Below are 90,630 nucleotides of genomic sequence, written 5' to 3'. Positions count from 1 at the left end.
TAAATTTAGAAGAGCCCGTTTGCAAGAACGGGCTTTTTTAGTCCTACCGGGACATCTTGATGCTGATATAGCTCAGGTGGTAGAGCGCATCCTTGGTAAGGATGAGGTCCCCAGTTCGAGTCTGGGTATCAGCACCATTTACAGTTTGTTTTACGCTTTTACGAAGAGCCTAAAGCAAAACGTAAAGAATTTACTTGGCAACCATAGCGATTTGGACCCACCTGATTCCATGCCGAACTCAGAAGTGAAACGAATTAGCGCCGATGGTAGTGTGGGGTTTCCCCATGTGAGAGTAGGACATTGCCAGGTTCTTATTTAGACTCAAGAGTCTAACCAATGCGGAGCGGTAGTTCAGTTGGTTAGAATACCGGCCTGTCACGCCGGGGGTCGCGGGTTCGAGTCCCGTCCGCTCCGCCACTTATTCCAGACCTCAGTAGAAATGCTGAGGTCTTATTGTATGTGCGGTATTATTTTGGTCTTCGACCAACGAGTCCCGCTTGAGCGCAAGTCCGACCGCTCTGCCATTTATTCTAGACCTCAGCAGCAATGCTGGGGTCTTTTGGTATCTGCGGTATTATTTTGGTCTGTGACCAACGAGTCTCGGTTGCCTGCAACCCCAGCCGTCAGCCACTTATTCAGAAAGCTTGGTCTTATGACTAGGCTTTTTTCATTTTAAAGCAAGGATGTTTTCCCTTTTCAGGGAATGAGTCCCGGTTGTCCGCAACTCCGACCGTCCGCCACCTATTCCAGGCCTCAGCAGCAATGCTGGGGTCTTTTTGTATCTACGGGATGATTTTAGTCTAAGAACAATGAGCCCTGCTTGTGTGTAAACCCAGCCGCTTCGTCATTTGTTCTGATAAAGCCTTAACCGCAATGACAAAAAAGGCTGGTACTGAATACCAACCTTCTTAATGTTTTTTATATTGCTACTTTTTGTCGTTCAGGTTCCAGTCATACTCGTAGCTAAACTTTCCACTCAGCTTAATCAGTTCAGGGCGATATTTGGCCAAGTGTTGAATCAATTCTTGTTCGTTACCAAAATCATCAGCGAACCAATCATAAATAGATGAAAGCTGAACGCGACTACTCGTATACAAAACACCTTTATCGCTATTGATGAACTCCATTGCTGCTTTCTCTAGCAGCTGCTCCGTGTTACCTGCAGTAAACGCTTGGGGCTGTAAGTTTGGACAACCTAAGCTGGCACAGTTCACTGCATAGTGAGTGCGAGGATCATTCCATATTGGGCGAAGGATGCGGTGCTCAATATCGTTGAGAGTGAGGTTTTTACCAGCGACGGTAACCACTTCATCACCCCATGGGCCAAAGCTAAAAAGCCCCCCCAGTTTCGTTATCGATTTCACTGGGTAGTCATCAAGAATCAGTTCGACAGTAATCGCATTGTATAGATTAACCCAGTAGGCGTACTGCTCATTTAACGAATATTCTCTAGGATCAATAGCCGCAAGTGTCGTTATGTACTGATTCAATTTTTGCTTGTCTAGCGTAGAGACAGAGCCGTACTTAACTAAGGTGTACTGCCCCTCCTGTATTAAATACTTGTCTAAGAAAGTCTGCCATTTGGCGTGAGAGATAGTTGCAGGATTACTTTGATCTGATTGCTGCCAAAAAGGCCACAATTCGGATTTAGGGGCGGAAAACACATGGAATGAAACCAATGTAAGAAATAGTGTGACAATACGTACCATTAGATGCGATCTCTTTATCGATGAGCTTTAGTTACTAGACCTAGGTTAGGGAGAGTTTGTTTCGTAAAAAACAAAAAAGGTTAGCCGGAGCCAACCTTTTTGTATCTGTTTCCCAGTCTAGCTTATTTTAGGAAGCTCGGGATCTTTGCCTCAAACTCTGCGATCTTATCTTCGTGTTGCAGCGTGAGACCGATGTTATCTAAGCCGTTTAGTAGACAGTGGCGACGGAATTCATCAATTTCAAACGAGTACTCTTTGCCATTTGCTCGAACCACATTCGCTTCTAGATCAACTTCAACTTGTGCGCCTTCATTTGCTTCAACAAATTGGAAGATTTCATCGACTTCTTGCTCAGTCAGACGAACAGGAACCATCTGGTTGTTGATTGAGTTTCCGTAGAAGATATCCGCAAAGCTCGGTGCGATCATCGCTTTTATACCGTAATCTGCCAATGCCCAAGGCGCGTGTTCACGTGATGAACCACAGCCAAAGTTTTCGCGAGCCAGTAGAATTGAAGCGCCTTGGTAGCGAGGAGCATTCATTACAAAATCTGGGTTTGGTTGCTCACCAGCGTCATCTAGGAAACGCCAATCATGGAATAGGTGCTTACCAAAACCTAGACGAGATACCTTTTGTAGGAACTGCTTAGGAATAATTGCATCGGTGTCAACGTTCGCTGCATCTAGAGGAACAACCAAGCCTGTGTGTTGTTTAAAACCTGACATTTGTTTGCTCCTTAATCCAATTCACGAATATCAACAAAGTGACCAGCAATCGCTGCTGCGGCTGCCATAGCAGGGCTCACTAAGTGGGTACGACCGTCACGGCCTTGGCGACCTTCAAAGTTACGGTTTGAGGTAGACGCGCAACGCTCGTGTGGACCTAGGCGGTCATTGTTCATCGCTAGACACATAGAGCAACCTGGTAGGCGCCACTCAAAACCTGCATCTTTAAAGATCACATCTAAGCCTTCTGCTTCCGCTTGAGCCTTAACTTGCTCAGAGCCCGGAACGATAAGCGCTTGAACGTTATCAGCTACTTTACGACCTTTGGCTACTTCCGCTGCCGCACGCATATCTTCGATACGAGAGTTAGTACAAGAACCGACAAATACTTTGTCTACCTTGTAGTCTGATAGTGCTTTGCCTGCTTCTAGGCCCATGTAAGCCAATGCTTTTTCTGCTGATGCTTTTTCGACGGGATCTGTGAAGCTTTCCGGTGCAGGAATTGGCTCATCGACCGCGATGACCTGGCCTGGGTTAGTGCCCCATGTGACCTGAGGTTTGATATCCGCTGCGTTTAGCGTTACGACTGCATCAAACTCAGCGTCATCGTCAGTTTTTAGTGATGACCAGTATTCAATCGCGGCTTCTAGCTCTTTACCCCGAGGCGCGAACTTACGACCTTTGATGTATTCGAATGTCGTTTCGTCTGGCGCGATAAGACCTGCTTTGGCACCTAACTCGATAGCCATGTTACATACTGTCATACGACCTTCCATCGTAAGATCAGTAATCGCTTCACCACAGAACTCAACGACGTAGCCAGTTCCGCCCGCAGCGGTTGTTTCACCGATGATGGCAAGTACGATATCTTTTGCTGTGATGCCGGGAGCTACCTTGCCTTTTACTTCAATCTTCATCGTTTTAGCACGTGCTTGCTTTAGCGTTTGGGTCGCTAGAACGTGCTCAACTTCTGAAGTACCGATACCAAATGCTAGCGAGCCGAATGCGCCGTGCGTTGCCGTGTGAGAGTCACCACAAACGATGGTCATGCCTGGTAGAGTGATACCAAGTTCTGGACCCATTACGTGCACAATACCTTGGTATTTGTGGTTAATATCGTAAAGCGTCACACCAAACTCTTCACAGTTCTTTGATAGCGTTTCCATTTGGATGCGAGCCATTTCGCCTGAAGCGTTGATGTCTTTGGTTTGCGTCGAAACGTTGTGGTCCATGGTTGCAAATGTTTTACTTACCTGACGAACCTTACGGCCTTTTTCACGCAGACCGTCAAATGCCTGAGGTGACGTTACTTCGTGTACTAAGTGGCGGTCAATGTAAAGAATTGGGTTCTCACCCTCAGCGGCTACGGCGACGTGTGCGTCGTAGACTTTTTCGTATAATGTTTTACCCATTATCACAATCCTGTGTATGGCTCCTGACAACGGCATATCAGGAGCGAATAATTATTATCTGTCTGCGTAAATTAAGAGTTCAAGATGTACTCAGCGATCTTATCGCCCATCTCAGAAGTCGATAGCGCTGGCTTATCGCCCGATAGGTCACCCGTCAGTTCACCTGCTGATAGCGCTTTCGATACCGCAGTTTCAATATCTTGCGCTGCTGCTTCTTCACCTAGGCTGTAACGTAGCATGAGTGCAGCTGATAGAATTTGTGCCACAGGATTGGCAATGTTTTTACCAGCGATATCTGGCGCACTGCCACCAGCTGGCTCGTAAAGACCGAACTTACTCTCGTTCAGTGATGCCGAAGGAAGCATGCCCATTGAGCCTGTGATCATGGCACACTCATCAGAGATGATGTCGCCGAAAATGTTTGAACAAAGCATCACATCGAACTGTGCAGGATCTTTGATTAGCTGCATTGTCGCGTTATCGATGTACATGTGTGATAGCTCAACTTCTGGGTAGTCTTTCGCGATCTCTTCGACCACTTCACGCCATAGAATAGAGCTTTGCAGTACATTGGCTTTATCTATTGAGCATACTTTTTTGCGACGTAGACGAGCAGACTCAAAGGCAATCTTAGCGATACGTTCAATCTCGAAACGATGGTAAACCTCAGTGTCGAATGCTTTCTCGTTTGGACCTTCGCCTTCACGGCCTTTTGGTTGACCGAAATAGATACCACCAGTGAGTTCACGCACAACCACGATATCGAAGCCGTTGCCTGAAATGTCTGCACGAAGCGGTGAGAATGCTTCTAGACCTTTATGGATTTGCGCTGGGCGAAGGTTACAGAAAAGTTGGAAGTGCTTGCGAAGAGGCAATAGGGCACCACGCTCTGGTTGGTCGTTTGGCGGAAGATGTTCCCATTTAGGGCCGCCAACCGATCCAAATAGCACTGCATCTGACTCTTCACACGCTTTTACTGTGCTGTCTGGAAGTGGGCAACCGTGGTTGTCGATAGCAATACCACCTACGTCGTGCTCTTCGCGAGAAAATTGGATGCTGTGTTTTTTCTCAATCGCATCTAACACTTTATGCGCTTGAGCCATTACTTCTGGGCCAATACCATCGCCAGGTAAAACGGCGATTTTGTATGATTTGTCTGTCATGTTATTCCTTTAATTTTTGTTTCCCCCTAGGGACGACTCTCGTCCCTAGAGTCTCTTTTATACTGTTGCTATTTTGCTTTGTTTGATTTCTGCGATTTTGTCGGCGCGGTGAATGCTGTTAATAACATGCAGCAATGCTTGTCCAGAAGCTTCGACAATATCGGTAGATACGCCAGTGCCGTGGTATTTACGGCCTTTATAGTTAGCGATGATGTCTGCCTGACCTAGGCCATCTTCGCCTTCCCCTTTCGCTGTTAAATCAAACTTGTCTAAGACAATATCATAACCCGTTACTCGATAGATACACTGGTAAAGTGCATCTACCGGACCATTACCCACAGCGGCTTCGGATTGCTCTTCATCACCGCATTGCAGCTTGATACTGGTTGTTGCCATTACGCTGCCTGATTGAACGCTTAGGTAGTTCAACTTGTAGAAATCATCTTCTTCACGCAAGTTCGAGAAGTGCATTAGCGCTTCTAAGTCGTAGTCAAACACCTGGCCTTTGCGATCAGCTAGCTTTAAGAAGTCAGCGTACAATGCGTCTAGGTTGTACTCGTCTTCTTTGTAGCCCATGGCATCCATATGACTTTTAACCGCGGCACGACCGCTTCGACTGGTTAGGTTTAGGGCTTGATTCTTAAGACCTATCGACTCTGGCGTCATGATCTCGTAGGTATTCTTGTTCTTAAGCATGCCATCTTGGTGAATGCCGGAAGAGTGGCTAAATGCGTTTGCGCCGACAATCGCTTTGTTGCTTTGAATCGGCATATTACAAAGCTGGCTCACTAACTTACTGGTGCGGTGAATTTCGTCATGTTTTAGACCGGTATGAACACCTAGCAGCTCTTGACGAGTTTTGATGATCATTGCTATTTCTTCTAGTGAACAGTTACCCGCACGTTCACCGATACCATTGATGGTTCCTTCAATTTGACGAGCGCCTGCCTGTACTGCGGCAATAGAGTTGGCTACCGACATGCCTAGATCGTCGTGACAGTGAACAGAGATGATCGCCTTATCGATGTTTGGTACACGGTTGAATAAGGTTTGGATAATACCGCCAAACTCGTTGGGAACTGTGTAGCCCACGGTATCAGGGATGTTGATGGTGCGAGCGCCAGCATCGATGGCAGCTTCAACCATTCGACATAGGTTATCGATCGGTGTGCGGCCTGCATCTTCACACGAGAACTCAACGTCATCTGTGTATTGGCGAGCATGCTTGACGGCTTTTACGCCCATTTCAACGACATCATCGTAGCTGCGACGTAACTTGTCTTGAACGTGGACTGTTGATGTGGAAATAAAAGTGTGGATGCGGAATTGGTCGGCGACTTTTAGCGCTTCTGCGGCTGCATCAATGTCTTTCGCAACGGCACGCGAAAGAGCACAAATACGGCTGTTTTTGACATTGCGAGCAATGGTTTGTACCGATTCGAAATCACCAGGTGAAGAGACAGGAAAACCCGCTTCAATAACATCAACGCCGAGCCTTTCTAGCGCATAGGCAATTTGCAGTTTTTCTTTAACCGTCAAGCTTGCTGACAACGCTTGTTCGCCATCACGTAATGTGGTGTCGAAAATAATGACTTGATCGTTCATGTTTGCTTCCTTAGTGATTCGGTGTGCATTGCACCAGTTAATCGTTTACTTCCGTTACTTAGCTGCAAAAGCTAGGTATAAAAAAACCCGCATTTGAATGCGGGTTTTGTGTAATTCTGTGTGGTTGTTTTTCTTCCACAGCCTACCCGCGCGATTATGTCACGATAAGGAGGAGGCTCAGCAGGATAGAAAAACGGTTCATCATTGTTAACGATTCCTTTAAACGGGCGTTAAATAATCCACAAATTTAAGTTAACAAATTAGTACCGCACTCAAACCGTAACGTCAACCGTTAAAAGTGAAAATGGTCAATTTTTTTCCAAGCATAGAATTTGCCCATTGTTTTGTCAGAACCAATAACACCTTTAAATAGGTAGCGAACTGTCATCGTATTTCCGCGAAAGCTTCACGCATTTGTCACTGTGGCTCCGTACTGTGAGAGCAGTGATAAGAGAGGAGCTAGGTTATGCGTTCTATTGAGCCCATTGCCAAATTGGATTTGGCATTTTCACTTTTCTGCTTGCAACATCGATTTCGCCTACCACTTTCTCGCCTAAGCAAAGCGGTTTCGCACACTGGCGATGGACATCTTTATGTTGTACTTGGTCTGCTCGCATGGTGGTTAGGAGGTGAGCAAGGGCAGCTGTTTTTACTCGCGGGTCTATTGGCGTTTGCCATGGAGCTGCCGATTTATTGGTTGGCCAAGAATCTATTTAAACGTCGCAGACCGCAGGAGTTATCGGAGCTTGTGACCTCATTTATTACCCCTTCTGATCGTTACAGTTTGCCCTCTGGTCATACAGCTGCCGCGTTTCTTATGGCCAGTTTAATTAGTTACTGTTTCCCGCCGCTGGGGCTGTTTGCGCTCGTTTGGGCAGGCTGTATTGGCGCGTCAAGAATCTTATTGGGCGTTCATTTTCTGACTGATGTAGTCTTGGGTTCGATACTCGGGCTTGCCTGCGCGCAGTTCGCGATTGCTTTGTTGGTGTAGGTGAATAATGAAGATACTTTATGGTGTACAAGGAACGGGAAACGGGCATATCGCGCGGGCAAGAGCCATGTGTCACGCACTCAAGCAACGTGGCATCGATGTCGACTTCCTATTCTCCGGGCGTAAAAAAGATAAGTTTTTTTCGATGGAGGAGTTCGGCGATTATCGAGTTGCACGCGGGCTAACCTTTGTGACTCACAACGGTAAGGTGAGTTATGTTAGAACGACACTAAAGAACAGTGCGTTGGCTTTTTGCCGAGAAGTCGAACAGCTTGATCTGTCTAACTACGATTTAGTTTTGAATGACTTCGAACCCGTGTCGGCTTGGGCTGCCAAAAGACAAAATAAAACAGTGATTAGCATCAGTCACCAGAATGCGTTTCGTCACTCCGTACCATTAAAGGGAGCCAGTTGGCTCGATAAAACGATCATTGAACACTTTGCCCCAGCCACCCATCACATCGGGTTGCATTGGTATCATTTTGAACAACCCATTCTACCCCCCATTGTTCATACTCAATCGGTGCCTGTTAGCTGCGAGGAGTATGTCCTCGTATACCTGCCTTTTGAGAGTTTGAGTGATATCTCTGATCTACTGCTGCGCTTTTCTAGCCAGACCTTCATTTGTTATCACCCAGAAGTACTCGAGGCAGCGCAGCTGGAGAACATCCAACTGTTGCCCCTTAGCTTAACTGGGTTCCAGCACCACTTGCATCGCTGCTCTGGTGTTATGGCGAATGGCGGTTTTGAGTTGCCTTCAGAGGCGCTTACCTTAGGTAAGAAACTGTTGTTGAAGCCGTTGATTGGCCAGTTTGAGCAGCTAAGCAATGTGGCGACACTGGAAGATTTAGGCATGGCGACCTGCATGGAAAATCTCGATGCTTCAACGGTTCGCCAGTGGTTGGATGAAGATCCGGCAGAGAGTGTTAACTACCCTGATGTAGCGGCGGCGATTGTCGACTGGCTATTAAAGGGAGAGTGGGACAACCAGACGGAGTTGACGTCAAATCTATGGGACCAAGTTGATTTTCCCAGTTATGTCACCAATGTGTAACTCTCGTCAAAATTGGCAAAAACAGCATCTATCTATTGATGCTGTTTTTGTATTTAACCCTCAAACTATTACCGCTGTTTATAGGAGCTTTTCCTTGTTTAGCATGTCGTGAAAAAACATTAACGGAAGATAAAACACTCTAAACGCGGCTTGATTTTTTTTTATTCTTTTCTCAAGTTGTTGTTTTGTATTGATAATATTAAAGCGTAAGTAAAAAATACTGATTAATTATCAATCTTGTTGCTAGTCCTTAATTGATTCGTTGATAGTAGTAATTCGTTAGAACTCATCTAACAAGTAAATATAACAAAGTGCAGGTTATCTATTCCTAACTGCTACTGACTTCTAGAACCATTTACACTGACGAATTTAAGAGGCTTGACCCATGTTTGATAAAAAAGAGTCTATGAGTGCTATTGCTAGCTACCGCATGGAAAGTACGCTGCGTGGAGTAGATTTAAACCTTCTCACTGTTTTTGACGCGGTAATGCAAGAGCAAAACATTACTCGCGCTGCCCACAATCTTGGCATGTCCCAACCGGCTGTAAGTAATGCCGTTGCGAGATTGAAAGTGATGTTCAATGACGAGCTGTTTATGCGCCAAGGTCGTGGTATTCAACCAACGCAACGCGCTCGCCAATTGTTTGGTCCAGTGCGTCAAGCATTACAGTTGATTCGTAACGAACTGCCAAGCTCAATTTTTTCACCAGAAACTTCAACTCGTCTATTTAAGCTGGCGATTTGCAGCCCTTGTGACATGCGTTTTGCACCGAAGATTATGTCGACGATTCACGATCAAGCGCCAAACGTACAGCTTCATCTTGATGCTGAGTTTGACCGTCACCTCGCTGAGCGCATGCGCTACCAAGAAATAGACTTCGTGATCGATTATGCACGTTTTGATGATCAAGGTTTCTCTAGCACTGAGATTTTCCAAGATGAACTAGTGGTTGTTGCTGCTAAATCTCACCCACGTATTCAAGCTGAGATAACGGCTGAGGAGTTGCGTGCCGAGCGTCATGCCAAACTGTCTCGTGTTCACGGTCAACGCAGCTTCTCTGAGCAAGCTTACCGCGAAATGGACGTGCAAGCGTATTACGAGGGCACCAGCTTGAGCAATGTGTTGTATGTGGTTGGTCAATCTGAGCTAGTGACTATCGCACCACGTTGGATGGTAGAAAACGCGGCAAACAAAGAGCAGCTGCAAATCCTCGATTTCCCATTTGAAAATGCGAAGATCAGTGGTTTCTTGAGTTGGCATGAGTCTAGCGAAAAAGACAAAGGTCATATCTGGTTACGTGACCAGTTGATGATGATTTGTGGTGAAGTTGTCGCACTCGACTAGTAAATCGCCACAACGCCTTATAAAACCTTGGATGACCGAAAGTCATTCAAGGTTTTTTACTATTTAATTGATAACTTTGATACGTGTCAGTTGCCTTTTATAACGCGAAATGTACACTTGTGCGCTCAAAAAGCTTACAGGTGTAAGCTAAAGGTAAGAAAGATGGCCAACTTAGATTTTCATATCGTAAAACGAATTCGTGAACAGATTGCCAAAGGCGGTGATCGTATTGCTCTTAAACATAAAGTGGGCAATATGTGGAACGGCATCAGCTGGAAGCAGTTTGGTCAGCAAGTGGATGAACTTTCACTGGCATTATTGGCTCAAGGCTTTCAAGTCCAGGATAAGATAGGGATCTTCTCTAACAATATGCCTCAATGGACGATTGCTGACTTTGCTGCGTTGCAACTGCGCGGAGTTACGGTGCCAATCTACCCCACCAACACAGCTGCGCAGTCCGCTTATATTCTACAAAATGCCGATGTGAAAGTACTGTTTGTCGGTGAGCAGCCACAATTTGATGCCGCGGTCTCTATATTCGAAGAGTGCGAACAGCTAGAACTGATCGTTGCAATGTCAGAAAGCATCGATATCGGCGAGAATGAGTTTGCTTTGCATTGGAAACAGTTCGTTGCCAAAGGCGATAAACAAGAGAGTCATGAACTCGAGCAACGTTTGTCCGATGCTAACTTTGATGATCTTCTGACTCTTATCTACACTTCTGGCACCACGGGGCTGCCGAAAGGGGTGATGTTAGATTACGCGAATATTGGTGCTCAGTTGGAAGGCCATGATCAACGCTTGAGTCTAACTGAAGACGATGTGTCACTCTGTTTCTTGCCGCTTTCTCATGTATTTGAGCGTGCTTGGACCTTCTACGTACTTTATAAAGGCGCGACCAACTGCTACCTGCAGGACACGATGCAAGTGCGTGATGCGCTGAGTGAAGTGCGTCCTACTGTAATGAGTGCGGTACCACGTTTCTACGAGAAAATCTTCTCTGCTATCCATGAAAAAGTGGCCAAAGCGCCGTTCATCCGTAAAGTGATGTTTACCTGGGCTGTGAACATGGGCGCGAAGATGGCTGTTTGTCACCAAGAAGGACGCAAACCGTCACTCGTACTTAAAAAAGCCTATAAGCTTGCCGACAAGTTGGTGTTGTCTAAGCTGCGAGCTCTGCTTGGTGGTCGTATCAACTTTATGCCATGTGGTGGCGCAAAACTGGATGAGACCATTGGTCGCTTCTTCCATGCGATCGGGATTAACGTCAAGCTCGGCTACGGCATGACGGAAACTACAGCCACAATTTCTTGCTGGGATGATCAGTGTTTTAACCCTGACTCGATTGGTATGGCGATGCCAGGTGCGCAAGTTAAGATCGGAGAGAACAACGAAATCTTAGTTCGTGGTCCGATGGTGATGCGCGGATACTATAAAATGCCAGAAGAGACCGCGAAAACGTTCGATGAGCATGGTTTCCTCAAAACCGGCGATGCGGGGCATATCGATGTGAATGGCAACTTGTTTATTACCGATCGCATCAAAGAGCTGATGAAAACCTCGAACGGCAAATACATTGCACCGCAAATGGTTGAAGGAACGATTGGTAAGGACCACTTTATCGAGCAAATTGCCGTTATTGCGGATACGCGCAAATTTGTGTCGGCTCTGATCGTGCCATGTTTTGATTCTTTGGAAGAGTACGCGAAAGAGCTCAACATTAAGTACCATGATCGTGTTGAGTTGATTAAGCATCACCAAATCGTTGAAATGTTAGAGCAGCGCGTTAACGACTTACAGAAAGAGTTAGCTAAGTTTGAGCAGGTGAAAAAGTTTAAACTGCTGCCTAAAGCGTTCTCGATGGATGACGGTGAACTGACTCCGACCCAAAAACTGCGTCGTAAAGTGATTAACGACAAGTATCAAGACGAAATCGAAGAAATGTACACCGATAAAACGGATAACAAGTAAATTTCTAAAAGTTAATTTTTTGATTGTTTAAAAATCCCCCAAAAGCATTAGACCGCTTTTGGGGGATTTTTGTTTGTGTTGACCCCAACAACAAATCGTTATTCATGAACTGGAAGTTTGGTTGTCTTGTAATATTTTACTCTGAAATTTTGTGGTAATTATTTATTTAGCGCCAGTAAGTGAGCTGTATGTGGCGTTAGTGCCTTATCAATCTCCAAAAAATAGCATCTTGTTTAAATTGAGAGCAATATCGCATTAGACCCGTTGCTAATAAAACGTTACATTTGTTGCGTTACCTTGTTCATTGTTATTGATGAGCAGGACATAGCCGAAAAAGTGGAAGTATTTCGAATTAGGCTACGAATAAGCCCTAGACTATGTAAAACCAGACCAATCCGTTGACCTTATTGATTGGAAAACTGGTTAAGGAGAAAAATATGGCAGCAATGTTGTCCGGTGCAGAGATGGTAGTGCAATCTCTGATCGAAGAAGGTGTAGAGCAAATCTTCGGTTACCCTGGCGGTTCCGTTCTTGATATCTACGATGCGCTTCATGCGAAAGACGACCAAATCAAACATGTTCTGGTTCGTCATGAACAAGCCGCTACGCACATGGCCGATGGTTATGCGCGCGCAACAGGCAATCCGGGTGTTGTCCTTGTTTGTTCCGGTCCTGGTGCTACCAATACCATTACAGGTATTGCGACAGCGTATATGGACTCCATCCCAATGATCGTTATTTCAGGTAACGTACCAAATAATCTTATCGGTAACGATGCGTTTCAAGAGTGCGACATCGTCGGTGTTTCTCGTCCAGTCGTTAAGCACAGCTTTTTAGTCAAAAAAGCAGAAGACATCCCTGAAACAGTTAAAAAAGCCTTCTACATTGCAACAACGGGTCGCCCTGGCCCTGTGGTCATTGATTTGCCGAAAGACGTCATGAATCCACAAATCAAGTTGCCATACGAGTACCCAGAAAGCATCTCTATGCGTTCTTACAAGCCAACGACCACCGGTCACAAAGGCCAAATCAAGAAAGGTTTAAAAGCGCTACTCGAAGCGAAAAAACCGGTACTTTATGTCGGTGGTGGTGCGGTGATCTCAGAAGCAGATGCCCACTTACTGAAGTTAGCCGAAGCACTCAACTTACCTGTCGTGAGCACCTTGATGGGATTAGGGGCGTTTCCGGGGACGCACAAGAACTCGTTAGGAATGCTGGGTATGCATGGTGCCTATGAGGCAAACATGGCGATGCATAACGCCGATCTTATTTTTGGTGTTGGAGTACGTTTTGATGATCGTACGACCAACAACTTAGAAAAATACTGCCCGAACGCAAAGGTTATGCATATTGATATCGATCCTTCCTCGATCTCAAAGAACGTTAAAGCGGATCTCCCTATTGTTGGTTCAGCAGAAAAAGTACTTGAGAGCATGGTCAAGCTGATGGAAGAGCAAGGCGCGGTCAATGACGGAGATGCGCTGCAAAGCTGGTGGAGTGATATCGAACTCTGGCGAGAGCGTAAGAGTTTGGCGTATGAAACATCACCAGAGCGCATCAAACCACAACAGGTGATTGAGACGCTACACAAACTGACCAATGGTGACGCGTATGTTGCTTCGGATGTTGGTCAGCACCAAATGTTCGCAGCCCTTTACTACCCGTTTAACAAACCACGCCGTTGGATCAACTCTGGCGGCTTAGGCACGATGGGCTTTGGTCTTCCTGCTGGCATGGGCGTGAAGTTTGCCAAGCCAGATGAAGAAGTGGTGGTTGTTACCGGCGATGGCAGTATTCAAATGAACATTCAGGAACTATCGACCGCAATGCAGTACGATATTCCAGTTAAAATCATCAACTTGAACAACCGTTTCCTTGGTATGGTGAAACAATGGCAAGATATTATCTACCAAGGTCGTCACTCTAACTCTTACATGAGTTCAGTTCCGGATTTCGCCGCGATCGCAGAAGCGTACGGTCACGTGGGTATTCGCATTGAAACCCCTGATCAGCTTGAAGAAGGCTTGCAGAAAGCGCTCGATATGAAAGATCGTTTGGTGTTTGTTGATATTAACGTCGATGAAACGGAACATGTATACCCGATGCAAATTAAAGGTGAGGGTATGGATAAGATGTGGCTAAGCAAAACGGAGAGAACATAATATGAGACACATTATTTCGCTTTTAATGGAAAACCAACCTGGTGCATTGTCTCGCGTTGTTGGCTTGTTCTCTCAACGTGGATACAACATCGAATCTCTGACCGTATCGCCAACAGATGATGAAACACTGTCGCGCTTAAACATCACGACCATTTCTGATGAAATGAAGCTTGAGCAGATTCAAAAACAGCTAAACAAGCTGATCGATGTACTTAAAGTTCAAGAAGTGTCTGAGTTAGAGCACATTGAGCGCGAACTGATGATGGTGAAGGTGAAAGCGAGTGGTTTTGCCCGTGCTGAAGTAAAACGTACTGCTGATATCTTTCGTGGCCAGATCGTTGATGTGACTTCATCTCAGTATACGGTTCAGCTTGCCGGAACGAGTGAAAAGCTTGATGCGTTTATCCAAGCGATTTCTGAAGTGACAGAAGTCATCGAAGTGGCACGAAGTGGTGTGGTTGGGATTGCTCGCGGTGAACGAGCTTTGAAAGCCTAACGTTTTGAATAAAATAAAAAAACCACCGATATCCGGTGGTTTTTTTGTCTATACGCTGAGTTATTAGTGAAGGATTCGAGCGCGAATCGTCCCTTCGATGTTTTTCAGTTTCGCCAGCGCTTCTTCTGAACGACCTGCCTCTACATCGATCACAACGTAACCAATATCCGCTGCGGTTTGTAGATACTGACCTGCAATGTTAATCCCTTCTTCCGCAAAGATGGTGTTAATTTGAGTCAAGATACCTGGACGGTTCTTGTGAATGTGCAATAGGCGAGAACAATCACGGTGTTCAGGCAGTGATACTTCAGGGAAGTTAACGCTAGATAGCGTAGAGCCATTATCTGAGTACTTCGCTAGCTTGCCAGCAACTTCAACACCGATATTCTCTTGAGCTTCTTGCGTTGAACCACCAACGTGAGGCGTTAGGATGACGTTGTCAAACTTCTGCAGTGGCGATTCAAATGGGTCTGCGTTGGTTTTAGGTTCTACAGGGAATACATCGATAGCCGCGCCTGATAGATGACCCGCTTCCAATGAATGACACAGAGCTTCGATATCTACCACAGTGCCGCGCGCCGCATTGATGAAGATAGAACCAGGCTTCATGCGTGCGAACTCTTCCGCACCCATCATATTTTTCGTTTCAGGCGTTTCTGGAACATGCAGTGAGATAACATCACACTTATTTAGTAGTTCACTCATTGTATGGACTTGCGTAGCATTACCTAGCGAGAGCTTGTTCTCGATGTCGTAGAAATAAACGCGCATGCCCAGGTTTTCAGCAATAATACCGAGCTGAGTACCGATATGGCCGTAGCCAATAATACCTAAGCGTTTACCACGCGCCTCGTTCGAGTTGTCTGCACTTTTCTTCCAAATGCCGCGGTGGGCAAGAGCGTTTTTCTCGGGGATACCGCGCAGTAGTAACAGAATTTGGCCAAGTACGAGCTCAGCAACACTACGAGTATTAGAAAATGGTGCGTTGAAAACTGGAATACCGCGCTCTGCTGCCGCCGCCAAATCTACTTGGTTGGTACCGATACAGAAACAGCCAATCGCGACCAGTTTTTCCGCCGCATTGATCACTTCTTGAGAAAGATTTGTACGGGAGCGAATACCAATGAAATGCGCGTCTTTAACCGCTTCAAGCAGTTCTTCTTCTGGAAGTGAACCTTTGTGATATTCAATGTTTGAGTATCCCGCAGCTTGCAAAACTTCTACCGAAGATGGGTGTAGACCTTCTAGAAGTAGGATCTTTATTTTTTCTTTTTCCAGTGAAACTTTGGCCATTATCTTCATCCTTAAAATGGGAAATCGGGGCTTAACTGGCGCACATTGTCATTGATAACGTTTTCTAGACACTTTAATGTGACGCAAACGTTTTCCTTGTGCGTCTTCTGCTCATTAAGTTAACAAAAAAAATACAGCTTGGGTAAGAAAATTACGGAATAAGGCATAATTTTTATAGAGAGAAATGAAAAAACGGCACCGAATGGTACCGTTTGTAAGGAAATAACGAACAGGAAGAGAGTTACTCTTCGATTTTTGCACCTTGTTGGGTGCCTGTAATGACAACATCAGCACCACGGTGAGCAAAAAGACCAACCGTTACCACACCTGGAAGTGCATTGATCTTGTCTTCAAGTTCTTTAGGGTTAGTGATTTGCATACCGTACACATCCAAAATTACATTGCCGTTGTCAGTGATACAGCCTTCACGATAAGCAGGGTCGCCACCCAATTTTACGAGTTCACGAGCAACGTACGAGCGAGCCATCGGGATGACTTCAACTGGCAGTGGAAATTCACCTAGTACATCCACGGCTTTAGTGTCATCAACAATACAGATGAACTTGTCTGAGATTGCCGCCACGATTTTTTCGCGTGTTAGAGCTGCACCGCCGCCTTTAATCATTTCGCGGTTTGCGTTGATTTCGTCAGCACCGTCTACGTAAATATCCAGACCTGCGACTTCGTTACAATCGAAGACTTCGATTTCCAGCTCTTTAAGACGCTGGGTAGAGGCTTCTGAGCTAGACACTGCACCTTTGATCTCTTCTTTGATCGTACCTAGAGCGTCGATGAAGTGATTGACCGTTGAGCCAGTACCCACACCTACAATGCTGCCTTTTTCGACATATTTTAGTGCGGCCCAACCTGCTTCTTTTTTCATTTCATCTTGAGTCATGCTCATCTCCTAAGTGAGGTTTATTAACGGTGAATTGCGGCGCGATTATATCTTCAATTGCGCGTCATTCCCAATCCCAGATCTGGCTTGGTGTCACTATTTTGGGTAGAGGCACATCCCAACTTTCAACGGGTAGCTGTTCCACTTGTTGACAATCGTGAGCAAGGCCGATTGGCTTGGGGCCTGTTTTTGACTTAAACCAAGGCTCCAAAGTGCGATCGTAGTAACCGCCGCCCATGCCTAATCGGTGACCGGTATTGTCGAACGCCACCAAGGGGGTACAGATAAGATCCAATTGAGCGGCGGGAAGAATGCGCGTTTGATCGAGTTTGGGCTCGGCGATGGCGTAGCGGTTCAACACCATGGGGGTCGAGGCATCATAATGAAGAAACAGCAGGTGGCCTTTCGAAAACGGATGAATAACCGGCAAATAGGTTCTCTTGCCTTGGCTCCATAGCCACTCAATTAATGGCGAGGTCTCGATTTCTCCGTCTGCACTGAGATACAGAGCAATATGTTGAGCGCGTTTTACTTCTGGGATTGTTGAGAACTGGGTGACGAGGTCAAGCCCGGCGATATGTTGAACGTCGCTGCTCAGTTGGTTACGTTTGGTGCGAATGTGTTGGCGAAAATCTTGGCGAGAAAGTGTCATCAAATATACCCCTATTTGAGGTATCGAGGAGGATACCCCAGAGTGCCGTTGGAGATGTTTGACCCATGAACCAGCTGGTTCAGGGCGGATCAGCAATGGCTACCGTAGGCTTCTCGGTACATGCCGAGCTTGCTCAATAGCAACCAAGTACTAACCCTTTGGCATTGCTTATCGGCTCAGGGACGTAATCCCCTAACGCACACTCCAGGGTAAATTCTTATTTTGGCGGTAAAGGCTATTGCTGTCCTGGCTTTACTTTACTTAATGCATCACCGAGTGATGCGCTGAGCAGTTCCATACGCTCAGTGAGAGCATTTTGTTGCTCTGCTTTAACACTATCACGGCTTTCCAGTTCATGACAGATGTTCAACGCGACAAAGGTCAGCAATTGCACTTCATTAGTAATTTTAGTCTTTGCCGCCATATCTTTCAGGTTTTCATCAAGACGTTTCGCCGCTTTAATTAACGACTCTTCTTGACCTGAAGGACAATTTACACGGGTTAATCGACCTAAAATTTCTACTTCAACTGCTTGATTACTCATATCAACTCTGCACGCTACTTGGGGTGACTCTGCAGTTTGTCACCGAGGGGGAAACTATAGGAAAAGCCTTGTTAAGATTCAAGCTTTTCGCAAGCAACTCGAAGTAATAACACAGTAATTGGACAAATTGTGTAAAAGCTATCCACAATTGCAGAATCGTTCGTTTTCGCTCGCATTGGTAAGTGGTACGATTACGCTTATTTGCAAATATTTTAGGTCTCTTCATGAGTGATAGCAATCTTCCAGATTATTTGACATTGGCTAGTGAGCTGCAATCTTCAGGTATCGCGGTCAATCCTGCCGAACTGCATGGTTTATTAACCGGAATGCTAAGTGGCGGTTTGAGCTTGACCGATAAAAGTTGGCAACCGCTTGTATTCGATTACACCAATGATGGTATGGGGTGGCCAATGCACGTGCTGAAATTGGCTGAATCCACTTTAGATGCGACGACTCAAGATTTGACGGGCTCAGGCATGGATTTAGACCTATTGCTACCAGACGAGGAAGCGAGTGCCAGCTTGTTTGATATCGCTGATGGCCTTGCTGAATGGGTGAACCATTTTATCTCGGGGCTAGGTCTTGTCGGGGCTGAGATAAAAAAAGCGCCCGCGGACATTAAAGAAGCATTAGCCGATCTCGAAGAAATTTCGAAACTAGGTATCGATGAAGATGATGACATGGAAGAGCAAGCTCAATTGCTTGAACAAGTTATCGAGCATGTCAAAGCGTGTGTGCTTACCATTCATGCAGAGTTTGGCCAAAAGCCAAGTGAGAACAAGGCACCAACGATTCACTAAGTAGGTATGGGCATGAAGCAGTTTGATGTAGTCATTGCTGGTGGGGCGATGGCGGGTATGACGCTCGCTCTTGCAATGAATAAGCTATCTCCACAGCCACTCTCTATTGCCGTTGTCGAGCCATTTCAAGTTGATCATTCATCGCACCCAGGGTTTGACTCACGCTCGATTGCTTTGTCGCGCGGAACGGTTAGCATCCTCCAGCAACTTGGCTTGTGGGATGACATTAAACCCGTCGCAACGGCGATCGAACATATCCATGTCTCTGACCGCACGCATGCAGGCATGACTGAGATTGACGCGCGAGATTACGGCATCGAGAGCCTTGGCTATGTAGTAGAGCTCGCCGATGTTGGGCGACTCTATCACCAGCAAGCCCTGCAAAATGATCATATTGAACTGTTTTGTCCCGCGGCAGTGGCGAGTGTACACAGAGAAATTGACAGTGTTCATCTCTCTCTTGATAGCGGAGAGCAGCTCAGCGCCAAACTATTGGTCGCGGCAGATGGTGCTTTGTCGACATGCTGCGAACAGATTGGCTTGGCATTGACGGAGCATGATTTCGAACAAGTTGCCGTTATTGCTAATGTGTCGACGGAGCAAGCTCACCAAGGTCGAGCATATGAGCGATTCGCAGAAAGTGGCCCCGTAGCGTTGTTGCCAATGAGCGAAGGGCGAATGTCTTTGGTTTGGTGCCTACGTCCAGATAGCGCAGAGCGTGTAATGACGTTAGACGATTCCGCTTTCTTGGACGAGCTGCAAAGTGCGTTCGGTTGGCGTTTAGGTCGATTGGAACGGGTGGGGCAGCGAGCGAGTTATCCATTGTTGCTGCGATATCGCCAGCAGAACGTCTCTCATCGGTTTGCGGTCGTCGGCAACGCGGCTCAAACTCTTCACCCTATTGCTGGTCAAGGGTTTAACTTAGGTATTCGCGATGTTGCCAGTTTGGCAGAAGAGATTGCCAACGCTTATCAAGACCCGGGTTGCTACCAAGTGCTCAGTCGTTTCAAACAGCGTCGGGCTGATGATAGAGAGGCGACCATCTCTCTTACCTCATCGCTTGTACACCTGTTCTCCAATGATTATTTGACGTTGCGTATAGGCCGTAACTTAGGCTTGGCTGCTATGGACAACTTACCTCCGTTGAAAGCCCCGCTGTTGTCGAGAACATTAGGTTTAGTCGCGAGATAACTATTTCGTATAAGGATTTGAAGTACATGATGCAGAGTGTAGATATTGCCATCGTTGGTGGTGGCATGGTTGGGCTTGCACTGGCCGCCGCATTTAAAGAGACCGAGTTGCGCATCGCGGTTATCGAAAGTCGTGAGCCTGATGAGCTGCTCGCAGACTTGCCGGATGTGAGAGTCTCCGCGCTAAGCCGCTCTAGTGAGAACATATTGCGTAATCTTGGTGCTTGGCCTGGTATTCTTTCGCGTCGTTACTCGCCCTACTCGGCAATGGAAGTCTGGGAACAAGACAGTTTTGCTCGTATCGAGTTTGATGCGCAAAAACTTGCTCAACCAGACCTTGGCCACATTGTGGAGAACCGCGTTATTCAGTTAGCGTTACTTGAACAGGTTAAGCAGTTGCCTAACGTGAGCCTATTTATGCCTAGCAAATGCACCACCATGGCAATTGGAGAAAGTGAAGCTTGGCTTACCCTTGATAATGGTCAAGCACTAACCGCGAAGCTGGTTGTCGGAGCGGATGGGGCGAACTCGTGGGTGCGCAAGCAACAAGATATTCCCCTAACTCACTGGGATTACGGGCACAGTGCGATTGTGGCAAATGTCTGGACCGCAGAGGCGCACGAGCGAGTTGCTCGTCAAACATTCACACCACAAGGTCCACTGGCTTTCTTACCGATGGGTGAAAGCAACATGAGCTCCATTGTGTGGTCGACGGAACCAAATCGCGCGGAAAAACTGATTGCACTTTCTGATTCAGAATTTAATAAAGCACTGACGGCCGAGTTTGATGCTCGCTTAGGGGTTTGTGAAGTGGTCGGTGAGCGTTTTGCCTTCCCTCTCAAGATGCGTTATGCGCGGGATTTTGTGGTAGAACGAGTGGCGCTTGTTGGTGATGCTGCACATACGATTCACCCTTTAGCTGGACAGGGTGTAAACCTTGGAATGCTTGATGCGGCTAGCCTTGCTCAAGAAGTGATTTCATTGTGGCAAAAGGGTGAAGATATAGGTTCAAAGCGCAATTTGCGAGGGTACGAGCGCTGGAGAAAGGCTGAAGCGGCGAAAATGATCGCTGCGATGCAAGGTTTTAAAGACCTGTTTTCTGGAGGCAATCCGGCGAAAAAACTGGTGCGCGGCATCGGTATGACATTGGTGAGCCAGTTACCGGGAGCAAAAGACGAAATCATGAAACGAGCACTGGGTCTTAAAGGAGAGTTACCGATACTTGCAAGGCGAAGCACAAGTTCAGTGAGCTAAAACAGCAAAGGGTTGGCAATCGCCAACCTTCTTAATTCTATCGTGTGAAATTTTAAGCGTAGGCACAGCGAAGCTTCATGATCTCTTCGTTCACTTCTTTAACCGCTTTAAAGTGCCTTTTTTCGGCCTTTTCTGGAGGTAAGAGTTTGCCGTTATCAAACTCAAATTTTCCTACGCCGTATATGTAAATTCTTCCCTTAAACAGCCGACTTACATGTTTAGCAATCATACCTGGTGTATAGCGCTTAAACAGTCTCATAAATAAATCCTTATGTTTAGCAAGCACTGCAAATTATACGAATTTCCCCCTTATAAATATGTGATAGTGGTGGAGGAATATGCAGTATTAATGGGTAAATTGGATATTTGTGCTGGTGTAAGCAAAAATTCGGATAGATATCCAATTTAGTGTGATTGTTACCTCAATTATCTTCTGTTATCTGAACTCTTATCTGACTTCAGTTAGCGCACATTAAGCCAGATCAATATGACAGAAATAAGAATAGTTGAAGTTTTTAAGGATGTGCTAATTTATTGTAAGAATTTTATAAAAAAAAGCCCGCTCATTGCGGGCGAATAGTCACAGATGCATTACACAAAAAGTGGATGTCCTGAAACAATCAGTGGATTCACTTTTTTCGTTGGTGAAGGATGACGAAAAAGGTTGATAGGACCTCTACGCCTTATCGTCTCTAGGTTAGATGACATACTTACCTAAACTTTAACCAACAGGATAAGCATAATCTAAAATACACTCTGTGACTATATATGCTCATTAAATGAATAATAATTTAACTATCACGGTCATTTAATTGCGAATTGAGTCACTTTTTTATTGCAATTCGATGTATAGGATGGGGGGGAGTTGCAATCTTTATCGACAAATGTCAGCGAAAATCGGCTGGCATAAGCGTATGAGATCGTCACGCTTTAGAGCAATACCCGCCATATTTGAACCGCTACTGATCGTTACTTCATCTTCAAGGCTTATTCGATGATCAAAAATGATCGACATGGGTGTTGTTAGAAGAAGCGGGGTGACAGTGCCGATTTCATAGCCGGTCAGTTCAGGGACGCTTTTCAGATCGACACATGTCATCCTGCGACAGTTTAAGATCGCGCGTACTTTTTTGGGATCTACGGATTGATCTCCAGGGGCGCAAGCGAGTGCGTAGAGATCGCCCATATCCCGCAGTACGATCGACTTAACCATCTGACTCGGGCGCACACCGCGTTGCCGCGCTGCATCTTCGATAGTGGTCGCTGGAGTCCGGTGAGGCAGCAAGCGAAAAGGCACTTGCTGCTCAGTTAAATAGCGTGTGACCTTGGTATCGAGATAATTATTCATCATCTAGCGAGTAAGGTAACGGGGCCATGGTCCAAATCTGATCCGGTTGGGATTTCAGACGTAATTTGGTATCGGCTTCTAGGTTGTTTGGTAACACAATCAATCCTGACGCTTTGCCATCATTGAACTGATAAGTTGTCATGAGGGTGCCTGCACTGCGCCAGTTCTCTCCAACAGCTCGTTCGAGTTCTGCACCTTTTTCAATTATGGATGCCGTTGTCCCTTTGACGATGAACATAGCGCGTTTATTCATACCGCGGTATTTCGCACGAGCAACCGTCTCTTGACCGGTATAACAGCCTTTGGTGAAGCTGATTCCGCCAATAGCTTGTAGGTTAAGTGCTTGAGGAATATGTTCATTTTGCTGCTCACTTGATACGAAAGGCAAAGCGGCTTCAATTTCATAATAGGTCCACAGTGACTCTTCAACACGTTGAGCAGAGCAGTTAGCGAGCAGTGACTCCACGCTTGCGTCGCTAATGATAAGCAACCAACGCTGCGGCCCTACTTTAACTGCGGTTCCGCCATCAATAGGACGCACATCGCCTGTCTCATTTGAAAGCGAATCTACCCAAGATGTGGCCTGTTCTCCCATCACGCCAAAGAGAACATCATCGCTTTGTGCGATATCAACTTTGGAAAAAATGGCGTATTTTTTCAGTTCAGTCAGTTCGACATCGATGGCGGACTTTGGCTGAACCATCGCATAGCCGCCATTGTGGTGAAACAGTCGGAATACGCTCCACACTTTACCTTTTGCGTCGCAGTGTGCGCCAAAGGTTGATTGAGTTTGTTCGAGAGTAACCACATCACAGGTGACTTGCCCTTGAAGGTAGGACTTTTTGTCATCGCCGATCATGCTGATCGCTCCCCATGAGGTTAAGTGGGTAAGAGCAAATTCTGGCAATTCATCCGTAGAGGATAGTGATAAAGGTGCAAACGTATTTTGCCAATCCATGTTAGTTACCTGCTGTAAATTCAGTGCCACTATGTTAAAGCCTAATGCCCTGATGAAACAACCTTTACCCGAGTGTGCCCATTTCGTTTCGGATTCATTTTAGAGCAGAGAAAGACAGCTTTAGGTAGGATATTTCACTGGCGTATTCGGGAGTGTGACTGAGTTGGTAGTTGTCTATGGGTTTGCTTGATAAACTCGGGCTACAACAACCGAAAAGGTGAGGAAATAGAATGTACACCGCGGAAGAAAAAGCGCGCATTAAGTGGGGCTGTCGTCGAGGTATGCTAGAGCTCGATGTGGTAATTATGCCTTTTTTTGAAGAATGTTTTGAGTCGTTGAGTGAAAATGAGCAGCGTGACTTTGTTTCTCTGCTAGAGTGCGATGACCCGGATTTATTTACTTGGATTATGGGGCACGGGCGCAGCGAGAATTTAGGTCATGCTTCGATGGTAGATAAGATTGTCGCGCATAACCTCAGCAAAGTCCGCTAGAGTTTATATAGCAGAATCCCAGCGTTCATCTCAGGCCAATATTGCTCTTGCGGTATTGGCCTCTCTCATTGTTATCCTCTCCGAAATACCTCTTTTTCTTGCAGCAATCTTCATTGTTTTATTGATAAGTATTTGCCGAAAGCGCACCTTGCTGATTCCCCCGATGAAAGGAGAGCTGTACGTAGACTCTTCAGGTCATATTCAATATCAGGGCGAATCAGTGACGATTCGTAAAGTCATTTTCACCCTAGACGAGTGGTGCGTTTGGTTTTGGTTTCAGGATGGGCGGCGTGTGCTGTTGTGGCGAGATAGCTTGGATGAGGGGGCGTATCGACACTTGCTGGTGGTATTAAAAAAGGAGCACTAAGCTCCTTTTTCGTTGGCGTTTATTGAAGTTTTTCAGGCACTAAAATAGTAGGTCCACTGTTTTCTGCTTGTTCTGGATAATCCAGCGTGTAGTGGAGCCCGCGACTCTCTTTTCTTTCCATCGCACAACGCACCATAAGCTCAGCAACTTGCAGTAAGTTCCTCAGTTCTAATAGGTTATTCGACACTTTAAAGTTGCTGTAATATTCGTGAGTCTCTTGCTGAAGCAATTGAATACGACGCAGTGCTCGTTCTAAGCGTTTGTCCGTTCGTACTATTCCCATGTAGTCCCACATAAATAGGCGCAGCTCATGCCAGTTGTGTTGGATAACAACTTCTTCATCGGAGCAGCTCACTTGGCTTTCATCCCACGCAGGTAGGCTTGGCGGTAAATCGGCTTGGTCTAACTTCTTGAGGATATCTTTGGCAGCAGACCAGGCGTAGACCACACACTCAAGCAGAGAGTTTGAGGCCATGCGGTTCGCACCATGCAAGCCGGTGTAGCTTACCTCGCCAATCGCATAGAGTTGCGCCAAATCGGTCTCGCCTTGGAAGTTCACCATGACACCACCACAGGTATAGTGCGCAGCAGGAACCACGGGAATTGGTTCTTTTGTCATATCGATGCCCAAATCCAACAATCTCATATTGATGGTTGGGAAGTGTTTCTCGATAAACTCCGCCGGCTTGTGACTGATATCTAAGTACATACAGTCCGCGCCCAGTCGTTTCATTTCGAAGTCGATAGCACGTGCGACGACATCACGAGGGGCCAGCTCTTCGCGTTCATCGAAGTCGGGCATAAAGCGAGAACCGTCTGGCCTCCGAAGGTATGCGCCCTCACCACGTAAGGCTTCTGTTAGTAAGAAATTGCGCGCCTCTGGATGGTACAGACAGGTGGGATGGAATTGGTTGAACTCCAAGTTTGCGACGCGGCATCCTGCTCGCCAGGCCATCGCAATACCGTCTCCTGAAGAGACATCTGGGTTTGATGTGTATTGATACACTTTGGATGCACCACCTGTTGCAAGCACAACAAATTTCGCGCGAACAGTTTCAACTTGCTCTTGGTTTCGGTTCCAAATGTAGGCGCCAACCACTTTCTTGTCATCGCCACCAATTTTGTCTTCGGTGATTAAGTCCAAGGCATTGTGGCGTTCGAGCACCGTGATATTCGGGTGATTATGGACGTTGTCTTGCAGTGACGTTTGCATTGCCATGCCAGTCGCATCTGCGGCATGAAGGATACGACGATGGCTGTGTCCCCCTTCGCGGGTTAGGTGATAACGGGGTTCTTCATCACTGTCATCATCTTCACGATCGAAAGGTACACCACCATCAATGAGCCACTGGACACATTTCTTTGCGTTTTTAGCAATGAACTCTACGGATTCTTGCTCGCAGATACCTCCACCCGCGATGAGTGTGTCTTGCACATGTGACTCGATACTGTCGGATTCATCAAAGACTGCGGCAATCCCCCCTTGCGCATAGTAGGTTGCCCCTTCACTGCGTGGCCCCTTGCTTAGCACGATGACTTTGCCATGTTTTGCTACACGTAACGCCAACGATAGACCGGCTGCGCCACTACCCACCACTAACACATCACATTGATGTTCACGGTTTGCGTTCATAAAACTTTTATTTTCCCGAGTTAAATTTTACCACTGCCAACTCTGTTAAACGGCGTAACAGGACAGAAGCGAAAGAGCGATCCCGCTCTTAAATTAGTCATTGAATTGCCAATGCGGCCCCCAAGTCGAGGGAGCCAATCCGTTATAGTACCACCGTGCGGATGGCTTTGCATAAAGGCAATTGTTGTTAAAGGGCATTGCTTTTCTTCACTCTCATCCTCACAATCCACTCATGAGGATTATTGATACGCCATTGTGTAAAAATAGTTTGAAGATTAATTGAACTTATATTTATTCGCTAGGTCACAATAGTGCTCAAGTAAGCAGTGGTGTCAATACTACATTTTGCATAATTAATGCTCATATCTAAAAAGGTGGGAGCTAAGAACAATAGGAGTACCCGCTCGAATGAACGAGCAGCTGACCGATCAAGTGTTAATTGAGCGAGTTCAGAATGGGGATAAGCAAGCATTTAACTTGTTGGTGACTAAGTACCAAAACAAGGTTTGTAACCTTATTTCTCGTTACGTCAATAATCCTGGTGATGTACCAGACGTAGCGCAAGAAGCATTCATTAAGGCGTACCGAGCAATCCCTAGTTTTCGAGGTGAGAGTGCCTTTTACACCTGGTTGTATCGAATCGCGGTTAATACTGCTAAAAACTACATCGTGGCTCAGGGGCGTAGACCACCTGCTCAAGATGTAGATACTGAAGAAGCTGAATATTACGAAACTGGAAGTGCTTTAAAAGAAATTTCGAACCCTGAGAACTTAACGTTGTCCAAAGAATTGAAACGAGTGGTTTTCAGTGCAATCGAAGCACTTCCTGATGATTTAAAAACTGCAATGACACTTCGCGAGCTTGATGGCTTGAGTTATGAAGAAATTGCAGCGGTGATGGATTGCCCTGTCGGAACGGTGCGCTCGCGCATCTTCCGTGCTCGTGAAGCGGTTGAAAAGAAAATTCAGCCTCTTCTGCAACGCTAATACCAGTAATAGTAATGGTGAAAATAATGGCTGACAAAGAGAAGCTTTCAGCACTCATGGATGGAGAGTTGGTCGATAAGGCTCTGATTACCGATCTAGAGCATGACCAAGATTGCCTGCAGACCTGGAAAAATTATCATCTCATCGGAGATGTAATGCGTGGTGATGCACCGGAAAAGCCGGAGTGGAATATCGCTGAAAGTGTCGCTTTAGCGCTAGAAAACGAACCTGCTCATACGTTATTCTCTACGTCCGATTCGGTCGTGGATCTTGACGAGCATCGAGTGGAAGAATCGCAACCAACGCCTCAACAAGCGAGACGCCAGTTGCCAGCATGGCTAAACCAGTTTGGTCAAGTCGCTATGGCTGCATGTGTATCATTGGCTGTAATTTTAGGCGTCCAGCAATACGGTGGGGGAGATGCCTCAACACCAGAGGCGGATCAACTGCCAGTGTTGCAGACTATCCCATTTGCTGGAAGTGCTGAGCCTGTGAGTTTGACCCGTGAATCGGTGGCGCATTCTAACCAAAGTAGCCAGGCGACAGTTCAGGAGCAACGGCGTCGAATTAATGCGATGTTACAAGATTACGAACTACAATTGCGTTTAAACAGCGAGAGTGAATCGGTAGATAGTAATCACCCAGAAACGGTAGTTGAATGAGAAAATTTCTGTTCAGTGTGCTGACACTGTTCAGTTTGAATACAACCCCAGCCTTTGCAGAGCAAACGCCTGCAGGGGCTTTGTTGCATCAAATGAACGAAGCAAGTCAGCATCTCAATTACGAGCTGTCCTATATTCTAATCAAGAAAAACAGCATCGAACCTTTGCTTTATCGTCATGCGCGTCTAGACGATGAACAGCTTGCACACCTTGTTTATCTCAGTGGTCCTGTTCGAGAAGTGATTCGTCGTGGTGGCGAAGTCAGCTATATCGAACCAGGCGTTGAGCCTTTTACCATTGACTCTTCCAGCATGGTCGCACCGACCATACCTTTGTTAAATGCAAATATTAAAGAGTTGAGTGAGTTTTACGACTTTATTCAGGTTGGAAGAGCTCGTGAAGCGGGCACTGCATGTCAGGTGTTACGAGTGGTGCCTAAAGATGGTCTTCGTTACTCCTATGTCTTGTGGGTGGATGAAAAAAGCAAGCTACCGTTGCGAGCCGATCTTTTAGATCGTGACGGGGAAGTATTGGAACAGTACCGGACCATTGCCTATAGCGTAAACGATCAGGTGCGTACGATTCTAAGTGGTTTGAATGACGTTAAGTTGCCGGAAGTGCTTTCATTGCCAAAAGGACAGCTAGAAGAGTCGTTTTGGCGTGTTAACTGGATTCCAAGTGGTTTTGAGCCTAGAGAACTCAATCGTTATCGCATGGTGAACACTGAGCGTATGGTTGAAAGCCAGATGTACAGTGATGGGCTATTTAACTTCTCGGTTTACATTGCTGACAGTGACAACTTGTCTCTTAAAGGGCAGCTTGTTCGCCAAGGCCGAAGAACCTTACACAGCTTTGTGAATGGTAACCTTGAAATTTCTGTGGTGGGGGATATTCCTCCTGCAACCGCGAAGCGCATTGCACAATCTGTGGTTGTTTCAGCTCCGGAAGGTAAGCCCCAATGATGACCGCATTAGCAACAGTTTCCCATGTTACGCCTTCAGCAAAAGGGTTTGAAGTTGAGCTTGCATGTGAGCAGCAAACTAGCTGCAGCAGTTGTTCATCACAAAAAAGTTGCGGCACCGGCATTGTTTCCAAAGCGGTCGGCAGCAAATCTTTATCGTGGCATATGCTGACTGACAAGCCCGTCAAAGAAGGGCAGGTTGTCGAGATCGGTCTGCCGGAAAAGCAGTTATTGCAATCGGCTGCTGTTGTTTACCTAGTGCCACTGTTCGCCCTCATTTTAGGTGCTTTTCTCGCAAACGGGTGGTTAGCGCCGATGCTAGGGGCGGGAGAAGGTCTCGTCATCTTGAGTGCTGCTATATTTACAGGTGTTGGTATTTACCTTGCTAAGCTCTGTACTCGGAAATTGGAGTCCCAGTCTTCGCAGAGAGTGACTTTGCTTAGAATACTTGGTGAGCCAATTAGCTAGTGCGAAGCGCCCAGAAATTGGGTAGAATCTGCCAACTTGATCGAAATGCCGTCAAATGACGGCATTTCTGTACCCCTCGCGTGAACTGCGGTTGGGTATCTATTGTCCCTAATTTTTAAGAGTTTAGTCACCCCAAATCATGAAGCACATTCGTAACTTTTCGATTATCGCCCACATCGACCATGGTAAGTCGACCCTATCTGACCGTTTAATCCAAGTTTGTGGTGGCCTTAGCGACCGCGAAATGGCGGCTCAGGTTCTCGATTCTATGGATCTAGAGCGTGAACGTGGTATCACCATCAAGTCGCAAAGTGTGACGCTTAACTACACTGCCAAAGATGGCGAAACGTATCAGTTGAACTTCATCGATACCCCAGGACACGTTGACTTCGCATACGAAGTGTCTCGCTCTCTAGCGGCATGTGAAGGTGCATTATTGGTTGTCGATGCTGGTCAGGGTGTTGAGGCTCAAACTCTTGCTAACTGTTACACCGCGATCGAAATGGATCTAGAGGTGGTGCCAATCCTAAACAAGATTGACCTACCAGCGGCTGACCCTGAGCGCGTAGCAGAAGAGATCGAAGAAATCGTTGGTATTGATGCGATGGAAGCGACGCGTTGTTCAGCTAAGACGGGTATTGGTGTTGAAGATGTACTAGAAAACATCGTTTCGGCTATCCCTGCTCCAGAAGGTGATCCAGAAGCGCCGCTACAAGCGTTGATCATTGACTCTTGGTTTGATAACTACTTAGGTGTTGTTTCCTTAGTTCGTATTAAAAACGGCGAGCTCAAGAAAAACGACAAAATTAAAGTGATGAGCACTGGTCAAGTTTGGGGCGTTGACCGTTTGGGTATCTTCACTCCGAAACAAGTTGATACTGACATCTTGCGCACTGGCGAAGTAGGCTGGGTGGTTTGTGGTATCAAAGACATCTTGGGCGCGCCTGTGGGCGATACGTTGACAATGGCTAAGAATGGCAGTGAAACACCACTACCAGGCTTTAAGAAAGTGAAGCCTCAGGTATACGCAGGCTTGTTCCCAGTATCATCTGATGACTACGAAAACTTCCGTGATGCGCTAGGCAAACTAAGCCTAAATGATGCGTCACTGTTCTACGAGCCAGAAAACTCAGCGGCATTGGGCTTTGGTTTCCGTTGTGGTTTCCTTGGCATGCTGCACATGGAGATCATTCAAGAGCGTCTTGAGCGTGAGTACGACTTAGACCTGATCACCACTGCGCCAACGGTTGTGTACGAAGTGGAAGAGACTAACGGCAACATTCTGTATGTCGATAGCCCAGCTAAGCTTCCTGCTGTGAACGATATTGAAGAAATCCGTGAGCCAATCGCTCGCTGTAACATTCTTGTACCATCTGAGTACTTGGGCAATGTTATTACTCTTTGTGTCGAGAAGCGTGGCGTTCAGGTTGATATGGTTTACCACGGTAACCAAGTTGCTGTGACGTACGACATCCCAATGGCAGAAGTGGTACTGGACTTCTTCGACCGCTTGAAGTCGACGTCTCGCGGTTACGCCTCACTGGATTACAACTTCCAACGTTTTGAAGCGTCTAACATGGTTCGTGTTGATGTCTTGCTTAACGGCGATACGGTTGACGCACTCGCGATGATCACACACAAAGATCAGTCGCAGACTCGTGGCCGTCAGCTTGTTGAGAAAATGAAAGAGTTCATTCCTCGTCAGATGTTCGACATTGCCATTCAGGCCGCCATCGGCAACCACATCATCGCTCGTTCGACAGTGAAACAGCTGCGCAAGAACGTAATCGCCAAGTGTTACGGTGGTGACGTGAGCCGTAAGAAGAAACTTCTGAAGAAGCAGAAAGAAGGTAAGAAGCGTATGAAGCAGATCGGTAACGTCGAACTGCCTCAAGAAGCCTTCCTTGCGATCCTGCATGTGGGCAAGGACTAGAGTTGAACTACTCTCGTTCCGGTCTGTCATAACAGGTTATGACAATAAAATAAGTGAAAGGGTCTCGGCTCTTTCACTTTCGTATTTTTGAGATAAGGGAAGTCAATGGCGAATACATTTTCACTCATTCTTGTAATTGTGACTTTGGTTACGGGCATTGTTTGGGTGTTAGAGAAGCTGGTTTTTGCAAAGAAACGCCAAGAGAAAGTGGCGGAAATCGAGGCTCAAACCAACGGTTTAGATGCTGCTGTTGTTGAAAAAGTAAAAACTCAACCGTGGTGGATTGAAAATAGCGTCTCGATTTTTCCGGTGATCGCAGCCGTTCTTGTTCTGCGCTCATTCATCTATGAACCGTTTCAGATTCCATCTGGCTCAATGATGCCAACTCTACTCGTCGGCGATTTCATCTTAGTCGAAAAATACGCGTATGGTCTGAAAGACCCTGTATGGCGTACTCAACTTGTCGAGACGGGTAAGCCTGAACGTGGTGATACCGTTGTATTCAAATACCCACCGCAACCAAGTATCGACTATATCAAACGTGTCGTTGGTCTGCCGGGCGATACAGTTCGCTACAACAGCAAGAAAGAAATCTGTATTCAGTCGCCAGGTGAGTCGAGCTGTAAACCTGTCAAACTTTCCAATGTCGAAGAGAGCCAATTTATCCAAAATGGCATCCCTTTGATTCAACTTGATGAAAAGCTAGGGGAAGTCGGGCATCAAATATTGGTCAATCCGCTGCGCCGCGATCGTGTTGAAGCTTATCAACCACGCAATGGCGTCAATGAGTGGGTTGTTCCTGAAGGTCAGTATTTTGTTATGGGCGACAACCGTGACAACAGTGCTGACAGTCGCTACTGGGGCTTTGTTCCAGAAGCAAACCTAGTCGGTAAAGCTGTCGCCATCTGGATCAGCTTCGAGTTTGAGCGTGGCGAAGACAGCATTTTACCTTCTTGGATTCCAACCGGTGTTAGGTTTAATCGCATCGGTGGTATTAACTAATTTCTTATGAGCGCGGGAGTGTGTGATTCACACTCCCACACTTTGAGAATGCAACACAAATTAATGAGAGAGCATGAATTCTCCTATTGCAAAACTAGAGAAAAAGGTTGGTTATCAGTTCAATGATGCTGAGCTAATCAACTTGGCGCTAACACATCGAAGCGCCAACGGAAAACACAACGAGCGTCTTGAGTTTCTGGGCGATTCAATTTTAAGTTTTGTCATTGCTGATGATCTTTATCACCGTTTCCCGAAAGTGAATGAAGGGGATATGAGCCGTATGCGTGCGACACTGGTTCGTGGCAATACGTTGGCTGAACTAGGTCGTGAATTCGAACTAGGAGATCACTTAAAATTAGGTCCAGGTGAGCTAAAAAGTGGCGGTTTCCGTCGTGATTCAATTCTTGCGGATGCCGTAGAAGCGATCATTGGTGCCATCTATTTGGACAGTGATATTGAGGTAGTGCGTGGCATTATCTTGAGCTGGTATCAGTCGCGTCTTGATGCGATAAAGCCTGGTGTTTCGCAAAAAGATCCGAAGACTCGTCTTCAAGAGTTCCTTCAAGGTCGAAGAAAACCACTGCCAGCGTATACAGTGACTAATATTAAAGGTGAAGCACATAACCAAGAGTTTACGGTTTCGTGTGAAGTAGCAGGTATTGGACAGCCTGTAATTGGTAAAGGCACCAGCCGCCGCAAGGCAGAACAAGCGGCTGCTGAATTGGCACTAGAGCAATTGACCAATGACTGATTCAACAGATAACAACGAATTTGATATCGATGCATTTTTCTCTTCAGGTGGCGAGCAAGCTACCTCACCAGAAAATCAGCATTGTGGTTTCGTGGCGATTGTAGGTCGCCCAAACGTAGGTAAATCGACGCTTCTTAACCGTATCTTAGGTCAGAAGATTTCGATCACATCACGTAAGCCTCAAACGACTCGTCACCGTATCATGGGTGTTGACACGGAAGGGGATTACCAAGCCATTTTCGTTGATACTCCTGGTCTTCACATTGAAGAGAAACGAGCGATCAACCGCTTGATGAACCGTGCGGCAAACTCATCTCTGAGTGATGTGAACCTTGTGTTCTTCCTTGTGGATGGTACGCATTGGACTGCTGATGATGAAATGGTTCTGACTAAGCTGCAGAAATCGAACTTCCCAGTCGTATTGTGTGTCAACAAAGTTGATAACGTACAAGATCGCAATGACGTCATGTTGCACATGATGGAAATGTCGAAGAAGATGGAATTTGTCGATGTGGTGCCGATCTCGGCAAAACATGGCAAAAACATTGATGTATTGCGTAAGCATGTACGCGAGCATCTGCCAAAAGCGACTCACCACTTCCCTGAAGAGTATGTAACAGACCGTTCTCAGCGTTTCATGGCTTCTGAAATTGTTCGTGAAAAACTGATGCGTTTCACGGGTGAGGAACTGCCTTACTCAGTGACCGTTGAAATCGAACGCTTTGATTACAACCCAGAAACGGATGGTTTCCACATCAATGCTCTTATTTTGGTTGAGCGTAGCGGCCAGAAAAAGATGGTGATTGGTAAAGGCGGTGAGAAGATCAAAACGATTGGTCGTGAAGCTCGCCTAGATATGGAAGAGCTGTTTGGTCGTAAGGTTTACCTTGAGACTTGGGTTAAAGTGAAGTCTGGCTGGGCGGATGACGAACGAGCGCTTCGTTCTCTTGGCTACATTGACGATTTATAACGAGTAAGAGGCTTTGCGCTTCGCTCCGCGAAAATAGAGTAAAAGGGGCCATTGGGCTCCTTTTTTGTATTTAGAAGGTGATATGTCTGCAGAAGGCTTACAGCGTTGCTTTGTATTACATCGACGACCATACAGTGAATCGAGCCTCATTTTGGATGTGTTCAGCGAAGAGTATGGCCGCGTCACCCTGATGTCCAAGGGGGCAAGGAGTAAGCGTTCCAATTTAAAAGGCGCGCTGCAGCCTTTTACGCCCTTGTTGTTGAAATGGTCGGGAAATGGCTCCATGAAAACATTGCGTCAAGCCGAGCCAATTAGCCTAGGCCTCCCGCTCACAGGTATTAATCTCTATTCAGGCATGTACGTCAATGAACTGATTGGTCGAGTGCTTATGGCTGAAGTGCCGATGCCTGCACTGTTTCACGACTATCTGCATGTTTTAACCGAGCTTGCGCAATGTGATAACCCTGAACCTGCATTGCGCCGATTTGAACTGGCGCTGTTATCTGCAATGGGGTATGGAGTTGATTTCCTTCATTGTGCGGGGAGTGGGGAGCCGATTGAACCCACAATGACTTACCGATACCGAGAGCAGAAAGGTTTTATTGCTTCCGTTCGGTATGACAATTTAACGTTTAAAGGCGATGAACTGATCGCGATCAGCGAACGTAGATTTACCACAAAAGAACAACTTAAAGCGGCAAAACGCTTTACACGTATAGCCTTAAAGCCGTATCTTGGCGGCAAACCTTTAAAAAGCAGGGAGTTGTTTGTAGCAATGATTCCCCGAGCACGGAGTATTGGAAAATGAGCTCAATCTACCTAGGTGTTAACATCGACCATATCGCGACATTACGTAATGCACGTGGGACGAAATACCCAGATCCAGTGCATGCCGCTGAAGTTGCGGAGCGCGCTGGTGCAGACGGTATCACCATCCACCTACGTGAAGACCGTCGTCATATTAATGATAGAGATGTGCGCATTTTACGTGAAACAATTCAGACGCGTATGAATTTGGAGATGGCGGTCACGGATGAAATGGTTGAGATTGCGCTGAACACACAACCAGAATACGTATGCTTAGTACCGGAAAAGCGTGAAGAGTTAACGACGGAAGGTGGCCTAGATGTCGTTGGTCAGCTAGAAAAAGTCAAAGCAGCAACCCAAAAGCTATCTGAAGCAGGTATTAAGGTGTCGTTGTTCATTGATGCAGACCGTGAACAGATTGATGCGGCGAAAGCATGTGGCGCTCCATTTATTGAGTTGCATACTGGTCACTACGCAGACGCGGAAACGGAAGAAGATCAGCAAGACGAATTGAAGAAGATTGCAGCGGGTGCTAGCTATGCCGCAGATCTTGGCATCACGGTAAATGCTGGCCACGGTTTGACTTACCATAATGTTGCAGCCATTGCGGCAATCCCTGAAATCTATGAACTTAACATCGGTCACTCAATTATTGGGCGTGCGGCGTTTGATGGTTTGCACAAAGCGGTCGCTGACATGAAAGCGCAAATGGTTTTAGCCCGTAAATAAGCCATGGCCATTGTAGGTTTAGGGACTGATATTGCTGAGATCGAGCGAGTTGAGAAAGCACTCGCTCGTTCAGGTGAGCCATTTGCCAGACGGATCTTGACCGACACTGAGTTTGAGCGATTCAAAAGTCTCAAACAGCAAGGTCGTTTTTTGGCTAAGCGCTTTGCAGCCAAAGAGGCGGCGTCAAAAGCCTTGGGTACGGGTATTGCCATGGGAGTGACGTTTCATGACTTTTCTGTCACCAATGACCAGCATGGTGCTCCTATTCTCACCTTGAGTGATAAAGCTGCGGAACTGGCGAAGACAAAAGGCGTGCGGCACATTCATTTATCGATATCGGATGAGCGACATTACGCAGTCGCCACCGTAATTTTTGAGCAATAAGCGACCTTAGGTCGCTTTTTTTATCGGTGATGTTTTATTTTAGTAATTGCTTTATCACACTTTCGTTGGTTATTGTTATACTTTTCAGCATAAATATAAACTATAAATTGTAGCCTAGCGTCTAGACACAAGGACAGCAGTCTATGCCTAATAAGTTTTACAAGTTTGCAGCTCATGGTTCTTTAGTATTAAGCTTTTTGAGTTTGCCATCATTAGCACATGCAGTGGATTTGTCTTTTTCAGGCTTTGGTACTTTAGGCTATGCCTATGAAAACCAAGATGAATTGGCGTTTCGCCGCGATATAACACGTACTACTGATATCGATACTGACGGTTCATTCCGAGTCGATTCCAACATTGGAATGCAATTTGACGCGGCGTTTAACCGAGACTGGTCATTCACGACTCAGCTCCTCTTTGATCAAGGTGTCACCTATGACCTTGATGAGCTAACAGAGCTCGCTTTCATTCGTTACTCGCCTAATGCTAGTTGGGATTTTCGTGCGGGTCGGATTGGTGTCAGCGCCTACGCGGCGGCAGATAGTCGTCATATCGACTATGCGCATTTATGGGTTCGTCCTCCCCAAGAGCTATATGGCGGTATTGTTTTTAACTCACTTGATGGGATCGGCGCCACGTACTACTCCAACAACGCCTACTTCAATTGGAAAGCATCGCTAGAGTATGGTCGAAACCAAGAAGTTGGTGAGGTGCCTTTGTCCAACGAAGAGTATTCGACTGACTTAGACAATGTCGTAAGTCTCTCTTTTGAAGTGGATAAAGATGAATGGAAGTGGCAGCTCTCTTATGCTCGTGTGGGGTCTTTGACTGTCAACCAAACGGGTCAAACCGAATTACTACAAAATAGTGTCGACCAATTTGCCAACAACCCAGGCGTTGCCGCGTTTTTTCCAGCAATCAGTGCGGAAGCACTACGCACCCGTGATGCTTTGGTTGTTGAAAATGAGCAGATTCACTACTTTCAAGCCGCTGCCCTTTACTTTGACGGGTTGTGGACCTTTCAAACCGAGCTTTTTAATATCGACGCTCAACAAGGCTCTATTCCGCAAGGTTATGGAGGCTACGCGTTAGTCGGGCGAACATTTGACTCTTTAACGCCTTACGCCATTTTCGGTCGCTTTAAACCAAGTTCATCACCATTTCAGCAAGATGAAGATTGGAGCCAAGCTGGAGCGCAAGCAGCACAATTACAGGGAGCGACGGAAGCCGCCATCAACTCGGTTCGTATCGATCAAGAATCTTACTCAGTCGGATTACGTTGGGATGTTTCTCCTTATATTGCGCTCAAAGCACAGTATGACCACGTTAAGATCAACCCCTATGGGTATGGGCTGTGGGCTTCGACGCTGGAGACCATGGGCAGTTCGAGTCGGGTCCATTTGTTCAGCCTCAATATGAACTTTATCTTTTAGGGAGGCTGAGATGAAATATTTAAGCTTCCTCCTTCTGTTCCTATCCTCTCACACTTTCGCCGGCTTTTATGTGGTGGTGAGCGAAGAGAGTAGCATCGCCGCGTTTGATGTTGATGATATTGCTGATGTCTATCTGGGCAGAAAAAAAGTATTGGGGTCGTCATATGTTGACCAAGTACTTGACCGAACTGGTGAAGAGCGGAGACGTTTTTTTGCCACCGTGGCGAACATGCGTGAGAGTCAGGTGAATGCTTACTGGGCAAAACTAAAATTTTCAGGAAGCATGAGGGCGCCTGAAGAAGTCGATTCAACTCAAGCCTTGCTCGAAAAAGTAATAGAGAATCCACAAGCCATTGGCTACATGACAGAGAAACCGCCTGAAAACTCAGGGGTTAAGGTGGCACTTTTCATCGATGAATAAACCTAAGCTCAACTCTCTTTCCAATAAACTGCTGAAAATCATTTCGATATTGGCACTTTCTTACTTGGTCGTTATTCTGTTGATAATGATTCCAGTAGGTTTTGCGCAAGCAGATAAGGAACATAAAGAGTTAGAGCAGAAGTTGGTGTTGTCATTGTCCGGCTCTGCGGCGATTGCATTGTATGTGAACAACGCCGAAATTGCCGATGAAGTGATTTCTGCATTATTGCTGCATGAAGAAATCGATGCGGTTCGTCTAGAGAGTGACGATGGTGTTTCATTTGCGTCCAACCACCTTACTATTGATAAGAAAGATCTGTGGGCACATGCGAATACTTACCGTCTTTACTCGCCAACAGACGGTGAGCCGTTGGGTACGCTGTATGTTCACAACAACCATTCCGCATTGCAAAAAACGACGTTATCTCAAGTGTTTAATCAGGTGATGTTCGTCTTTGTTCAGTTTTTGGTCACCGTTATTGCTCTGGTGCTGGTTTTTAAAAAGATTGTCGGTAAACCCCTTGCTGAGCTCTCGGAGGCAATGTACACCGCAACACCAGAGAACCCGAAGAAGATTCCCATCGATGTTGAAAACCAGAACAACGAGCTCGGCGTGGTGATTCATAGTGTGAACACTTTTATTGAGAACTCGCGCCAAGCGATTGAACGAGAACGAGAGTTACGTTCTCAAATTGAACACTGGGAGCATTACTATCGCAACATGGCGGAGCAAGATATTCTTACAGGATTGAAGAACCGCTTGGGATGCGAAAAGTATGTAGAGCAAGCGTCTCGCACCAGCCAATACATCGCGCTGCTGTTGATCGATTTGGATGGCTTTAAAGCGGTCAATGACACTCATGGCCACGCCGCTGGAGACCTAATATTGACTGAAATTGCCGGTCGATTCTCTGACCTACAGGCCAAGAGTAATGTACCGGGCATCGTGGGGCGTATCGGTGGTGATGAGTTTGTTATGTATCTAGTGCTCCAAAACAATGATCACAACCTACTCGCGACAGTTGCTCAGCAGGCTATTGATCTCGCCAATTTGCCTTCGGTCTATACTGGCAGTTCGATTAATGTTGGCTGTAGTGTTGGGATTGCGGTACAAGCAAGTAAAGGCATCGTGATCGAGAAACTGCTGCACCGAGCAGACCAAGCGATGTATCAGGTGAAGCAAGAGGGTAAGAACAGTTATCACTTCTACCGCGGAGAGCAAACTGCGCACTGAGGCATGGATAGATGCCATGCCTCAGGTTTAGGCTACGTTAGCTTTTCTTCAAATAGGGCTGCGCACTGGCGACCACTTTTTCCATTTCATCTTGTAGTTCAAGCAACTCCGGCTCAAGGTCTTCGATTAGAGTCCCTGAACGTAATGCTTTTTCAATGGTTGCACAGACTGTTTTCAGTCTTGGTACACCGCAATAAGAGCTACTTCCATGCAGTTTGTGCACATAATGAATCAACAGTTCAGTGTCGATGGATTCCTCTTCAAGCGCGTTGTCGACGACATCGACAACCTCTGGAATAGAGTCCACGAGCATCTGCAACATATCCTTGGCAAGATCTTCTTTGTTGGCGGATTGTTTCAATGCTGCCTGCCAATCAATGATCATATTCGAGTGCGTCGCGGTTGTTGACGCGGCTGGCTCAAACGGGTCGGGTTGAGCGGATAGATCCAACTTTTCAATTTGTGCATCCGTCGTTTGCGGGCTCCAATGCATCAACACTTGTTGTAATACGTGTTCTTCAATTGGCTTGGTTAAATAGTCATCCATGCCGGCTTTGAGTAAACGATCTCGCTCTCCACTCATTGCATGGGCGGTTACCGCAATCACAGGCGTATTAGCGTTGAGTTGGGTCTTCTTGATCTCTTCGCAAGCGGTGACTCCGTCCATATGTGGCATCTGAATATCCATCAGAATAATATCAAAGTGACGTTCCTGAGCTTGCTTCACAGCATCAAGACCGTTGGTGCAGGTAATCACACGTTCAACGCGTTCTTGGAGCAAGGCGCTAATGAGTTTCAAGTTAGCAGGGTTGTCATCGACAGCCATCACCGTCAGTGGCAAGGTCTCGTCTTGAACAACGACTGCGGGCTCGATGACTGGCAAATTATCTTGATTCGCCGAGAGTGTTTGCAGTAAACGCTTACGAGACAGAGGCTTAGTAATGCAGTGAATTGGGTAAGACTGAATCAAGTCATCGGAGAGAGCCAGTGCAGTACTCGGTACGCCGACAACGACATGCGGTGCACAACGCAGAGCATGCTCAACTTGCTGCTCGACTGCGGAGGTTTCGTGTTCACGGTTAGGTGCTAAGTTGAGAAGAACATAGTCGAATTGCTCAGCATCTTCCGGTAGTGCAGAGCGATAGGTCACAACCAAACCTGCTTGTACTAACTGTTGCTGCGTAACAGACGCCGCCTGCATATTTGGTTCGACCAAGAGAAGTGAGCGCTGCTTCAAGCTGTCTGTATCGACCATCTCGGTAACGGGCATATCTGTCGAGTGCAAACGCAAGGTAAACCAGAATGTAGAGCCTTGGTGAAGGCGACTGGTTAAGCTGATTTCCCCGCCCATCTGGCTGACCAGTTTTTGTGTGATGACCAAACCTAATCCTGTACCGCCATAGCGACGAGAGATACTCGCATCAGCTTGACTAAAGGCTTGGAAAAGTTGTGCTTGCTGTCGCTCAGAGATACCGATACCAGTGTCTCGAACCATAAACTGCAGCTCAACCACATCTTCTTTTTGAGAGCGCATTTCAACGCTAATGTCGATATTTCCGTGCTCGGTGAATTTGATGGAGTTGCCAACCAAGTTAGTCAGTACTTGTTGAATACGTAAGGAATCTCCGACTAGACCCGCTGGAATCTTCGGATCGATCTTCAATGTGAGTTCTAGCCCTTTTTCATGGGCGCTGGTGGCTTGCAAGCTGACCACTTCTTCAAGCGATTCTTGGAAATCAAACGGGATGCTTTCTAGCGCGAGCTTGCCAGCTTCTAGCTTAGAGAAATCCAAAATGTCGTTGATGATGTTGAGTAGATTGGTCGCTGATTTTTCAATGGTATTCAAATAATCGGTTTGGCTATTGGTCAGCTTGGTTTTTAGCATCTGACGCGTAAAGCCAATGACGCCATTTAACGGCGTGCGCAGCTCATGAGACATATTGGCTAAGAATTCAGACTTTACTCGAGCCGCTTCTTGAGCACGTTTTTTGGCTATGTCCAACTCTACGTTCTGAATCTCAAGCTGCTCTAAAGTTTCGCGTAAATCGGAAGTCGCTTGATCGATACTGTGCTGCATCTCGACGTGATATTCCGACAGGGATACCGCCATGGCGTTGATACCGTTTTTTAACGAGTCGAGCTCACCGTGCATTTTGCCTTCAATTCGCACATCAAGATGGCCGCGGCGAATTCGGTCGACCATATTTTTCATATGAGAAATCGGGCGCGTTACGTCATACATGAGTCGATAGGCAAAGACCGCAGAAAGTCCAAGACCAATCAGAAGAACAAGAACCGCCGAAAAAACCTCTTGGTACTGCTGAAGGCGAAGCGATGATAAGTCCAATTCGACGGCGACATAGCCAAGTGCTGGCGTATTTTCTTTGCCGCGATTTGTGGCAATTAGCCCGGACTCAGCAATGACGGGGGCGCGCATAATTAAGGTATTGTCACTGAGAGTAGAATTGCCCAGAAGAGGGATGGCTTCTTGTTTCGGATAAGTCAAAGACTCAAAATTCGGGTGAAAGTTAGAGGTGACAAACAACTCGTGGTTGTAGTCGAAAACCGCGATGCTACGAACAAATTTAGAGTTCTTCCTGTGTGCGTAACTGATGATGCGTCTGACAGACTCTCGACTATTATTTTTAAGACCTTCTTCGCTGGCAATCGCGAGTGGTTCAATAATATTTAAGCCCGAGTTGTACACCTGAAGTTCAAGGTCGTGGTATCGGTTGAATGAGAAAAACGCACTGAGGAGCAATCCGATGATCAGCGTTGGCGCTAAAGTTAAGGTAATAACGCGGGCGCGTAAGCCATATCTTGTCATTATTGTCTAAACATCGTGGTGTGGATATGGGAAAATAGTCGCAATATAAAGATGAGACTGCCGAGTCCTTAAGCATAATCAACTCGGTCAGCTCACACAATGATTCAGGCACAAAAGGTGGAACCTGAACAGCAATTCGAGCAATTAAGGCACAGAGCATGGCGCGTTTTTTCCAACCAAAGAAGAAAACTCAAGTAAACACGAAGCACCAATCCGTTTTGGTCGAAAAACTCGATCACCATGGCGCTGGTATCGCCTATCAAAATAAAAAGCCCGTCTTTATTGAGGGGGCGTTACCGCAAGAACAAGTTTTGGTGCAAATTACCGAAAGTAAGAGCAAATTTGCCCGCGCGAACTTGATTAAGATTCAGACCGAAAGTGCAGAGCGCATTGCGCCTTTTTGCCCCCATTACCAAGTGTGCGGCGGCTGTAATATGCAGCACCTTGGCTTAGAGAAACAACAGCAACACAAGCAGCAAACCTTGTCCCAGTTGATGCAAAAATTTTCTGGCCAAACGACCGCTCTGGAAGCGCCTTTGGTCGGTGAATCACTTGGTTATCGCCGACGTGCGCGCGTGAGCTTGAAGGTGGATAAAAAATCGCGTCAGTTGCAGTTCGGTTTTCGTAAGAAGCAAAGCAAAGAGATCGTCAATGTGGTGGATTGTCCCGTGCTTGATGCTGGCTTAAATGCGCTAATGTCGCCTTTGTTCGAGCTGCTAAAAACATTCCGTCATCAAGAAAACTTGGGGCATATCGAGTTGGTAAAAGGGGACAACACTCGGGTCGTTGTACTGCGCCATATGAAGGCGCTGGATGAGCAAGACCAAGCAGCACTTGAGGCGTTTGCAAAAGAGCAGCAAGTCAGTTTGTATTTGATGCCGCAAAGTGATGTCTTGAATCGTGTTGTGGGTGACCAAGCACACTATTTGGAAACGGGTGTCACCATTCCATTTGAGCCAAATAACTTTATTCAAGTTAACCAAGATGTGAACCAAAAGATGGTCGAACAGGCGTTGAACTGGCTTGACTTAACGGCAGAAGATAGAGTGTTGGATCTGTTTTGCGGGCTAGGAAACTTCAGTTTACCAATGGCGAAAAAAGTGCGCTCTGTGATTGGTGTTGAAGGGGTTGATGCGATGGTGGAAAAAGCGACCCATAATGCGGAAATTAACCAGTTAGAGAATGCTCGTTTCTTTCAAGCCAATTTGGAACAAGATATGTCTGGTCAGCCCTGGGCGACGGAAAAATTTGATAAAATACTGCTCGACCCAGCAAGAGCAGGGGCGAGCGGTATCGTAGATCAACTTTCTGACCTTGGAGCATCAAGAGTCGTTTATGTTTCCTGTAATCCTGCTACCCTTGCCAGAGACTCACAAAGCTTACTTAACCAAGGCTTCCAATTGAGAAAGTTAGGTATGCTGGATATGTTTCCTCACACTAGCCATCTAGAATCGATGGCGCTCTTTGTTAAAGACTGAACAAAGCCGTCGGTCGTGAGTCTGACATTGGGATAAGTCGAAGAAAAACGAAAAACTAGGACGAAAGAGATGGTTGCGGTAAGAAGCGCACATTTGAACCAAGACGAACAGTTTGAGCTAGATAAATGGATCGCGAGCCTGAATCAGGACGCCAACATCGCAAAGCGCCTGAAAGAGGTGTACCGCCAATGCGAAACCATTTTACAAGATCATGAGCAAGGTCCGCTGCTGTTATGGCGTGGCCGTGAAATGATCGAAATTTTAATTACCCTTTCTATGGATAAGGCAACCCTCGTGGCTGCCTTGTTATTCCCGCTTGTATCCAGTGGTGCCTATGACCGTGAAAAGCTGGAAGAAGATTTTGGTAAAGAAACCATCAAATTAATTGATGGGGTTGAAGAAATGGCGGCGTTGGGGCAGCTCAATGTCACGATGGAAGGCAGCGCGGCTTCGACTCAGGTAGATAATGTTCGCCGCATGCTACTTGCGATGGTTGATGACTTCCGTTGTGTGATCATCAAACTCGCAGAACGTATCGCCAACCTTGTCGAAGTAAAAAAAGCGCCAGAAGAAGTGCGCCAAGCTGCCGCAAAAGAGTGTGCCAATATTTATGCGCCACTAGCTAACCGCTTAGGTATCGGTCAGTTAAAGTGGGAAATGGAAGATTATGCTTTCCGTTACCAACACCCTGAAACCTACAAGCAAATAGCGAAACAACTCTCAGAGCGACGAATTGTCCGCGAACAGTACATCCAAGACTTTGTCGATGATCTGACCGCAGAAATGAAGGCATCATCGATCAATGCAGAGGTCAGTGGTCGACCGAAACACATCTACAGCATTTGGCGTAAAATGCAGAAAAAAGGGCTCGCTTTTGATGAGCTATTTGATGTCCGAGCAGTACGTATTATTGCTGACAAACTGCAAGATTGTTACGCCGCATTAGGGGCTGTACACACCAAATACAAGCACCTTCCGAGTGAGTTTGATGACTATGTCGCAAACCCAAAACCAAATGGCTACCAGTCGATTCACACGGTTATTCTCGGACCTGAAGGGAAAACCATCGAGATCCAGATTCGTACCAAAGAGATGCACGAAGATTCAGAACTCGGCGTGGCAGCACACTGGAAGTACAAAGAAGGGGGCGGTGGTCGCAGTGGTTACGATGAGAAGATCACATGGCTGCGTAAACTACTCGATTGGCAGGAAGAGATGTCAGACTCTGGTGAAATGTTGGACGAAGTGCGGAGCCAAGTCTTCGACGACCGAGTATATGCCTTTACGCCACGCGGTGATGTTGTTGACCTGCCAATGGGCGCAACGCCGCTTGATTTTGCTTACCATATTCATTCTATGGTTGGTCACCGTTGTATTGGTGCCAAGGTGGCAGGACGCATTGTTCCGTTTACTCATAAACTGCAAATGGGCGATCAAGTTGAAATCATTACGTCTAAAGAGCCAAACCCATCGCGCGATTGGTTAAACCCATCGACTGGCTTTGTTACCTCAGGGCGGGCACGTGCCAAGATCAACGCTTGGTTCCGTAAACAGAGCCGTGAGAAAAACCTTGAGGCAGGTCGTGAGATCTTAGAACAAGAGCTGACCAAGATTGGCGCAACACTCAAAGATGCTGAACAATATGGTCTCAAGCGTTTCAACATGAATACGCCTGATGAGCTCTATGTCGGTGTCGGTAGCGGTGATCTGCGTATCAACCAGATCATTAACCACATCAATGCTCTAGTGAACAAGCCAACCGCCGAAGAGGAAGATCAGCAAGCGCTAGAGAAACTGCAAGAAGCAGAGAACAAAGCGCCTGTTCAAAGCCGTCCTAAGAAAGACGCGGTAGTGGTTGAAGGTGTCGATAATCTTATGACCCATCTCGCGCGTTGTTGTCAGCCGATTCCCGGTGATGAGATCGCGGGTTACATCACGCAAGGTCGCGGCATTTCAGTTCACCGCGCGGATTGTGAACAACTGGAAGAGCTGCGTCATCACGCACCAGAGCGGATTATTGATACGGTTTGGGGCAGCGGTTTTGTTGGTTCATACATCCTCACCGTTCGTGTGGAAGCAATGGAGCGCGGCGGTTTACTCAAAGACATCACCACACTGTTTGCCAACGAAAAGATCAAAGTCACCAGTATGAAGAGCCGCGTCGATTATCGTAAACAGCTCTCCATCATGGACTTCGATTTGGAAGTCACCAACATTGAGATTCTCCAGCGCGTATCGAAGCGTGTTGAACAGATTAAAGATGTCATGTCGGTCAAGAGGTTGGGATAGTTTCCAACTCAGGTAATAGATAGATAACCTAAAGGTGAGTGGTTTTGGCTGCTCACCTTTTTATTTGATGACAGTTCTTAGATAGAAGGTTTAAAGGAAGAAGAAATATGAGCCATCCAATTGAGCAGTTAGAGCAAATCATGGCGCAGCTTCGTGACCCAGAAAGTGGTTGTCCATGGGATTTAAAGCAGAGTTTTGACACCATTGTCCCGCACACCATTGAAGAGACCTATGAAGTGGTCGATGCGATTCACAATCGTGATTGGCCAAATCTCAAAGAAGAGCTTGGCGATTTGCTGTTTCAGGTGATTTTTTATAGCCAGCTAGCCAAAGAGCAGGGGTTGTTTGATTTTTCAGAAGTCGTTGAGGCTGTAAATGAGAAACTGACACGTCGTCATCCGCATGTATTTTCCGATGTGGAGTTTGCGTCAGATGAAGAAATTAATGCCAACTGGGAAGCCGAAAAAGCAAAAGAAAAAGTAGAAGTAGGCAAAACAGAGCAAAGTATCCTAGACTCAATACCAAATTCTCTACCGGCTCTTTCTCGTGCTACAAAGATCCAGAAAAAATGCGCGAAATTCGGCTTTGATTGGGATTCGTTAGGACCTGTTGCAGAGAAAGTTCACGAAGAGATAGATGAAGTCATGGACGAAGCGCTTCAAGTCGATGTAAATCAAGACAACCTAGAGCTAGAAATCGGTGATTTACTCTTTGCAACGGTGAATTTAGCTCGTCATGTACAGGTTAATCCAGAAGCCGCTTTGAGCAAAGCCAACTTAAAATTTGTGCGCCGCTTTAAAGCCGTTGAGGGAAAGGTCGCGGAGCAAAATAAAGCATTACAAGACTGTTCGTTGCAAGAGTTGGATGAGCATTGGAACCAGGTAAAGCGAGAAGAGAAAAGGTCTGGGCAGTAGATTCAGCCGAAATGGGACAAGATTGACTCAACTATGTTTTCTGTGAGTTTGTTCTGTTCATGCAGTTTGATTTGAAGCAAAAAATAAAAAATTGCAGTGTGATAGATTTCACGTTGTGGCGGTTAAGGGCTTCTGGTATATTTATATCCCGTCCAGAAGAAATCCATTTTCCCTCATTCAACCAATTTCAGGTTAAACATGACGACAAATTACATTTTTGTTACTGGCGGGGTTGTATCCTCTCTAGGTAAAGGTATTGCAGCAGCATCTCTTGCGGCTATTCTAGAAGCTCGTGGTCTTAAAGTGACTATGATGAAGCTTGACCCTTACATTAACGTTGACCCAGGCACTATGAGCCCAACTCAACACGGTGAGGTGTTCGTCACGGAAGATGGCGCTGAAACTGACCTTGACCTTGGTCACTACGAGCGATTCATTCGCACCAAGATGACTAAGCGCAACAACTTCACTGCAGGTCGTGTTTACGCTGACGTTCTACGTAAAGAGCGTCGTGGTGATTACCTAGGTGCAACCATTCAGGTTATCCCACACATCACTAACGCTATCAAAGATCGCGTGATCGCTGGCTCTGAAGGCCACGACGTAGCTATCGTTGAAGTTGGTGGTACGGTTGGTGATATCGAATCTCTACCATTTATGGAAGCTATCCGTCAGCTAGCTGTAGAACTTGGCCGTGAGCGCGCTATGTTCATGCACCTGACTCTAGTTCCTTACCTAGCAGCAGCGGGCGAAGTAAAAACTAAGCCAACGCAACACTCTGTAAAAGAGCTGCTTTCTATCGGTATCCAGCCTGACATTCTTGTTTGTCGCTCAGATCGCATGATCCCTGCGAACGAACGTAAGAAGATCGCGCTTTTCTGTAACGTACAAGAAAAAGCGGTTATCTCGATGAAGGACGTAGATTCAATCTACAAGATCCCTCAACTCATCAAATCTCAAGGTTTAGACGATCTAGTATGTTCTCGCTTTGGCATTACTGCTCCTGAAGCAGATCTGTCAGAATGGGAACAGGTTATCTACGAAGAAGCGAACCCAACCGCTGAAGTGACTATCGGTATGGTTGGTAAGTACATCGAACTTCCAGATGCTTACAAATCAGTAAACGAAGCGCTTAAGCACGCAGGTCTTAAGAACCGTCTAAGCGTTAAGATTAAGTACGTTGATTCTCAAGATGTAGAGAGCAAAGGCGACGAAGCACTTGCAGGTCTTGACGCAATCCTAGTTCCAGGTGGCTTCGGCGATCGTGGTGTGGAAGGCAAGATCATGGCGGCGAAATACGCTCGTGAGAACAAAGTACCTTACCTTGGCATCTGTCTAGGTATGCAAGTAGCACTGATTGAATACGCGCGTAACGTTGCGGGTATGGAAGGTGCTCACTCTACAGAATTTAATAAAGATACTAAGTACCCAGTGGTTGGTCTAATCACGGAGTGGGTTGATGGCGAAGGTAAAGTTGAAGAACGTACCGAGAAGTCAGATCTTGGTGGTACTATGCGTCTTGGTTCACAGCTATGTCACCTAGAGAAAGGAACGAAAGCTCGTGAACTATACGGTAACGCGACAATTCATGAGCGTCACCGCCACCGTTACGAAGTGAACAACAACCTTCGTCCGCAGATTGAAAAAGCAGGCCTGAAAGTATCGGGTCTATCTGCAGACAAGAAACTGGTAGAAGTGATTGAGAACCCAGCTCACCCATGGTTTGTAGCGGCTCAGTTCCACCCAGAGTTCACTTCAACACCTCGCGATGGTCACCCACTGTTTGCAGGTTTCGTGAAAGCGGCTGGTGAATACCAACGCGGCGAATTAGAGAAGTAAAGGATACGGGCAGTAGCGTTAGTTGTGCTGCTGCCCTTAATTTTGACATTATATATTCAACGAGAAGGAAACATTCAATGTCTAAGATCGTTAAAGTTCTAGGTCGTGAAATCATCGATTCACGTGGTAACCCAACTGTAGAAGCTGAAGTACACCTAGAAGGCGGTTTCGTAGGTATGGCTGCTGCTCCATCTGGCGCATCAACTGGTTCACGTGAAGCTCTTGAGCTACGTGACGGCGACAAAGCTCGTTTCCTAGGTAAAGGTGTTCTTAAAGCTGTTGAAGCTGTAAACGGTGAAATCGCTGAAGCTCTAGTTGGTAAAGACGCTAAAGACCAAGCTGCAATCGACGCAGTAATGATCGAGCTAGACGGTACTGAAAACAAATCTAAGTTCGGTGCTAACGCAATCCTAGCTGTATCTCTAGCGAACGCTAAAGCTGCTGCAGCAGCTAAAGGCATGCCTCTATACGAGCACATCGCTGAACTAAACGGTACTGCTGGTCAGTTCTCTATGCCTCTACCAATGATGAACATCATCAACGGTGGTGAGCACGCAGATAACAACGTTGATATCCAAGAGTTCATGATCCAACCAGTTGGTGCTAAGACTCTTAAAGAAGGTCTACGTATCGGTGCTGAAGTATTCCACAACCTAGCTAAAGTTCTTAAGTCTAAAGGCTACAGCACTGCAGTTGGTGACGAAGGTGGTTTCGCTCCTAACCTTAAGTCTAACGCTGAAGCTCTAGAAGTTATCGCAGAAGCTGTTGCTGCTGCTGGTTACGAACTAGGTAAAGACGTTACTCTAGCTATGGACTGTGCTGCATCTGAGTTCTTCGACAAAGAAGCTGGCATCTACAACATGAAGGGCGAAGGTAAAACTTTCACTTCTGAAGAGTTCAACCACTACCTAGCTGAGCTAGCTAACCAATTCCCAATCGTTTCTATCGAAGATGGTCTAGACGAGTCTGATTGGGCTGGCTTCAAGCACCAAACTGAACTACTAGGTGACAAGCTTCAACTAGTAGGTGACGACCTATTCGTTACTAACACTAAGATCCTTGCTGAAGGTATCGAGAAAGGCGTAGCTAACTCTATCCTTATCAAGTTCAACCAAATCGGTTCTCTAACTGAGACTCTAGCTGCAATCAAGATGGCTAAAGATGCAGGTTACACAGCAGTAATCTCTCACCGCAGCGGCGAAACTGAAGATGCAACTATCGCTGACCTAGCGGTAGGTACAGCTGCAGGTCAAATCAAGACTGGTTCTATGAGCCGTTCTGACCGTGTTGCTAAGTACAACCAACTTATCCGTATCGAAGAAGCTCTAGGTGCTAAAGCTCCTTTCAACGGTCTTAAAGAAGTTAAAGGTCAATAATTCCTAGTGAATTATTAGCTTAAAGCTTTAAAAAACGCCTCCGATTTCGGAGGCGTTTTTGTTTGTGTCATTTCTTAGAGCGACGCTGGGGAGGGTAGGGAATCTCCTTAAGTAATAGCCTCAACTCTACGCTTTTCCATCTCAATGCGGATATCCGCGCCTTTAAAGCCATCTTTGATAATGTCTTGCACATTCACAGTCAAAGCCGCTTTGTAAGCTTGCTCAAAAATCGCCTTCTGAGGATAGTCGATGCTTCCGAAGCCAGTTCGACCGCGGCTGTCTGCCATACAGCAAATTAGGATGTCTTGTAAGCGATCCGGTTTACGCCACACATCGAACTTATTGAGCACCTTGAGCTTAGTCTCAGGGCGAAGCTCGGCTGCGCGATGAATATTGGAGTGTTGCTCACAGACCATCAATGCTAAATCACGATACTCATTGGGTACACGTACACGGTCACAGAGTTTCTTGATTAGCTTTAGACCAGTGTGGCAGTGCATTTTATGGCTTGGCCATTCGGATTCTGGTGTGACTCCTTTTCCTAAGTCATGGACTTGAGCTGCAAAACGCACTGGTAGGGAATCACTCAAAAAGGCTGCTTGCTCGGCAACCATCAAAGTATGAATACCTGTGTCGATCTCAGGGTGCCATTTCTCAGGCTGAGGGACACCGAATAGGGCGTCTATTTCAGGAAGCACAACTTTTAAGGCGTCACAGGTTTTGAGTACTTGAAGGAAAATATGGGGACTTTGGGTTGAAAGGGATTTATGCCATTCCTGCCAAACACGCTCCGGAGTGAGGTGTTCAAGCTCGCCTGATTGGGCAATCTTTCTCATTAATTCAATCGTTTCGTCGGCGACAGTAAAGCCTAAATGCGCCAACTTTGCAGCAAAGCGAGCAACACGGAGGACGCGTAAAGGATCTTCGGTAAAGGCCTCTGAAACGTGGCGTAAAAGGCGATCTTGGAGATCTTGTTGGCCATTGTAAGGATCAATGATCTTACCGCTTGGATCTTGTGCCATCGCGTTAATCGTTAGGTCTCGGCGAAGCAAATCTTCCTCGAGAGTGACATCCTGTGCAAAGTAGCATTCAAATCCCGTATAACCAGCCCCTATTTTTCGCTCAGTACGTGCTAGCGCGTGTTCTTCTTTGGTTTTTGGGTGAAGAAATACGGGGAACTCTTTCCCAACCGCAGTAAAGCCTTGTTCGAGCATCTGTTCTGGTGTCGAGCCGACGACGACCCAATCTCTATCATAAACGTCGATATTCAGCAGTTGATCGCGAACTGCCCCACCTACAAGGTATCTTTGCACTAAAGCCTCTCTCATTTCTTAACATTGCCATTGGCTATTGTTGCCTGCAATGGTACTTTTCTTATCACTAAATTCCCAGAGACGAGAAGCATGTATAAGCAACATTTTGGATTTACGGAACTGCCTTTTTCAATCGTTCCGAATTCTCGTTTTCTTTTCCAAAGCCAACGGCATAAAGAAGCGATCACTCGCTTGAATGCAGGGCTAGGAGAGGGCGGAGGTTTTGCCATGCTGACTGGTGAGGTCGGTACGGGTAAAACGACCGTCGCAAGAGCGATGCTTCGTGCACTAGACGACAATATTCAAGCGGGGTTAATCCTTAACCCGACGTTTTCGAACAGTGAGCTACTTGAAGCGATTTGTGATGAATTTGCTCTGGATTACCCTCAAGACGCCTCCCTAAAACAGCTTAGCCAAACGATTCATCAATTCCTACTTGGTAGTTACGCAAATGGAATACAAACGCTACTGGTGATTGACGAAGCCCAGCATTTATCGGCGGAAGTGCTCGAGCAACTTAGGCTGCTCACTAACCTAGAGACAGAAAGTCAAAAACTGCTTAAGGTGTTATTGATTGGTCAGCCTGAACTGCAACAGAAGCTGCAAATGCCCCAGCTTAGGCAGTTAGCACAACGAATCACTGGTCGCTACCACTTGCTGCCATTGAATGAAAAGGAAACGGCTGAGTATATACGTTTTCGATTAGAGTTTGCTGGTGGTCAGCGTGAACTCTTCACCAGTAAATCGCTTAAGCTGATTGCGAATCAAACGCTTGGTATTCCTCGTTTGATTAACCTCGTTTGTGACTCGGCTTTAAAGCAAGCATACAGTGTCGGCGAATCTGCTCCCTCTTATTCGACGGTGCAGCTCGCGTGCCAAGAGGTGATGAGTTTTCAAACGTCGTTTCATCGCCCAGCGCAACAGGTTCAGAGTAAACCCCGCTACCTTCACTATGCTGCAGCAGCCAGCCTTGGGGTGCTGATAGCTGGTGTAAGTTACTTCTATGTCCCTAAGTTAGCTGACGATGTGATTGCTCAACAGGTTGAACTGCGCTACCCCGCTGTTGAGCCGACAATCGTCTCAAAAACGGTATTTCCTACTGAGCTGGTATCGCAGTTGTTTGGGTCAGATAGCATAGAGCAAGGGATGGCGACGCTGTATCAGGTTTGGGGATACCAAGCGTCGATGTTGGATAAGCTGTGCTTAGCGGACAGTGAAAATGCGTTTCAGTGTCTTAGGTTGAACGGAGATGTGCTGGCTCTGCGTCGCCACAATGCTCCTGTATTGCTCACTCTTAATAAAGATGGGCGCCAGAGTTACGCTGTGCTTCACTCCCTTGATCAAGCGAATGCTCGTTTGTTAGTGGGGGAGCGCAACATCGAGTTACCGCTCACTCAGCTTAAGGCAATCTGGTCGGGAGAGTATCGACAAATCTGGCGTAAGTATTGGGGGGGATCCTTGAAGCCTGGTATGCAAGGAGAGCCTGTGGCGCTGTTAGATCGCCATTTGTCGATGTTGCTTGGAAAACCACGTACAGGAAGTGACCGCTACGACTCTGCCTTGCAAGAAAAAGTGAAGTTGTTTCAACGTTGGCAGGGGTTATCCGTTGATGGTATTGCAGGGAAAAACACCCTGCAGCGTCTAGAAGAAATGGTACGGGAAGGCGTCCCCTCTCTGACCGATAATGAGGAGTCGGCATAATGTCTAACGTACTTAAAGCGCTCGACTTATCGGAGCAAAGTCATCAAGCGACGCAGCAGGGAGGCGTCTATCCAAACTCTTTGAATCTCCCCCAAGAGGTTAAAACTAGCAAATCGGCCATCGTGGCGTTGGTGTGTTTGCCTGCTCTATTGACGGCTGCTTACGGCATTTATGAAAGCTATCAAGACAAAGTTTCGTCAAGGGGCAACGACAACCAACCTCAGGTAATTCAAGTCGATACGCCTTTTGAATATGCTGAGTTGCCCTACCCAGAGTTTACCAACCTTACCCCAACGTATGATGTTCAGGTTGCAGAAGTGATCAACGTCCCCGAGCCAGTACGTGAGATGTCTTCTCCGAGCTTTGATAAGACAGAAGTTACGCCGGGCATCTCTGAGACACTTAAACAAGAAGAATCTTTATTGGGGAATCTCGATTTATCTGAATTATCCCCAGAGCTAGCAATGCGAATTGAAAACGCATTGGGAGACGAGACTGATTTAGAAGCGCCGTCGTCTAGCCAAGTTTCAAATTTGGCGCAACAAGGGGGTAAGTGGCAAGGTCGTTTACCTGCTCTGAATTTCCAAACGCACGTTTATTCAAGTAATAAAACCAAGCGCTGGGTCAAAGTGAATGGAACCGAATATAACCAAGGGGATTGGATCACGGATCGGATTCAATTGGAGCGAATCGAACAGAATAGTTGTCTGATTCGATTTGATGGCGAAAGTATCGAAGTCCCCGCTCTTTACGATTGGCAAGGCTAGCAGAAGATAGAAACGAAAAAGGTCGCGTTAGCGACCTTTTCTTTTTGACTATGCCCAGCCGGATGGGGAGCGTTTTTTACGCGGGATAATATGAGGCAAGATTAAGCCAAACAATAAACCCAAACCAGCTACACCACCGCCATACATAAAGTACTTAAGTAATAAGTCATCTTTCTGAGTATCCAGTTTAGCGCGTAGGCTACGAACTTCTTCTTGTGCTGAAGAGAGTTGTTGGCTCATGTCGGTGTAGCTTTGTTCCAGCTCAGCAATACGACGATTACTGGTTTCTAAAGAATCAACAAGTCCTGCTTTTTCTTGATCAGACGTAGAGCGAGCATTCGCAAGTCTTTCTTTGGTTTCTGCTAGTTCTTTTTCAAGTTTAGGTAGACGCAGTGCCATGCTTTCTTGGCTAGTGACAAACTTGCTTTCAACCCAACCTTTTCTGCCTCGGTCATCTTGGATTTGGCTGTAGCCTGTTGCTCGGTCGGTAGACAAAAGTTTTACTTTATCACCGGCATCGATACTACCAATAATACGGTATTGGTTGCTTGGGCCAGAGTGCATGTAAGTAAAAAGCTTATCCGCAATGTATCGGTCTTGAGCGAGCGCTGCGGGCGCGGCGACGAGAGTGGCTAAAACTAACAGAACCAGTTTTTTCACGATAAATCCTTTAACAGTCTTATTGTCTATTTCTTGCTAACTCGAAATAGTAAGTAGTTTCTTTAGTGACTGCAACAAAGAAGGGAGGCTAAGCCTCCCTTTCTGTGTATTTGAGTCAATAATGACAGTGCGTTAACACATCATTGACGCGTTGGTTAAACGAACATCGCTTGGAGAGCGTAGAAGAACACAACCGCCAATAGTGCGCCAGCAGGTAGAGTCACGATCCAAGATGCAACGATGTTACGTACGACACCTAGGTTCAGTGCTGCAATACCGCGAGCAAAGCCAACACCTAGAACCGCGCCAACCAGAGTTTGAGTGGTTGAGATCGGTAGACCTGTACCTGACGCAAGAACAACAGTACATGCTGTTGCAAGCTGAGCGGCGAAACCGCGGCTTGGTGTCAATTCTGTAATGCCCGTACCAACGGTTGCCATCACTTTGTGGCCAAGCGTCGCAAGACCAACCACGATACCGAAACCGCCTAGAGGAAGAATCCACCATGCAATGGTGCTTTTACCTGTGATTTCACCCATGTGCTCTACCGTTGAAACAACAGCAGACAGTGGACCAATCGCATTAGCAACGTCGTTTGAACCGTGAGCAAATGCCATCGCACACGCGGTGATTACCATTAGAACACTGAAGATACCTTCAACACCGGCAAAACCGTGGTCATCTTCGCGACTTGCGAATTTCTTCTGAATGTAGAAGTAACCGCCAGCCATCACTAGTGCAGAAACGCCCGCAGCCCACATCCAAGCTTCACCGTTTGTTAAGTGAAGACCAACGTGCTTCAGACCTTTCTTAATTGTAACCAGTGCGATTACCATGGTCGTGATGAACATGTACACAGGGACAAAGCGCTTTGCGTTAAACAGTGGCTTTTCAGTATCAAAGATCAGGCGCTGTGCGCTGACGAAGATAACGTACGCGAAGAAGCCAGAGATAACTGGGGTAATGATCCAGCTACCAACAATGCCTTGAACTGAGCCCCAGTCAACGGCTTCCGTACCCACAGATACACACGCAAAACCGATGATTGCACCGATGATTGAGTGAGTGGTAGACACTGGCCAGCCCATGTATGACGCTAGCAATAGCCATGTACCTGCCGCTAGTAGCGCAGACATCATGCCGTAGACAAGAACATCTGGTTGAGATGCGAAGAGTGACGTTTCGATTACGCCTTTACGGATAGTGTCGGTTACTTCACCGCCTGCAAGGTATGCACCCGCAAATTCAAAGATCATTGCGATAATGATCGCTTGTTTCACGGTTAGCGCTTTTGAACCTACTGATGTACCCATCGCATTGGCAACATCGTTTGCGCCAATACCAATCGCCATCAGAAAACCGAAAGCTGCTGCAATAATAATCAGGACAGTGCCGTAGTTCGCAAGGATATCCATCGTAATACCTAGTTGTTGATAACAAGCGGAGCAAATTAGGCACGAAAAAGCCCCTTCGGCGCGTCAGTATTTATCGCCTAACTAAGGGGAGTGCTATTAAGATGCTCTTCGTTATTTAGTTAACGTATGATTTATGAGCGAGACAACATTAGCTCAAGACGCGCACCAACACGTTGCGCCTGATCAGCTATGCCACCTACCCATTCTAAAATTTTATAAAGGAACATCACATCGATAGGATTCATATCCTGCTCAATCTCCATCAATTGTTGACGAAGTTGGATCTGCATCGCATCGGTGTCATCTTCGATTACATCTAGTTGGTGGATCATTTCAGCCACAAGTGTTACTTCGCGACCTTTGAATCCAGTTTCTAATAACTCATCGAGCTCATTGATGACTTTTTGCGCTTGATTTGCTGCATCGAGACAACGTTTCACATACGCAAGGAAGTTTTCTTGAAGTGGCCCAGGAATAGTCAATTGACGACCGTAAACTCGGCCAGCAATGTCTTTCGCTAGGTTTGCCAGTTTGTCTTGCTGTGTAAGTAGCTCCAGCATATCGCTACGGTCAACAGGCATAAACAAACCGCGAGGAAGTTTAAGGCGAATTTCGCGCTTGAGCACGTCGGCTTCTTTCTCTAGATGAGAGATCTGAGCGCGAATTTCTGATGCTTTCTCCCAGTCACCCTTTGAACTTACTTCAAAGAAGTTAACTAGGTGAGAACAACATTCGTTCACACAGACGACGTGGCGTTGCAAAGGTTTAATCGGGGACTTTGCAAATAACCCCATAATTGTATTTACTGGCATGGTCATTCAACCTAATTAATATAACCTAAAAATAACATACACCCTTTACGGCGAAATGTTGAGCGATGGCTATAAAGGCGCGCATGGTAACGCATTAAATCACTCATTAAAACTGTTTTAGATCATCATTCCTGCGATATTTCTTTCTTGCCGAGTAAGAAAATTGGCAATATCCTGTCTCTATCTGCTTTGAAAGGTATAACTATGGAAACCGAGATAGAACTGAAGTTTTTTGTTTCTCCTGATTTTTCAGAGACTTTGCGTCAAAAAATATCTGAAACTAAAGTGCTTCAGCACAGCTGTCGAGAACTTGGCAATACTTACTTTGACACGCCGGATAACTGGTTACGTCGCCATGATATCGGTATGCGAATTCGTCGTTTTGATGATGTATTCGTGCAAACGGTCAAGACGGCAGGGAGAGTCGTCGCAGGTCTTCATCAAAGACCTGAATACAACGCTGAGCACACCAGTAACGAGCCCGATTTAACGTTACATCCTGACGACATCTGGCCTGCAGGCAAAGATGTCTCCGTACTTCAATCTGAATTGATGCCTCTTTTTTCTACTAACTTCACGCGTGAGCAGTGGCTGATTGGTATGTCTGATGGCAGCCAAGTGGAAGTTGCTTTTGACCAAGGAAAAGTAGAAGCCAATGGTGAAGAAGACCCAATTTGTGAAGTAGAGCTTGAGCTGAAATCGGGTCAAACCGATGCGCTGTTTACTCTGGCGCGCAACTTCTGCGAACACGGTGGTATGCGCTTAGGTAACTTAAGCAAAGCGGCCAAAGGCTATCGCCTTGCCACAGGCTATACCGGTGACGATGTTAAGCCGCTTACGCTAGTGCTCACCGACAAACGAGATAGTGTGGAAGCGTGCTTCATTAATTCGTTAGAACATGCGCTGTCCCATTGGCATTACCACGAGCAAATTTACTCAGAGCGTGAGTCCATAGAAGCGCTGCATGAGATAAAAAACGCCATCAGCTTTATTCGCCAAGTATTAACGGTTTACGGCGGTGTGGTTCCGCGCCGTGCCAGCGCAATATTAAGGCAAGAGCTGAAATGGTTAGAGCAGAGCCTAGAGTGGCTCAACGACTATGATTACCTAGACGATCTGCTCGACGACAAAGGCCATGCGCTGCGAAAACTTGATGCACGCAAGTTCCTTGTCGCGGAACTAAAGCTCATTCAAGAACAGTTACCAACCAGAGAAGAGCTACTGGAGTTACTCAACAGTGCCCGTTATACCGGTTTGCTGCTTGACTTGAGTCGTTGGATCTTAACGCGTGGTTGGCAACCCTTCTTGGATGATAAAGCACGCGACAAAATGGCGCGTAACATTGAGCACTTTTCCGTTCAGCAGTTGGATCGCACTTGGGCGGAGCTGATGGAAGCTTTTCCTCCCGAACGAAGCCTATCGAGTCAAGACTACATTGATCAGCAATACCGCTTAATGCGCAATTTGTATACAGGCGTGAGTTTTGCGAGCTTGTTTGATACCGAAGAGCGCAATAGCTTCCGTATGCCTTGGAGTGATTTGCTGCACGGCATCGACGATTTACTCAAGTTGCGTACATTGCAAAAGCTTGTTGAGTCTTTAGAGGGGGATGAGCAGGAGCAACTAGCGCGCTGGGTTGCCCGTCAAGAAAGTTCCATCTTGCATGCAATGGAGCAAACTCGAGTCATCTGTATAGAGACCGAGCCCTATTGGCAAGAGTAACTAGCAACATCAACGGGAGCATTACGGCTCCCGTTTGTTTTGCTGCTCAAGGTTGTCTAAGCGGCGAAGAATCTCATTTTGTTTTTCGACAAGCTCTATTAATAGCTTCTCTTTATTTTCTGAACGCGTGGTCTGAACCTTGGAAGGAGAGGTTATCATTGAGGTGACCAGTCCAGAAATCATACCAAATAAGCCTACGCCACAAATGATCAATCCCGCTGCAAGAATTCTTCCCCCATCCGTAACCGGGTAGTGATCACCGTAACCCACTGTGGAGATAGTAACGAGCGCCCACCACATGGCATCGCCACCATCTTTAATATTGGCGCTGGGCGAATGCCCCTCAATAAACAGCATCATGCTTGAGCCAGCGGTCAGCAAAATGACCATTAAGAGTAGAATCGAGGCTAAAGTCGTTTCATGTTTATTACGTAGTAGTTGGCGGATGACGTTTCGGCTTGAACGAATCACCAGGACGACACGCAAGATAGAAAACAACCTCGCGTAACGCAGTGGTTCAATCATCGGTAGGCTGGCTAGAAAATCGATCCAGTGACGTTTCATAAATTGCAGCTTATTTGTAGAGCGGATCAAATCTACACTCAATTGAAGCATAAAAATGCTACAGATAAGAAAGTCTAAGCCGATAAGAACTTGTCTAGTTTCTGGCCGCAAAGGAAAAAAGAGTAAGCCAGAGATCACAAATAGCGCCATAAATGACAAGATTAGTGACAGCAAGCTCATCGGTTTTGTATCACTTTTGATAATATCTTTATTCATACGAGGCTCGAAATAAATATTTTGGCGTAACCAGAGAAGAGGTGTTGCTCTGTAAGCCACTCTATTACAACGCGCTAAAAATACAAAATTTGACTTAATGGAGAAGCGACGATGACCAAAATGGCATTTAAACCATGGGAGCGGGTGATTACTGATGTCCGCCTAGTTCCTAAAATGGTCATGCTGATGGTGTTTAGTACCTTACTGATCATTGGTAAACAGCTGTGGGATGCAAGCACCTTTTACGATTCACTTCTTGCTGCAACTCAAAGCACAGCGATTGCCCAAGAGCATTATGACGCTTATCTCGTTCAGGTAGCGTGGCAAACCTGTTTACTCATTGTGGTCTTTGTCGCATTGCTGCTTTTTGCTGCGCGCGTGATGTTGCGTCAGACGCAGTACTTGAGTGACTCAATCAAAATCATGGCAAATAAAGACTTATCGGTTCCTATTGAAATGGAATGTAAAGATGAGTACGGCGATGTAGCGCGTGAGCTAGAAAAAACACGTCGTCAGCTGCAAGAGATGATTGCGCTGCAAGTGAGTGCTTCGCAAGAATTGTCTGGTTTGACGGAAGTGATGACCATCAGTATGTCTGAGACCAAAGAGTCGGCTCAAGAAGAGTTTAACGAAATTGATCAACTGGCAACGGCGATGAGTGAAATGACTTCGACGGTTCAAACTGTCGCGGGTCACGCGCAAAGTGCATCTTCTTTAACAGAAAACGCTTCGAGCCAAGCTGAAACGGGTCAACGATTTGTGCAAGATACCGTGCTTAAGATCAGTGAACTTTCAAAAGACATCTCTGCTTCGGCGCAAGCGGTGAATGATGTGGAAGACAGCGTAGGCTCAATTGGTAGTGTTGTTGGAACCATTCAAGGTATTTCTGAGCAGACGAACCTACTGGCACTGAACGCAGCGATTGAAGCGGCTCGTGCTGGTGAAGCAGGGCGCGGTTTTGCCGTGGTGGCAGATGAAGTTCGCAACCTTGCTCAACGCACTCAACAAGCAACCGTCGAGATTCAAGAGATGATCTCTCAACTTCAATCGAGCGCAAATTCCGCAGTAGAGCTGATGGAAAAGAGCGTCGTTGAAGCGGCTGAAGGGGTTGAGCTTGTTACCAACGCAGGAAGTGAATTGGATGGAATTGTTGGTCAGGTAAATCAAATCAACGATATGAACTTCCAGATTGCTACCGCTGCTGGTCAACAAAGCAGTGTTGCGGAAGAGATGAATCAGAACCTGACCAATGTTCGTGAGCTTGTTGAAGCCTCGGTTACCGTGGTTTCGGAGCTACTCGAAACCTCTGAGATAATGCAGCAAAATGCCGATGAGCTAGACAAGAAAATCACGTCATTTAAGGTTTAGCTTCTCAAGTTAAATGCAATAAACGCCCACTGGCTACTAGTGGGCGTTTTTTATTGGTATAAAGAGAGAGTTACCACACCCCACGGCTATTTCTAGACAAGGAAGAATCATGCAGCTGCCAGAAAGCCTCACTCAATTTTCCCAACCTGTTATCCAAGCAATGAACGAATCGCAAGCCTTGAACCATTGGTCAGAGTCACAGCTCTCTCAATTGCAATATGTGGCGGGTTTGAGTCAGTTTGTTGGCGAAGCGCTGTCAACGGATGAGCTACTGCAGCAGCAGTTGCCTGACATGTTAAGCCATGATTCGCGCCATGAGCAGTATCGAGAAAGGCTATCTGCTTTGCTGAGTGAGTGCCATGATGAGATGCAGGGGCATCGAGTGCTAAGGCAGTTTCGCAACCGTGAAATGGTCTACATTGCTTGGCGTGACTTTACGGCATCTTGGGCATTAGAAGAGAGCTTAGAGCACCTCTCCCAATTGGCTGAAGCGATGATTTTTGAAACCTACCAATGGCAGTATCAACAGTGTTGCGATCTGTGGGGGACGCCGACCAATGAACTCGGTGAAGCGCAGCCAATGTTGATCATTGGCATGGGCAAACTGGGTGGTGGGGAGCTGAACTTCTCGTCCGATATTGATTTGATTTTTACCTACCCTGAAAACGGCGAAACCCAAGGTGCTCGACGCAGTATTGCCAACGCACAGTTTTTTACTCGTCTCGGTCAACGCATTATCAAAGCCCTCGATCAGCAAACCTTTGATGGCTTCTGCTATCGCGTCGATATGCGTTTGCGCCCATTTGGAGACAGTGGACCGCTCGTGATGAGCTATGCGGCTCTTGAAGACTACTATCAAGAACAAGGTCGAGACTGGGAACGCTACGCGATGATCAAAGCGCGCGTCATGGGGCGTGAAATGTACCCAGAGTATCAAGAGCTCCGTCAGATGCTACGCCCGTTTGTCTTTCGTCGTTACATTGACTTCAGTGCGATTCAATCACTGCGTCGCATGAAATCGATGATCAGCAGCGAAGTGCGCCGTCGCGGGTTAAGCAACAACATAAAATTGGGCGCTGGTGGTATTCGTGAAATCGAATTTATAGCTCAAGTCTTTCAATTGATTCGCGGTGGCCGAGAGCCAAGTTTGCGTCAGCGAGGGCTACTCAATACCCTTGATGCAATAGAAGAGCTCGAACAGCTAACTGCAGCGGAAACTCAGCAACTGCGCAATGCCTATAAATTTTTGCGTCGCCTAGAGAACTTGCTACAAGCAATGGCCGACAAACAAACCCAAACCTTACCTGAAACCGATACAGAGCAACTGCAGTTAGCGATCGCGATGGGCTACAGCGATTGGCTAAGCCTTCGTCAAGATATCACTCAACACATGCAAAACGTGCACTCGGTCTTTGCAGATTTAATTGGGGATGATGAAGAAGAGCAACAAGACATCGCCAAACACTTTGTCGAGTTGTGGGACATGGCTGCGAAGAAAGATGTCATTGAGCATATTTTGGAACATGACATTCAAGCGCAAGAGCCTGCTCAAATGGCCACAACCATTATTCAGTTCAAGCAAGACTTGGCCAAGAAAACGTTGGGGCCACGCGGTCGAGAAGTGTTGAATCATCTGATGCCAAAAATCTTCTCAGCTATCTACTCGCACAAAGATGCTCAGTTTGGTTTGCCACGTGTTCTCCACCTTTTGCATCGCATTGTCACTCGCACAACGTATTTAGAACTACTTGATGAGCACAGCGCAGCGCTGACTCAGTTAGTGAGGCTGTGTACTGCAAGTCCTATGATTTCGGAGCAACTGGGGCGTTATCCGATCCTGCTTGATGAGCTGATCGACCCTCAGCAGTTATACAATCCGATTCCATTGGAGAGCTACAGAACTGAACTGCGGGATTTTTTAGCTCGCATCCCAGAAGACGATATGGAGCAGCAAATGGAAGCGCTCCGTCAATTTAAACAGATATGTATTTTGCGAATTGCGGCAGCGGATATCGCTGGTGTGCTTCCAGTCATGAAAGTGAGTGACCACTTAACTTATTTGGCAGAAGCGATTGTTGAGTCAGTGGTCGGGCAAGCTTGGCTGCAAATTGCAGAAAAGTATGGCGAGCCAACCCACTTAAAAGACCGAGATGGCAAAGGTTTTGCGGTGATTGGTTATGGCAAAGTCGGAGGCTGGGAGCTCGGTTATAACTCAGACCTTGATATCGTCTTTATGCATGATTGTCCGGTGCATGCGTATACCGACGGCAAGAAAGAAATCGACGGCCGTCAGTTCTACTTACGCTTGGCTCAACGCATCATTCACATATTCTCGACACGAACAGCGTCGGGCATCTTGTACGAAGTGGACACTCGCTTACGTCCTTCGGGAGCGTCGGGTTTGTTAGTAAGCCCTACAGAAGCATTCGATGAATATCAGCACAATGAGGCGTGGACATGGGAACATCAGGCTTTGGTTCGTGCTCGCATGATTTACGGCGATGAACCATTACAACAAGCCTTTGCCAAGACGCGCCACGCGGTGCTGACGTTGCCTCGTGAGGAAGCCAAACTCAAGCAAGAGGTGGCAGACATGCGAGTGAAAATGCGTGACCATTTAGGCGGTAAGAAAACAGGACGCTTTATGCTGAAGCAAGATCCTGGCGGTATTACCGATGTCGAGTTTCTCGCGCAATATTTGGTTTTGCGCTTTAGCCATGACAAACCCAAGTTAACGCGCTGGAGTGACAATGTGCGAATCTTCGAAACCATGATGTCGCAAGGCGTTCTAGAAGAAGAGCAGGCGATGGCACTCACTCACGCTTACACAACAATGAGAGACCAGATCCATCACAGAAATTTGCTCAATCTCGATGCGGATGTGGCAGAAGACAAACTCGTGCCTGAGCGAGAGTGCGTCCAAAAAATTTGGCACGCTTGGTTTGATACTAACGATTAAACCAAGCCTCCTCACTTTAGGTGCTTACTGCTGAGGGTTTAGGGCGTTCAACGGCTGTGCTAAACTCTCGCCAGAATTATATTTTGGAGATCGACGATGAAACCAATCCTACCTAACTACAAGGATGCGGGTGTCTTAATCATTGGTGATGTGATGTTGGATCGCTACTGGTACGGCCCAACTGGGCGCATTTCACCAGAAGCGCCAGTTCCGGTAGTAAAAGTAGAAAACAATGAAGAGCGTCCTGGTGGGGCGGCTAACGTTGCGATGAACATCGCTTCGCTGGGTGGACACGCTCATATTGTTGGTTTAACAGGGATTGATGAACCTGCGAAAGTGCTCAATGAGACCTTATCTGCACTTAATGTAACCTGTGACTTTGTTGGTCTACCCGATTACCCAACGATTACGAAACTGCGTGTGATGAGCCGCGGACAACAGTTGATTCGCTTAGACTTCGAAGACAAGTTTGAAAACGTCGATTCTGAGCTGATTCTAAGCCGCATGGAGCAGGCGTTACCTAAAGTGAAGTCGGTGGTGTTATCCGATTACGCTAAGGGCGCTTTAGAGCACGTTCAGAAATTTATTCAAAAAGCACGTGCAGCGAACGTCCCTGTTTTTATCGATCCGAAAGGGGCGGACTTTGAACGTTACCGTGGAGCTACGCTACTGACGCCAAATATGGCGGAGTTTGAGCTTGTGGTTGGTAAAGTAAAGTCTACCCAAGAGTTGGTTGAAAAAGGGCTTCAGCTGATTGAAGAGTTCGATTTTGATGCACTGCTTGTGACGCGAAGCGAACATGGTATGACGCTGCTTCGTCGTAGCCAAGAGCCATTCCATTTACCAACTCAAGCCAAAGAGGTATACGACGTAACGGGTGCCGGCGACACGGTTATTTCAGTGCTGGCTGCGTCAGTGGCATCTGGCAAACCTCTTGATGAAGCGTGTGCCTTAGCAAATGCAGCGGCCGGTGTTGTGGTTGGTAAACTGGGTACGTCAACAGTATCGACCATCGAGTTGGCGGAAGCGGTTCATGGTAGCCAAGACACCGACTATGGCGTGATTGGTGAGCAAGCGTTGATTGAAGCGGTGAAAAATGCCCAAACCAAAGGCGAAAAGGTAGTCATGACCAACGGCTGTTTCGATATCCTTCACGCTGGACACGTTTCGTATTTAAACCACGCCGCTGAACTGGGTGATCGCTTAATTGTGGCGGTTAACACCGATGAGTCAGTGAAGCGTTTAAAAGGCCCTGGTCGCCCTGTTAACCCTACCGATCGTCGAATGGCGGTTCTTGCTGGTTTGGGAGCGGTTGATTGGGTGGTTCCATTTGGTGAAGACACACCGCAGCGACTTATTTCTGAGGTTCTGCCTGATATGTTGGTAAAAGGTGGAGATTACAAGCCGGAAGAGATCGCGGGTGGCAAAGAAGTGATTGCTAACGGTGGAGAAGTCAAAGTGCTCAACTTTGAAGATGGCTGCTCGACCACGGAAATTATCGATGCCATCAAAGGCGGCCGAGGCTAATCGACAAAGCCATAAAAAAACGCTCACCTTGGTGAGCGTTTTTTGTTTTTGCTAAGAAAAATGGAGCCATGAGGCTCCATTTTGTATTTTCGAGAGTTGACTACTCTTCAAGATCACCACAGAAGCGGTAGCCTTCACCATGAATCGTAGCAATGATTTCTGGCGTACCAGAGACTGATTCAAAGTGTTTACGAATACGACGAATCGTTACGTCGACAGTACGATCATGTGGCTTAAGCTCGCGACCTGTCATTTTCTTCAGCAGGTCAGCACGTGTCTGAATCTTGCCTGGGTTTTCACAGAAGTGAAGTAGAGCTCGGAACTCAGAGCGAGGCAGCTTGTAGCCATCACCGCTTGGGCTAACCAAAGAGCGGCTGTTGATATCCAACACCCAACCGTTGAACACGTACTTCTCTACGCTGCGTTTTTCTTCCGTTACAGCGCTCGCGTTCATTGAGCGATTCAATAGGTTACGAGCACGAATAGTCAGCTCACGTGGGTTGAACGGCTTAGTGATGTAATCATCTGCACCGATCTCTAGACCAAGGATCTTGTCCACTTCATTGTCACGGCCAGTTAAGAACATTAGTGCTACATTGGCTTGCTCGCGCAACTCGCGTGCTAGCAGTAGACCGTTCTTACCTGGAAGGTTGATGTCCATAATAACTAGGTTAACTTGGTTATCAGACAGCACCTGGTGCATCTCTTCACCGTCACTGGCCTCAAAAACAGCGTATCCCTCTGCTTCAAAAATACTCTTAAGAGTGTTACGAGTTACTTGCTCATCTTCGACAATAAGAATGTGCGGGGTTTGCATTGGCGGTACCTAAACTTGTGAAAAAAATGTGCTAATGGAATAAATTTTAGGCAAAAACATAACATACAGGAAATGTGATGTTGATAATAAACCAAAGATTGTAAAAATACACTTTCTTTGATTGCCCGCCATCCTTGGGTTTCGCTCAATTACCTTGTGAGGCTCCAGTTCCTCACTGATTCCATTAGTCGTTGAGGCGGATTTTATAATGTTAACAGCATGCTAACAACGTAGAAGTGTTAATTCCAATCACTTTGTTGATTTATATCAAGAGTTAGAATGTAACAAATATTAATAGTATCAGGTAAATGTAAAACGGCTGATTATATGATGATAGATGCGCAACTTTGGGCGGCATATTGTGAGCCTTACTTTCAGTTCAGTGATGAAATGACGAGCGATTTTTTTGCTGTCATCACGGCATGGAACCCAGCTAGTCAGCGGGTGTCAAATGAGGAAAACCTAAGAAATAATCAACGGTTAGCTCTTGAAATAAGCCATACTAACTATGTTGACGTATTGGTTGGAGATGAAGCATTTACATGGAAAGAAGCCAGTTTTGCCGTTGCTATTGAGCGAGAGTTAGCAATCGAGTTAGGGCGCAAGTTTGGCCAAAATGCAATTTATTATGTTGAAAATAATCAACTTTATCTGCTCTCTTGTTTGCCTGATGAGACAAGTCTCAGAATCAAAGGGTGGCAGTCTCGCATAAGGTAAAAGGGCTTAAGAATAGGATTCACTCAGTCTGCTTTGACCGTTAGCACGGTTTGGTTTAAGAGCAGGCGGAAAAATCTCATGGAGGAAAAATGAAAGATATAACACCGGATATTTGTGATAAGCATGAAGACAAAGTCACGCTAGTGGAACTTCCATTGCACAACTTTGGCGCCAAAAGCGCTTTCTGGGGCGAGATAGTGACCGTTAGGTGCTATCACGACAACTCAATGGTGAGAGATACATTAAGCCAAGATGGCAGAGGCAAGGTTTTATTTGTTGATGGTCATGGCTCATGTCAAAAAGCGCTGCTGGGCGATCAGTTGGCGATTCTTGCTATTGATAATCATTGGGAAGGCGTGATTATTAACGGTGCCATTCGCGATGCGGGCGCAATTGCTGAAATGCAAATTGGTGTGAAAGCCCTAGGAACTTGTCCATTTAAGACGGAAAAGCGCGGAGTGGGTGATGTCAATGTCACGCTGACGATTCATAATCAGATGATCCAGCCTGGGGACTTCGTTTACGCGGATTGGAATGGAGTGTTGATGTCGAGTGAAAAGTTGGAATGGTAAACGCGAACGTTTAAAACCGAAATCCTAACCCGAATTCGACTTCTTGTTGCCACTCTTGATAGTCAAGGGTGGCGTGCAAGTCTAAATTCTCGGTGAGTCTTACTCGGCTCGATACCTCTGCAGAAATGGCAGATTCGCGCTTATCGTTACCGAGACTTTCATTTGTGTAAGAATGTAAGGTACTGGCTACCGATACACGAGGGGTCACCTGATAGCTGACTCCACTGAGAAAGCCCGTTTCGTTGATTCTGTCGCCATTGTTCAGGCGTGCACCCACATATAAGTCAATTTTGTCGAATACGTTATAGGAATAACCACCATCGACCTTCCATGTATCAAAGTCTTGCTGGTCGTTAACGCTGGAAATAAAAAGCTTATGAGGTGATGTGTTTTGTTGGGATGGTAGGGGAGGTAACTCTGCCGCACCAAGAGAACCAGCAATTAACATCGCTGCCAAGCATAGCGTTTTCATCATGCGCTGCCTCTCCTTGGTTACTTTCTCCACTGCAAACCTAATTAAAGCATAAAACTATTGGACTAGGTGCATTTTTTATATAGCCATTAGTTATTAGCTTATATGCCTGCGGTCTCATTAAAAGTGTCAATGAATGCCTGCGAGATGTTGCAAAATATTGTGTGAATTGCTTATTGAGAAAACAAAAAATAAAAACTTTTCGTTGACTCGTGTAGAGCAAATAGGTTAAACGTATGGGTAAGCAAACACATAAACGCAACAAAAATTAATTATGCAAAATCACAGCCTAGTAGTAATGACAACAACCATTATTATTACCGACATCACACATGTTGGGGCAGGCTGCTAAGCGAAAGAAATTCAAAAAAAGGCCTGTATCCAACAAGATACAGGCCTTTTTTTTATGCCAATTTGAAATCATTTGGAGGAAGGGATGCGAGTTTTAAAGTTTGGAGGTTCATCATTAGCTGATGCAGACCGCTTTTTAAGAGCGGCGGATATCATCGCTAATAATGCACAGCAAGAAGAAGTGGCCGTCGTACTATCAGCACCGGGTAAAACAACCAATAAGCTGGTGGCTGTGATCGAAGGCGCTTTGAAAAATGGTGAAGCGGAGCTGCAAATCGCAGAGTTGGAAGATTCGTTCCGAGACCTTTTTCAAGATATCAAACAGGTGCTACCAAACATTGATGGCAGTGGCTATGACAGCCAAGTAAAAACCTCATTAACTCAGCTACGTCAGTTTGTTCACGGCATCAACTTGTTAGGCATGTGTCCTGATAACGTCAATGCTCGCATTATCAGCAAAGGTGAGCGAGTTTCGATTCAATTAATGAAAGCGGTGCTGGAAGCAAAAGGACAACCTGCTAGCTTAATCGATCCGGTTGAGTATCTCTTTGCTAGAGGTGAGCATCTAGAAGCGATGGTTGATGTCGATATTTCAACGCAAAACTTCCGTCAGAAGCCACTACCTCAAGGTCATGTCAACATTATGCCTGGCTTCACCGCTGGAAATGAAAAAGGTGAGCTGGTGACACTAGGTCGCAATGGTTCCGACTACTCAGCAGCGGTGCTTGCCGCTTGTCTGCGCGCGGATTGTTGTGAAATCTGGACGGACGTGGATGGTGTCTACAACTGTGACCCGCGTTTGGTTGATGATGCTCGTCTACTCAAATCATTGAGCTACCAAGAAGCGATGGAGCTTTCTTACTTTGGCGCTTCAGTGCTTCATCCAAAAACCATTGCCCCTATTGCTCAATTCCATATTCCATGCCTGATCAAAAACAGCTTTAACCCACAAGGTGCAGGGACTTTAATCGGTCAAGATACTGGTGAAGACAACCTAGCGATCAAAGGGATCACTACACTTAGCGATCTAACCATGGTTAACGTATCGGGCCCTGGCATGAAGGGTATGGTAGGCATGGCAAGCCGCGTGTTTGGGGCGATGTCAGCTGCGGGTGCTTCGATTGTTTTGATTACTCAGTCTTCTTCAGAATACAGCATCAGCTTCTGTATTGAAGCGCAAGATAAAGCCCTTGCAGAGAAAGCATTGAGCGAGACGTTTGAGTTAGAGCTAAAAGATGGTCTGCTTGAGCCTGTTGAATTTATTGATGATGTGGCGATTGTGACACTGGTTGGCGATGGTATGCGTACTTCTCGCGGTGTTGCTTCTCAGTTCTTCTCATCTCTTGCAGAAGTGAACGTTAATATCGTAGCAATCGCGCAAGGCTCTTCTGAACGCGCCATTTCAGCCGTGATTCCAGAAGACAAGATCTCTGAAGCAATCAAAGCGTGTCACGAAAACCTGTTTAATTCGAAACACTTCTTGGATGTCTTCGTTGTCGGCGTCGGTGGCGTTGGTGGTGAACTGGTTGACCAAATTCAACGTCAACAAGCGAAACTGGCAGAAAAAGGCATTGTGCTACGCGTATGTGGTTTAGCAAACAGTAAAGGCTTACTGCTAGATAGTGAAGGCTTACCGTTGGATCACTGGCGTGATCGTATGAAGGATGCGTCGGAAGAATTTACTCTTGCGCGCTTGATCTCACTGGTTCAGCGTAACCATATCATTAACCCTGTTCTTGTTGACTGTACCTCGAGTGAAGCGATCGCAAATCAGTATGCTGACTTCTTAGCGGCAGGTTTCCACGTGGTTACACCAAACAAAAAAGCCAACACGTCAAGCATGGCTTACTACCACCAATTGCGTGATGTTGCGCGTAGCTCACGCCGTAAACTGATGTATGAAACAACGGTAGGTGCGGGTCTTCCGGTTATCGAAAACTTGCAAAACCTTATCTCTGCGGGTGATGAACTGGAGCGATTTACGGGGATTCTATCTGGTTCACTTTCCTACATCTTCGGTAAACTCGATGAGGGAATGACGCTCAGCCAAGCAACGAATATTGCCAAAGACAACGGCTTTACCGAGCCAGACCCTCGTGATGATCTTTCTGGTATGGATGTGGCTCGTAAGCTGCTGATCCTTGCTCGTGAAGCTGGTATGAACTTAGAGCTTGAAGACGTGATCGTTGACCAAGCTCTACCACCAGGTTTTGATGATTCGGGCAGTGTGGAAGAATTTATGGCTCGACTCCCTGAAGCGGATGCGTACTTCAAAGAGCAATCAGCGAAAGCGGCCGAAGAAGGCAAGGTGCTTCGCTATGTCGGTGAGATCGAAGAGGGCAAATGCCGCGTGAGCATTGCTGCGGTTGATGAAAACGACCCAATGTTCAAAATCAAAGATGGTGAAAACGCATTAGCCTTCTACAGCCGCTACTACCAACCAATTCCGCTAGTATTGCGTGGTTACGGTGCTGGTACAGAAGTTACCGCAGCAGGTGTCTTCTCAGATGTGATGCGTACGTTAGGATGGAAGCTAGGGGTTTAATCAATGAGTAGTGGTATGGATGTGGTGGTTTACGCACCAGCGTCAATAGGTAATGTAAGTGTTGGTTTTGACGTACTGGGGGCCGCTGTGTCTCCGGTGGACGGTACGCTACTTGGTGATCGAGTGTTGGTCAAATCAGGTGAGCAGCCTTTTAGTCTTAACACGGCGGGTAACTTTGTTTCTAAACTGCCTGAAAACCCGAAAGAGAACATCGTTTACGATTGTTGGACTGTGTTCGCTCGTGAGCTTGAGAAAAAAGGTGTCTCTTTACTCCCTCTTGAGATGACCCTAGAAAAGAACATGCCAATTGGTTCCGGTCTAGGCTCGAGCGCATGTTCGATTGTGGCTGCGCTAGATGCGTTAAACCGTTTTCATGGTCAACCTCTAGATGAGACGGAATTACTCGCTTTGATGGGGGAAATGGAAGGTAAGATTTCTGGCGGTATTCATTATGATAACGTGGCTCCCTGCTATCTAGGAGGCGTGCAGCTCATGCTTGAAGAGCTGGGCATCATTAGCCAAGAGGTTCCTTGTTTTGATGATTGGTATTGGGTGATGGCGTACCCAGGCATCAAAGTGTCCACCGCTGAAGCGCGTGAAATTTTGCCTTCGCAGTATCGTCGTCAAGATATCATCGCTCACGGCCGTCATTTAGCAGGCTTTATTCATGCGTGTCATTCTGGGCAACCAGAGCTTGCGGCAAAAATGATCAAAGACGTGATCGCAGAACCATATCGTGAGAAACTGCTACCGGGCTTTGCTGACGCTCGCAAATATGCAGCAACAGCAGGCGCTTTGGCGACGGGGATTTCAGGAAGTGGCCCGACGCTGTTTAGCATTTGTAAAGAGAAAGATGTCGCTGAGCGTGTTGCACGCTGGCTTGAACGAAATTACGTACAAAATAAAGAAGGATTCGTCCATGTTTGTCGTTTAGATAAGCAAGGTTCGATCGTTACAGGAAGTGAGCTATGAAGCTTTACAATATAAAAGAAAATGATGAACAAGTTTCCTTTGGCCAAGCCGTTCGCCAAGGGTTAGGTCGTAACCAAGGCCTTTTTTTCCCATCTGAACTGCCAACGTTTGATGATGTGGATGCACTTTTAGCTGAGGACTTTGTTTCTCGTAGCACCAAGATTTTGTCAGCATTGATTGGTGATGAGCTGGCGCAAGAGCAAGTTCACTCTATGGTTGATTCTGCTTTTCAGTTCCCGGCGCCAATCAATAAAGTCAAAGATGGCGTTTACGCACTTGAGCTTTTTCATGGCCCAACCTTAGCGTTTAAAGATTTTGGTGGTCGTTTTATGGCGCAATCTTTAGCTGCGGTTTCTGATGGCGGAAAAATCACTATTTTGACAGCAACGTCTGGCGATACAGGCGCAGCCGTCGCACATGCTTTCTATGGCATGGAAGATATCAACGTTGTGATTTTGTACCCGAAAGGCAAGATTAGCCCGCTACAAGAGAAGTTGTTCTGTACTCTGGGCAAGAACATTCACACTGTCGCGATTGATGGCGATTTTGATGCTTGTCAGGCTTTGGTTAAGCAAGCATTTGATGATGCCGCGCTACGTGAAGAAATCGGTCTGAATTCCGCAAACTCCATCAACATTTCACGCTTGATGGCACAGATCTGTTACTACTTTGAAGCTGCATCTCAGTTGACTAAAGAACAGCGTGAAAACCTTGTTGTGTCGGTACCTAGTGGCAACTTTGGTAACCTAACGGCGGGTCTATTGGCTAAAGCGCTTGGGCTGCCAATTAAGCGCTTTATTGCTGCGACCAACGAAAATGACACCGTTCCTCGCTACCTAGAAACAGGTAAGTGGGATCCTAAACCAACGGTTGCAACGACATCGAACGCAATGGATGTTAGCCAACCAAACAACTGGCCACGTATCGAAGAACTGTGCCAGATTAAAGGTTGGGGCTTAGATACGTTGGGCAAAGGTAAAGTGTCTGATGAGCAAAGTGCAGAATCTGTACGTGAGTTGAACGCACAAGGTTACCTATGTGAACCACATGGTGCGATTGCCTACCGTCTACTCGACGAACAATTACAAGAGGGTGAAACTGGCCTATTCCTATGTACAGCGCACCCAGCTAAGTTCAAGGAAGTGGTTGACGAGATTTTAGGCTCTGATATCGACCTGCCAGGACCGCTTGCTAAGCACGCGGCAATGGAGCTACTTTCTGAAGACTTAGCGAATGACTTTGATTTACTGAAAGATGTACTTCGCCGAGTGCAGAAGTAATTGATAAAGATAGAAAATTTAAAAAGGTCACCTCGGTGACCTTTTTTATTGCTTAACGATTTAGTGCGAAAGTTGGTAAAGATAAGTGCCATCGAATCGCGCCTAAACGGATAAGCAGCGTAGATAAGACACCCGCTAGGAATGCGGTATCGCTGTCTTGTCCCATGGCAAGTGCCGTCGTATGGAAGACGCCACCGATAATACAGGCGGTCGCATAAACTTCGCTTCGCAGTACCATTGGCACTTCACGCGCGAGCACGTCACGAATAATGCCGCCGCCACAACCAGTGATGACTCCCATAATGACAGCGACTAAAGCTGAGTCTTGGTAGGCCATGGTTTTCTCGACACCAATCCCGACAAACACCGCTAAGCCAATGGCGTCACAGACAGGAAGAATCCACCAAGCGAGTCGCTTGGGTCGTCTAACCACAATCATGGTGATAAGACAGGTAATTAAAATGGTCCAAAGGTAGTTGGTATCGGTTATCCAAAACACAGGTGTCGCACCCAACGCCATATCGCGAATTGTGCCACCACCAATCGCCGTAACACTACCTAATACAGCAACGCCGAATGGGTCCATTTTTAATCGACCTGCGAGTAATACGCCTGATATAGCAAATATGGCAGTACCAAATAGGTCAATACTATAAAGCAGCATGGAATCCATGTTACTCACTTCTCTTACTTAAATAGGGAACAGAAAACGATGCTGAATTGTACGGGATCTCAAGAGGCAATCGTTAGCGTTTTTGCCGAACAGTCTCGAAATAGTCACAGACCTGCTCAATGGCGCGAAGCGTACGTGGCGTCGGTCGATTTAACCAATCAGACTCAAGGCTCCAGACGTGGTCATCTCTGACTGCGCTCAGCTCTTTTTCCCACTTAGCCCACATGTTGCCATTTTTAATTGCATGCTCTGACGTGAAAATAACATCGGGTTGCTGCACCAGTACTTGCTCGACGCCGACTTGAGGGTAGGGAGCAGCACTATGCTCAAAAATGTTTTCGCCGCCACAGAAGCTAAACACCTCACTAGGCCATTTGCCTTGTGCGACGGAGATGATCGGTTGCTCACTCAATTGATAGAAGTAGCGTATGGGTTGAGTGGTTTGATACTTGGCTTTGAAGTTGCTTAACTGCTGACGAAAATCTGCCGCCGCTTTCAGACCATCGCTAGGTGAGGCGCTGTATTGGCTAAGGCGCTCAATATTGTCTGCAATATCACTTAATGAGTGGGTTTGAGAGTAGTAGATGTTAAAGCCAAACTGCTTAAGTTTCTCTAACTCCTTTTGTGGGTTACCAGATGGCCAGGCAATAATTAAATCTGGCTGCAGGGCGATAATGCGCTCTATCTTGATGCCTTGGTAGTTGGCGACTTTCTCTAGCGTTAAGGCTTGCTCTGGGTAATTACTGTGATCACTTACCGCGATGAGTTTATCACCTAACCCTGCCGCGTATGCGAGCTCCGTTGCATGAGGAGCAAGACTGATCACTTTTTCTACTGGTGCGGCAAAAAGCGTTGGAGAGAGTAAACAAGTGGCAAATGCAATGAACTTACGCATCTATATCCCTTGATAAACGGCAGCCATCGCTGCACTTTGAATCAATACCCAAGCGAACATCCGCCATGCTAGCAGTTTTTGAACTTGAGCAATATGCAAGGCAGAAGGGGCAATTCGACCGCCGAGTTTTGCTCGCTCAGATTTTTTTCCGTCGTAAATCGCTGGCCCGCCAAGAGATAACTCAAGCTTTGCTCCGACAGCGACCACTAACCAAGCAGGGCCAGGGAGTGGCCACGACTTAGCTTGCTGCTTGATGAGCGTAAAAACTTGCTGAGTACGATTGCCAACAGCAATCATCAGTGCGAATAGCCTTAATGGCACAAAATCCATGATAGCAACGGCTCGAACTGCAGGGATTCCGAAGGGAGAGAACGCTTGACGAGATGGAGACCAAGCGCGTGCGAGCTCAACCATCATTCGGTAGATGAACGCGCCAATACCGCCTGCAATGGCGAACCAGAAAAGAACCCCCACCACATTGCGCCCGTACGACATAATCAAGGTTTCAGTGCCTGCTTTTCCTAGCCCAAGTAGTGAAAGTGGTTGGGTCGAACGATTGACGATGGGATTAAGCAGCATCTTTGCTTGCTCTTTGTCTTCTCTTGCTAACGCCGCGACAAATTGGGCGGTGAACTTATCGGTGTTGCGCCAATCAATCGCAAGAAGCAGGAAGGCAAGTTCGAACAGTTGGGGTTGCCAAACTAATGGCTTGAGAGCAACTAACACGGCCAGCATAGGAATAATCATGAGTAGCCAAGCGAGGCTGCCAGAAATGATGCTTTGTTGATAGTTGTTGTTGGTATTGACCTTATCGGCCAATTGCTCGGCGAATTTATGCCAAAGAATGGCAGGGTGCGCTTCTCGAGGAAAGGGAAGCACCAAGTGACAAAGTAGGGCGCCCCACAGAACAAGAAGCGCACCGTTGGAATAGAGTTGGTTAAACAAATCTTCCATGATGTTGGCGTCTTCCCTTCGGCTAAGTTATTTCAGCAGTTCAACCATTTTGAATACCATTTCCGACGAGCTCTTCGCTGCCAAAGGTAGGAACTCATCAAAGCTCATGCTTGCTTCTTTATCTGCAACATCAGAAATCGCACGGACAACAACAAATGGCACTTTGAACTGGTGACAAGTTTGCGCAATTGCAGAGGCTTCCATTTCTACAGCAATGACAGATGGGAAGTGTTGGCGGATAAATGCTTGACGTTCAGCTGTGCAAACAAACGCATCGCCCGTACAGATCAATCCACGTACCGCATGTTTGTCTTCCATTTGTGAGAGTGCTTTCTCAGCGACATCCATTAGCTTTTCGTCTGCAATGAACGCAGCAGGTTGCCCTGCCATTTGACCGATTTCATAACCAAACGCAGTCACATCAGCATCGTGATGGCGAACTTCGGTCGAAATCACCACATCACCTAGATTTAAGCTAGAGTCGAATCCACCCGCGGAGCCAGTATTGATCACAACATCGGGTTGGTACTCATCGAGCAGGATCGTTGTGCCGACTGCCGCTGCGACCTTACCAATACCTGATTGGAGCAACACTACATCGACACCGTTGATTTGCCCAGAGAAATAGGTACAGCCCGCTTTTGATACGGTTTCACAGTTTTCGATAGCGTCTTTGAGAATTGAAACTTCTTGTTCCATTGCACCGATGATGCCGATTTTCATAGGGAATCCTGTTAATTCAATTAGGTAGGTTTGTGCAGCTAAGTGTAACAGAAATGCTTTAGATGGGAATGCTGTACTTATAGGGTTGCTATCAAATAGCGGTTGCTTAACCTCTATACATCCCCTATAATTCGCGCTCCTCGTGTCGGCTGAATCAGAGATTGGCTGGCACAAATGTTAAACCTACTCTTATTAGGAGAGAATTATGTCTCTGAATGCAGAAACTAAAGCAGCAATCGTTGCAGAATACGCTCAAACTGAAGGCGATACTGGTTCACCAGAAGTTCAAGTAGCTCTACTTACAGCTTCTATCAACCACCTACAAGGTCACTTCAAAGCGCACAAAGGCGATCACCACAGCCGTCGTGGTCTTCTACGTATGGTTTCTCGCCGTCGTAAGCTTCTTGACTACTTGAAAGGCAAAAACCTTTCTCGTTACCAAGATCTAATCAAGCGTCTAGGCCTACGTCGCTAATCAGCGGCTGCATAGAACAGTTTGTCGAAAAAGGGGCTTTTAGCCCCTTTTTTGTTGTCCGTTACTTATTTTGTTTGGTATGGCTTAGCCAAACCGAATTAATCCCGCTATACTACGCCCGCACACTTTTGATGCCTCGTTGGGTATCAATGTTTGTTCACAAAGCTCATAGCATTACAGTCAACCACGTCGACCAAAAGGTCGCGACTATTCAAAATGAATTTAGCTGCAATGAGTCGCTACACAGTTCATTTTCACTAGTCGCGATTTGTAATGCCTTGAGTATCAATCAATACTCTCCGAGCAACTCTTTCGATGCGCTTGGAAACAAGGAATAACAATGTTCGAAAAACCAGTTGTTAAAACGTTCCAGTACGGTAACCACACAGTTACTCTAGAGACTGGCGTTATTGCACGTCAAGCTACTGCAGCAGTTATGGTTACTATGGACGATACATCAGTATTCGTATCTGTAGTTGGTAAAAAAGAAGCGGTAGAAGGTCAAGACTTCTTCCCTCTAACAGTGAACTACCAAGAGCGTACTTACGCTGCAGGTAAAATCCCAGGTGGCTTCTTTAAACGTGAAGGTCGTCCATCTGAAGGTGAAACACTGACTGCTCGTCTAATCGACCGTCCAATCCGTCCTCTATTCCCAGATGCATTCAAAAACGAAGTACAAGTTATCGCAACAGTAATGTCTGTTAACCCAGACGTACAACCTGATATGGTAACAATGATCGGTACGTCTGCGGCTCTTGCTATCTCTGGTATCCCGTTTAACGGTCCTATCGGTGCAGCACGTGTTGGTCACATCGACGGTCAACTAGTTCTGAACCCAAGCAACACTGAGCTAGAAACATCTAAGCTAGACCTAGTTGTTGCTGGTACTGAAGGCGCTGTTCTAATGGTTGAGTCAGAAGCTGACAACCTAACAGAAGAAGAGATGCTTTCTGCTGTTGTATTTGGTCACGACCAACAGCAAGTTGTTATCAAAGCGATCAACGAGTTCGCAGCTGAAGTAGCAACTCCAGCTTGGGATTGGGTTGCTCCAGAAGAGAACACAGCGCTTGTAAACAAGATTGCTGAACTTGCTGAAGCTAAGCTTGTTGAAGCTTACCAAATCACTGAGAAGATGGCTCGTTACGACCGCATCCACGCGATTGCTGCAGAAGTTAACGAAGTGCTACTTGCTGAAGATCCAGAAGCAAACACAAAAGAAATCCACACTATCTTCCACGATCTAGAGAAGACAGTTGTACGTCGCAGCATCATCGCGGGTAACCCACGTATTGATGGCCGTGAAAAAGACATGGTTCGTGCGCTTGACGTACGTACTGGCGTTCTTCCACGTACTCACGGTTCTTCACTATTCACTCGTGGTGAAACTCAGGCAATCGTAACTGCGACTCTAGGTACGCAGCGCGACGCTCAAATCATCGACGAGCTAACGGGTGAGCGTAAAGATCACTTCCTACTACACTACAACTTCCCTCCATACTGTGTAGGTGAGACTGGTTTTGTAGGTTCTCCTAAGCGTCGTGAAATCGGCCACGGTAAACTGGCTAAACGCGGTATCGCAGCAGTAATGCCTTCTGTTGATGAGTTCCCATACACAGTACGTGTAGTATCGGAAATCACAGAATCTAACGGTTCTTCTTCAATGGCTTCTGTATGTGGTACTTCTCTTGCTCTTATGGATGCAGGTGTGCCAATCAAATCTTCTGTTGCGGGTATCGCAATGGGTCTAGTTAAAGAAGGCGACGACTTCGTTGTTCTTTCTGACATCCTTGGTGACGAAGACCACCTAGGTGACATGGACTTTAAAGTAGCGGGTACTAACACTGGTATTACTGCACTTCAAATGGATATCAAGATCGAAGGTATCACTAAAGAGATCATGCAAATTGCGCTTAACCAAGCTCAAGGTGCACGTAAGCACATCCTATCTGTAATGGATGAAGCGATTTCTGGTGCTCGTGAAGATATCTCTGAGTTCGCTCCGCGCATTCACACAATGAAGATCAGCGCTGAGAAGATCAAAGATGTTATCGGTAAAGGTGGTGCAGTTATCCGTGCTCTAACTGAAGAGACAGGCACTACGATCGAAATCGAAGACGACGGTACAATCAAGATTGCTGCAACTGAAGGTACAGCTGCGAAAGAAGCAATCCGCCGTATCGAAGAGATCACTGCAGAAGTTGAAGTAGGCCGCATCTACACAGGTAAAGTTGCTCGTCTAGCTGACTTCGGTGCATTCGTGACAATCCTTCCAGGTAAAGATGGTCTAGTACACATCTCTCAAATCGCTGACAAGCGCGTAGAGAAAGTGTCTGACTACCTAGCTGAAGGTCAAGAAGTTCAAGTTAAAGTACTTGAGATTGACCGCCAAGGCCGCGTTCGTCTAAGCATGAAAGAAGCAGTAGAAAAGACTGAAGAAGCAGCTGAAGAAAAACCAGCAACTGACGCTTAATTTAGTCAACAATAGGCGTATTAGCCTATTGTGCTAAAAGCATGTTATAAAGGGAGCATTACGCTCCCTTTTTTATTGCGGACTAAACTAAGCGGATGCTTAGCGACAGGAGTACATATTTGTGAAATGGTTTCAAACCGCGGCATTGGGTCTAACATTATTGGTGACTGCTGGCTGTGCCTCTAAATCTAGTCAACAAGCCGAGTGGCTTTATCCCCCGATGGCAGTACCTTTGCAGGCCAGTGTGCAGCAAGAGGTTCAGATTGCGCGCTTAAGCCAGTTGCTTCAACGTCCAGACTTGACGAGTGAAGTTCGCGCTAAGATGTTCTTCGAGCGAGGCAATTATTACGATAGCGTTGGTTTAAGGGACTTAGCTCGCCTCGATTACAACCAATCTTTAGCACTAAACCCTGCACAGCCTGATTTATTCAACTTGCTCGGCGTCTATTTTACCCAAGCGGGGGAGTTTGACGCTGCGTATGATGCCTTTGACTCTACGTTGGAGCTTGACCCTGATAACTCTTACGCAGAGAGAAATCGAGCAATTGCCCTTTACTATGGCGATCGTATTGAGCTGGCATTAGAGGATATTGAGAAGCACTACAACCAAGACCCTAGTGATCCATTTCGAGCGCTTTGGTTATATCTGATTCAAGCAGAAGTCGATCCTGCGTTAGCTCGCCAAGATTTGGTTTTACGCTATCAACGTCGCGACGAACAATGGGGCTGGGTGCTGGTGGCGATAACACTTGGTGATGTCACTGAACAACAAGCCTTTAAAGCTATTTTGTCCGGAACCCGTGATAACACGCTACTTGCCCAGCGCTTGACGGAGGCCTATTTCTACTTAGGCAAGCGTTATCAAAGTGAAGGGGATTTCGCGAGTGCCATCTCACTGTATAAATTAGCCATCTCATTCAATGTGTATGAGTATGTCGAGCATCGTTATGCTTTCCTCGAATTGAGCCGCATTTACAACGAGGTAAAAGAGCAACAGTTGGCCAAAGCCAAACTGGAACAGCAAGCCTCCAATTAAACGAATTACGACCCGAAAGCCACTGTTGAACAGTGGCTTTTTTGTTGCGAGTAAATGAGTTTGCAACGGCTAATGAATTGGCTAAAATAGTTAGCCTTGCTAACTAAGTGCAATAACTATGAGCTTAGAAAAGAATTTAATGGAATTGGAGCGATACTGCTCCAAAGCGTGGCGAGTTCATGCCAAAGAGGATCTACTCTATGGGTTGAGCTTCAATGAATACGACTATTTAAGATCCATAGAAGAACATCAACAAGGCATTCGTATCACTGATCTCGCGGAAGAGATGAAAGTGACTAAACCTTCAGCCTCCAATATGGTCGCAAGGTTAGAAAGAAAAGGATTGGTTAAGCGTATTTCTTGTGCTGAGGATGGCCGAGCAAAGCGAGTTGTGTTGACAGAACAAGTGCTCGAGGATTTGTCCTATGAGCAAGTGGTCTACCAACGCATTGCAGAGCAAATGGGACGCAAACTAAGTGCTGATGAAGTGAATACGCTGATCAGCTTGCTAGAGAAATCATTGAGTTAAAAATTTATCTATTTAGTTAGCCTAGCTAACTTGTGGTGAAAGTATGCAAACATCCATCTATAAACAGTTTTGGCGCTATACGATTCCAACCGTAGCAGCTATGTTGGTCAATGGCCTCTATCAAGTGGTCGATGGTATTTTTATCGGTCGCTATGTTGGCGCTGATGGATTAGCGGGGATCAACGTTGCTTGGCCTGTCATCGGTTCCATTCTTGGTATTGGTATGCTTATTGGCGTCGGTACAGGTGCGCTGGTCTCGATTCGTCAAGGAGAGCAAGATACGCTAGGGGCGAAACAGATCTTAGCAACTGGGATTACCTTGTTGTTTGCGCTTGTACCGCTTGTGTCTGGTGTGCTGTTTTTCTTTGCTGAAGACTTTCTCCACTGGCAAGGGGCAGAAGGGCGTGTGTTCGAACTGGGCCTCCAGTATCTGCATATATTGATTGGTGCCTGCGCGTTTACCCTAGGCTCGATTGCTATGCCATTTTTGTTGCGCAATGACGATAGCCCTAATCTTGCGACGATACTGATGGTGGTAGGAGCCGTTATCAATATTGCGCTCGATTATCTGTTTATCGCTTGGCTTGACTGGGAGTTAACGGGAGCCGCGATAGCAACCGCAGTGGCACAGTTGGCTGTGACCGGGCTTGGCTTAGCGTATTTCTTCTCTTCGAAAGCCAATCTGCGTTTGCACTGGAGTGAATTGAGGCTCAAGCTTGACGTTATTCCTAAAATTTTTGCAATTGGAACGTCCAGTTTCTTTATGTACGCCTATGGGTCAATGATGGTGGCGTTACATAACGCGTTGTTTGCTCAATACGGCGATCAATTAATGATCGGTGCTTATGCCATCTTAGGCTACATCGTCACAGTGTACTATTTGACCGCAGAAGGGATCGCGAATGGTATGCAACCGCTTGTCAGCTATAACCACGGTGCACGCAATCAGGAGAACATTCGCAAGCTACTCAAAGTGGCGATGTCGAGTGCGGTATTGATTGGATTGGCTTTTGTTATTTTGCTTAATGTGTTTCCAACTCAGTTCGTTTCTGTGTTCAACGAAGAGAGCACACAATTGGTCGAGTACACGGTGCTGGGGATTCGTCTACATATGTTTGCTTTAGCATTGGATGGTTTCTTGGTAGTGGCAGGGGCTTACTATCAAGCCATCAATAAGGGAAGCAAAGCGATGTTTGTGATGGTGGGCAATATGCTGATTCAGCTTCCTTTTCTTTACCTCATGCCGAAATTGTTCGGTGTTCCAGGGATTTGGATTGCGTACCCGCTCTCTAACATTGCTTTAAGTGCGGTGGTTATCTTGTTGTTGGTCAAAGATGTGCGCCGTTATCAAAACCAACACTCTCAGGTTGCACATGCGTAAAAAAGGGCTCATTGAGCCCTTTTTCATATCTTGCCTTTAGGAGAAACGTCTTAGAGCGTTTTGACCTCTAATCCAGCAAGTTGGTGCCAATAACCATTGCATTGTCTGCTTTGAATCGGCATTGGGTTTTGCCCAGTTTCATTGGCTCGGAAATTATTCAGATCCGAGAAAGTACTCAGCCCGAGTGGGCTTAAGCGAACCACATCAACCAAACCTTTCATATTCGGCAGGTCGTTGATCAAGTTGTAGCAATAGCCTGATTGAGTTTGGATACCATTGAGATTAAACACCTCTTGGCCTTCTTGGCTACTGACCTGAATACCCGTTGGATATTTGATGCAGCACGTCTCGCAATCATCTTTAGCTTTGTTTTCTGCTCGAGCAGTGAAACAGCGGGCGGAATAAGCGAGTGGTAAGTAGCCATGGCTAAAGACTTCCACTTCAAATTGATTGCGAATACCAAGCTCATCACATTGAATCAACACATTGTTTAACCATTCACGTGATAACTCAACGGGCATACACCAACGCATCATACCTTGCTTGAGAAATAGATTGAGAGTGTGTGCGTTGTAAGTATTCACAGCAGGTCCAACTACAAAAGGGACTTTGCTCTGTGAGGCTAGTTGAATCGCGGAGACATCGTTAGCTTCGATAGCAAAATCACCATTGTCGATGTACTTTTTCATGATGTTGACTTCGCTAGGAGCTTCAAGCAATGCCATGGTTGAGAGAACCACTTGTTTACCCGCGGAACTTAGCTCTTTAGCGATATCAAACCAATGCGCAGGTTTCATTTCTCTGCGTTTCGAGCAGACGCTTTCGCCTAGATAGATAATATCAGCCGAGCTTGACGTTGCTTGTTGATAAAAATCTTCTACATCTTGTTTAGGCCAGAAATACAGCAATGGGCCTAGTGCATACTTCATATTGTTTTCCATGCTTACCTCTATTGCCATTTGCGATGATACGCACCCAAGGTGGTTTGGGTACCTTCGGATACGTTTGCCAATGTCGCATTCCAAGCGGCTTCAACTTGATAGCTTTCTGGGTTGGCTAGATAGCGATCAATGGCAGCACGCCAGGTGCGAGTTACCTGTTCGACATAGGCAGGGCTTCTCTGACGGCCTTCAATTTTGACTGAGGCGACGTTGGCAGTAAACAAATCAGGCAGCATTGACAAAGTATTTAAGCTGGTAGGCTCTTCCAACGCATGGTAAGCCTTTGTCTGCTCCTCTAAGTCGGCTGTGAATCGCCCTTTACACAATGTGGGATACCCTGCATTTTCACCTTCGCTGTAGCGGTCGATAAGTATGTCGTTTAGGCGCGATTCTAGGCCTTGATCGGTTTCTTGCCAGCGAACATATTTAGCCGGAGAACACGCGCCTACCGTGTTTGGTGATTCGCCTGTCATGTAAGAAGAGAGGTAACAGCGTCCCTCAGACATAATGCACAAACTACCAAAAGCGAAAACTTCTAACTCGACATCACTCGTCATATTGCGTGATAGCTGTTTTACCTGATGGATAGAAAGAACGCGTGGCAAGACGACACGCTGAACATTGAAGTTATTCTTGTAGAAGTCGATAGCGGCGATATTGGTTGCTGATGCTTGAACTGATAGGTGCAGTTCTAAATCAGGATGCTTGCGAGCTGCGTAATCCAGCACCGCAATGTCTGCCACGATAAGCGCATCTACTCCGTTGTCGGCAGCGCGGTCGACCGCATCAGTCCAACGCTCAAAGCCATCTGGATGCGCAAACGTGTTGAGAGCAACATGGATCTTCTTGTTGTGGTCGTGAACGTACTGAACGGCTTTTTCCAGTTTCTTTCCGGTGAAGTTTAACCCTGCAAAGTGGCGGGCGTTGGTATCATCTTTAAAGCCGATGTACACCGCGTCAGCGCCACAATCAATGGCCGTTTTTAGTGCAGGAAGATTACCTGCTGGGCATAGGAGTTCCATTGCTCTTACCAAGACTGATTGTTCGAAATTTGGTGAGCATTTTATGAAGAATTATGAATAGCAAATTTGATGTAAGGCAGGTTTGAGTGAGTTTCTCACCCAATTACTCACTTGGAGTTAGTTTTTGTGGCGGCGATTTTGAGCAAATAGCTCTTCTACTTCTTGTTTCGGTTGCGGTCGATGGAAATGGAAGCCTTGAATTGAGTTACAGTTCAAATTGGATAACAACGTCGCTTGCTGTTGAGTCTCTACCCCTTCAGCAACCACGGTTAAATTGAGTGACTTACCGAGGTTAATGATGTTTTCGATAACGGTGACTTGCTTCGGTAAGGTATCAATATCGGTGATAAAGGCGCGGTCTATTTTGAGCTCATCCAGTGGGAAACGTGCCAAATAAGAGAGAGACGAGTAACCCGTTCCAAAGTCATCAATCGATAGAGAAAAACCGAGTTTTTTGATGGCATTAAGCATTTGTAGTGTATGGTCACTGTCACTCATCACGGCACTTTCGGTGAGCTCAAAGGTAATGCAACTTGGATCTAGCTCTGTCGTTCGCAGCAGCTTTTCCATGTAGTCGATCAATTTCGGGTTGCCAAATTGCTCCGGAGAAAGGTTAATTGCCACACGGCCTGGCAGAATACCTTGGAGTTTCCAACGTTTCACGGTACTGAACACGTCACGCATAACAACGCGTCCTAAGTGCTCGATCAGGCCAGCGCGCTCTGCCACAGGAATAAACGCGGCTGGGCTAATGTAGCCTTCCACTGGATGCTTCCAGCGAATTAGAGCTTCTGCGCCGTTAATGCTGAAGTCCCGTGCATTGACTTTAGGTTGATACCAAACTTCCAAACCGTTCTGCTGCAACGCTTTTTGTAGTTCTATTTCCAGCCAAAGGCGCATGCGTGCTTCTTTGTTCATTTGATCATTGAATTTGATCAATCGGTTACGACCACGATCTTTGGCTTCGTACATCGCCGTATCTGCATTTTGCAACAGAATTCGAGCATCGTTACCATCACCAGGGTACGCCACACTACCGATAGAGCAAGCGAGGCGTTTACTAAAGTGGTGGAGATCAAACGGTTGATTTATCAATGAAATGATGCGCTCTGACAGCATTTCTGCCATACGATTGTTTTCTGGCTCAGGAAGAATCAAACCAAACTCGTCGCCTCCTAAATGCCCTAAAACCGCTTGCTGGGGTAAAAGGCGCTTAAGACGAGAAGAGACCTCTTTGATCACTTTGTCACCAATATGATGGCCCAAAGAGTCGTTAATATTCTTAAAGTTATCAATGTCCAAGTAGAGCATGATTAACGGGGTATCGTTTTGAATCAATTGCTCCAGTCGCTTGGTAAAGCCAAAACGGTTGTATAGCCCTGTTAAAGAGTCAATGTGTGCATCTTCTTGCCCCGCGTTTGATAACAGCTTGGGCGCAGCCTCGGCATCTTGAATTAATACCAGTTGCGAATTGCTACCTAGAAGTGTGGTGGAGTCTGCATTGAGCTGGACTCGACGCTCGAAACCACATCGTGGCCCCGTCAAGCACATTAATGGAGCTTCACCCAGAGTCGAACTAAGGTTGTCAGAAAAAACGGTTTTGGTTTTTTCGTCAACAAATAGCCTTGAAAACGTCTCTCCAAGTAAATTACTTGTAGATTCAAAGCCTAACAGGCGAATGGCTGCTGGGTTGGCGGAAATAATGCAGTCGTCTTCAACAAGCAACAAACCATCAGGAAGTAGGGCAGTCAGCGTCGAAAACTTGCCTTCAGACTCTTCAAGTGAACGAATCAGAATGTGTTTTTCTGATGTATCGATGGCGTGAAAAATAACATGTTCAACACCGTTTTCAGCTTTAATTGGGGAGAGACTAAAGTGCAGGCTGGTTTCTAAATCATTCCCGCCAAGGGTAATTTCAGCTTCCAGCGCTTCGCCACTGAATGTTCTTTCGTAGTACGGTTTGAGGAGTTCGTAAAACTGCTCGCCTAAGATTTGCGAGTCGTTCATTCCTACCAGTTCTTGAGGGCTGAGGCCTGCGATATCACAATAGCGTCCGTTAACCAATGCATAGTTATGCTGGTTATCTAGAATGGCGAAAAAAAACGGACTGTTATCCGTAATTTTCGTGAACCAATGCTGAAGTTGTTGCGATAGCATCAAGCTGTTACCGATATTCCCTAAGAGCGGTGGATCCATTAGGTTAGTGGATGGGTCGACTCTATTAATATAACTGGCATTGAAGTGATATTAAAGAGTTAGCTGTTAACGCTGATTCTTTGACAAATAACAGGAATCTAGATTTGCACATCCACTATGATGGGCTATTCAAGTAAACAAGTTAACGGATAACTCGCGTGATTAACAAGATTCGCACCCAACTAGTTCAAAACGCCGCATCAATTTTGCGATCTCCAGTCCACTTATTGCCGCAATCTGTACAAAAAAAAGCCTTACTAGAAGGGCTTAAAACTGTTTTCAAAGAAGCATTGGAAGATGGCGACTTCGAGTTTCTCGAAGATAAGTGGTTGAAAGTCGAAGTGAAGGATATGCAGTTAAGTTGGTATATCAGCTATGAGGATGAACGCCTTGTTGTGGCTGACAAGCCAGTCCAAGAGGACGTTGCGTTTTGCGGTAATCTGAATGACTTGGTGTTAATCGCTGGTCGCAAAGAAGATCCTGATACTCTGTTTTTCCAGCGTCGTTTGTCAATTGAAGGCGATACTGAGTTGGGTTTAGAAGTAAAGAACCTGATGGACAGTGTCGATTTAGAATCTTTACCAAAACCGTTACAAAGTTTACTAAATCAACTAGCCGACTTTGTGCAGAAAGGCTTACAATCGCCGTCGACACAAAGTGAGGTAGTAAATGCTTATTCGAACTGAAGCACCGGCTGACATCTTAGCCGTAGACCGATTATTAAAATCTGCATTCGATACCGAAGCAGAAGCAAACCTAGTGATGAAACTCCGTGAGAACGGTCGCCGTTCGTTATCTCTTGTAGCATCAACAGATGAAGGGGAAGTGGTCGGTTACCTATTGTTTAGCCCTGTCACTTTAAATGGTGAGGATTTTAACTGGCAAGGTTTGGCACCTTTAGCGGTAAAAGAAGAGTTCCGACGCCAAGGCATTGCGGCACAGCTTATTGAAGAAGGTTTCACCTCTCTATTTGAACTCGGCTACCCTGCTTGCGTCGTACTTGGTGATCCCGCTTATTACTCGCGTTTTGGCTTTGTCTCGGCAGAGCAGCATAATATGCATTGTAAGTGGGAAGTGCCTGCTGGTGCATTTCAGGTAAAAACGCTTGCCGAGGATGAGTTTTCTGGACGAAGCGGTCTAGTTGAGTACAGCTCAGAGTTCGATACTCTCTAGTCTTCCAGCAAGCCTCTGTAGATTAAGAGTGTGTTACCCAAGCAATAGAGAGGCTAAAGTACCGCCTAGATTGACAAAAAAGTCGCAGTTTGCCCTTTTTTTGACCGCTTGAAGCGTCTAGTGTGTTTTTTTGTAAATTATCTCTTGTCAGCGCCATAGCGTTTCGCTAGTATTGCTCGGCCTTCGGAAAGGAGGTCGCTAGCCTTGTTCTAAAACCGTATTGTAAAGTAAAGTTTTCGAGCGGCGCTGGCTCAACAATTTGGAACATAGGTGGAAATAATGTTTACAGTTCTACTTGTGATTTACCTGTTGGCAGCGGTTGGTGTAATCGGCCTAGTGTTGATTCAACAAGGTAAAGGCGCAGATATGGGAGCCTCATTCGGTGCTGGCGCATCAAACACAGTGTTTGGCGCAAGCGGCTCAGGTAATTTCCTAACCCGAATGACTGCAATTTTTGCAACAGTATTTTTCATCCTTAGCTTGGTACTTGGTAATATGTCTACACATAAGACTGAGTCACAATGGGTTGACCCGACACAAGGTCAAATCATTCAACAAGCTGACGATGCGAGTGAAATTCCCGCTCCACAGGGCGATGAAATTCCTCAATAAGCTACTTTCTAGCTTTTAGATAGATTTAGCTGCCGAGATGGTGAAATTGGTAGACACGCTAGCATGAGGTGCTAGTGCCTTAGGTGTGAGGGTTCGAGTCCCTCTCTCGGCACCATTGATTTACAAACTTGTAAAACACCTTGGAGAGCGTATAATGCTCGACAAGTCGGACGCGGGGTGGAGCAGCTTGGTAGCTCGTCGGGCTCATAACCCGAAGGTCGTCGGTTCAAATCCGGCCCCCGCAACCAAATTCTTAAGTGGAATTTAGGCAAGTTTGCGCAGTAGTAATACTGCGAGTTAGACGGCATAGATATCGTTTAACTATCAGGGTCCAGCAACAAAAAACCCCGACTTTTCGGGGTTTTTTGTTATCTAAATTTTCCCAATGGGAAAATTTGGTGTTTTGCTTGGAATTTAAATTGGGCTCTGAGCCCTTTTTTTGTTTCTGGAGTGGTTTAAATGACTGGTTTAGAAAGACAACTTACTGAAATGCTTGAAGCTCCAGTAGCGGCATCAGGTTATGAGTTAGTTGGATTAGAATTTATTCGCGCAGGCGAGCATTCAACGTTGCGAATCTTCATCGATCACGAGAACGGCATTAACGTCGAAGATTGTGCTGAAGTGAGTCGTCAAGTTAGTGCAGTTATGGACGTTGAAGATCCAATCACGGTGGCTTACAACCTTGAAGTGTCTTCTCCCGGTTTAGAAAGACCACTTTTCAAAGCAGCTCACTATGAACAATTTATTGGTCACGAGGTCAGCATCGTTTTGAAAATGGCTGTTGGCAACCGTCGTAAGTGGAAGGGTGTAATCCATTCTGTCGATGGTGAGACAATCTCCGTTACTGTTGATGGTAACGAAGAAGAGTTTGCGCTTAGCAACATCTCAAAAGCTAACCTCATCCCTAAATTTTAATTAAAGTCTTAGAGGCTATTTAAAATGAGTAAAGAAATTTTAGCGGTAGTAGAAGCGGTATCGAACGAAAAAGCCGTACCTCGTGAACGTATCTTTGAAGCCCTAGAAATTGCTCTTGCGACATCTACAAAAAAGAAGCACGAAATCGAGATCGATGTACGTGTTGAAATCGACCGTAAAACGGGAGAGTTCGAAACGTTCCGCCGTTGGTTGGTAGTAGAAGAAGTTGAGAACCCAACAAAGGAAATCTCACTGGAAGCTGCTCAATACGAAGATGCAGAAATCCAATTGGGTGACTTTGTTGAAGATGATATCGAGTCAGTGACATTTGACCGCATCACAACTCAAACTGCTAAGCAAGTAATCGTACAAAAAGTACGTGAAGCAGAGCGCGCACAAATCGTAGAGCAGTTCATCGACAATGAAGGTGAGCTAGTGACAGGCGTGGTTAAGAAAGTAAACCGTGAGACGGTTGTTCTTGACCTAGGTAACAACGCTGAAGCGGTTATCCTACGTGACGACCAACTTCCTCGCGAAAACTTCCGTCCAGGCGACCGTGTTCGCGGTCTTCTTTACAAAGTTGCGCCAGAAGCACGTGGTTTCCAGCTGTTCATCACTCGCTCTAAGCCAGAGATGCTTGCAGAACTATTCCGTGTTGAAGTTCCAGAAATTGCTGAAGAAATCATCGAACTTAAGGGCGCGGCACGTGATCCTGGTTCTCGTGCGAAAATCGCAGTTAAAACGAATGATAAGCGTATCGACCCTGTGGGTGCGTGTGTTGGTATGCGTGGTGCACGTGTACAAGCGGTTTCTGGTGAACTCGGCGGTGAGCGTATTGATATCGTGCTTTGGGATGATAACCCAGCGCAATTTGTTATCAATGCAATGGCGCCTGCGGATGTGGCTTCTATCATCGTTGATGAAGACGCGCACTCAATGGACATCGCAGTTGAAGCAGACAACCTAGCGCAAGCTATCGGTCGTAACGGCCAAAACGTACGTTTGGCCTCTCAACTAACTGGTTGGGAACTAAACGTAATGACAGTTGCGGATCTTCAGAAGAAACACGCTGAAGAATCTCAAGCTGCAATTGATGCTTTCATGAAGCACCTAGATATCGAAGAAGACTTTGCTCAACTGCTTGTTGAAGAAGGCTTCTCTACTCTAGAAGAAGTAGCTTACGTTCCTGTAAATGAGCTACTAGAAGTTGACGGTCTTGATGAAGACCTAGTCGAAGAACTACGTAATCGTGCGAAGAATGCTCTAACGACTCTAGCTCTTGCTCAAGAAGAATCTTTCGAAGGTGTTGAGCCTGCAGAAGATCTACTTAGTCTAGAAGGCCTAGAGCGTGAAATGGCATTTAAACTGGCTGCTAAAGGTGTTGCAACACTAGAAGATCTAGCAGACCAAGGTATCGATGACCTAGAAGGTATCGAAGGCCTAACTGAAGAACGTGCGGGTGAGCTAATCATGGCTGCTCGTAACATCTGTTGGTTCGGCGAAGACGCATAATATTCAGCAAGGAGGAAGCGGCATGACACAAATTACTGTTAAGGCACTGAGTGAAGAAATTGGAACTCCAGTGGACCGCTTAATTGAACAACTTGCTGACGCTGGTATGAAGAAAGCGAGTAGTGATCAAGTTTCTGACGAAGAAAAGCAGAAACTTTTGACTCACCTTAAGAAAGAGCACGGTGACACATCTGGTGAAACTGAGCCTACTCGCTTAACACTACAGCGTAAGACTCGCAGCACATTGAGCGTTAATGCCGGTGGCGGTAAGAGTAAGGATGTTCAAGTAGAAGTGCGTAAAAAGCGCACTTACGTGAAGCGCAGCACTATCGAAGACGAAGCAAAACGTGAGGCTGAGGAAGCAGCCAAACGTGAAGCCGAAGAGCTTGCGACGCGTGAAGCTGAAGAGCAAGCGAAACGTGAAGCTGCAGAGAAAGCACAACGCGAGGCCGAAGAGAAAGCGAAGCGAGAAGCGGACGCAAAACGTGAAGCTGAAGAGAAGGCCAAACGCGCCCAAGCTGATAAGGCTAAGAAAGACATGAATGCAAAGAACGCGGAAGCGAACACGCAAGCGAAGCAAGAAGCTGATGAACTAAAACGTCGTCAGGAAGAAGAAGCGAAGCGCAAAGCTGAACAAGAAGCTGCGAAGCTTGTTGAAGAAGCTCGTAAACTAGCTGAAGAGAACGAAGCTCGCTGGACTGAAGAAGAGAAGAAGAAGAAAGAGTTGGAAAACTCTGACTACCATGTGACAACTTCTTCTTACGCTCGTGAAGCTGAAGATGCAGCTGACCAGAAAGAAGAGAAGGCGCCTCGTCGTCGTAAGAAGAAGCCAGCTGACAAGCAAGCT

At 46.4% G+C, this 90,630-nt stretch carries 81 protein-coding genes, 4 tRNA genes, 1 rRNA gene, 1 other RNA gene and 1 other annotated feature (1 of these 88 only partly in view); of the genes, 58 read left to right on the top strand and 29 right to left on the bottom strand.

Going from position 1 to position 90,630, the window contains the following annotated elements:
• Positions 1–61: 61 nt before the first annotated feature.
• The 3 genes from OH458_RS04415 to OH458_RS04405 all read left to right on the top strand — a co-directional run bounded on the left by OH458_RS04415 (position 62) and on the right by OH458_RS04405 (position 417).
• Positions 62–137 (top strand) — tRNA-Thr (locus tag OH458_RS04415).
• A gap of 56 nt (positions 138–193) precedes the next feature.
• Positions 194–309 (top strand): 5S ribosomal RNA (gene rrf, locus OH458_RS04410).
• A 31-nt stretch (positions 310–340) separates the two neighbouring features.
• Positions 341–417 (top strand) — tRNA-Asp (locus OH458_RS04405).
• Between the two features lie 509 nt (positions 418–926).
• Here the strand turns inward: OH458_RS04405 and OH458_RS04400 are convergent.
• From OH458_RS04400 to leuA, 5 genes are all read right to left on the bottom strand, one after another.
• Positions 927–1,709, bottom strand: coding sequence for a DUF547 domain-containing protein (locus tag OH458_RS04400; protein WP_269977384.1), 783 nt, complete (start codon positions 1,707–1,709; stop codon positions 927–929).
• Positions 1,710–1,831: 122 nt separating this feature from the next.
• Positions 1,832–2,434, bottom strand: coding sequence for a 3-isopropylmalate dehydratase small subunit (gene leuD / locus OH458_RS04395; RefSeq protein ID WP_038191002.1), 603 nt, complete (start codon positions 2,432–2,434; stop codon positions 1,832–1,834).
• Between the two features lie 11 nt (positions 2,435–2,445).
• Positions 2,446–3,846: a 3-isopropylmalate dehydratase large subunit gene (gene leuC / locus OH458_RS04390; RefSeq protein ID WP_269977383.1), complete on the bottom strand. Its 1,401-nt coding sequence runs from the start codon at positions 3,844–3,846 to the stop codon at positions 2,446–2,448.
• Between the two features lie 71 nt (positions 3,847–3,917).
• Positions 3,918–5,009 (bottom strand): 3-isopropylmalate dehydrogenase, encoded by a 1,092-nt coding sequence (leuB, locus tag OH458_RS04385; protein WP_269977382.1) that lies wholly within the window; start codon positions 5,007–5,009, stop codon positions 3,918–3,920.
• A 57-nt stretch (positions 5,010–5,066) separates the two neighbouring features.
• Positions 5,067–6,614, bottom strand: a complete 1,548-nt coding sequence (gene leuA / locus OH458_RS04380) for a 2-isopropylmalate synthase (RefSeq protein ID WP_005475499.1) — start codon at positions 6,612–6,614, stop codon at positions 5,067–5,069.
• A gap of 466 nt (positions 6,615–7,080) precedes the next feature.
• On the opposite strand from leuA, the gene OH458_RS04375 reads away from it, so the two are divergent.
• The 6 genes from OH458_RS04375 to ilvN all read left to right on the top strand — a co-directional run bounded on the left by OH458_RS04375 (position 7,081) and on the right by ilvN (position 14,633).
• Entirely contained in the window at positions 7,081–7,605 is a 525-nt protein-coding gene (locus OH458_RS04375) for a phosphatase PAP2 family protein (RefSeq protein ID WP_269977381.1), read from the top strand.
• A 7-nt stretch (positions 7,606–7,612) separates the two neighbouring features.
• Positions 7,613–8,659, top strand: a complete 1,047-nt coding sequence (locus tag OH458_RS04370) for an MJ1255/VC2487 family glycosyltransferase (RefSeq protein WP_269977380.1) — start codon at positions 7,613–7,615, stop codon at positions 8,657–8,659.
• Between the two features lie 385 nt (positions 8,660–9,044).
• The gene (gene leuO / locus OH458_RS04365; RefSeq protein WP_269977379.1) at positions 9,045–10,004 is read left to right on the top strand and encodes a transcriptional regulator LeuO; all 960 of its coding nucleotides are present in this window, start codon (positions 9,045–9,047) and stop codon (positions 10,002–10,004) included.
• A gap of 162 nt (positions 10,005–10,166) precedes the next feature.
• Positions 10,167–11,975 (top strand): AMP-dependent synthetase/ligase, encoded by a 1,809-nt coding sequence (locus OH458_RS04360; protein WP_269977378.1) that lies wholly within the window; start codon positions 10,167–10,169, stop codon positions 11,973–11,975.
• 437 nt (positions 11,976–12,412) lie between these two features.
• Positions 12,413–14,137, top strand: a complete 1,725-nt coding sequence (locus OH458_RS04355; protein WP_269977377.1) for an acetolactate synthase 3 large subunit — start codon at positions 12,413–12,415, stop codon at positions 14,135–14,137.
• A 1-nt stretch (position 14,138) separates the two neighbouring features.
• Positions 14,139–14,633, top strand: coding sequence for an acetolactate synthase small subunit (gene ilvN, locus OH458_RS04350; RefSeq protein ID WP_038140789.1), 495 nt, complete (start codon positions 14,139–14,141; stop codon positions 14,631–14,633).
• 63 nt (positions 14,634–14,696) lie between these two features.
• Here ilvN and serA read toward each other — a convergent pair whose 3' ends face one another.
• The 5 genes from serA to OH458_RS04325 form a co-directional block, all read right to left on the bottom strand.
• A complete protein-coding gene (gene serA, locus OH458_RS04345; protein ID WP_038217843.1) occupies positions 14,697–15,926 on the bottom strand; it encodes a phosphoglycerate dehydrogenase in 1,230 nt (409 codons plus the stop codon).
• 241 nt (positions 15,927–16,167) lie between these two features.
• A complete protein-coding gene (gene rpiA, locus OH458_RS04340; protein WP_038140785.1) occupies positions 16,168–16,824 on the bottom strand; it encodes a ribose-5-phosphate isomerase RpiA in 657 nt (218 codons plus the stop codon).
• A 64-nt stretch (positions 16,825–16,888) separates the two neighbouring features.
• On the bottom strand, positions 16,889–17,476 hold the full coding sequence (locus OH458_RS04335) for a 5-formyltetrahydrofolate cyclo-ligase (protein ID WP_038140783.1): 588 nt from the start codon (positions 17,474–17,476) through the stop codon (positions 16,889–16,891).
• 30 nt (positions 17,477–17,506) lie between these two features.
• Positions 17,507–17,690: non-coding RNA, 6S RNA (gene ssrS, locus OH458_RS04330), on the bottom strand.
• A gap of 21 nt (positions 17,691–17,711) precedes the next feature.
• On the bottom strand, positions 17,712–18,020 hold the full coding sequence (locus OH458_RS04325; protein ID WP_038140782.1) for a cell division protein ZapA: 309 nt from the start codon (positions 18,018–18,020) through the stop codon (positions 17,712–17,714).
• Between the two features lie 224 nt (positions 18,021–18,244).
• On the opposite strand from OH458_RS04325, the gene OH458_RS04320 reads away from it, so the two are divergent.
• Genes OH458_RS04320 through OH458_RS04310 form a run of 3 tightly spaced genes read left to right on the top strand, consistent with a single transcriptional unit; the run spans position 18,245 to position 21,264 of the window.
• A complete protein-coding gene (locus OH458_RS04320) occupies positions 18,245–18,820 on the top strand; it encodes a YecA/YgfB family protein (protein ID WP_269977376.1) in 576 nt (191 codons plus the stop codon).
• Positions 18,821–18,832: 12 nt separating this feature from the next.
• Positions 18,833–20,011 carry a 2-octaprenyl-6-methoxyphenyl hydroxylase gene (ubiH, locus tag OH458_RS04315; protein ID WP_269977375.1) on the top strand — a complete coding sequence of 393 codons (1,179 nt, stop codon included), beginning with the start codon at positions 18,833–18,835 and terminating at the stop codon, positions 20,009–20,011.
• Between the two features lie 26 nt (positions 20,012–20,037).
• Positions 20,038–21,264 carry an FAD-dependent 2-octaprenylphenol hydroxylase gene (locus tag OH458_RS04310; protein WP_269977374.1) on the top strand — a complete coding sequence of 409 codons (1,227 nt, stop codon included), beginning with the start codon at positions 20,038–20,040 and terminating at the stop codon, positions 21,262–21,264.
• A gap of 52 nt (positions 21,265–21,316) precedes the next feature.
• Here OH458_RS04310 and OH458_RS04305 read toward each other — a convergent pair whose 3' ends face one another.
• From OH458_RS04305 to ygfZ, 3 genes are all read right to left on the bottom strand, one after another.
• The gene (locus OH458_RS04305; protein ID WP_005472913.1) at positions 21,317–21,523 is read right to left on the bottom strand and encodes a DUF1107 domain-containing protein; all 207 of its coding nucleotides are present in this window, start codon (positions 21,521–21,523) and stop codon (positions 21,317–21,319) included.
• Between the two features lie 615 nt (positions 21,524–22,138).
• Positions 22,139–22,612 (bottom strand): aminoacyl-tRNA deacylase, encoded by a 474-nt coding sequence (locus OH458_RS04300; RefSeq protein WP_269977399.1) that lies wholly within the window; start codon positions 22,610–22,612, stop codon positions 22,139–22,141.
• Positions 22,605–23,570, bottom strand: coding sequence for a tRNA-modifying protein YgfZ (ygfZ, locus tag OH458_RS04295; protein WP_269977373.1), 966 nt, complete (start codon positions 23,568–23,570; stop codon positions 22,605–22,607). Before ygfZ ends, OH458_RS04300 begins: the two co-directional genes overlap by 8 nt.
• Positions 23,571–23,800: 230 nt before the next feature.
• Here ygfZ and OH458_RS04290 point away from each other — a divergent pair, with 230 nt between their 5' ends.
• Together OH458_RS04290 and OH458_RS22060 are read left to right on the top strand one after the other, a co-directional pair.
• Complete coding sequence (locus OH458_RS04290) at positions 23,801–24,061, top strand: FAD assembly factor SdhE (RefSeq protein ID WP_005472867.1); 261 nt, start codon at positions 23,801–23,803, stop codon at positions 24,059–24,061.
• The gene (locus OH458_RS22060; RefSeq protein ID WP_333482660.1) at positions 24,030–24,428 is read left to right on the top strand and encodes a protein YgfX; all 399 of its coding nucleotides are present in this window, start codon (positions 24,030–24,032) and stop codon (positions 24,426–24,428) included. Before OH458_RS04290 ends, OH458_RS22060 begins: the two co-directional genes overlap by 32 nt.
• A gap of 19 nt (positions 24,429–24,447) precedes the next feature.
• Here the strand turns inward: OH458_RS22060 and nadB are convergent, their stop codons facing one another.
• A complete protein-coding gene (gene nadB, locus OH458_RS04280) occupies positions 24,448–26,061 on the bottom strand; it encodes an L-aspartate oxidase (RefSeq protein WP_038190977.1) in 1,614 nt (537 codons plus the stop codon).
• A 408-nt stretch (positions 26,062–26,469) separates the two neighbouring features.
• On the opposite strand from nadB, the gene rpoE reads away from it, so the two are divergent.
• The 14 genes from rpoE to OH458_RS04210 all read left to right on the top strand — a co-directional run bounded on the left by rpoE (position 26,470) and on the right by OH458_RS04210 (position 38,803).
• The gene (gene rpoE / locus OH458_RS04275) at positions 26,470–27,048 is read left to right on the top strand and encodes an RNA polymerase sigma factor RpoE (protein WP_005472797.1); all 579 of its coding nucleotides are present in this window, start codon (positions 26,470–26,472) and stop codon (positions 27,046–27,048) included.
• A gap of 26 nt (positions 27,049–27,074) precedes the next feature.
• Positions 27,075–27,710, top strand: coding sequence for an RseA family anti-sigma factor (locus tag OH458_RS04270; RefSeq protein WP_039478667.1), 636 nt, complete (start codon positions 27,075–27,077; stop codon positions 27,708–27,710).
• The gene (gene rseB / locus OH458_RS04265; protein WP_269977372.1) at positions 27,707–28,672 is read left to right on the top strand and encodes a sigma-E factor regulatory protein RseB; all 966 of its coding nucleotides are present in this window, start codon (positions 27,707–27,709) and stop codon (positions 28,670–28,672) included. Before OH458_RS04270 ends, rseB begins: the two co-directional genes overlap by 4 nt.
• Positions 28,669–29,139 (top strand): SoxR reducing system RseC family protein, encoded by a 471-nt coding sequence (locus OH458_RS04260; RefSeq protein WP_269977371.1) that lies wholly within the window; start codon positions 28,669–28,671, stop codon positions 29,137–29,139. Before rseB ends, OH458_RS04260 begins: the two co-directional genes overlap by 4 nt.
• A gap of 139 nt (positions 29,140–29,278) precedes the next feature.
• Positions 29,279–31,072 carry a translation elongation factor 4 gene (gene lepA / locus OH458_RS04255; protein WP_269977370.1) on the top strand — a complete coding sequence of 598 codons (1,794 nt, stop codon included), beginning with the start codon at positions 29,279–29,281 and terminating at the stop codon, positions 31,070–31,072.
• Between the two features lie 105 nt (positions 31,073–31,177).
• Complete coding sequence (lepB, locus tag OH458_RS04250) at positions 31,178–32,074, top strand: signal peptidase I (protein ID WP_005472889.1); 897 nt, start codon at positions 31,178–31,180, stop codon at positions 32,072–32,074.
• A 73-nt stretch (positions 32,075–32,147) separates the two neighbouring features.
• Positions 32,148–32,825 (top strand): ribonuclease III, encoded by a 678-nt coding sequence (gene rnc / locus OH458_RS04245; RefSeq protein ID WP_038140763.1) that lies wholly within the window; start codon positions 32,148–32,150, stop codon positions 32,823–32,825.
• The gene (era, locus tag OH458_RS04240) at positions 32,818–33,795 is read left to right on the top strand and encodes a GTPase Era (RefSeq protein WP_269977369.1); all 978 of its coding nucleotides are present in this window, start codon (positions 32,818–32,820) and stop codon (positions 33,793–33,795) included. The genes rnc and era overlap by 8 nt, the downstream gene beginning before the upstream one ends.
• 82 nt (positions 33,796–33,877) lie before the next feature.
• Complete coding sequence (recO, locus tag OH458_RS04235; RefSeq protein WP_038140758.1) at positions 33,878–34,603, top strand: DNA repair protein RecO; 726 nt, start codon at positions 33,878–33,880, stop codon at positions 34,601–34,603.
• Entirely contained in the window at positions 34,600–35,331 is a 732-nt protein-coding gene (gene pdxJ, locus OH458_RS04230) for a pyridoxine 5'-phosphate synthase (protein ID WP_005472790.1), read from the top strand. Before recO ends, pdxJ begins: the two co-directional genes overlap by 4 nt.
• Before the next feature lie 3 nt (positions 35,332–35,334).
• Entirely contained in the window at positions 35,335–35,715 is a 381-nt protein-coding gene (gene acpS / locus OH458_RS04225; protein ID WP_269977368.1) for a holo-ACP synthase, read from the top strand.
• A 143-nt stretch (positions 35,716–35,858) separates the two neighbouring features.
• The gene (locus OH458_RS04220; RefSeq protein ID WP_269977367.1) at positions 35,859–37,148 is read left to right on the top strand and encodes a hypothetical protein; all 1,290 of its coding nucleotides are present in this window, start codon (positions 35,859–35,861) and stop codon (positions 37,146–37,148) included.
• Positions 37,149–37,158: 10 nt separating this feature from the next.
• Entirely contained in the window at positions 37,159–37,569 is a 411-nt protein-coding gene (locus tag OH458_RS04215; RefSeq protein WP_038140755.1) for a hypothetical protein, read from the top strand.
• Positions 37,562–38,803: a GGDEF domain-containing protein gene (locus OH458_RS04210; RefSeq protein WP_269977366.1), complete on the top strand. Its 1,242-nt coding sequence runs from the start codon at positions 37,562–37,564 to the stop codon at positions 38,801–38,803. Before OH458_RS04215 ends, OH458_RS04210 begins: the two co-directional genes overlap by 8 nt.
• A gap of 37 nt (positions 38,804–38,840) precedes the next feature.
• Here the strand turns inward: OH458_RS04210 and barA are convergent, their stop codons facing one another.
• Positions 38,841–41,630: a two-component sensor histidine kinase BarA gene (gene barA, locus OH458_RS04205; RefSeq protein WP_269977365.1), complete on the bottom strand. Its 2,790-nt coding sequence runs from the start codon at positions 41,628–41,630 to the stop codon at positions 38,841–38,843.
• Between the two features lie 158 nt (positions 41,631–41,788).
• Between barA and rlmD the strand changes: the two genes are divergently transcribed.
• From rlmD to eno, 5 genes are all read left to right on the top strand, one after another.
• On the top strand, positions 41,789–43,108 hold the full coding sequence (rlmD, locus tag OH458_RS04200; RefSeq protein ID WP_269977364.1) for a 23S rRNA (uracil(1939)-C(5))-methyltransferase RlmD: 1,320 nt from the start codon (positions 41,789–41,791) through the stop codon (positions 43,106–43,108).
• A 69-nt stretch (positions 43,109–43,177) separates the two neighbouring features.
• The gene (gene relA / locus OH458_RS04195; RefSeq protein ID WP_269977363.1) at positions 43,178–45,397 is read left to right on the top strand and encodes a GTP diphosphokinase; all 2,220 of its coding nucleotides are present in this window, start codon (positions 43,178–43,180) and stop codon (positions 45,395–45,397) included.
• Positions 45,398–45,504: 107 nt separating this feature from the next.
• Entirely contained in the window at positions 45,505–46,311 is an 807-nt protein-coding gene (mazG, locus tag OH458_RS04190; protein ID WP_269977362.1) for a nucleoside triphosphate pyrophosphohydrolase, read from the top strand.
• A gap of 198 nt (positions 46,312–46,509) precedes the next feature.
• Positions 46,510–48,150, top strand: a complete 1,641-nt coding sequence (locus tag OH458_RS04185; RefSeq protein WP_269977361.1) for a CTP synthase — start codon at positions 46,510–46,512, stop codon at positions 48,148–48,150.
• 77 nt (positions 48,151–48,227) lie between these two features.
• A complete protein-coding gene (gene eno / locus OH458_RS04180) occupies positions 48,228–49,526 on the top strand; it encodes a phosphopyruvate hydratase (protein ID WP_269977360.1) in 1,299 nt (432 codons plus the stop codon).
• 107 nt (positions 49,527–49,633) lie between these two features.
• Here the strand turns inward: eno and OH458_RS04175 are convergent, their stop codons facing one another.
• Entirely contained in the window at positions 49,634–50,839 is a 1,206-nt protein-coding gene (locus tag OH458_RS04175; protein ID WP_269977359.1) for a multifunctional CCA addition/repair protein, read from the bottom strand.
• Between the two features lie 90 nt (positions 50,840–50,929).
• Between OH458_RS04175 and OH458_RS04170 the strand changes: the two genes are divergently transcribed.
• Positions 50,930–52,540 (top strand): ExeA family protein, encoded by a 1,611-nt coding sequence (locus OH458_RS04170; protein WP_269977358.1) that lies wholly within the window; start codon positions 50,930–50,932, stop codon positions 52,538–52,540.
• Positions 52,540–53,307: a general secretion pathway protein GspB gene (locus tag OH458_RS04165; protein WP_269977357.1), complete on the top strand. Its 768-nt coding sequence runs from the start codon at positions 52,540–52,542 to the stop codon at positions 53,305–53,307. Before OH458_RS04170 ends, OH458_RS04165 begins: the two co-directional genes overlap by 1 nt.
• Positions 53,308–53,355: 48 nt before the next feature.
• Here the strand turns inward: OH458_RS04165 and OH458_RS04160 are convergent, their stop codons facing one another.
• The 3 genes from OH458_RS04160 to OH458_RS04150 all read right to left on the bottom strand — a co-directional run bounded on the left by OH458_RS04160 (position 53,356) and on the right by OH458_RS04150 (position 56,194).
• Positions 53,356–53,967, bottom strand: coding sequence for a TIGR04211 family SH3 domain-containing protein (locus OH458_RS04160; RefSeq protein WP_005472810.1), 612 nt, complete (start codon positions 53,965–53,967; stop codon positions 53,356–53,358).
• A 155-nt stretch (positions 53,968–54,122) separates the two neighbouring features.
• Positions 54,123–55,382: an inorganic phosphate transporter gene (locus OH458_RS04155; protein WP_269977356.1), complete on the bottom strand. Its 1,260-nt coding sequence runs from the start codon at positions 55,380–55,382 to the stop codon at positions 54,123–54,125.
• Between the two features lie 131 nt (positions 55,383–55,513).
• Positions 55,514–56,194 (bottom strand): TIGR00153 family protein, encoded by a 681-nt coding sequence (locus OH458_RS04150; RefSeq protein ID WP_038140729.1) that lies wholly within the window; start codon positions 56,192–56,194, stop codon positions 55,514–55,516.
• Between the two features lie 204 nt (positions 56,195–56,398).
• Here OH458_RS04150 and OH458_RS04145 point away from each other — a divergent pair, with 204 nt between their 5' ends.
• Positions 56,399–57,916, top strand: coding sequence for a CYTH and CHAD domain-containing protein (locus tag OH458_RS04145; RefSeq protein WP_269977355.1), 1,518 nt, complete (start codon positions 56,399–56,401; stop codon positions 57,914–57,916).
• A 21-nt stretch (positions 57,917–57,937) separates the two neighbouring features.
• Here the strand turns inward: OH458_RS04145 and OH458_RS04140 are convergent, their stop codons facing one another.
• The gene (locus OH458_RS04140) at positions 57,938–58,696 is read right to left on the bottom strand and encodes a potassium channel family protein (RefSeq protein ID WP_038140724.1); all 759 of its coding nucleotides are present in this window, start codon (positions 58,694–58,696) and stop codon (positions 57,938–57,940) included.
• Between the two features lie 111 nt (positions 58,697–58,807).
• Here OH458_RS04140 and OH458_RS04135 point away from each other — a divergent pair, with 111 nt between their 5' ends.
• The 3 genes from OH458_RS04135 (at position 58,808) to hldE (ending at position 64,550) form a co-directional block, all read left to right on the top strand.
• The gene (locus OH458_RS04135) at positions 58,808–60,064 is read left to right on the top strand and encodes a methyl-accepting chemotaxis protein (RefSeq protein WP_269977354.1); all 1,257 of its coding nucleotides are present in this window, start codon (positions 58,808–58,810) and stop codon (positions 60,062–60,064) included.
• Positions 60,065–60,173: 109 nt separating this feature from the next.
• Positions 60,174–63,023 carry a bifunctional [glutamate--ammonia ligase]-adenylyl-L-tyrosine phosphorylase/[glutamate--ammonia-ligase] adenylyltransferase gene (gene glnE, locus OH458_RS04130; RefSeq protein WP_269977353.1) on the top strand — a complete coding sequence of 950 codons (2,850 nt, stop codon included), beginning with the start codon at positions 60,174–60,176 and terminating at the stop codon, positions 63,021–63,023.
• 96 nt (positions 63,024–63,119) lie between these two features.
• Complete coding sequence (hldE, locus tag OH458_RS04125) at positions 63,120–64,550, top strand: bifunctional D-glycero-beta-D-manno-heptose-7-phosphate kinase/D-glycero-beta-D-manno-heptose 1-phosphate adenylyltransferase HldE (protein WP_269977352.1); 1,431 nt, start codon at positions 63,120–63,122, stop codon at positions 64,548–64,550.
• 100 nt (positions 64,551–64,650) lie between these two features.
• Here the strand turns inward: hldE and arcA are convergent, their stop codons facing one another.
• Positions 64,651–65,367 (bottom strand): two-component system response regulator ArcA, encoded by a 717-nt coding sequence (gene arcA / locus OH458_RS04120; RefSeq protein WP_005472905.1) that lies wholly within the window; start codon positions 65,365–65,367, stop codon positions 64,651–64,653.
• Between the two features lie 327 nt (positions 65,368–65,694).
• Here arcA and OH458_RS04115 point away from each other — a divergent pair, with 327 nt between their 5' ends.
• Both OH458_RS04115 and OH458_RS04110 read left to right on the top strand, forming a co-directional pair.
• On the top strand, positions 65,695–66,084 hold the full coding sequence (locus OH458_RS04115; protein WP_269977351.1) for a DUF3293 domain-containing protein: 390 nt from the start codon (positions 65,695–65,697) through the stop codon (positions 66,082–66,084).
• 89 nt (positions 66,085–66,173) lie between these two features.
• The gene (locus OH458_RS04110; RefSeq protein WP_038140713.1) at positions 66,174–66,656 is read left to right on the top strand and encodes a putative 4-hydroxy-4-methyl-2-oxoglutarate aldolase; all 483 of its coding nucleotides are present in this window, start codon (positions 66,174–66,176) and stop codon (positions 66,654–66,656) included.
• 10 nt (positions 66,657–66,666) lie between these two features.
• Here the strand turns inward: OH458_RS04110 and OH458_RS04105 are convergent, their stop codons facing one another.
• Positions 66,667–67,131: a hypothetical protein gene (locus OH458_RS04105; protein ID WP_269977350.1), complete on the bottom strand. Its 465-nt coding sequence runs from the start codon at positions 67,129–67,131 to the stop codon at positions 66,667–66,669.
• A gap of 271 nt (positions 67,132–67,402) precedes the next feature.
• Here OH458_RS04105 and thrL point away from each other — a divergent pair, with 271 nt between their 5' ends.
• The 4 genes from thrL to thrC all read left to right on the top strand — a co-directional run bounded on the left by thrL (position 67,403) and on the right by thrC (position 72,276).
• Complete coding sequence (gene thrL / locus OH458_RS04100; protein WP_072039122.1) at positions 67,403–67,480, top strand: thr operon leader peptide; 78 nt, start codon at positions 67,403–67,405, stop codon at positions 67,478–67,480.
• Positions 67,416–67,534, top strand: a sequence feature (Thr leader region). (Overlaps the previous gene by 65 nt.)
• A 30-nt stretch (positions 67,535–67,564) precedes the next feature.
• The gene (gene thrA / locus OH458_RS04095) at positions 67,565–70,024 is read left to right on the top strand and encodes a bifunctional aspartate kinase/homoserine dehydrogenase I (RefSeq protein ID WP_269977349.1); all 2,460 of its coding nucleotides are present in this window, start codon (positions 67,565–67,567) and stop codon (positions 70,022–70,024) included.
• Positions 70,025–70,039: 15 nt separating this feature from the next.
• Entirely contained in the window at positions 70,040–70,996 is a 957-nt protein-coding gene (thrB, locus tag OH458_RS04090; RefSeq protein ID WP_269977398.1) for a homoserine kinase, read from the top strand.
• On the top strand, positions 70,993–72,276 hold the full coding sequence (gene thrC, locus OH458_RS04085; RefSeq protein WP_269977348.1) for a threonine synthase: 1,284 nt from the start codon (positions 70,993–70,995) through the stop codon (positions 72,274–72,276). Before thrB ends, thrC begins: the two co-directional genes overlap by 4 nt.
• Before the next feature lie 52 nt (positions 72,277–72,328).
• On the opposite strand, the gene OH458_RS04080 is transcribed toward thrC, so the two are convergent.
• The 4 genes from OH458_RS04080 to mtnN all read right to left on the bottom strand — a co-directional run bounded on the left by OH458_RS04080 (position 72,329) and on the right by mtnN (position 75,521).
• Complete coding sequence (locus OH458_RS04080; RefSeq protein WP_005472851.1) at positions 72,329–72,949, bottom strand: TRIC cation channel family protein; 621 nt, start codon at positions 72,947–72,949, stop codon at positions 72,329–72,331.
• 73 nt (positions 72,950–73,022) lie between these two features.
• Positions 73,023–73,844 carry a vitamin B12 ABC transporter substrate-binding protein BtuF gene (gene btuF / locus OH458_RS04075; protein ID WP_269977347.1) on the bottom strand — a complete coding sequence of 274 codons (822 nt, stop codon included), beginning with the start codon at positions 73,842–73,844 and terminating at the stop codon, positions 73,023–73,025.
• The gene (locus OH458_RS04070) at positions 73,845–74,798 is read right to left on the bottom strand and encodes a cobalamin biosynthesis family protein (RefSeq protein WP_269977346.1); all 954 of its coding nucleotides are present in this window, start codon (positions 74,796–74,798) and stop codon (positions 73,845–73,847) included. It lies immediately after the preceding gene.
• Positions 74,799–74,825: 27 nt separating this feature from the next.
• Positions 74,826–75,521, bottom strand: a complete 696-nt coding sequence (mtnN, locus tag OH458_RS04065) for a 5'-methylthioadenosine/S-adenosylhomocysteine nucleosidase (protein WP_005472895.1) — start codon at positions 75,519–75,521, stop codon at positions 74,826–74,828.
• Between the two features lie 205 nt (positions 75,522–75,726).
• Between mtnN and rpsO the strand changes: the two genes are divergently transcribed.
• From rpsO to OH458_RS04040, 5 genes are all read left to right on the top strand, one after another.
• Positions 75,727–75,996, top strand: coding sequence for a 30S ribosomal protein S15 (rpsO, locus tag OH458_RS04060; RefSeq protein ID WP_005472830.1), 270 nt, complete (start codon positions 75,727–75,729; stop codon positions 75,994–75,996).
• Positions 75,997–76,336: 340 nt separating this feature from the next.
• Positions 76,337–78,466, top strand: a complete 2,130-nt coding sequence (gene pnp / locus OH458_RS04055) for a polyribonucleotide nucleotidyltransferase (protein WP_269977345.1) — start codon at positions 76,337–76,339, stop codon at positions 78,464–78,466.
• 121 nt (positions 78,467–78,587) lie between these two features.
• Positions 78,588–79,502: a lipoprotein NlpI gene (gene nlpI / locus OH458_RS04050; protein WP_039478386.1), complete on the top strand. Its 915-nt coding sequence runs from the start codon at positions 78,588–78,590 to the stop codon at positions 79,500–79,502.
• Positions 79,503–79,620: 118 nt separating this feature from the next.
• On the top strand, positions 79,621–80,031 hold the full coding sequence (locus OH458_RS04045; RefSeq protein ID WP_269977344.1) for a MarR family winged helix-turn-helix transcriptional regulator: 411 nt from the start codon (positions 79,621–79,623) through the stop codon (positions 80,029–80,031).
• Between the two features lie 43 nt (positions 80,032–80,074).
• On the top strand, positions 80,075–81,412 hold the full coding sequence (locus OH458_RS04040; protein WP_269977343.1) for an MATE family efflux transporter: 1,338 nt from the start codon (positions 80,075–80,077) through the stop codon (positions 81,410–81,412).
• A gap of 50 nt (positions 81,413–81,462) precedes the next feature.
• Here OH458_RS04040 and OH458_RS04035 read toward each other — a convergent pair whose 3' ends face one another.
• The 3 genes from OH458_RS04035 to OH458_RS04025 all read right to left on the bottom strand — a co-directional run bounded on the left by OH458_RS04035 (position 81,463) and on the right by OH458_RS04025 (position 85,532).
• Positions 81,463–82,341 (bottom strand): U32 family peptidase, encoded by an 879-nt coding sequence (locus tag OH458_RS04035; RefSeq protein WP_038190900.1) that lies wholly within the window; start codon positions 82,339–82,341, stop codon positions 81,463–81,465.
• Between the two features lie 20 nt (positions 82,342–82,361).
• Entirely contained in the window at positions 82,362–83,375 is a 1,014-nt protein-coding gene (gene ubiU / locus OH458_RS04030; protein WP_269977342.1) for a ubiquinone anaerobic biosynthesis protein UbiU, read from the bottom strand.
• Between the two features lie 117 nt (positions 83,376–83,492).
• The gene (locus tag OH458_RS04025) at positions 83,493–85,532 is read right to left on the bottom strand and encodes an EAL domain-containing protein (RefSeq protein ID WP_269977341.1); all 2,040 of its coding nucleotides are present in this window, start codon (positions 85,530–85,532) and stop codon (positions 83,493–83,495) included.
• A 197-nt stretch (positions 85,533–85,729) separates the two neighbouring features.
• Here OH458_RS04025 and ubiT point away from each other — a divergent pair, with 197 nt between their 5' ends.
• From ubiT to infB, 8 genes are all read left to right on the top strand, one after another.
• Positions 85,730–86,257, top strand: coding sequence for a ubiquinone anaerobic biosynthesis accessory factor UbiT (gene ubiT / locus OH458_RS04020; RefSeq protein WP_038215713.1), 528 nt, complete (start codon positions 85,730–85,732; stop codon positions 86,255–86,257).
• Positions 86,241–86,744 carry a GNAT family N-acetyltransferase gene (locus OH458_RS04015; RefSeq protein ID WP_269977340.1) on the top strand — a complete coding sequence of 168 codons (504 nt, stop codon included), beginning with the start codon at positions 86,241–86,243 and terminating at the stop codon, positions 86,742–86,744. Before ubiT ends, OH458_RS04015 begins: the two co-directional genes overlap by 17 nt.
• A gap of 279 nt (positions 86,745–87,023) precedes the next feature.
• On the top strand, positions 87,024–87,356 hold the full coding sequence (gene secG / locus OH458_RS04010; RefSeq protein WP_005472784.1) for a preprotein translocase subunit SecG: 333 nt from the start codon (positions 87,024–87,026) through the stop codon (positions 87,354–87,356).
• A 31-nt stretch (positions 87,357–87,387) separates the two neighbouring features.
• Positions 87,388–87,471: transfer RNA gene (locus tag OH458_RS04005), tRNA-Leu, on the top strand.
• A 56-nt stretch (positions 87,472–87,527) separates the two neighbouring features.
• A tRNA-Met gene (locus OH458_RS04000) sits at positions 87,528–87,604 on the top strand.
• Positions 87,605–87,815: 211 nt separating this feature from the next.
• Positions 87,816–88,271 carry a ribosome maturation factor RimP gene (rimP, locus tag OH458_RS03995; protein ID WP_005472901.1) on the top strand — a complete coding sequence of 152 codons (456 nt, stop codon included), beginning with the start codon at positions 87,816–87,818 and terminating at the stop codon, positions 88,269–88,271.
• Between the two features lie 24 nt (positions 88,272–88,295).
• Positions 88,296–89,783, top strand: coding sequence for a transcription termination factor NusA (gene nusA, locus OH458_RS03990; protein WP_269977339.1), 1,488 nt, complete (start codon positions 88,296–88,298; stop codon positions 89,781–89,783).
• Positions 89,784–89,805: 22 nt separating this feature from the next.
• Positions 89,806–90,630, top strand: partial view of a translation initiation factor IF-2 gene (gene infB, locus OH458_RS03985; protein ID WP_269977338.1) — the 5' portion only. It continues 1,860 nt past the right edge of the window; the window shows 825 of its 2,685 coding nt (coding positions 1–825); it begins with the start codon at positions 89,806–89,808; its stop codon lies beyond the right edge, outside the window.

Origin of the sequence: Vibrio sp. MarTm2 (assembly GCF_027587055.1) — a bacterium.
Lineage (GTDB): Bacteria > Pseudomonadota > Gammaproteobacteria > Enterobacterales > Vibrionaceae > Vibrio > Vibrio sinaloensis_D.
The sequence above is the reverse complement of the archived record's forward strand: the minus strand, read 5'-3'. Positions and strand labels throughout refer to the sequence as shown.

Excerpts from the sequence above, each read along its gene's own strand:
- OH458_RS04170 (WP_269977358.1), top strand. The coding sequence starts at position 50,930 with ATGTATAAGCAACATTTTGGATTTACGGAACTGCCTTTTTCAATCGTT.
- OH458_RS04080 (WP_005472851.1), bottom strand. The coding sequence starts at position 72,949 with ATGGATTCCATGCTGCTTTATAGTATTGACCTATTTGGTACTGCCATA.
- btuF (WP_269977347.1), bottom strand. The coding sequence starts at position 73,844 with ATGCGTAAGTTCATTGCATTTGCCACTTGTTTACTCTCTCCAACGCTT.
- OH458_RS04185 (WP_269977361.1), top strand. The coding sequence starts at position 46,510 with ATGACGACAAATTACATTTTTGTTACTGGCGGGGTTGTATCCTCTCTA.
- rpiA (WP_038140785.1), bottom strand. The coding sequence starts at position 16,824 with ATGACTCAAGATGAAATGAAAAAAGAAGCAGGTTGGGCCGCACTAAAA.
- OH458_RS04335 (WP_038140783.1), bottom strand. The coding sequence starts at position 17,476 with ATGACACTTTCTCGCCAAGATTTTCGCCAACACATTCGCACCAAACGT.
- rseB (WP_269977372.1), top strand. The coding sequence starts at position 27,707 with ATGAGAAAATTTCTGTTCAGTGTGCTGACACTGTTCAGTTTGAATACA.
- lepA (WP_269977370.1), top strand. The coding sequence starts at position 29,279 with ATGAAGCACATTCGTAACTTTTCGATTATCGCCCACATCGACCATGGT.
- barA (WP_269977365.1), bottom strand. The coding sequence starts at position 41,630 with ATGACAAGATATGGCTTACGCGCCCGCGTTATTACCTTAACTTTAGCG.
- OH458_RS04140 (WP_038140724.1), bottom strand. The coding sequence starts at position 58,696 with ATGAATAAAGATATTATCAAAAGTGATACAAAACCGATGAGCTTGCTG.
- OH458_RS04165 (WP_269977357.1), top strand. The coding sequence starts at position 52,540 with ATGTCTAACGTACTTAAAGCGCTCGACTTATCGGAGCAAAGTCATCAA.
- acpS (WP_269977368.1), top strand. The coding sequence starts at position 35,335 with ATGGCCATTGTAGGTTTAGGGACTGATATTGCTGAGATCGAGCGAGTT.
- leuO (WP_269977379.1), top strand. The coding sequence starts at position 9,045 with ATGTTTGATAAAAAAGAGTCTATGAGTGCTATTGCTAGCTACCGCATG.
- leuC (WP_269977383.1), bottom strand. The coding sequence starts at position 3,846 with ATGGGTAAAACATTATACGAAAAAGTCTACGACGCACACGTCGCCGTA.
- hldE (WP_269977352.1), top strand. The coding sequence starts at position 63,120 with ATGAAACCAATCCTACCTAACTACAAGGATGCGGGTGTCTTAATCATT.
- relA (WP_269977363.1), top strand. The coding sequence starts at position 43,178 with ATGGTTGCGGTAAGAAGCGCACATTTGAACCAAGACGAACAGTTTGAG.
- leuD (WP_038191002.1), bottom strand. The coding sequence starts at position 2,434 with ATGTCAGGTTTTAAACAACACACAGGCTTGGTTGTTCCTCTAGATGCA.
- mazG (WP_269977362.1), top strand. The coding sequence starts at position 45,505 with ATGAGCCATCCAATTGAGCAGTTAGAGCAAATCATGGCGCAGCTTCGT.
- OH458_RS04135 (WP_269977354.1), top strand. The coding sequence starts at position 58,808 with ATGACCAAAATGGCATTTAAACCATGGGAGCGGGTGATTACTGATGTC.
- era (WP_269977369.1), top strand. The coding sequence starts at position 32,818 with ATGACTGATTCAACAGATAACAACGAATTTGATATCGATGCATTTTTC.
- leuB (WP_269977382.1), bottom strand. The coding sequence starts at position 5,009 with ATGACAGACAAATCATACAAAATCGCCGTTTTACCTGGCGATGGTATT.
- OH458_RS04145 (WP_269977355.1), top strand. The coding sequence starts at position 56,399 with ATGGAAACCGAGATAGAACTGAAGTTTTTTGTTTCTCCTGATTTTTCA.
- eno (WP_269977360.1), top strand. The coding sequence starts at position 48,228 with ATGTCTAAGATCGTTAAAGTTCTAGGTCGTGAAATCATCGATTCACGT.
- OH458_RS04310 (WP_269977374.1), top strand. The coding sequence starts at position 20,038 with ATGATGCAGAGTGTAGATATTGCCATCGTTGGTGGTGGCATGGTTGGG.
- OH458_RS04400 (WP_269977384.1), bottom strand. The coding sequence starts at position 1,709 with ATGGTACGTATTGTCACACTATTTCTTACATTGGTTTCATTCCATGTG.
- recO (WP_038140758.1), top strand. The coding sequence starts at position 33,878 with ATGTCTGCAGAAGGCTTACAGCGTTGCTTTGTATTACATCGACGACCA.
- OH458_RS04035 (WP_038190900.1), bottom strand. The coding sequence starts at position 82,341 with ATGAAGTATGCACTAGGCCCATTGCTGTATTTCTGGCCTAAACAAGAT.
- OH458_RS04260 (WP_269977371.1), top strand. The coding sequence starts at position 28,669 with ATGATGACCGCATTAGCAACAGTTTCCCATGTTACGCCTTCAGCAAAA.
- OH458_RS04210 (WP_269977366.1), top strand. The coding sequence starts at position 37,562 with ATGAATAAACCTAAGCTCAACTCTCTTTCCAATAAACTGCTGAAAATC.
- lepB (WP_005472889.1), top strand. The coding sequence starts at position 31,178 with ATGGCGAATACATTTTCACTCATTCTTGTAATTGTGACTTTGGTTACG.
- OH458_RS04040 (WP_269977343.1), top strand. The coding sequence starts at position 80,075 with ATGCAAACATCCATCTATAAACAGTTTTGGCGCTATACGATTCCAACC.
- secG (WP_005472784.1), top strand. The coding sequence starts at position 87,024 with ATGTTTACAGTTCTACTTGTGATTTACCTGTTGGCAGCGGTTGGTGTA.
- ubiH (WP_269977375.1), top strand. The coding sequence starts at position 18,833 with ATGAAGCAGTTTGATGTAGTCATTGCTGGTGGGGCGATGGCGGGTATG.
- OH458_RS04290 (WP_005472867.1), top strand. The coding sequence starts at position 23,801 with ATGTACACCGCGGAAGAAAAAGCGCGCATTAAGTGGGGCTGTCGTCGA.
- rimP (WP_005472901.1), top strand. The coding sequence starts at position 87,816 with ATGACTGGTTTAGAAAGACAACTTACTGAAATGCTTGAAGCTCCAGTA.
- OH458_RS04355 (WP_269977377.1), top strand. The coding sequence starts at position 12,413 with ATGGCAGCAATGTTGTCCGGTGCAGAGATGGTAGTGCAATCTCTGATC.
- nusA (WP_269977339.1), top strand. The coding sequence starts at position 88,296 with ATGAGTAAAGAAATTTTAGCGGTAGTAGAAGCGGTATCGAACGAAAAA.
- ubiU (WP_269977342.1), bottom strand. The coding sequence starts at position 83,375 with ATGGAACTCCTATGCCCAGCAGGTAATCTTCCTGCACTAAAAACGGCC.
- OH458_RS04025 (WP_269977341.1), bottom strand. The coding sequence starts at position 85,532 with ATGCTATCGCAACAACTTCAGCATTGGTTCACGAAAATTACGGATAAC.
- OH458_RS04150 (WP_038140729.1), bottom strand. The coding sequence starts at position 56,194 with ATGCCAGTAAATACAATTATGGGGTTATTTGCAAAGTCCCCGATTAAA.
- OH458_RS04375 (WP_269977381.1), top strand. The coding sequence starts at position 7,081 with ATGCGTTCTATTGAGCCCATTGCCAAATTGGATTTGGCATTTTCACTT.
- OH458_RS04320 (WP_269977376.1), top strand. The coding sequence starts at position 18,245 with ATGAGTGATAGCAATCTTCCAGATTATTTGACATTGGCTAGTGAGCTG.
- thrA (WP_269977349.1), top strand. The coding sequence starts at position 67,565 with ATGCGAGTTTTAAAGTTTGGAGGTTCATCATTAGCTGATGCAGACCGC.
- OH458_RS04115 (WP_269977351.1), top strand. The coding sequence starts at position 65,695 with ATGATGATAGATGCGCAACTTTGGGCGGCATATTGTGAGCCTTACTTT.
- OH458_RS04360 (WP_269977378.1), top strand. The coding sequence starts at position 10,167 with ATGGCCAACTTAGATTTTCATATCGTAAAACGAATTCGTGAACAGATT.
- OH458_RS04105 (WP_269977350.1), bottom strand. The coding sequence starts at position 67,131 with ATGATGAAAACGCTATGCTTGGCAGCGATGTTAATTGCTGGTTCTCTT.
- nadB (WP_038190977.1), bottom strand. The coding sequence starts at position 26,061 with ATGAACGCAAACCGTGAACATCAATGTGATGTGTTAGTGGTGGGTAGT.
- mtnN (WP_005472895.1), bottom strand. The coding sequence starts at position 75,521 with ATGAAAATCGGCATCATCGGTGCAATGGAACAAGAAGTTTCAATTCTC.
- rlmD (WP_269977364.1), top strand. The coding sequence starts at position 41,789 with ATGGCGCGTTTTTTCCAACCAAAGAAGAAAACTCAAGTAAACACGAAG.
- serA (WP_038217843.1), bottom strand. The coding sequence starts at position 15,926 with ATGGCCAAAGTTTCACTGGAAAAAGAAAAAATAAAGATCCTACTTCTA.
- OH458_RS04305 (WP_005472913.1), bottom strand. The coding sequence starts at position 21,523 with ATGAGACTGTTTAAGCGCTATACACCAGGTATGATTGCTAAACATGTA.
- thrL (WP_072039122.1), top strand. The coding sequence starts at position 67,403 with ATGCAAAATCACAGCCTAGTAGTAATGACAACAACCATTATTATTACC.
- OH458_RS04045 (WP_269977344.1), top strand. The coding sequence starts at position 79,621 with ATGAGCTTAGAAAAGAATTTAATGGAATTGGAGCGATACTGCTCCAAA.
- glnE (WP_269977353.1), top strand. The coding sequence starts at position 60,174 with ATGCAGCTGCCAGAAAGCCTCACTCAATTTTCCCAACCTGTTATCCAA.
- leuA (WP_005475499.1), bottom strand. The coding sequence starts at position 6,614 with ATGAACGATCAAGTCATTATTTTCGACACCACATTACGTGATGGCGAA.
- OH458_RS04220 (WP_269977367.1), top strand. The coding sequence starts at position 35,859 with ATGCCTAATAAGTTTTACAAGTTTGCAGCTCATGGTTCTTTAGTATTA.
- OH458_RS04370 (WP_269977380.1), top strand. The coding sequence starts at position 7,613 with ATGAAGATACTTTATGGTGTACAAGGAACGGGAAACGGGCATATCGCG.
- OH458_RS04155 (WP_269977356.1), bottom strand. The coding sequence starts at position 55,382 with ATGGATATCCTTGCGAACTACGGCACTGTCCTGATTATTATTGCAGCA.
- OH458_RS04070 (WP_269977346.1), bottom strand. The coding sequence starts at position 74,798 with ATGGAAGATTTGTTTAACCAACTCTATTCCAACGGTGCGCTTCTTGTT.
- thrB (WP_269977398.1), top strand. The coding sequence starts at position 70,040 with ATGGATGTGGTGGTTTACGCACCAGCGTCAATAGGTAATGTAAGTGTT.
- OH458_RS04110 (WP_038140713.1), top strand. The coding sequence starts at position 66,174 with ATGAAAGATATAACACCGGATATTTGTGATAAGCATGAAGACAAAGTC.
- OH458_RS04270 (WP_039478667.1), top strand. The coding sequence starts at position 27,075 with ATGGCTGACAAAGAGAAGCTTTCAGCACTCATGGATGGAGAGTTGGTC.
- arcA (WP_005472905.1), bottom strand. The coding sequence starts at position 65,367 with ATGCAAACCCCGCACATTCTTATTGTCGAAGATGAGCAAGTAACTCGT.
- ygfZ (WP_269977373.1), bottom strand. The coding sequence starts at position 23,570 with ATGGATTGGCAAAATACGTTTGCACCTTTATCACTATCCTCTACGGAT.
- OH458_RS04015 (WP_269977340.1), top strand. The coding sequence starts at position 86,241 with ATGCTTATTCGAACTGAAGCACCGGCTGACATCTTAGCCGTAGACCGA.
- pdxJ (WP_005472790.1), top strand. The coding sequence starts at position 34,600 with ATGAGCTCAATCTACCTAGGTGTTAACATCGACCATATCGCGACATTA.
- OH458_RS04325 (WP_038140782.1), bottom strand. The coding sequence starts at position 18,020 with ATGAGTAATCAAGCAGTTGAAGTAGAAATTTTAGGTCGATTAACCCGT.
- rpoE (WP_005472797.1), top strand. The coding sequence starts at position 26,470 with ATGAACGAGCAGCTGACCGATCAAGTGTTAATTGAGCGAGTTCAGAAT.
- rnc (WP_038140763.1), top strand. The coding sequence starts at position 32,148 with ATGAATTCTCCTATTGCAAAACTAGAGAAAAAGGTTGGTTATCAGTTC.
- ilvN (WP_038140789.1), top strand. The coding sequence starts at position 14,139 with ATGAGACACATTATTTCGCTTTTAATGGAAAACCAACCTGGTGCATTG.
- thrC (WP_269977348.1), top strand. The coding sequence starts at position 70,993 with ATGAAGCTTTACAATATAAAAGAAAATGATGAACAAGTTTCCTTTGGC.
- rpsO (WP_005472830.1), top strand. The coding sequence starts at position 75,727 with ATGTCTCTGAATGCAGAAACTAAAGCAGCAATCGTTGCAGAATACGCT.
- pnp (WP_269977345.1), top strand. The coding sequence starts at position 76,337 with ATGTTCGAAAAACCAGTTGTTAAAACGTTCCAGTACGGTAACCACACA.
- OH458_RS04215 (WP_038140755.1), top strand. The coding sequence starts at position 37,159 with ATGAAATATTTAAGCTTCCTCCTTCTGTTCCTATCCTCTCACACTTTC.
- OH458_RS04300 (WP_269977399.1), bottom strand. The coding sequence starts at position 22,612 with ATGAATAATTATCTCGATACCAAGGTCACACGCTATTTAACTGAGCAG.